The sequence below is a fragment of the Micromonospora trifolii genome, assembly GCF_050516465.1.
GTDB classification, from domain to species: domain Bacteria; phylum Actinomycetota; class Actinomycetes; order Mycobacteriales; family Micromonosporaceae; genus Micromonospora; species Micromonospora trifolii.
This window is the reverse complement of the sequence record NZ_CP191526.1, coordinates 685,908-798,040: the sequence shown is the minus strand read 5'-3', so window position 1 is coordinate 798,040 and position 112,133 is coordinate 685,908. Positions and strand designations below refer to the sequence as shown.

General features: G+C 71.1%; 109 protein-coding genes, 6 tRNA genes and 2 pseudogenes (1 of these 117 only partly in view). 63 read left to right on the top strand and 54 right to left on the bottom strand.

Going from position 1 to position 112,133, the window contains the following annotated elements:
- The 3 genes from ACQRWP_RS03715 to ACQRWP_RS03705 all read left to right on the top strand — a co-directional run.
- Window positions 1-1,032: the 3' portion of a cellulose binding domain-containing protein gene (locus tag ACQRWP_RS03715; RefSeq protein ID WP_430500795.1), read on the top strand. 174 nt of this gene lie to the left of the window's left edge; only the last 1,032 of its 1,206 coding nucleotides appear in the window; its start codon lies beyond the left edge, outside the window; the stop codon is at window positions 1,030-1,032.
- A gap of 96 nt (window positions 1,033-1,128) precedes the next feature.
- Window positions 1,129-1,719 (top strand): DinB family protein, encoded by a 591-nt coding sequence (locus ACQRWP_RS03710; protein ID WP_430500794.1) that lies wholly within the window; start codon window positions 1,129-1,131, stop codon window positions 1,717-1,719.
- A gap of 17 nt (window positions 1,720-1,736) precedes the next feature.
- Window positions 1,737-2,591: a DUF4253 domain-containing protein gene (locus tag ACQRWP_RS03705; protein WP_430500793.1), complete on the top strand. Its 855-nt coding sequence runs from the start codon at window positions 1,737-1,739 to the stop codon at window positions 2,589-2,591.
- Here ACQRWP_RS03705 and ACQRWP_RS03700 read toward each other — a convergent pair.
- The gene (locus ACQRWP_RS03700; RefSeq protein WP_430500792.1) at window positions 2,550-3,875 is read right to left on the bottom strand and encodes a serine hydrolase domain-containing protein; all 1,326 of its coding nucleotides are present in this window, start codon (window positions 3,873-3,875) and stop codon (window positions 2,550-2,552) included. The two genes, ACQRWP_RS03705 and ACQRWP_RS03700, sit on opposite strands and share 42 nt — an antisense overlap.
- A gap of 138 nt (window positions 3,876-4,013) precedes the next feature.
- Window positions 4,014-5,051, bottom strand: coding sequence for a serine hydrolase domain-containing protein (locus ACQRWP_RS03695; protein ID WP_430500791.1), 1,038 nt, complete (start codon window positions 5,049-5,051; stop codon window positions 4,014-4,016).
- A gap of 99 nt (window positions 5,052-5,150) precedes the next feature.
- Between ACQRWP_RS03695 and ACQRWP_RS03690 the strand changes: the two genes are divergently transcribed.
- Entirely contained in the window at window positions 5,151-6,020 is an 870-nt protein-coding gene (locus tag ACQRWP_RS03690; protein ID WP_430500790.1) for a fructosamine kinase family protein, read from the top strand.
- Between the two features lie 128 nt (window positions 6,021-6,148).
- Window positions 6,149-7,411: an MFS transporter gene (locus ACQRWP_RS03685; RefSeq protein ID WP_430500789.1), complete on the top strand. Its 1,263-nt coding sequence runs from the start codon at window positions 6,149-6,151 to the stop codon at window positions 7,409-7,411.
- On the opposite strand, the gene ACQRWP_RS03680 is transcribed toward ACQRWP_RS03685, so the two are convergent.
- Entirely contained in the window at window positions 7,353-8,312 is a 960-nt protein-coding gene (locus tag ACQRWP_RS03680) for a GlxA family transcriptional regulator (protein WP_430500788.1), read from the bottom strand. The genes ACQRWP_RS03685 and ACQRWP_RS03680 overlap by 59 nt on opposite strands.
- Before the next feature lie 122 nt (window positions 8,313-8,434).
- Between ACQRWP_RS03680 and ACQRWP_RS03675 the strand changes: the two genes are divergently transcribed.
- Window positions 8,435-9,112, top strand: a complete 678-nt coding sequence (locus tag ACQRWP_RS03675; RefSeq protein WP_430500787.1) for a DJ-1/PfpI family protein — start codon at window positions 8,435-8,437, stop codon at window positions 9,110-9,112.
- Window positions 9,113-9,317: 205 nt separating this feature from the next.
- Here the strand turns inward: ACQRWP_RS03675 and ACQRWP_RS03670 are convergent, their stop codons facing one another.
- Together ACQRWP_RS03670 and ACQRWP_RS03665 are read right to left on the bottom strand one after the other, a co-directional pair.
- Entirely contained in the window at window positions 9,318-9,773 is a 456-nt protein-coding gene (locus ACQRWP_RS03670; RefSeq protein WP_430500786.1) for a hypothetical protein, read from the bottom strand.
- Window positions 9,770-10,171, bottom strand: a complete 402-nt coding sequence (locus ACQRWP_RS03665; RefSeq protein ID WP_430500785.1) for a DUF6069 family protein — start codon at window positions 10,169-10,171, stop codon at window positions 9,770-9,772. Before ACQRWP_RS03665 ends, ACQRWP_RS03670 begins: the two co-directional genes overlap by 4 nt.
- Before the next feature lie 131 nt (window positions 10,172-10,302).
- Here ACQRWP_RS03665 and ACQRWP_RS03660 point away from each other — a divergent pair, with 131 nt between their 5' ends.
- Both ACQRWP_RS03660 and ACQRWP_RS03655 read left to right on the top strand, forming a co-directional pair.
- Window positions 10,303-11,463, top strand: coding sequence for a sensor histidine kinase (locus tag ACQRWP_RS03660; protein WP_430500784.1), 1,161 nt, complete (start codon window positions 10,303-10,305; stop codon window positions 11,461-11,463).
- Entirely contained in the window at window positions 11,451-12,113 is a 663-nt protein-coding gene (locus tag ACQRWP_RS03655) for a response regulator (RefSeq protein WP_430500783.1), read from the top strand. Before ACQRWP_RS03660 ends, ACQRWP_RS03655 begins: the two co-directional genes overlap by 13 nt.
- 13 nt (window positions 12,114-12,126) lie before the next feature.
- Here ACQRWP_RS03655 and ACQRWP_RS03650 read toward each other — a convergent pair whose 3' ends face one another.
- Both ACQRWP_RS03650 and ACQRWP_RS03645 read right to left on the bottom strand, forming a co-directional pair.
- The gene (locus ACQRWP_RS03650; RefSeq protein WP_430500782.1) at window positions 12,127-12,600 is read right to left on the bottom strand and encodes a hypothetical protein; all 474 of its coding nucleotides are present in this window, start codon (window positions 12,598-12,600) and stop codon (window positions 12,127-12,129) included.
- Window positions 12,597-13,190 carry a CDP-alcohol phosphatidyltransferase family protein gene (locus tag ACQRWP_RS03645; RefSeq protein ID WP_430500781.1) on the bottom strand — a complete coding sequence of 198 codons (594 nt, stop codon included), beginning with the start codon at window positions 13,188-13,190 and terminating at the stop codon, window positions 12,597-12,599. The genes ACQRWP_RS03650 and ACQRWP_RS03645 overlap by 4 nt, the downstream gene beginning before the upstream one ends.
- A 141-nt stretch (window positions 13,191-13,331) precedes the next feature.
- On the opposite strand from ACQRWP_RS03645, the gene ACQRWP_RS03640 reads away from it, so the two are divergent.
- From ACQRWP_RS03640 to ACQRWP_RS03610, 7 genes are all read left to right on the top strand, one after another.
- On the top strand, window positions 13,332-14,435 hold the full coding sequence (locus ACQRWP_RS03640) for a sensor histidine kinase (RefSeq protein ID WP_430503401.1): 1,104 nt from the start codon (window positions 13,332-13,334) through the stop codon (window positions 14,433-14,435).
- Entirely contained in the window at window positions 14,432-15,079 is a 648-nt protein-coding gene (locus ACQRWP_RS03635) for a response regulator (protein ID WP_430500780.1), read from the top strand. Before ACQRWP_RS03640 ends, ACQRWP_RS03635 begins: the two co-directional genes overlap by 4 nt.
- A gap of 159 nt (window positions 15,080-15,238) precedes the next feature.
- Entirely contained in the window at window positions 15,239-15,637 is a 399-nt protein-coding gene (locus ACQRWP_RS03630) for a DUF2568 domain-containing protein (RefSeq protein WP_430500779.1), read from the top strand.
- 24 nt (window positions 15,638-15,661) lie between these two features.
- On the top strand, window positions 15,662-16,525 hold the full coding sequence (locus tag ACQRWP_RS03625; RefSeq protein WP_430500778.1) for an LLM class F420-dependent oxidoreductase: 864 nt from the start codon (window positions 15,662-15,664) through the stop codon (window positions 16,523-16,525).
- A gap of 87 nt (window positions 16,526-16,612) precedes the next feature.
- On the top strand, window positions 16,613-17,116 hold the full coding sequence (locus ACQRWP_RS03620; protein WP_430500777.1) for an O-acetyl-ADP-ribose deacetylase: 504 nt from the start codon (window positions 16,613-16,615) through the stop codon (window positions 17,114-17,116).
- A 144-nt stretch (window positions 17,117-17,260) separates the two neighbouring features.
- Window positions 17,261-17,614 carry a hypothetical protein gene (locus ACQRWP_RS03615; RefSeq protein WP_430500776.1) on the top strand — a complete coding sequence of 118 codons (354 nt, stop codon included), beginning with the start codon at window positions 17,261-17,263 and terminating at the stop codon, window positions 17,612-17,614.
- Window positions 17,615-17,816: 202 nt separating this feature from the next.
- Window positions 17,817-19,112: a GAF domain-containing protein gene (locus ACQRWP_RS03610; protein WP_430500775.1), complete on the top strand. Its 1,296-nt coding sequence runs from the start codon at window positions 17,817-17,819 to the stop codon at window positions 19,110-19,112.
- A 25-nt stretch (window positions 19,113-19,137) separates the two neighbouring features.
- Here ACQRWP_RS03610 and ACQRWP_RS03605 read toward each other — a convergent pair whose 3' ends face one another.
- Window positions 19,138-19,395 (bottom strand): DUF6221 family protein, encoded by a 258-nt coding sequence (locus ACQRWP_RS03605; protein WP_430500774.1) that lies wholly within the window; start codon window positions 19,393-19,395, stop codon window positions 19,138-19,140.
- A 200-nt stretch (window positions 19,396-19,595) separates the two neighbouring features.
- Between ACQRWP_RS03605 and ACQRWP_RS03600 the strand changes: the two genes are divergently transcribed.
- The 3 genes from ACQRWP_RS03600 (at window position 19,596) to ACQRWP_RS03590 (ending at window position 26,466) form a co-directional block, all read left to right on the top strand.
- Entirely contained in the window at window positions 19,596-24,533 is a 4,938-nt protein-coding gene (locus ACQRWP_RS03600; RefSeq protein WP_430500773.1) for a tetratricopeptide repeat protein, read from the top strand.
- Window positions 24,533-25,918: an esterase/lipase family protein gene (locus ACQRWP_RS03595; RefSeq protein ID WP_430500772.1), complete on the top strand. Its 1,386-nt coding sequence runs from the start codon at window positions 24,533-24,535 to the stop codon at window positions 25,916-25,918. The genes ACQRWP_RS03600 and ACQRWP_RS03595 overlap by 1 nt, the downstream gene beginning before the upstream one ends.
- Window positions 25,919-26,268: 350 nt before the next feature.
- A complete protein-coding gene (locus ACQRWP_RS03590) occupies window positions 26,269-26,466 on the top strand; it encodes a hypothetical protein (protein WP_430500771.1) in 198 nt (65 codons plus the stop codon).
- A 102-nt stretch (window positions 26,467-26,568) separates the two neighbouring features.
- Here ACQRWP_RS03590 and ACQRWP_RS03585 read toward each other — a convergent pair whose 3' ends face one another.
- Together ACQRWP_RS03585 and ACQRWP_RS03580 are read right to left on the bottom strand one after the other, a co-directional pair.
- The gene (locus tag ACQRWP_RS03585) at window positions 26,569-27,696 is read right to left on the bottom strand and encodes a glycoside hydrolase family 53 protein (RefSeq protein ID WP_430500770.1); all 1,128 of its coding nucleotides are present in this window, start codon (window positions 27,694-27,696) and stop codon (window positions 26,569-26,571) included.
- A gap of 9 nt (window positions 27,697-27,705) precedes the next feature.
- On the bottom strand, window positions 27,706-28,881 hold the full coding sequence (locus tag ACQRWP_RS03580) for a cellulose binding domain-containing protein (RefSeq protein ID WP_430500769.1): 1,176 nt from the start codon (window positions 28,879-28,881) through the stop codon (window positions 27,706-27,708).
- Window positions 28,882-29,087: 206 nt separating this feature from the next.
- Here ACQRWP_RS03580 and ACQRWP_RS03575 point away from each other — a divergent pair, with 206 nt between their 5' ends.
- On the top strand, window positions 29,088-29,915 hold the full coding sequence (locus ACQRWP_RS03575; RefSeq protein ID WP_430500768.1) for an SAM-dependent methyltransferase: 828 nt from the start codon (window positions 29,088-29,090) through the stop codon (window positions 29,913-29,915).
- A 90-nt stretch (window positions 29,916-30,005) separates the two neighbouring features.
- Here the strand turns inward: ACQRWP_RS03575 and ACQRWP_RS03570 are convergent, their stop codons facing one another.
- From ACQRWP_RS03570 to ACQRWP_RS03550, 5 genes are all read right to left on the bottom strand, one after another.
- Window positions 30,006-30,413 carry a nitroreductase family deazaflavin-dependent oxidoreductase gene (locus ACQRWP_RS03570; protein ID WP_430500767.1) on the bottom strand — a complete coding sequence of 136 codons (408 nt, stop codon included), beginning with the start codon at window positions 30,411-30,413 and terminating at the stop codon, window positions 30,006-30,008.
- A gap of 858 nt (window positions 30,414-31,271) precedes the next feature.
- Window positions 31,272-31,688, bottom strand: coding sequence for a nuclear transport factor 2 family protein (locus ACQRWP_RS03565; protein ID WP_430500766.1), 417 nt, complete (start codon window positions 31,686-31,688; stop codon window positions 31,272-31,274).
- 208 nt (window positions 31,689-31,896) lie between these two features.
- Window positions 31,897-32,316 carry a nuclear transport factor 2 family protein gene (locus ACQRWP_RS03560; RefSeq protein WP_430500765.1) on the bottom strand — a complete coding sequence of 140 codons (420 nt, stop codon included), beginning with the start codon at window positions 32,314-32,316 and terminating at the stop codon, window positions 31,897-31,899.
- A 125-nt stretch (window positions 32,317-32,441) separates the two neighbouring features.
- The gene (locus ACQRWP_RS03555; protein WP_430500764.1) at window positions 32,442-32,885 is read right to left on the bottom strand and encodes a VOC family protein; all 444 of its coding nucleotides are present in this window, start codon (window positions 32,883-32,885) and stop codon (window positions 32,442-32,444) included.
- 166 nt (window positions 32,886-33,051) lie between these two features.
- Complete coding sequence (locus ACQRWP_RS03550) at window positions 33,052-33,801, bottom strand: SDR family oxidoreductase (RefSeq protein ID WP_430500763.1); 750 nt, start codon at window positions 33,799-33,801, stop codon at window positions 33,052-33,054.
- Between the two features lie 193 nt (window positions 33,802-33,994).
- On the opposite strand from ACQRWP_RS03550, the gene ACQRWP_RS03545 reads away from it, so the two are divergent.
- A complete protein-coding gene (locus ACQRWP_RS03545) occupies window positions 33,995-34,441 on the top strand; it encodes an Rrf2 family transcriptional regulator (protein WP_430500762.1) in 447 nt (148 codons plus the stop codon).
- A gap of 351 nt (window positions 34,442-34,792) precedes the next feature.
- On the opposite strand, the gene ACQRWP_RS03540 is transcribed toward ACQRWP_RS03545, so the two are convergent.
- Window positions 34,793-35,245, bottom strand: coding sequence for a GNAT family N-acetyltransferase (locus ACQRWP_RS03540; RefSeq protein ID WP_430500761.1), 453 nt, complete (start codon window positions 35,243-35,245; stop codon window positions 34,793-34,795).
- Between the two features lie 739 nt (window positions 35,246-35,984).
- On the opposite strand from ACQRWP_RS03540, the gene ACQRWP_RS03535 reads away from it, so the two are divergent.
- From ACQRWP_RS03535 to ACQRWP_RS03515, 5 genes are all read left to right on the top strand, one after another.
- Window positions 35,985-36,377, top strand: a complete 393-nt coding sequence (locus ACQRWP_RS03535; protein WP_430500760.1) for a YbaB/EbfC family nucleoid-associated protein — start codon at window positions 35,985-35,987, stop codon at window positions 36,375-36,377.
- A complete protein-coding gene (locus ACQRWP_RS03530; RefSeq protein WP_091400878.1) occupies window positions 36,377-36,691 on the top strand; it encodes a type VII secretion target in 315 nt (104 codons plus the stop codon). The genes ACQRWP_RS03535 and ACQRWP_RS03530 overlap by 1 nt, the downstream gene beginning before the upstream one ends.
- A gap of 19 nt (window positions 36,692-36,710) precedes the next feature.
- Window positions 36,711-37,436, top strand: a complete 726-nt coding sequence (locus ACQRWP_RS03525) for a WXG100 family type VII secretion target (protein WP_430500759.1) — start codon at window positions 36,711-36,713, stop codon at window positions 37,434-37,436.
- Between the two features lie 172 nt (window positions 37,437-37,608).
- Complete coding sequence (locus ACQRWP_RS03520) at window positions 37,609-38,073, top strand: EndoU domain-containing protein (protein WP_430500758.1); 465 nt, start codon at window positions 37,609-37,611, stop codon at window positions 38,071-38,073.
- A gap of 22 nt (window positions 38,074-38,095) precedes the next feature.
- Complete coding sequence (locus ACQRWP_RS03515) at window positions 38,096-38,353, top strand: hypothetical protein (RefSeq protein WP_430503408.1); 258 nt, start codon at window positions 38,096-38,098, stop codon at window positions 38,351-38,353.
- A gap of 48 nt (window positions 38,354-38,401) precedes the next feature.
- Here ACQRWP_RS03515 and ACQRWP_RS03510 read toward each other — a convergent pair.
- Window positions 38,402-38,515 (bottom strand): annotated as a pseudogene (locus ACQRWP_RS03510) (IS3-like element IS1141 family transposase); the annotation flags it as partial.
- 70 nt (window positions 38,516-38,585) lie between these two features.
- Here ACQRWP_RS03510 and ACQRWP_RS03505 point away from each other — a divergent pair.
- A pseudogene (locus tag ACQRWP_RS03505) lies at window positions 38,586-38,738 on the top strand (site-specific integrase); the annotation flags it as partial.
- An 87-nt stretch (window positions 38,739-38,825) separates the two neighbouring features.
- On the opposite strand, the gene ACQRWP_RS03500 reads toward ACQRWP_RS03505, so the two are convergent.
- Both ACQRWP_RS03500 and ACQRWP_RS03495 read right to left on the bottom strand, forming a co-directional pair.
- Window positions 38,826-38,897 (bottom strand) — tRNA-Val (locus ACQRWP_RS03500).
- A gap of 50 nt (window positions 38,898-38,947) precedes the next feature.
- A complete protein-coding gene (locus ACQRWP_RS03495; RefSeq protein ID WP_430500757.1) occupies window positions 38,948-39,595 on the bottom strand; it encodes a TIGR02611 family protein in 648 nt (215 codons plus the stop codon).
- 273 nt (window positions 39,596-39,868) lie between these two features.
- Between ACQRWP_RS03495 and ACQRWP_RS03490 the strand changes: the two genes are divergently transcribed.
- Complete coding sequence (locus ACQRWP_RS03490) at window positions 39,869-40,300, top strand: SsgA family sporulation/cell division regulator (protein ID WP_007457244.1); 432 nt, start codon at window positions 39,869-39,871, stop codon at window positions 40,298-40,300.
- Between the two features lie 113 nt (window positions 40,301-40,413).
- Here ACQRWP_RS03490 and ACQRWP_RS03485 read toward each other — a convergent pair whose 3' ends face one another.
- Entirely contained in the window at window positions 40,414-41,190 is a 777-nt protein-coding gene (locus ACQRWP_RS03485; protein ID WP_430500756.1) for a glucose 1-dehydrogenase, read from the bottom strand.
- Between the two features lie 202 nt (window positions 41,191-41,392).
- Between ACQRWP_RS03485 and ACQRWP_RS03480 the strand changes: the two genes are divergently transcribed.
- Window positions 41,393-42,385 carry a helix-turn-helix transcriptional regulator gene (locus ACQRWP_RS03480; protein WP_430500755.1) on the top strand — a complete coding sequence of 331 codons (993 nt, stop codon included), beginning with the start codon at window positions 41,393-41,395 and terminating at the stop codon, window positions 42,383-42,385.
- A gap of 7 nt (window positions 42,386-42,392) precedes the next feature.
- Complete coding sequence (locus ACQRWP_RS03475; RefSeq protein WP_430500754.1) at window positions 42,393-42,848, top strand: RrF2 family transcriptional regulator; 456 nt, start codon at window positions 42,393-42,395, stop codon at window positions 42,846-42,848.
- 12 nt (window positions 42,849-42,860) lie between these two features.
- Here the strand turns inward: ACQRWP_RS03475 and ACQRWP_RS03470 are convergent, their stop codons facing one another.
- The 7 genes from ACQRWP_RS03470 to ACQRWP_RS03440 form a co-directional block, all read right to left on the bottom strand.
- Window positions 42,861-43,475 (bottom strand): malonic semialdehyde reductase, encoded by a 615-nt coding sequence (locus ACQRWP_RS03470; RefSeq protein WP_430500753.1) that lies wholly within the window; start codon window positions 43,473-43,475, stop codon window positions 42,861-42,863.
- Between the two features lie 70 nt (window positions 43,476-43,545).
- Window positions 43,546-44,106 (bottom strand): flavin reductase family protein, encoded by a 561-nt coding sequence (locus ACQRWP_RS03465; RefSeq protein ID WP_430500752.1) that lies wholly within the window; start codon window positions 44,104-44,106, stop codon window positions 43,546-43,548.
- Window positions 44,103-45,437 carry an LLM class flavin-dependent oxidoreductase gene (locus ACQRWP_RS03460; protein WP_430500751.1) on the bottom strand — a complete coding sequence of 445 codons (1,335 nt, stop codon included), beginning with the start codon at window positions 45,435-45,437 and terminating at the stop codon, window positions 44,103-44,105. The genes ACQRWP_RS03465 and ACQRWP_RS03460 overlap by 4 nt, the downstream gene beginning before the upstream one ends.
- A gap of 11 nt (window positions 45,438-45,448) precedes the next feature.
- Entirely contained in the window at window positions 45,449-46,315 is an 867-nt protein-coding gene (locus tag ACQRWP_RS03455; protein ID WP_430500750.1) for an ABC transporter permease, read from the bottom strand.
- Complete coding sequence (locus ACQRWP_RS03450) at window positions 46,308-47,153, bottom strand: ABC transporter ATP-binding protein (protein ID WP_430500749.1); 846 nt, start codon at window positions 47,151-47,153, stop codon at window positions 46,308-46,310. The genes ACQRWP_RS03455 and ACQRWP_RS03450 overlap by 8 nt, the downstream gene beginning before the upstream one ends.
- Entirely contained in the window at window positions 47,150-48,181 is a 1,032-nt protein-coding gene (locus ACQRWP_RS03445) for an ABC transporter substrate-binding protein (protein WP_430500748.1), read from the bottom strand. Before ACQRWP_RS03445 ends, ACQRWP_RS03450 begins: the two co-directional genes overlap by 4 nt.
- Before the next feature lie 131 nt (window positions 48,182-48,312).
- Window positions 48,313-48,390 (bottom strand): putative leader peptide, encoded by a 78-nt coding sequence (locus ACQRWP_RS03440; RefSeq protein WP_349881247.1) that lies wholly within the window; start codon window positions 48,388-48,390, stop codon window positions 48,313-48,315.
- A 248-nt stretch (window positions 48,391-48,638) separates the two neighbouring features.
- Here ACQRWP_RS03440 and ACQRWP_RS03435 point away from each other — a divergent pair, with 248 nt between their 5' ends.
- Window positions 48,639-48,818, top strand: coding sequence for a DUF4236 domain-containing protein (locus ACQRWP_RS03435; RefSeq protein ID WP_030333600.1), 180 nt, complete (start codon window positions 48,639-48,641; stop codon window positions 48,816-48,818).
- 70 nt (window positions 48,819-48,888) lie between these two features.
- On the opposite strand, the gene ACQRWP_RS03430 is transcribed toward ACQRWP_RS03435, so the two are convergent.
- Together ACQRWP_RS03430 and ACQRWP_RS03425 are read right to left on the bottom strand one after the other, a co-directional pair.
- Window positions 48,889-49,773, bottom strand: a complete 885-nt coding sequence (locus tag ACQRWP_RS03430; protein ID WP_430500747.1) for a hypothetical protein — start codon at window positions 49,771-49,773, stop codon at window positions 48,889-48,891.
- Between the two features lie 24 nt (window positions 49,774-49,797).
- The gene (locus tag ACQRWP_RS03425; protein WP_196921829.1) at window positions 49,798-50,319 is read right to left on the bottom strand and encodes a VOC family protein; all 522 of its coding nucleotides are present in this window, start codon (window positions 50,317-50,319) and stop codon (window positions 49,798-49,800) included.
- Window positions 50,320-50,368: 49 nt separating this feature from the next.
- Between ACQRWP_RS03425 and ACQRWP_RS03420 the strand changes: the two genes are divergently transcribed.
- Complete coding sequence (locus ACQRWP_RS03420; protein ID WP_430503400.1) at window positions 50,369-50,830, top strand: MarR family winged helix-turn-helix transcriptional regulator; 462 nt, start codon at window positions 50,369-50,371, stop codon at window positions 50,828-50,830.
- Window positions 50,831-50,887: 57 nt separating this feature from the next.
- Complete coding sequence (locus ACQRWP_RS03415; protein ID WP_430500746.1) at window positions 50,888-52,552, top strand: tetratricopeptide repeat protein; 1,665 nt, start codon at window positions 50,888-50,890, stop codon at window positions 52,550-52,552.
- A gap of 42 nt (window positions 52,553-52,594) precedes the next feature.
- Here ACQRWP_RS03415 and ACQRWP_RS03410 read toward each other — a convergent pair whose 3' ends face one another.
- A complete protein-coding gene (locus ACQRWP_RS03410; protein ID WP_430503399.1) occupies window positions 52,595-53,965 on the bottom strand; it encodes an ATP-binding protein in 1,371 nt (456 codons plus the stop codon).
- A 74-nt stretch (window positions 53,966-54,039) separates the two neighbouring features.
- Window positions 54,040-54,696, bottom strand: coding sequence for a response regulator transcription factor (locus ACQRWP_RS03405; RefSeq protein WP_124816037.1), 657 nt, complete (start codon window positions 54,694-54,696; stop codon window positions 54,040-54,042).
- Between the two features lie 95 nt (window positions 54,697-54,791).
- On the opposite strand from ACQRWP_RS03405, the gene ACQRWP_RS03400 reads away from it, so the two are divergent.
- Entirely contained in the window at window positions 54,792-55,919 is a 1,128-nt protein-coding gene (locus tag ACQRWP_RS03400) for a LolA family protein (RefSeq protein ID WP_430500745.1), read from the top strand.
- A gap of 68 nt (window positions 55,920-55,987) precedes the next feature.
- On the opposite strand, the gene ACQRWP_RS03395 is transcribed toward ACQRWP_RS03400, so the two are convergent.
- Entirely contained in the window at window positions 55,988-56,614 is a 627-nt protein-coding gene (locus ACQRWP_RS03395) for an SGNH/GDSL hydrolase family protein (RefSeq protein WP_430500744.1), read from the bottom strand.
- Window positions 56,615-56,760: 146 nt separating this feature from the next.
- Between ACQRWP_RS03395 and ACQRWP_RS03390 the strand changes: the two genes are divergently transcribed.
- On the top strand, window positions 56,761-59,079 hold the full coding sequence (locus ACQRWP_RS03390; protein WP_430500743.1) for a HelD family protein: 2,319 nt from the start codon (window positions 56,761-56,763) through the stop codon (window positions 59,077-59,079).
- Window positions 59,080-59,176: 97 nt separating this feature from the next.
- Here the strand turns inward: ACQRWP_RS03390 and ACQRWP_RS03385 are convergent, their stop codons facing one another.
- The gene (locus ACQRWP_RS03385) at window positions 59,177-59,596 is read right to left on the bottom strand and encodes a hypothetical protein (RefSeq protein WP_091402116.1); all 420 of its coding nucleotides are present in this window, start codon (window positions 59,594-59,596) and stop codon (window positions 59,177-59,179) included.
- Window positions 59,597-59,787: 191 nt separating this feature from the next.
- Between ACQRWP_RS03385 and ACQRWP_RS03380 the strand changes: the two genes are divergently transcribed.
- Window positions 59,788-61,830 (top strand): glycerophosphodiester phosphodiesterase family protein, encoded by a 2,043-nt coding sequence (locus tag ACQRWP_RS03380; RefSeq protein WP_430500742.1) that lies wholly within the window; start codon window positions 59,788-59,790, stop codon window positions 61,828-61,830.
- Between the two features lie 178 nt (window positions 61,831-62,008).
- Entirely contained in the window at window positions 62,009-62,386 is a 378-nt protein-coding gene (locus ACQRWP_RS03375) for a hypothetical protein (RefSeq protein WP_354944799.1), read from the top strand.
- 64 nt (window positions 62,387-62,450) lie between these two features.
- Here the strand turns inward: ACQRWP_RS03375 and ACQRWP_RS03370 are convergent, their stop codons facing one another.
- Both ACQRWP_RS03370 and ACQRWP_RS03365 read right to left on the bottom strand, forming a co-directional pair.
- Entirely contained in the window at window positions 62,451-63,398 is a 948-nt protein-coding gene (locus ACQRWP_RS03370) for a sporulation protein (RefSeq protein WP_430500741.1), read from the bottom strand.
- Between the two features lie 199 nt (window positions 63,399-63,597).
- Entirely contained in the window at window positions 63,598-63,816 is a 219-nt protein-coding gene (locus ACQRWP_RS03365) for a hypothetical protein (RefSeq protein ID WP_430500740.1), read from the bottom strand.
- 14 nt (window positions 63,817-63,830) lie between these two features.
- Between ACQRWP_RS03365 and ACQRWP_RS03360 the strand changes: the two genes are divergently transcribed.
- Window positions 63,831-64,049 (top strand): hypothetical protein, encoded by a 219-nt coding sequence (locus ACQRWP_RS03360; RefSeq protein WP_430500739.1) that lies wholly within the window; start codon window positions 63,831-63,833, stop codon window positions 64,047-64,049.
- Window positions 64,050-64,062: 13 nt separating this feature from the next.
- Here the strand turns inward: ACQRWP_RS03360 and ACQRWP_RS03355 are convergent, their stop codons facing one another.
- Both ACQRWP_RS03355 and ACQRWP_RS03350 read right to left on the bottom strand, forming a co-directional pair.
- Entirely contained in the window at window positions 64,063-64,839 is a 777-nt protein-coding gene (locus ACQRWP_RS03355) for a DeoR/GlpR family DNA-binding transcription regulator (protein ID WP_430500738.1), read from the bottom strand.
- Window positions 64,840-64,876: 37 nt separating this feature from the next.
- Window positions 64,877-66,868 (bottom strand): beta-galactosidase, encoded by a 1,992-nt coding sequence (locus ACQRWP_RS03350; RefSeq protein ID WP_430500737.1) that lies wholly within the window; start codon window positions 66,866-66,868, stop codon window positions 64,877-64,879.
- Between the two features lie 283 nt (window positions 66,869-67,151).
- Between ACQRWP_RS03350 and ACQRWP_RS03345 the strand changes: the two genes are divergently transcribed.
- From ACQRWP_RS03345 to ACQRWP_RS03315, 7 genes are all read left to right on the top strand, one after another.
- Complete coding sequence (locus ACQRWP_RS03345; RefSeq protein ID WP_430500736.1) at window positions 67,152-68,480, top strand: ABC transporter substrate-binding protein; 1,329 nt, start codon at window positions 67,152-67,154, stop codon at window positions 68,478-68,480.
- 21 nt (window positions 68,481-68,501) lie between these two features.
- Window positions 68,502-69,458 (top strand): carbohydrate ABC transporter permease, encoded by a 957-nt coding sequence (locus tag ACQRWP_RS03340; RefSeq protein ID WP_238678805.1) that lies wholly within the window; start codon window positions 68,502-68,504, stop codon window positions 69,456-69,458.
- A complete protein-coding gene (locus ACQRWP_RS03335) occupies window positions 69,455-70,369 on the top strand; it encodes a carbohydrate ABC transporter permease (protein WP_430500735.1) in 915 nt (304 codons plus the stop codon). The genes ACQRWP_RS03340 and ACQRWP_RS03335 overlap by 4 nt, the downstream gene beginning before the upstream one ends.
- Entirely contained in the window at window positions 70,366-72,567 is a 2,202-nt protein-coding gene (locus ACQRWP_RS03330) for an alpha-galactosidase (RefSeq protein ID WP_430500734.1), read from the top strand. The genes ACQRWP_RS03335 and ACQRWP_RS03330 overlap by 4 nt, the downstream gene beginning before the upstream one ends.
- Before the next feature lie 38 nt (window positions 72,568-72,605).
- Complete coding sequence (locus tag ACQRWP_RS03325) at window positions 72,606-73,007, top strand: YciI family protein (RefSeq protein ID WP_430500733.1); 402 nt, start codon at window positions 72,606-72,608, stop codon at window positions 73,005-73,007.
- Between the two features lie 43 nt (window positions 73,008-73,050).
- Window positions 73,051-74,271 (top strand): RNA polymerase sigma factor, encoded by a 1,221-nt coding sequence (locus ACQRWP_RS03320; protein WP_430500732.1) that lies wholly within the window; start codon window positions 73,051-73,053, stop codon window positions 74,269-74,271.
- A gap of 108 nt (window positions 74,272-74,379) precedes the next feature.
- Window positions 74,380-74,700 (top strand): DMT family transporter, encoded by a 321-nt coding sequence (locus tag ACQRWP_RS03315; protein ID WP_112603856.1) that lies wholly within the window; start codon window positions 74,380-74,382, stop codon window positions 74,698-74,700.
- 55 nt (window positions 74,701-74,755) lie between these two features.
- On the opposite strand, the gene ACQRWP_RS03310 is transcribed toward ACQRWP_RS03315, so the two are convergent.
- Window positions 74,756-76,147, bottom strand: a complete 1,392-nt coding sequence (locus ACQRWP_RS03310; protein ID WP_430500731.1) for a cellulase family glycosylhydrolase — start codon at window positions 76,145-76,147, stop codon at window positions 74,756-74,758.
- Window positions 76,148-76,522: 375 nt separating this feature from the next.
- On the opposite strand from ACQRWP_RS03310, the gene ACQRWP_RS03305 reads away from it, so the two are divergent.
- Complete coding sequence (locus tag ACQRWP_RS03305) at window positions 76,523-77,485, top strand: TIGR03557 family F420-dependent LLM class oxidoreductase (protein ID WP_430500730.1); 963 nt, start codon at window positions 76,523-76,525, stop codon at window positions 77,483-77,485.
- A 62-nt stretch (window positions 77,486-77,547) separates the two neighbouring features.
- Window positions 77,548-78,357: an alpha/beta fold hydrolase gene (locus ACQRWP_RS03300; protein WP_430500729.1), complete on the top strand. Its 810-nt coding sequence runs from the start codon at window positions 77,548-77,550 to the stop codon at window positions 78,355-78,357.
- Between the two features lie 137 nt (window positions 78,358-78,494).
- Here the strand turns inward: ACQRWP_RS03300 and ACQRWP_RS03295 are convergent, their stop codons facing one another.
- The 8 genes from ACQRWP_RS03295 to soxR all read right to left on the bottom strand — a co-directional run bounded on the left by ACQRWP_RS03295 (window position 78,495) and on the right by soxR (window position 85,188).
- Window positions 78,495-79,322 carry a hypothetical protein gene (locus ACQRWP_RS03295; protein WP_430500728.1) on the bottom strand — a complete coding sequence of 276 codons (828 nt, stop codon included), beginning with the start codon at window positions 79,320-79,322 and terminating at the stop codon, window positions 78,495-78,497.
- A gap of 66 nt (window positions 79,323-79,388) precedes the next feature.
- The gene (locus ACQRWP_RS03290) at window positions 79,389-80,198 is read right to left on the bottom strand and encodes an endonuclease/exonuclease/phosphatase family protein (RefSeq protein ID WP_430500727.1); all 810 of its coding nucleotides are present in this window, start codon (window positions 80,196-80,198) and stop codon (window positions 79,389-79,391) included.
- Window positions 80,199-80,209: 11 nt separating this feature from the next.
- A complete protein-coding gene (locus ACQRWP_RS03285) occupies window positions 80,210-81,700 on the bottom strand; it encodes a phosphatase PAP2 family protein (protein WP_430500726.1) in 1,491 nt (496 codons plus the stop codon).
- 69 nt (window positions 81,701-81,769) lie between these two features.
- Complete coding sequence (locus ACQRWP_RS03280; protein WP_430500725.1) at window positions 81,770-82,771, bottom strand: YihY/virulence factor BrkB family protein; 1,002 nt, start codon at window positions 82,769-82,771, stop codon at window positions 81,770-81,772.
- Window positions 82,764-83,768 carry a diacylglycerol/lipid kinase family protein gene (locus ACQRWP_RS03275; protein ID WP_430500724.1) on the bottom strand — a complete coding sequence of 335 codons (1,005 nt, stop codon included), beginning with the start codon at window positions 83,766-83,768 and terminating at the stop codon, window positions 82,764-82,766. Before ACQRWP_RS03275 ends, ACQRWP_RS03280 begins: the two co-directional genes overlap by 8 nt.
- Window positions 83,769-83,861: 93 nt before the next feature.
- The gene (locus ACQRWP_RS03270) at window positions 83,862-84,440 is read right to left on the bottom strand and encodes a Clp protease N-terminal domain-containing protein (protein WP_430503398.1); all 579 of its coding nucleotides are present in this window, start codon (window positions 84,438-84,440) and stop codon (window positions 83,862-83,864) included.
- Window positions 84,440-84,676 carry an HTH domain-containing protein gene (locus ACQRWP_RS03265; protein ID WP_030336062.1) on the bottom strand — a complete coding sequence of 79 codons (237 nt, stop codon included), beginning with the start codon at window positions 84,674-84,676 and terminating at the stop codon, window positions 84,440-84,442. Before ACQRWP_RS03265 ends, ACQRWP_RS03270 begins: the two co-directional genes overlap by 1 nt.
- Before the next feature lie 32 nt (window positions 84,677-84,708).
- On the bottom strand, window positions 84,709-85,188 hold the full coding sequence (gene soxR / locus ACQRWP_RS03260) for a redox-sensitive transcriptional activator SoxR (RefSeq protein WP_430500723.1): 480 nt from the start codon (window positions 85,186-85,188) through the stop codon (window positions 84,709-84,711).
- An 84-nt stretch (window positions 85,189-85,272) separates the two neighbouring features.
- Here soxR and ACQRWP_RS03255 point away from each other — a divergent pair, with 84 nt between their 5' ends.
- From ACQRWP_RS03255 to ACQRWP_RS03230, 6 genes are all read left to right on the top strand, one after another.
- The gene (locus ACQRWP_RS03255; RefSeq protein WP_430500722.1) at window positions 85,273-86,154 is read left to right on the top strand and encodes an NmrA/HSCARG family protein; all 882 of its coding nucleotides are present in this window, start codon (window positions 85,273-85,275) and stop codon (window positions 86,152-86,154) included.
- Window positions 86,155-86,246: 92 nt separating this feature from the next.
- Complete coding sequence (locus ACQRWP_RS03250; RefSeq protein ID WP_430500721.1) at window positions 86,247-87,107, top strand: universal stress protein; 861 nt, start codon at window positions 86,247-86,249, stop codon at window positions 87,105-87,107.
- A 68-nt stretch (window positions 87,108-87,175) separates the two neighbouring features.
- Window positions 87,176-89,569: a phosphoketolase family protein gene (locus ACQRWP_RS03245; RefSeq protein WP_430503397.1), complete on the top strand. Its 2,394-nt coding sequence runs from the start codon at window positions 87,176-87,178 to the stop codon at window positions 89,567-89,569.
- 11 nt (window positions 89,570-89,580) lie between these two features.
- Window positions 89,581-90,438 (top strand): universal stress protein, encoded by an 858-nt coding sequence (locus tag ACQRWP_RS03240; protein ID WP_430500720.1) that lies wholly within the window; start codon window positions 89,581-89,583, stop codon window positions 90,436-90,438.
- A gap of 141 nt (window positions 90,439-90,579) precedes the next feature.
- Window positions 90,580-91,563, top strand: coding sequence for an Acg family FMN-binding oxidoreductase (locus tag ACQRWP_RS03235; protein WP_430503396.1), 984 nt, complete (start codon window positions 90,580-90,582; stop codon window positions 91,561-91,563).
- A 97-nt stretch (window positions 91,564-91,660) separates the two neighbouring features.
- Window positions 91,661-93,334: a GAF domain-containing protein gene (locus tag ACQRWP_RS03230; RefSeq protein WP_430503395.1), complete on the top strand. Its 1,674-nt coding sequence runs from the start codon at window positions 91,661-91,663 to the stop codon at window positions 93,332-93,334.
- Window positions 93,335-93,349: 15 nt separating this feature from the next.
- Here ACQRWP_RS03230 and ACQRWP_RS03225 read toward each other — a convergent pair whose 3' ends face one another.
- A complete protein-coding gene (locus ACQRWP_RS03225) occupies window positions 93,350-93,988 on the bottom strand; it encodes a response regulator (RefSeq protein WP_410820973.1) in 639 nt (212 codons plus the stop codon).
- Between the two features lie 194 nt (window positions 93,989-94,182).
- On the opposite strand from ACQRWP_RS03225, the gene ACQRWP_RS03220 reads away from it, so the two are divergent.
- Window positions 94,183-95,157, top strand: a complete 975-nt coding sequence (locus ACQRWP_RS03220; RefSeq protein WP_430500719.1) for an Acg family FMN-binding oxidoreductase — start codon at window positions 94,183-94,185, stop codon at window positions 95,155-95,157.
- 14 nt (window positions 95,158-95,171) lie between these two features.
- On the opposite strand, the gene ACQRWP_RS03215 is transcribed toward ACQRWP_RS03220, so the two are convergent.
- Complete coding sequence (locus ACQRWP_RS03215) at window positions 95,172-96,164, bottom strand: NAD-dependent epimerase/dehydratase family protein (protein WP_430500718.1); 993 nt, start codon at window positions 96,162-96,164, stop codon at window positions 95,172-95,174.
- A 238-nt stretch (window positions 96,165-96,402) separates the two neighbouring features.
- Between ACQRWP_RS03215 and ACQRWP_RS03210 the strand changes: the two genes are divergently transcribed.
- The 4 genes from ACQRWP_RS03210 to ACQRWP_RS03195 are packed head-to-tail and all read left to right on the top strand — an operon-like array spanning window position 96,403 to window position 103,982.
- Window positions 96,403-97,335: an ABC transporter ATP-binding protein gene (locus tag ACQRWP_RS03210; RefSeq protein WP_430500717.1), complete on the top strand. Its 933-nt coding sequence runs from the start codon at window positions 96,403-96,405 to the stop codon at window positions 97,333-97,335.
- Window positions 97,332-98,054: an ABC transporter ATP-binding protein gene (locus ACQRWP_RS03205; protein ID WP_430500716.1), complete on the top strand. Its 723-nt coding sequence runs from the start codon at window positions 97,332-97,334 to the stop codon at window positions 98,052-98,054. The genes ACQRWP_RS03210 and ACQRWP_RS03205 overlap by 4 nt, the downstream gene beginning before the upstream one ends.
- A 7-nt stretch (window positions 98,055-98,061) precedes the next feature.
- Complete coding sequence (locus tag ACQRWP_RS03200) at window positions 98,062-101,226, top strand: permease (RefSeq protein WP_430500715.1); 3,165 nt, start codon at window positions 98,062-98,064, stop codon at window positions 101,224-101,226.
- Window positions 101,223-103,982 (top strand): FtsX-like permease family protein, encoded by a 2,760-nt coding sequence (locus ACQRWP_RS03195; RefSeq protein ID WP_430500714.1) that lies wholly within the window; start codon window positions 101,223-101,225, stop codon window positions 103,980-103,982. Before ACQRWP_RS03200 ends, ACQRWP_RS03195 begins: the two co-directional genes overlap by 4 nt.
- Before the next feature lie 141 nt (window positions 103,983-104,123).
- Here ACQRWP_RS03195 and ACQRWP_RS03190 read toward each other — a convergent pair.
- Both ACQRWP_RS03190 and ACQRWP_RS03185 read right to left on the bottom strand, forming a co-directional pair.
- Window positions 104,124-104,198: transfer RNA gene (locus ACQRWP_RS03190), tRNA-Val, on the bottom strand.
- A gap of 26 nt (window positions 104,199-104,224) precedes the next feature.
- Window positions 104,225-104,297, bottom strand: a tRNA-Gly gene (locus ACQRWP_RS03185).
- Window positions 104,298-104,444: 147 nt separating this feature from the next.
- On the opposite strand from ACQRWP_RS03185, the gene ACQRWP_RS03180 reads away from it, so the two are divergent.
- Window positions 104,445-104,687, top strand: coding sequence for a DUF6458 family protein (locus ACQRWP_RS03180; protein WP_091400768.1), 243 nt, complete (start codon window positions 104,445-104,447; stop codon window positions 104,685-104,687).
- Between the two features lie 174 nt (window positions 104,688-104,861).
- On the opposite strand, the gene ACQRWP_RS03175 is transcribed toward ACQRWP_RS03180, so the two are convergent.
- Entirely contained in the window at window positions 104,862-105,443 is a 582-nt protein-coding gene (locus ACQRWP_RS03175; protein WP_430500713.1) for a TetR/AcrR family transcriptional regulator, read from the bottom strand.
- 117 nt (window positions 105,444-105,560) lie between these two features.
- Here ACQRWP_RS03175 and ACQRWP_RS03170 point away from each other — a divergent pair, with 117 nt between their 5' ends.
- Together ACQRWP_RS03170 and ACQRWP_RS03165 are read left to right on the top strand one after the other, a co-directional pair.
- Window positions 105,561-106,295 carry a GNAT family N-acetyltransferase gene (locus ACQRWP_RS03170; RefSeq protein WP_430500712.1) on the top strand — a complete coding sequence of 245 codons (735 nt, stop codon included), beginning with the start codon at window positions 105,561-105,563 and terminating at the stop codon, window positions 106,293-106,295.
- A gap of 176 nt (window positions 106,296-106,471) precedes the next feature.
- Complete coding sequence (locus tag ACQRWP_RS03165) at window positions 106,472-106,945, top strand: winged helix-turn-helix domain-containing protein (RefSeq protein WP_430503394.1); 474 nt, start codon at window positions 106,472-106,474, stop codon at window positions 106,943-106,945.
- 62 nt (window positions 106,946-107,007) lie between these two features.
- Here ACQRWP_RS03165 and ACQRWP_RS03160 read toward each other — a convergent pair.
- The 3 genes from ACQRWP_RS03160 to ACQRWP_RS03150 form a co-directional block, all read right to left on the bottom strand.
- Window positions 107,008-107,082 (bottom strand) — tRNA-Val (locus tag ACQRWP_RS03160).
- A gap of 13 nt (window positions 107,083-107,095) precedes the next feature.
- Window positions 107,096-107,166 (bottom strand) — tRNA-Cys (locus ACQRWP_RS03155).
- 34 nt (window positions 107,167-107,200) lie between these two features.
- Window positions 107,201-107,273: transfer RNA gene (locus ACQRWP_RS03150), tRNA-Gly, on the bottom strand.
- A gap of 387 nt (window positions 107,274-107,660) precedes the next feature.
- Between ACQRWP_RS03150 and ACQRWP_RS03145 the strand changes: the two genes are divergently transcribed.
- The 3 genes from ACQRWP_RS03145 to ACQRWP_RS03135 all read left to right on the top strand — a co-directional run bounded on the left by ACQRWP_RS03145 (window position 107,661) and on the right by ACQRWP_RS03135 (window position 111,998).
- On the top strand, window positions 107,661-108,263 hold the full coding sequence (locus tag ACQRWP_RS03145) for a TetR/AcrR family transcriptional regulator (RefSeq protein ID WP_430500711.1): 603 nt from the start codon (window positions 107,661-107,663) through the stop codon (window positions 108,261-108,263).
- Between the two features lie 82 nt (window positions 108,264-108,345).
- Complete coding sequence (locus ACQRWP_RS03140; RefSeq protein ID WP_430500710.1) at window positions 108,346-108,927, top strand: TIGR03086 family metal-binding protein; 582 nt, start codon at window positions 108,346-108,348, stop codon at window positions 108,925-108,927.
- A gap of 140 nt (window positions 108,928-109,067) precedes the next feature.
- Window positions 109,068-111,998 (top strand): M36 family metallopeptidase, encoded by a 2,931-nt coding sequence (locus ACQRWP_RS03135; RefSeq protein ID WP_430500709.1) that lies wholly within the window; start codon window positions 109,068-109,070, stop codon window positions 111,996-111,998.
- The last annotated feature ends 135 nt before the right edge of the window (window positions 111,999-112,133 follow it).

Sequence of the window (112,133 nt, the reverse complement as noted above, 5' to 3'; positions counted from 1 at the left end):
CAGACCCTCCCGTCCGAACGCCTGCCCATCGTCGTGTGGGGCAACGGCGGCTGCTCGGCCAACGGCCTCTCCCAGGGCAACTTCCTCCGCGAGATCGCCTCCCACGGCTTCCTCGCCATCGCCAACGGCGCCCCGAACGGATCCGGCTCCACCACCTCCCAGATGCTCACCCAGTCCATCGACTGGGCGGTCGCGGAGAACTCCCGGCAGGGCAGCAAGTACTACAACAAGATCGACACGAGCCAGGTCGCCGTCGCGGGCTTCTCCTGCGGTGGTCTGGAGGCGTACGCCGTCTCGAACGACCCGCGCGTCACCACGACCGGCATCTTCAGCAGCGGTCTGCTCAACGACGCCGACGACTACCAGCTCAGGAGACTGACCAAGCCGATCGCCTACTTCGTCGGCGGGCCCAGCGACATCGCCTACCCGAACGCCATGGACGACTGGGGCAAGCTGCCCGCGGGCCTGCCCGCCTTCATGGGCAACCTGAACGTCGGGCATGGCGGCACCTACGACCAGGCCAACGGCGGCGAGTTCGGCCGGGTGGCGACTCTCTACTTCAAGTGGCGCCTGAAGGGCGACGCCACCGCCGGCCGTAATTTCGTCGGCTCCGACTGCGGTCTGTGCCGCAGCCAGTGGAGCGTCCAGCAGAAGAACCTGACGCTCGACGACGGCACGCCACCCACCACGCCACCTCCCACCACGCCACCGCCCACCACGCCACCGCCGACCGGCGCGCCAAGCTGCACCGCGGTCTACTCCGTCCAGGACCAGTGGAACGGAGGATTCGTCGCCAACGTGAGCGTCACCGCGGGAACCACAGCGCTGACCGGCTGGAGGGTCACCCTCACCCTGCCGAGCGGCGTGGCGGTCAGCTCGCTCTGGAACGGGGTCAGCAGCGGCACCAGCGGGACCATCACGGTCGCGAACCAGAGCTACAACGGGCGACTGGCCGCAGGTCAGGCCACCAGTTTCGGCTTCCAGGGCACCGGGAGCGGCAGCGGCAGCACCGCGAGTTGCACCGGAAGCTGACGCCCCGGGCGGATCGAGTCGTTCGGCGGGCCGGTGCCCCGGCGCCGGCCCGCCGAGGGTGCGCGTGGGCCGGGCGGGTAGGGGAGACTGGCGGGCATGGCTGATCTGAGCGATGCGAAGGCCGCGCTGCACGACTACCTCCGGGAGAACCGCGAAGACCTCATCTGGAAGCTCGACGGGCTCAGCGAACGTGAGGTCAGGCTGCCCCGCACGGCGACCGGCAACAACCTGCTGGGTGTGCTCAAGCATTGCCTCAATGTCGAAGCCGGCTACTTCGGGCCCACCTTCGGCCGCGAATTCCCGACGCCTGACGAGCTGGTCCCCATGGCGGCGTTCGACGAGGACCCGCAGGCAGACTGGTACGCCCGTGAGGACGAGACGAAGGACGGGCTGATCGACCTGTATCGCCGGGTCGGCGAGTTCGCCGACCAGACGATCGACCAGCTACCGCTCGACGCGCCAGGACAGGTGCCGTGGTGGCGGCCAGGTCGGCAGGACGTGACGCTACAGCGGATCATCATCCACGTGACCTGTGATCTCGCCCGGCACGCGGGGCACGCCGACATCATGCGCGAACAGCACGACACGGCGATCGGCCTCCGGCGGAACAACAGCAACGTCCCCGACGACTACGACTGGCCGGCGTATGTCAGCAAGCTGACGAAGCTGGCCGACCACTTCGAGTGATCGGCAAAGCTGTCGGCGTGCGAGACGACCTCAACCAGATCGAAGCGGCTTTCCTGGGCACGCCGCTGGCCGGCCTGCCGATCGGGCACGGCCCGTCGGGCACCATCCTCGTCGCCGACGTCGACCCCGACCGCCTGCACGAGGTCTGGCAGACCGCCGAGGCGCTGGTGCCGGTCATCGGACGCCGGGCCGTCATGGTCACCGATGACTTCGACGACGCGCTGACGTTCCGGCCCGAGCCCGAGCAGGGTCCGTCGGAGTCGGAGCTGCGCGCGTTCGCCGAGGCCGCAGCATCTTCCGAACCCTGGCTGACCTACCGCCACTACAGCGAGGACCACCAGGTCGACGAGGTCGAGATCGAGTTCTACGCGCGTGGCACGACCGGCGTCGACCTGACCGCCCTGCTGCCGGACGTGGCGCTGCCGACGCCGCTCCCGGCGCTGGAGCGGGCGCTCTACGACCGGGTGCTCGCCGACGCCGACCTGCACGCCCAGGTGCTCGGCAACGTGCGGCTCGTGACGCAGACCGACTACTGGTTTACGCCGGACAGCGTCCTGCTCATGTTGCTGCCCACCAGCGACGTCCGCAGCTCGGCGTACTGGGTGGACTTCTACGGTGCGCTCACCGAGGAGGATCGGCAGCGGCTCGCCGAGGTGCTGGCGCAGTGGCGGCACCAATGGGACGCCCGCCTGGTCGCGTCGTGGGGCACCATGCTCCAGTTTCAGGTGGGTCGTCGCCCGACGCCGGGGGACGAGGCCTGGGCTGCCGCCGGTCAGCTCAAGGCGCTCGCTCCGAACCTCGAACTGAGCCAATGGGAGGTCGCCGTCGCCCTACCGGCCGGTGACGCGTGGTTCGTCCACAACCGACCCTGACAGACCTTGCTCTACCGGTTGCTCGGTTGCTGGCCTCGCGGTCTGCGTGACCCCTTCCTGGCGCAGTTCGAGGACGTAGGGTTGGTCGTCGGTCCGGACGAACCGGACCTCCAGATCGAGGTCCAGGTGTCGGTAGCGACCGTCCGGGTCCGCCAGGAGGGCAACCGGTTGCTGTGTCGCGGCGGCGAAGGTCAGCTGGCCGTCGGTGACCGCGATGTCGATCGGGTAGTCGTCGCGCAGGACGTAGCGACCCGTGACGTCGGCAAGCGGCGCGGCGGTGATTCGGGTGGTGGCGTAGCGACGGTCCGCGGCGGCGCGAATGCTGACCAGCAGCTCCCAGCCATCCTCGGAATTGGTCATCGCCGCGAGCGCGGTGCCGCTGTCGGGCCACACGTAGGAGAAGCAGGTATAGCCGACGTTCAGCCCGGTGTGTCCGAAACGCCGGCACTCGGCGCGGTGGTCGAGTTCGGTGCCGAGCCCGTAGCTGCCGCCAGGAATCTGCGGTGTGCACATCTGGGTGGCCAGGTCGCGGTCGAGCAGCTTCGAGCTTCCCGAGACGGCTCGGGCGATTTCGAGGTCGAGCCGGAGCAGGTCGGCCGGCGTGCTCCACAGTCCGGCTGCGGCCAGCTCCGGTTGCGTCCGCCAGCCGCCTGCAACCCTGGTGCCGCCGCCGTGGTGGCCATGCGCCACCCGCTCCGGTCGCTGCCGCGGAAACTGCTGGTCGAAGCTGCTGTCGGCCATGGCCAGCGGTTCCAGCACCAGAGTTCGCAGGAGGTCCTCGAACGGGGTTCCGGTCGCGTCCACCATCAGCTGTTGGAGCACCGAGTAGTGGCTGCCCGAATACCGGAAGCGGCTACCCGCCAACAGGGTCGGCCGGACCGGTGCGGTAGTCGTCGCGCCGCTGCCTTCCAGAACCTGCGACAGCGACGGGGCGCGATCTGCGGCATAGCCGCGATACCAGGTGTCGGACAGCCCGGCAGTGTGCGCCAGCAGCTGTCGTACCGTGATTCCCTGCCGGTCTTCACGTCCGGGTAGGTGCCATGTGGTGAGGTACTCGCCGGTGTCGGCGTCGAGATCCAGGACACCGGCCTGGACCAGCAGCAGCGCTCCGAACGCCGCGACATGCTTACTGATCGAACAGGCCGCGAAGGCGGTGCTCGCGGTCACCGGACTCGACGTCCCGCTGGCCAGGACGCCAAACCCCGTCGCCGACACCTGCCCGCTCACGTGGCCGACGGCGATGCTGACCCCCGGCACGTCGTAGCTGCTCATCAGCTCGGGCAACGCCGCGGTGTCCGGTGAGAGCCGCCCGGACGACACCTGCCGGTCAAGCTGGCCCAGCAACGAGACCCAGTCCTGAGGTAGACCCACGTCCTCCACGACGTCGATTCTCGACCGCGCCTACCGGTGGATCAACTCCCGTCAACCGGTGGGGCTCGTGACGGTACGAGAAACCGCCCGGATCAGATCGAGCGGTTCTTCGGTCCAGTGGGAGGCGAGGACGAGCTCTCGGGCCGGGTCGACCCACAGCAGGTGTCGGCCGCCGTTGCCCCGGGCGCTGCGGCCGGTCGCCGGGGCGCCGGGCCACGGCACCTGCTCATCGTTGAGCCACCACAGATAGCCGTACTCCCGTTTGACCGGGCTCGGGGCCCAGGACTGGTCAACCCACTCGGCACTGAGCAGCCGGGTCCCGGCATGGGTCCCCCGGTCCAGGAAGAGCTGCCCGATCAGGGCCAGGTCCCGGGCCGGGACGATCAGTCCCCCGCCCCAGTGCGCGCCGCCGGAGACCACCTCGACCCGGCGGCAGTCGAGGTCGACGACGCTCGTCCGGTACCCGTGCCACGACCACCGGTCGGAGGCGCCCAGCGGGTCCATGACCCGCTCCCCCAGCACCTCCGGCAGCGACCTGCGAAACAGCAGCGTCAGCGCGTACGAGAGCAGGTTCATCCGCACGTCGTTGTACGCCCACCCCTGGCCCGGGGGCGTGCCGTGCACCTCGGTCCCCTCTCGGAAGCTCTGCGCGTCGACACTCGTCGGCTTGCCCCACAGCTCGCCCTCCCACTGGCTCGACTGCTGCAACAGATGACGCCAGGTGATCTGCTCGTTGTGCGGCCCCTGGAACTCGGGGACGTCGACGACCTGGTGCACCGGTTGGTCCGGCACCAACAGCCCGTCGTCGAAGGCCAGGCCGGCCACCACCGACACGACCGACTTGGTGACGCTGAACGCCATCTCCGGGACGTCCGGGTCGCCCCAGGCCGCGACCTCCCGACCGCCGACCCGGACAACACCACTGGCCCCGCTGGCGGCAAGCAGCGGGCCGACCACCTCACGGTGACTGGCGTCGGAGACCTGCGCGGCCAGGTAGGCCCCGATGTCGGCGGCGTCTCTGGTCCACCGAGCGCCGAACTCCTGGACGGTCCGCTCCAGCCGCTGCTGATCCACCGACACGTGACCCATGCCGAGCAGTGTCTGACACCCCCGCCACCGGCAGGGCAAGCCGTGACCAGCCACATAGGATCGGGCGACCTCGTACGCCGGACCTGAGGAGCGTCCCGGATGACCCTGCTGGAGCGTCTGCACCTGGCCGGCATGCGTGAGGTCGTCGCGGTGCAGCCGGTGACCGGCGGGCTCGCGGCGCTCGCGGGCATCGCCACCCGCCGGGATGCCCCACCGCTGTTCGTCAAGGGCTTCGCCGACCCGCCGGCCGACGACGTCTTCGTCGCCGAGGCCGAAGGGCTGGCCGCCCTGCGCGAGCTCGGCGGTGTGGCGACACCCGAGGTGATCATGGCGGATCGGGACCTCCTGGTGCTGTCGGTGTTGCGGGAGAGGCCGCGTAGCGAGGCCTTCTGGGAGCAGTTCGCACACCTGCTCGCCCGCCTGCACCTGAGCACGACGCATCCCCGCTTCGGCTGGCACCACGACAACTGGCTGGGCCGCCGCCGCCAGTTCAACACGTGGAACGACGACGGCTTCGCCTTCTTCGCAGAGCACCGGCTGCTGCGTTGGCTGGACGAGCCCCGCGTCGAGGCGGCGCTCGACGCGGAAGACCGGTCGGCGTTGGAACGGCTCTGCGACCGGCTGCCCGACCTGCTGCCGGAGCGTCCGGCGTGTCTGACGCACGGCGACCTGTGGGCACAGAACATCCTGGCCACCGCTGACGGAGCGCCGGCGCTGATCGACCCGGCCGTGTCGTACCTGTGGGCCGAGGTCGACCTCGCGCACGTGTGGTCCACCGCGCCCCCGCTGGAGGCGCGACGGATGTTCGAGGTCTATGCGGAGCTGACCTCGCTCGACGCCGACTGGGAGGCCCGGATGCCGGTCATCCAGCTGCGACAACACCTCGCCGTGCTGGCCCAGTTCGACGACGACTGGGGCGCAGCCGATCAGATCCGCGCCGTCCTGGCCCCGTTCCGGACGCGATCCTGACCGGTGGGCCGGCTGCCGACCGCGGCGACCGGCCCGGCCGGCCGACCAGGTCCACGGCAGCCGAGACCCGCGCGCGGCGCGAGGGTCGGCCCCTCGATTACGGTGACCCCCTGGAATGGGGGTGGGCCATGGCACCGGAGGTGTCGCCGCGAAGGGCCAGGGCCGTGCTCGTCACGCTCTCTCTCGCCGCGTTCGCGTTCATCACGACCGAGCTGCTGCCCGTCGGTCTGCTGACCCGCATCGCACCCGATCTGGACCGGTCCCGCTCACAGGTGGGCCTGCTGGTCAGTGGGTACGCCGTGGTGGTGGTGCTGGCGTCCGTGCCGCTGACCCGACTGACCCAGCGGATCCCCCGGCGGCACCTGCTCGGCGTCACGATGCTCCTGTTCGCCGCCGCGAACGCCGCCGCCGCGCTCGCGCAGACGTACGCCGTGCTGGCCGGCTCCCGCCTGGTGACCGCCCTCGCCCAGGCGCTGTTCTGGTCCGTCGCCACGGCGACCGTGATCGGGCCGTTCCCCATCGCGGTGCGCGGCCGGGCGGTGGCGCTGTTCGCGACCGGGGCGACGCTCGCCCCGGTGCTCGGCGTACCCCTCGGCACCTGGCTCGGGCAGCAAGCCGGCTGGCGCGCGGCGTTCGCGGTACTGGCCGGAATCGGTGTGGCGATTGCCGCCGCGGTGCTGCTCCTTCTGCCCTCCTATCCCCCGGCCGCGGGCGGCGCCGCCCGGGGCACCGCACCGGACGGGCGGCGCTTCGCCGTCCTGCTGATCGCCACCGCCCTCGGCATCGGCGGCTTCATGACCCTTCAGACCTACGTGACACCGTTCCTGCTCGACGTCAGCGGCTTCGCCGACGCGGTGCTGGCGCCGCTGCTGTTCGTCTCCGGCGCGGCCGGCGTCGTCGGGACCCTGGTCGCGGCCCGGACTCTGGACACCCGACCGATCGCTTCGCTGCTGACGCCGCTGAGCATCGGCACGGCCTCGCTGCTCGGGTTGTACGCGCTCGGCGCGCTCAAGCCGGGTGTGGTCGCGCTTCTCGCCGGGATCGGCCTCGCGTACGCGGCGTTCGGCTCCGCGGTGCAGAACCGGATGCTGCACTTGGCCCCCGGCAGCACCGACATCGCGTCGGCCGGGGTCAGCACCGCCTTCAACGCCGGCATCGCCGGCGGATCACTGCTCGGCGGAGCCCTCCTGCCCACCTCGGGGGCACGCCCGCTGGCGCTCGCGGGCGGGCTGCTGATGCTGGCCGCGCTCACGCTGCTCGCCGTGGACGCGCGTCGCGACCGCGTCGTCGCGCCGGAGCCGACCGTCGCCCCTCCCTCCACCAGTCCCCCGGCTACGCGCCGGTCTGACTCGCCTGCGGTCGGAAGACCTTCCGGTACGCGCCGGGCGTGACGCCGAGGAGTTGTGTGAACTGAGATCGGAAGTTGCTCGTCGTGGGGAACCCGGTCTGGGCAGCGATCCGGTCGACGGTGTGGTCGGTCGTCTCGAGCAGGTCCTGCGCGTGACGGATGCGTACCCCCGACACCCACTGCATGGGGCTCTGCCCTGTCTCGTCGTTGAACCGACGCGTCAGCCTACGGACGCTCATGTCGGCTGCGGCGGCGATGTCCGCGAGGGTGAGGTCACGGTACGCGTTCGCCTCGATCCACGTGAGCGCCCGTTCCAGAGTCGACGTCCGGTAGGTCGCACGGTTTCGAACGATGTACTGCGCCTGCCCGCCCGGGCGGTGCAGCGGCGCGACGGCGAGGCGGGCGGCGTCCGCCGCGACGGCCATTCCGTAGTCGCGCTGGACGATGTGCAGGCACAGGTCGAGACCGGAGGCCGCTCCGGCGGACGTCAGGATGCTCCCGTTGTCGGTGTAGAGCACGTCGGGGTTCATTCGGATGGCGGGATGCCGTCGGGCGAGCTCGTCCGCGGCGAGCCAGTGTGTGGTCGCGTCCCGCCCGTCGAGCAGGCCCGCCTCGGCCACTGTGAACGCGCCGACGCAGATGGAGGCGATCCGCGTTCCGCGTTCCGCTGCGTCCCGCAGTGCAGCGAGAACGGCGGGCGGCGAGGGCTGCAACGGGTCGTTCCTGCCCGGCACCACGACGAGGTCGGCCCGCTCGATCGCGTCCAGGTCCTCGTCGATGGCCAGGCGCAGCGGACCGGCCTGGACGGACGGCTCGTGGCCGGCGACGACGAGCCGGTATCCCGGGCGGCCGTCAGGTAGGCGAACGCGCCCGAAGGTTTCAATGGCGGTGGCCATATCGAAGGCAATCGCATCCGGGAGCGCGAGCACCACTACCGTGTACATCCCAGCAGAATAAGGCAATGAGCGCCTGGCCAGATACAGGCGAAGGATGTCTTGATTGCCATCGCGATTTCATCTGGTGTGGCGCGAACATGGGAGGACACCTCCACCGGAAGAGATCACTCATGCCTCGACTCCACGCCCAGTTCGTACTCTTCGACGGGTTCGATCCCCTCGACGTCATCGCCCCGTTCGAGGTGCTGACCGCCGGAAGCCAGCTCCTCGGCGGCACGCTCGCGGTGGAACTCGTCTGCGCGAGCGGTCCCCGCGTCGTGCGATCCGGCAATCCTCAGATCGCCCTCACCGCAACCGGCACGCTCGACCCGGACGCACCCGGTTACGTGGTTGTCCCGGGCGCGGTAGGCCCCGTCGACGGAGACCCGGACGCCGGCGACGACACCATCCCCGTACTCCTGGGCCGTTTCGCGTCGAGCGACGCGATGCCCCTCATCCGTCGCGCGCTCGACAACCCGGACATCACCGTCGCGGCGTTCTGCGGCGGATCACTCGCCCTCGCGATGGCCGGTCTCCTGGAGGGCCGCACCGCGACCACGCACGGGCTCGGCATCGACCTGCTCAGGGCGACCGGGGTGAACGCCGTCCGCGCCCGCGTGGTGGACGACGGCGACCTCATCAGTGGCGGCGGTGTCACGTCGGGTCTCGACGTAGCCCTCTACCTGCTCGAACGCGACTTCGACTCGCAGACGGCGCACGCCGTGGAGGAACTGTTCGAGTACGAGCGACGCGGGACCACCTGGCGGCCGGCGCGGACGCGGGTGACCGGCGAACGGACCAGCGCGTGAGTGCCTTCCTGCTGTCGATCCACGTGCTCGCGGCCATTCTCACCATCGGTCCGGTCGCCATCGCCGCGAGCATGTTCCCGCGCTTCGCGCGTCTCGCCCTGGCCACGCCCGACGAGCCGGGAGGGTTGTCGCAGCGCGCGTCCTGCACCGCATCACCCGCGTCTACGCGGCCGGTGAGCACGCGCCCTCACCGTCGGGCCGGCGGTCACCCACTCGCCGCGCTGACGACCGCCATCACGATCAGGGTGCGTCGCCGCCGCTGACTCATCAGCGCGAAACAGGCGGTGAGCACCACCAACTCCAGCTCGGCCCACTCGCCGGTGACGTCGACACGGATCGGCCCGCCGCGCCGGCCGGCGAGGCGCACCGCGAGGCGGTGCCCGTCGCGTACCAGCTCACCGCCGCAGCGACCGGGCGCCCAGCGGGCCACCCCGCCGGGCCCCGGCACGTGCGACCGGCCCGGGTCGAGCCGCACCGGCACGCCGTGCTCGGTCCGGGCGGTGAACCCGATGCGTCGGCGGTCGGTCGGTGCGACCGTCCAGCGGCCGGTGCCGGTGCGGATCTCGCCGCACCGCCAGGTCCAGCCGGTACGCAGCGAGGCGCGCGCCCCGAAGTCGAGGACGAATGCCCCGTCCTGCTTGCGGACGGTCAGCGTGGTCATCGGCTCGCCCGCTCCGGGCGCGACCGGGGCAGGCCGAGGATGAGGATGACGCCGACGCTCAGGTGCAGCAGCGCGAGGGTCGCCTTCGCTCCCCCGCCGACGCCACTCGGCGGCCCGACCACGAGCGACAGCAGCAGGACGGCGACCGCGATCGAGGTCCACCAGACGCGGGAGCGGTTGGTGCGGCGTTCGAGCACCGCGAGCAGCGCCCAGCCGGCCAGTGCCGCGACCGCGGTGGCCACGACGACCGCCGCCACCGTGACCTGCCGGGTCGAGTTCGCGGACCTGACCGCCAGGTCGACGCCGGCCGCCGAGTGCAGGAGCGCGAACTCGGCCACCGCCACCACGATCGCGCCGGCCGTCACCGCGGCCCGTCCCAGGAGAAGGTTGTTCGTCATGGTCTGAGTCTGTGGACCGGGCCGGGCCGGACGCGTCGGCCCAGACGCCGCGGCGGGTACGCCCGCCGGCGGCTCGGCGTACTACCAAAGGAGGTGGTCCGGCCCGCCGCGAGCCCAGTAGCCTGCGCGGTGTGGATGCGGCGACGTGCGAGGTCAAGCCGCTGCGGACGTGGCGTTCCGTCCCGGTGGTCGTGACGACCGTGGCGATCGGCGTCCTCGTCGCGACCATGCTGTGGTCCGCCACCCGGTCCAGCTCCGCCGGCCTGGTCGGCGTCGACGTCGCGCTGGCGGTGGCGGCCCTGGCCCTCGTTCCAGTGGTCGTCCGCCGCCCGCAGATCGGTGGCGTGCTGGCGGGCGTACTCGTCGCGCTGTCTCCGGTGGCCACACCGGTGGCCAGCTTCGCGGTGCTGTTCATCGCCCGCAACCGGCCGTTTCGGCAAGCGGCGGCGGTGGCGGTGGTCGGCGTGGCGGGCGAGGCGGTGCAGGCGTTCTGGCGGCCGGTGCCCAGCCTGCCGTACGGGTGGCGGCTGGTGCTGATGACGATCGCCTACGCGGCCCTGCTCGGCTGGGGCACCTGGGCGCAGGCCCGAAGCGCCCTGCTGGTGGCGCTACGGGACCGGGCCTGGCGGGCCGAGCAGGAGCAGGAACGACGGGTCGACGAGGCGCGGGCGGCGGAGCGCAGCCGGATCGCGCGGGAGATGCACGACGTGCTGGCCCACCGGCTGTCTCTGCTGGCGGCGGCCGCCGGCGCGATGGAGTACCGGCCGGACGCGCCACCCGAGCGGCTCAGCGCCGCCGCCGGGGTCATCCGGGCCAGCGCGCACCACGCCCTCGACGAACTGCGCGAGGTCATCACCCTGCTGCGCAGCGACGACGCCGAGTCGCCGAGCGACGCACCACCCGGGCAGACCCTCGCCGACCTGCCGCGCCTGGTCGACGAGGCGCGGGCCGCCGGGCAACAGATCGAGGTCGACGACCCGCTCGGCCCGCCGGTCGAGATTCCCCCGACGGTTGGCCGCACCGCGTACCGGATCGCGCAGGAGGCACTGACCAACGCCCGCAAACACGCCACCGGCCAGCCGGTCCGGCTGGTGCTCGGCGGCGCGCCCGGCTCCGGCCTGAGCATCGCGGTGAGCAACCCGACCACGCCCGACAGTGGTGCCACCGGTAACGCCGGCACCGGCCTGATCGGCCTCGCCGAACGGGCTGCGCTCACCGGCGGTCGGGTCGCCCACCACGTCGACGCCGCGGGTCGGTTCCACCTCACCGCGTGGCTGCCGTGGCCGACGTGACGGGTCCGATCCGGGTCGTCATCGTGGACGACGATCCCCTCGTACGGGGAATGCTCACGCTGATGCTCGACGGCGCCGACGGGATCGTCGTGGTGGGCGAGGCCGCCGACGGCGCCACCGCGATCACGGCGGTGGACCGGCACCTGCCCGACGTGGTGCTGATGGACATCAGGATGCCCGGCGTCAACGGCATCACCGCCACCGAGCGCCTGCGCCGCCGCCACCGGCCACCCGAGATCATCGTGCTCACCACGTTCGACACCGACGAGCACGTGGTGCGAGCGCTCCGAGCCGGCGCGAACGGCTTCCTGCTCAAGGACACCCCGCCCGAGCAGATCAGCCAGGCGGTCCGCGCGGTCGCGGCCGGCAACCCGATGCTGTCTCCGGGCGTGACGCGCCGCCTCATGCAGCGGGTCGCGTCGGGGGCCGAGTCCTACGAGCAGGCGCACGAGCGGCTGGCCCTGCTCACACCCCGGGAACGCGACGTCGTGCTGGCCATCGCGCAGGGGCGCTCCAACGCCGAGATCGCCAGCGAGTTGCTGATGAGCGTGACGACGGTGAAGGCCCACGTCTCACACATCCTGACCAAGCTGGATCTCGACAACCGTACCCAGATCGCCCTGCTCGCCCACGACGGCCGGCTCCTCTGACCGGGAGCCGTGGTCAGGCCAGCACCGCCGGCAGGACGAGGAGGGCGAAACGGATCACCCGCCCGGACAGGCAGGCGACGGCGAACTCCCAGCGTCGAAGGCCTGCGGTGCCGGCGGCGAGACTGACGACAGCCAACGGTGGAACCCCGACCGCGGCGGAGGCCAGCACTGTCGGTAGGGCGGTGCGGCGGCGGGAGAGCCAGCGTCGGATCGGCTCGGTCCACCGTGCGGCCCGAGCCGCCGCGCGACCTGACTTTCCCCGTTTCGCGACCTTCCGGGCCAGTCGCCCCGATCCGCGACGCGCCGACTCGAACAGCAGCAGCTTGCCGGCGGTCTGCCCGAGTGCCAGGGCGACCACGACGGCGACGAGAGCGTGGCCGCCGCGATGCCCGGCGACCACGGCGTAGGCCTCGGCGTTGACGATCGGGACGAGCGCCGAGGCGACACCGTAGCCGAGCGCCACCACAGCCTCGGCGAGGCTGCTCATGCCCGACCGTCCCGTTCGAGCAGCCGGACCACAGCGGCGACCGACCACAGCTTGACCGCGACGACGGCGAAGGCGACGGCCAGCGCGAGCAGGTACTGCCCGAACGCGATCGCACCGATGACACCGGCGGTGTTGGCGATCTTGGCCAGGGGCGACCAGTTCAACGCCCACACCCGCCGGTCGACCAGGTGGAAGTAGTTGGGGCTCAGCACCGGCCAGCACAGGAACGCCAGCGACAGCATGGTGTCCAGCACCAGGAACGAGAGCAGGAAGACCACTGCCACGACCGCGACGTCCGGCACGAGGGAGACCAGGCCCACGCAGAGTACGGCGGTGCACGCGCGGTCGCTCACGATGTCGAAGACGGCCCCGGCCCGGGTTTCCTGTCCGAGCCGGCGGGCGGCCCAGCCGTCGAGTACGTCACCGAGCCAGTAGATACCGTACGATACCGCCATCAATGCCACCGACCCGGAGACGAGGGCGACGATACCGACCGTGACAGCGGCGACCGTGCGAGCGGCGGTGATGTAGTTGGGAACCGTACGAAGCGGGCCGATGGTGGTGGCGGCGCGGGAGTCAACGAGAGTCACCCCCGCAGAGTCGTCCGGTGAGCGTTTTCGCGGAACGTGCCGCGGTGCCGATCTGGTTCCGAGGGCGGTACCGGGGTGCCGGCCGATCCGGTACCTGGGTACTGGCCGGTCTTCCGGCTGGTCACGGAGACTGTGCAGGTGATGACTGGAATCCGCGAACGGTTGCGCGACCCCGAACGAGTGCGCCGGCTCGCGTACGGTGCGGTTGGTTTGATCATCGCCGCCGTGGTCACCACCGTCGAGGACGGCGTGTCCGTGCCGGCGGGCTGGGCGTGGCTGGTGCTGCCGGTCGGCCTCGGGGCCACGGCGCTGCGCCCCCGCTACCGAACCCTGGTCTTCGCGGTCTGCGCGGGATTCGTGGCGATCGTGAGCACCGGGGAGTCGGTGCAGTTGGGCCTCGCGGCCGCCGGTCTGGTGTTCGTCTCGGTCTGCGAAGACCCGGCCCGACACCCGTGGCTGGGATGGGTGGGTGGCTTGATCGGCGCGGCCGGCGCCCTCACCACCGCGCTGGTCAACGAGCGAGGGGTGTACGAACAGCCGTTCTTCTTCGTGACGGCCGGCTACCTCCTCGCGATCCTGTTGCGATCGTGGTCACGCGGCAACGCCCTGACCCGGGAGACGGACGACCTGCGCGGCCAGGCCGCCTGGCTCGAACAGCGCACCAACCTGGCCCGCGAGCTGCATGACGTGGTCGGCCACCACGTCACCGCGATGGTGGTGCAGGCCGAGGCGGGCCAGCTCAGTGACGACCCGGGCGCGGCGCTGCGGGCGATCGCGGGCAGTGGCCGCACCGCGCTGAGCGAGCTGGACACGCTCGTCGTGCACCTGCGCGATCCGGACGCGTCGATCGCGGTGAGCGCGCCGCCGCGCCTGTCCGACATCGACGAGCTGCTCGCCCAGCCGCTGCGCCAGCAGGGCGTGACGGTGCGGGTCCAAGTGGACCCCGAGCCGGGCCTGGACGAGGTCGGCGTGTTGACCGCCTACCGCATCGCCCAGGAGGCCCTCACCAACATCGCCCGCCACGCCAAAGCCACGGCGGCCTGGGTCGAGTTGGTCCGCGTCGGCGACCACGCCCGCCTGCGGATCAGCGACGACGGCGTCGGCCCGCCCCGCGCACCCACGAGCGGCTCGGGCCTGCTCGGCATCGGGGAACGCGTTTCCGCGCGCGGCGGGAGCTGGGAGCTGAGCCAGCGCCCGGGCGGCGGCACCGTGGTGCAGGCCGACCTGCCGGTGGCGAACAAATGATCCGCGTCGCGATCGCCGACGACCAGGAACTGGTCCGGGACGGCTTCAGCCTGATACTGCGATCTCAACCCGACATCCAGGTCGCGGCCGAGGCAGCCGACGGCCGGCAGTTCCTCGACGCCGTGCGTCGCGACTCCCGCATCGACGTCGCCCTCGTCGACATCCGCATGCCGGTGCTCGACGGCCTGCACGCCACCCGAGAGCTGGCCACGATCCCGCACGCCCCGGCCGTCATCGTCGTCACCACCTTCGACGACGACGCCTACGTCCTGGACGCCATCGCCGCCGGTGCACGAGGGTTCCTGCTCAAGCGGTCCAGCGCCCGTGACCTGATCGCCGCGGTGCGCACCGTCGCGGCCGGCGAGGCGGTCCTCTCCGCCGAGGTCACCGGCGCCGTCCTCGACCGGGTCCGCGCGACGGGGCCGGCCTCCCGCGTGGAGTTGGCGGCCTACCAGCTGACCGCTCGGGAGACCGACGTGCTCGCTCTGATCGGCGCCGGACTCAACAACAACGAGATCGCCGAACGCCTCTACCTGTCCATGAGCACCGTCAAGACCCACGTCACCAACGTGCTGGCCAAGACCGGCAGCCGCGATCGCGTACGAGCCGCCATCCTGGCGATCCAGGCCGGCCTCGCACCGTGACGGTCTTCGCCGACCAGCCCGTCAGGCGTGTTCCGCCATGCGGTCCAGCATCGCGTCGGCGGCGTCGAGTCGGCGTCGGCGTCGGCGTCGGACACCATCACCGCGTGGATCTCCCCGTTCAGTTTGACGACGCTAGCTAAGTAGCTTAGCTTTAAGGCTATGAAGGCTAGCCAGGTCGAGCGCCATGGTGGACAGATCACCGACGAGGTCCAAGCTGGGGCGGCGACCATGATCCGCGGGGTTGGGCTTCTGCTGATCTTCCTTCTTGAGCTCGCCGTGCTCGCAGTCGGCGCACGCTGGGGCTGGGCCCTGGACGCGCCCATCGTCGTCCGAGTGGTCGCTGCCATCGTCGTGCCGCTGCTGCTTGCCGGGCTCTGGGGTGCGCTCGGTTCGCCACGGGCCCGGGTGCCGCTACGCCCACCGGCCAAGCGCACATTCCAGGCCGGCTGGTTCGTGCTCGGCGGCGCCCTGCTCGCCCTGCTCGGGCAGCCGTGGCTCGGCCTCGCCCTGGTCGTCGTCTGGGTGGCCGTCACCATCCTGCTTCGCCGCAACGCCTGACCCCACGGGTCGTAGGGTTGCGGTATGGCACAACGACTCGTCAGCGTGTGGCAACCGTTCTTCCTTGCTAGCGAGAGTCAGGGCGCGGCCATCGACGCCGCGACCGAGTTGGAGGATCTCGGCTACTCACGAATCTGGTTCTCCGGTGGTTTCGGCGAGAACGTCGCCCCCCGCTTCCGGGAGATCCTGGACGGGACCACGCGCATCGGGGTCGCGACCGGGATCGTGAGCATCTGGCACTCGTCGCCACCCGAGGCGGCGGCGTTCGCCAAGGACGCGGAGCAGGCGCATCCCGGCCGGTTCCTACTCGGTCTCGGCGCCAGCCACGCGGTGGTGGTGGAAAGTGGCGGCACCGACTATCGCAAGCCGTACTCAAGGATGGTGCAGTACCTCGACGGCCTCGACGCGGCCGGGCTTTCGCCCGAGCGGCGCATCCTGGCCGCACTGGGCCCGCGGATGCTCGAACTCTCCCGCGACCGCTCGACCGGGGCGCACCCGTACTTCGTCCCCGCCGAGCACACCGCCGAAGCCCGGGCGGCAATCGGACCCGACCGGCTGCTCGCCCCCGAGGTCGCGGTGGTCCTCGACCCGGACGCCACCACCGCGCGCGCCACCGCCCGCCAGTACACGAGCGGGTACCTCGCACTGCCGAACTACACCAACAACCTGCGGCGGTTCGGGTGGACCGACGAGGACTTCGCCGACGGCGGCAGTGACCGTCTCGTCGACGCCCTGATCCCCTGGGGCACCGTCGAGACGGTGGTGGCGGGGCTGGAGAAGCACTACCAGGCCGGCGCGGACGAGGTGGCGATCCAGGTGCTCAACGGCGGCGACGACACGGCGTTCCCCGCCGACGCGTTCCGCGCCCTCGCCGCAGCCCTGATCTGACTTCCGAGAACCGCACAGCACGGTCGGCTCCGTCGCGCTGTGCCGGGACGACGGGTGGGGCTGACCGGTTGGTGGCATCATCGAGCCATGCCCGTGGTCGAAGTTGTTCGTGGCGACATCACCAGTGAGGACGTCGACGCCGTCGTGACCGCGGCGAACGAGTCGCTGTTAGGTGGCGGCGGTGTCGACGGGGCGATTCACAGTGCGGCGGGGCCGCGTCTGGCCCAGGCGGGGGCAGCGCTGGCTCCGTGTGATCCCGGCGATGCGGTTGCCACGCCAGCTTTTGACCTGGACCCACCAATACGTCATGTCATTCACACAGTCGGCCCGGTCTGGGAAGGTGGCAGCTACGGCGAGGCTGACGTCCTGGCGTCGTGCTATCGGCGCAGCCTTGCGGTTGCCGACGAGATTGGCGCTCGCAGCGTCGCCTTCCCCGCCATCGCCACCGGCGTATACGGATTCCCCGCCGACCAGGCAGCGAAGATCGCAATCTCGACCATCAGAGCAACGCCGACAAAGGTTGAGCGTGTTCGCCTGGTCGCCTTCGACGACGCAACGTGCGCACTGCTGACTTCGGCGCTTCAGGGTTGAGGAGACGGCCGATCTCATCCGTCGCCAGGCCTCGGACCATCGTCGTCCCCTCTGGCATACTTCCCGACATGACCGCACAGCGAAGGGGCCGTGCCGCGTAGGCGACCTGGGGCGCTACGCGCCGCCAAAGCCAGTCGTCGACAGGTGCACGAATCCCGTGCACACTTTCACGGCATTTCCGGCAAGGCCGTCGCCGACTTCGTTCGGCTGGAGCGCCACAACCGCTTGTATCCCGGTGAGATCGGCCGCGCACTTCGGGCTTGGACCGACAAGGCGCGAGGCCCTGCCCGTGACCTGCTGGACGATTTTGGCGGGTGCCCCTGCAGTTGCACCTCGGACTATCGCAAGGTGCTGGACATCGCCCTGCGATCGCTGACTGGAAAAACGGCGCGGGAGCTGCGGCGGGCCGTCGGTGCGGCCGATGAGCTGTTCCTCAGTCGAACCCTGGCCAATCCCTGGGCCGATCCCAGCGACCCTTGGTGGGAGCAGCGGATCTGAACCCCAGGATTTACCTGGCGACGTGCTGGTCGGGCGACGGGTTGCGGTGCGTGGTTGGTGGGTACGACCTGAATGTCGGGCACATGGGTACGCTGCACCGGCGGCGGCCTCAGCCAACTCCCGCCGCACCGGGGTCACCCGCACCGACGGGTGGCACCGTCGGTCGTTGCCCGTATCCGCAGACGAGAGGCGAACCCACACCATGACCGCAGTACCAGGCCAACGGTCTACTGCTGCTGCGGGTCCGGCGGCTGCCGAGCAAGCAGCGGAGGAGGACCTGCGGGCGTTGTTCGGGCAGTCCATCGCCGTCTTCGCGTCTCTGGCGGGGCCGTCGCACCTGGTGGAGACGGCGAACCCGGCGTTCCTCGCCACCATCGGCGAAGAGCGGGCCCGTGTCGGGGTGGCGATCGCCGAGCTGATGCCCGAACTGGCCGGTCAGGGATTCATCGCTCTCCTGGACCAGGTCTTCCGCACGGGTGAGCCGTACACCGGCCGTGACGTCCGGGTCGTGCTGGGCGGCGGCCCGCAGGCGCGGGAGGCGTTCTTCGACTTCACCTACGAGCCGCGTCGAGACGCCGACGGCAACGTGACCGGGATCCGTGTGCTCGGCGTGGAGACCACGCAGGTCAAGCATGCCCAACGGCTGATGGCCGAACACCGTGCCCTGCTGGAGCAGATCGCCCGCCAGGCACCCCTGACCGAGGTGCTCGACGGGATGGCCCGCTGTATCGAGAACCTCGCACCGCAGGAGGTGCTCGTCTCCGTCCTGCTCGCCGACCCCGACGCCCGGCACCTGCGCCACGGCGCCGCGCCGAGCCTGCCCGACTTCTACAACCAGGCCATCGACGGCATCGCGACCGGCGAAGGTGTCGGCTCGTGCGGCACCGCCGCCCACCGGCGGGAACCAGTCATCGTCACCGACATCGCCACCGATCCGTTCTGGGACGACTTCCGGGATCTGGCCGACCAGGCCGGCCTGGCGGCCTGCTGGTCCACGCCGATCCTGGCCCGCGACGGCGGCCTGTTGGGCACCTTCGCGATGTATCACCGCACCCCGCGCGTCCCGCAGGACACCGACCTCGCCCTCACCCGACTCTTCGCCGGCACGGCAGCCCTGGCCATCGAACGCCACCACATCGAGCAGGCGAAACTCGCCGCCGAGGCACGCGCCAAGTCGGCCAATGACGAGCTGGCCAAGGTGCTGCGCGTGGAGCGCGAACTGCGCGCCGAGGCTGAGCAGCGCGCCGCCGTCGCCGCCGAACTCGCCACCCAGATGCGTGCCGCCGCAGCCGCGCAGGCCGCCACGCCGCACCCCGAGCACTGCCAGCTCGGCGGCGCCGCCGGGTGCACCGCGCGAGCCGAGATCAAGATCGCCGATTCGTGGGGTGACGCAGCGTGGGGCTGCCCGGCCCACGTCGAGGAGGCCATCCTCAACGTACGGTCGGTGTTCATCGCCAGCGAGGAACTCGGCGGCCTGACCGCCTACCTCAACCGCTGACCGCTCGCGGGCGCCTGCTGGGCAGCTAGGGACGCCACTCCTTGCGATAGTCGGGGTGCTCGTTGTACGACTGCACGAGCACTCGGAGCGCGTACGTGAGACCAGCGAAGCGCTCGTCATCGGGGTCCATTGCCTCGTACTCCCGCGCCAGCATGTCGACCAGGTCGAGCACCGGTAGTTGGCTGTCGAGGAGCGCGTCGCCCCCGAAGCGGTGAAACACGTCGACGTACGAGTGGCAGTCCGCCTCATACCGGTCATGAAGGAATCTCAGGAGATCTTCCATCTGTCGATTCTCGCGCACCGATATCTGGGCTCGAAGACGGTTCACTCGCCGCCGCAACGTCTACCGCGAGGCCTTGAGGCACAGCCCGCGCGACCTCGCGTCCCGGCTTACCGCTGTCGGGTACCTGTCACGTGATCTGGCCGGCTGTGTGTACGGTCAGGCGCGCTCATCACGCGTTGTCGGAGAGGAGCGTCGATCGGATGGGACGATTCATTGGCATCGCTGTAAGTAAATATGAACAGGATCGACACGAGCCCCTGCGCCATGCGGTGCCGGACGCTACGGCCTTCGCAGAGTTGCTGGGAGCGGACTTCGTCAGTGCATTATTGGCCGACCCGGGCGAGAACACCGCGCGAGACCGGCTTCGTGGGCTCGCGGGCGAACATTCAGACGGGCCGCTGGTGCTGCTCTGGGCCGGGCACGGGATCGGTTCCCCCACTGGGCTGAGGTTGCTGGCCAGTGACAGTGGGAGTGGACCGGCGGCGGGGATCGGTGCCATGGACGTGGCCGCGTACTGCGCATCGTCCGGTTCGAGTCAGCTGCTGCTGATCCTGGACGCCTGCTTTTCCGGTGAAGGGTTACCGGCAGTTGCGGTGGCGGCCGAGGTGATGCAGCAACTTCCAGTCGACGGCGAGCATTTGTGGGTAGGAGTGCTGACATCCTGCATGGCTGTCGAAACCGCGCAGGACGGTCTGCTGGGTGAGCTCCTGCGTTCGTTGCTGGCACACGGACCGGAGTCGGCGATGCTGCGGCTGCGCTGGTCGGTGCACAACCAGTCGATCCGTGGCGACGACCTCTGCGATGCGGTGATCAAAGAGTGGCCTGGCCCACGGCAGACGCCGCAGTTTCAAGGCCGCGGCAGCGCTTGGTGGATGTTCCCTAACCCGCTGTTCGACCCGGGCGCACCGGAGCAGGTGGTGGAGCACCTGTTGCGGGCAGCCCGTGGCGGCGCGCGAGAGGATGAGCGGTCCTGGTTCACTGGCCGCACGACCGAGGTGAACCAGGTCGTCACGTGGGTTCGGGCCGGCAAGCCGGGCGTTTACGTGGTGACGGGCTCAGCGGGGACCGGTAAATCCGCCATCACGGGCCGGGTCGTCAGCCTGTCGAATCCACACGAGCGCGCCCGCCTGCTGACCGAGGGCCGGCCGTGGGAGCACGACGATCCTGGCGAACGGTCGATACACGCGCACGTTCACGCTCGTGGTCTCAGTGTGGACCAGGCAGCGGAGCTGATCGCCGGGCAGTTGGTCAGGTCTGGCGTGCTCCCGCCGCAAGCAACCCGGCGCAACGCCCCAGAGCTGGTCGGCCAGGTGCAGCGGGCAGTAGAGGCAGGCACCGCACCACCCGTGCTGGTGGTGGACGGCGTGGACGAGTCACGTGGCGAATCGTTCACACTGGCGGAGGAGTTGGTGTTGCGCCTGTCCCGACTCGCGGTGGTGGTGGTGTCCACCCGCGATCTTCCCCGGCCGGGCGGTGGGGCGAGCGTGGTGTCCACGCTGAATCCAGACGGACCAGGGCTTGATCTGGACACCGGGCAGGCGCAGGAGCGTACTCGTCACGATGTTGTCGACTACGTCGCGGCCCGGCTGGCGGGGGTGGATCCCGCCATGAATCCGGCGTTGGTCGCCGAGCATGTTGGAGCGGGCGTCGCAGCGGCGGATTGGCAGGCCGGTCGGCCATTCCTACTCGCGCGATTGGTGGCCGACCAGCTGAATGCTGCGCCGGTCGACACCAGTTCCGAGGATTGGCAGGGCCGAGTGGCTGTCTCGGTCGAGCAGGCGTTCGACAGTGACCTGGCCACGATCAGCGCACCGCCGGGGCCACAGAGGGCGGGAGTGAGTGACCATGTAGCGGTGGCCCGGCATCTGCTTGCGGCGCTGAGTCGGGGCTATGGTGCCGGTCTGCCAGAGGACGAATGGCTAACCATTGCCAACGCCGGCAGAGAGCCGGTGGGGCCGTTCGGGCGAGACGATCTCAGTTGGCTGCTGGACCAGCTCGGCCGGTACATCGTGCAGGACGGTGAGGGCGGCGCCGCAGTTTATCGAGTGGCGCATCAAAGCTTGGCCGACCATCTCCGTTCGCCCTTCCGCGCCACTCACCAGCAGGTATTCGATCCGGACGCGTACTTGATCGCCGATGCTCTGGCTTCCCTGTACCGGGCGAGACTCGACGCCGGGGTCAACGCGGACCGACCGATATACCTGTGGCGATATTTCTGGCGTCACGCCGCCGACGCTGGCCCGGACGGCTTGCATCTGATTCGTCTGCTCACCGAGGCTGATCCGGCGCTCAAGCCCGACGTGGCAGTGGCAGGGCTGCTCGTAGCTGAACGCTTTCGTCGGTGGGGCTACCGACAGGAAGCCCTGAAACCTACCGAAGAGGCCGTCACCGTCTACCGAGAACTGGTCGCCACCAACTCCGCCTTCATACCCGACCTGGCCGACGCACTGAACAACCTTGGCATCCGCTACGGCGAGGTCGGTCGACGAACCGACGCAGTCGCTCCCACCGAGGAAGCCGTCACCGCCTACCGAGAACTCGCCGCCACCAACCCCGCCTTCCTCCCCGAGCTCGCCGCCGCGCTCAACAACCTCGGCATCCGCTACAGCGAGATCGGTCGACGACCCGACGCAGTCGCTCCCAGCGAGGAAGCCGGCATCACCTACCGAAAACTCGCCGCCACCAATCCCGCCTTCCTCCCCGCGCTGGCCGCCACGCTGAACAACCTCGGCAACCACTACAGCGAAGTCGGCCGACGACCCGCCGCAGTCGCTCCCACCGAGGAAGCCGTCACCGCCTACCGAGAACTCGCCGCCACCAACCCCGCCTTCCTCCCCGACCTGGCCACCGCGCTCAACAACCTCGGCAACCGCTACAGCGAAGTCGGCCGACGACCCGCCGCAGTCGCTCCCACCGAGGAAGCCGTCACCGTTTACCGAAAACTGGTCGCCACCAATCCTGCTTTCCTCCCCGACCTCGCCGGCGCCCTGAACAACCTCGGCATCTCCTATGGCGAGGTCGGTCGACGAACCGACGCAGTCGCTCCCACCGAGGAAGCCGTCACCGCCTACCGAGAACTCGCCGCCACCAACCCCGCCTTCCTCCCCGACCTCGCCGCCGCGCTCAACAACCTCGGCATCCGCTACAACGGGGTCGGTCGACGATCCGACGCGGTCGCTCCCACCGAGGAAGCCGTCACCCTGCGCCGGGAACTCGCCGCCACCAACCCCGCCTTCCTCCCCGCGCTCGCCGGCGCGCTCAACAACCTCGGCATCCGCTACAACGGGGTCGGTCGACGAACCGACGCAGTCGCTCCCACCGAGGAAGCCGTCACCGCCTACCGAGAACTCGCCGCCACCAACCCCGCCTTCCTCCCCGACCTCGCCGCCGCGCTCAACAACCTCGGCATCCGCTACAGCGGGGTCGGTCGACGATCCGACGCGGTCGCTCCCACCGAGGAAGCCGTCACCCTGCGCCGGGAACTCGCCGCCACCAACCCCGCCTTCCTCCCCGACCTCGCCGCCGCGCTCAACAACCTCGGCAACCGCTACAACGAGGTCGGCCGACGACCCGACGCGGTCGCTCCCACCGAGGAAGCCGTCACCACCTACCGAGAACTCGCCGCCACCAACCCCGCCTTCCTCCCCGACCTCGCCGCCGCGCTCAACAACCTCGGCAACCGCTACAGCGGGGTCGGTCGACGACCCGACGCGGTCGCTCCCACCGAGGAAGCCGTCACCACCTACGGAGAACTCGCCGCCACCAACCCCGCCTTCCTCCCCGCGCTCGCCGGCGCGCTCAACAACCTCGGAAACCGCTACAACGAGGTCGGCCGACGACCCGACGCGGTCGCTCCCACCGAGGAAGCCGTCACCGCCTACCGAGAACTCGCCGCCACCAACCCCGCCTTCCTCCCCGACCTCGCCGGCGCGCTCAACAACCTCGGCATCCGCTACAGCGAGATCGGCCGACGACCCGACGCGGTCGCTCCCACCGAGGAAGCCGTCACCACCTACCGAGAACTCGCCGCCACCAACCCCGCCTTCCTCCCCGACCTGGCCAGCGCGCTCAACAACCTCGGCAACCGCTACAGCGAGGCAGGGCGGCCGACAGAGCAGGAGGCAATATGGCGGGCTGTCTTGGCCGACGCGCCTCCGCCGGATATTGCATATCTTCTATTTATCCGGATTGCTGCGGCTGAGGCGGGGGATTCCGGGGCCCTCGACTGGTTTGCGATGGCGCTGCGCCAGACGCCAGCCGATCGGGCACTGCTCGGTGCTCTGCATGATCAGGCAAGGCGACACCGTCGCCCCGACCCTGATCGCTTCGATCGTGCGTGGATCGCCTCCGTCGGAGACCTCCCGGAGTGGCTGACGCTCGACCCGGATCTCCTCGTCACCGCTCAGCAATGGATCAGTACAGCGGACTACCAGTATGAACGCGATTTTCTCGCGGCTCATCCCGAACTGCTCGCTCCCGCCGCCGACAGTGCCGTCACCGATGCTCTCCTTACAGTCAACGACCAGGCAGCACAGCGGTACCTCACGCTACGCAACATCGCCCGTACCAACGGCGTAGCCACGGCCTACGCCCCCCTACTGCTGACCATTCTCGCCGCCGAGTTCGCCGCGGCCGATCCACTCACGCAAACCACCATGCTCACGGAACACAACGAGGAACTGCTCACCGACAGCGCCCGCGAGGCCCTCGCAGCGCTCGCGCAGCGGGACACCAGCGGTACCGCAGATCGCGCCGACGCGGTCCTCGCTCTCGCCCAGGTCGGCGCCGCCGAACCGGCCCTCAATGCGCTGATCCACCCGGAGAAGTTCACCGATCTCATGGCCGCGATCGCGGAAAGCCCGGACCCGACCGCCCTCGATGCCACCGCATTTCTGGCCCGGACCTCGGCGCAAACAGACGTGGCGGCAGCCACCGCCGACTTCTACACTGCCGTCGCCTCTGCTCTCGCTGACGACGTGGACGAGGCGACGGACGTCCTGACTACAGCACGCCGGCTCGCGCCGGAGCAGACTGCCGCCTGGATCAACCGACTGGCGACCATCGGCCGCCGCCATCCTGCCGCGCTGAACCTCATCAGCGTCCTCACCATCCCGGACGAGCAACCAGGAGCTCCGTGATGACCAACCCCACGGACTTCGTCGTCGTGCTACCAGGCATCCTCGGCAGCACCCTGCGACATCGCGGCAAGCTTGTCTGGGCGCCCTCGGCCGGCTCCGCGCTCCACGCGATCCGAACCTTCGGTCGCAGTATCCGCGACCTGCAGCTGCCCGACGGCCTGGGTGACGAGCACCCCGGCGACGGCGTTGAACCGGTTGGCCTGATGCCCGACCTGCACGTGCTCCCCGGCATCTGGACCCCGATCAAGGGATACGACCGGCTCCTGACCCGGCTACGCGCCCTCGGCTACCGCGAATCCGTGGACCATCCCGACGCCCCGCCCGGCAACCTACTACCCATCGCGTACGACTGGCGGCTGTCCAATCGGTACAACGGCCGACGCCTCTCGTATCTGATCGAACCCGCACTCCAACGCTGGCGCGGTCAAGGTGGCGCCTACGCCGACGCCATGGTGACTTTCGTCTGCCACTCAATGGGCGGTCTCATCGCCCGCTGGTACATCGAGTACTGCCGCGGCGCAGAAACAACTCACAAGCTCATCACCATCGGCACGCCGTACCGGGGATCTGCCAAAGCCCTCGGCCAACTCGTCAACGGCAGCCACAAGGGCATCGGACGATTCGGCGTCAGCCTTACCGACCTCATCCGCAGCATGCCGTCTATGTATCAACTGCTGCCCGAATACGCCTGCCTCGAACACCCCAACGGCCTCACCAAGACCACCGAGACTGCCCTACCAGAACTGGCCACAGCCAAAATCAACGACGGGATGCGCTTCCACACCCAACTCGCCGAAGCCGAGATCGGCCGCCCGGCCAGCCTCACCACCACCCACGCCATCCTCGGCATCCACCAACCAACCGCCACCACCGCATGCCTGAGCGGCTCGCGCATCGAGCTCATGGACACCTACCGCACCGACGAACTCCTTGGCGACGCCACCGTCCCGATCGTCGCCGCCAGCAGACCCGACGTGCCAATGAACAGCCCGCTGCTACGACGCGTCCCCGACCACCACGGCAATCTGCATCGCAACACCGCCGTCCTCGACGAAATCCACGGCATCCTCACTGCGAGCCCCATCGCCATCCGCGCACCGCGCACCACCGCGCTCCACGTCGGCACTCCCGACCTCCTCCTCGCCGGCGAACCCCTTCCCATCCACGTCGCCACCACCGATGGCGACGCCCACGCCATCCGGATCACCGTGACCGACGAGAACCACAAAGTGGTCGATGCGCGAATCACCAGACCCCGCGAAGGCACAACGACGACCACCCTCATCGAAAATTTGCCATCCGGTGCCTACACCATCGACGTCACCGGGCTCACCCCCAGCTCACCAATCGCGCCGGTCAGCAGCGACACTCTCATCTGGAGCTAATAGGTCCTCCATGGAATGCGGGCCGTCGCTGCCGGCACCCCCGCGTTCGCGACTGGCGCCGCACCTCGTTGGACGGGACCGCCCCAAGTGCTTGACCCTTCAAATTTCCACCGGTAGCCTTTTGGCATTCATCCACGGCTATCTATTTAAGTAGGTGAACCGTGTTGTTGAAATCCATCGTCCTCGCCGCGTCCGTCGCCAGCGTGCTGGCCACCGCCCCCGCCGCTTCGGCGGCAAGCTCCCCAGCATCAAACGAAGCCTGGCTACCCGGGAACTGTCCGCAGGGCACGTTCTGCATCTGGCCCAACTGGGATCACCCCGCAGAGGGCCCTACCGCGACTCCGTCTCTGGTGACCACCAGCGAGTGGCCCGGCAATGTCCCGGCCTTCAACTTCTACAACCGCACCTCCCGCAACGCCGAGATCACCTGGTCCTACAACTACCTCGGGACGCAGCTTTCCGGCGCGATCTGCGCTCGCCCCGGTGGCGGGGACCTGTATGTGCCCATGTTCGTGACGAAGGTGAGTTGGCAGCCGCGTACCTGCTGATCCCTCGCCCGCCGCCCGACAGTGGTTCGGCGACGGATCGTGGCCGCTGCCCGAGCGGCCTTGGCAGAGACCAGAAAACGTCGCCGCGCGTCCGGCCCATGGTCAGGGCGTCCACCGTACGCCCGGGTTCACCCGCCCGGACCAGTCGAAGACGGCCATGTTGTCCCACTGGTTTCCGGTGCCGTTGATGTTGGCCGGGTCCCAACCGTTGCCGCGGACGGCGTACCAGGTCGGTTCCCAGTAGAAGACGCCGATGGCCCCCGCGTTGCGGGCGGTGTTCTGCACCCAGTCGAACTCCTGGGCCTGCCCGGACCAGGTCGCGCTGATGCCGTCACAGGTCGCGTCGCCGATGGCGTTCGGCTCGCCGTCCGCGTTGTTGCGGGTGAAGGGGTACGCGGTCTCCACGATCACCACCGGCTTGCCGTAGCGCCCGCGCAGGTCGACGATGTTGTTGTAGAGGTTCGCCAGGGTGCCGTGCCACATGCAGTAGTACGACTGGGCGGTGATGTCCCACTGCACACCCTGGGCGCGGATGCCATCGTAGAACCATCGGGCGTTGGCGTTGCTGTCGGCGTTGGCGGTATGGATCATCACCGGTATGCCGCTGCCGCACGCCTTTGTCGCGTTGTAACCCTGCTTCAGCAGGCCAGCCAGCGGGGCGAAGTCGTTGTTGACGACCCTGCCCTCGTTCCACAGCATCCCGACGTTGATCTCGTTGCCGATCTGCACGCTGTCCGGTGGGGTGCCCTCCCCCCTGAGGCTGGAGCAGACGTCGTAGGTGAAGGTGTAGACGTCGGTACGCAGTTGGCTCAGGCTGTGCCCGGCCCAGGCGGCCGGCTTGTACTGCTTGCCCGGGTCGGCCCAGGTGTCGGAGTAGTGGAAGTCGATGAGCACCTTGAGGCCCTTCGCCCTGGCCGCCCTCGCCTGGGCCAACACCGCGCTCTTGTTGTTGTAGCCGCTGATCGGGTTGTTCCAGACGCGCAGTCGGACGTAGTTGACGCCGACGGACTTCAAGATGTCCAGTGGGTCGCGGGCGACGCCGCCGGCGTCGTAGTACTTGGCACCCAGATCCAGGCTGCGCTGCAACGAGGAGACGTCGGCGCCCCGCATGGTGAGCGTGTTCGCGGCGGAGACGGGCGCCGGCGCGGCGCCGAGTGTGGCGGCGACGACGAGGATGCCGGCCGTGACAGCCCCGATCAGGACCCTGGGGCGGCGCTGGGGTGTGCTCACGAGGCTCCTTCAGCCCACGGTGCAGGAAGCGCCGTTCAGCGAGAAGCCGGTCGGCGGCGCGTCGCTGACGCCCCACCGCCCCTGGACGCCGAAGGTCGCAGAGCTGTTTGGCGCGAGGACGCGGTTCCAGTCGACGTTACGAGCGGTCACTGTGGTCCCGGTCTGGCCGATCGTGGCGTTCCACCCCGACGTGACCTGCTGGTCTCCCGGGAAACTGAAGGTGACGGCCCAGCCGTCGATCGGTGCCGCCGAAACGTTGTGGACCGTCGCCGTGGCCACGAAACCGCCCTGCCACTCGGACTGGTTCCGGTAGGTCACCCGGCAGGTCGAGGGCGGCGGGGGCGTCGGAGTGGTCGTCGTCGTCGGCAGAGTGACAGTATTGGACGCGATCGACACGTTGCCCACCGCGTCCCGAGCACGCACGTAGTACAGGTTCCGCAGCGGCGTCGAAGCGGGTAGCGGCGTCGTGTACGTCGTACCCGGCACGGTGGCGACCAGCTGCGAGGTGAACCAGCCGTCGAACCGGTAGACGTTGTACCCGAGCACGCCGACGTCGTCCGTCGCCGGCGACCAGGACAACGTGCCGGTCGAGGCGGTCACCTCGCCGACTGTCAGGTTCTGCGGCGCGCTCGGCGGGGTGGTGTCCAGGCCGGTGTCCGTCACCGGGGTGACCACTGTCAGCGCGTCCGACCAGTTCGAGCGTTGCCCGAGACTGTCCCGGGCGATCAATCGGAACGTGTACTGCTGGCCCGACCCAAGGGAGTTGGTGATGGTGGTGCTGGTGACGGCCCCGACGCTGGCACTGAAGACGATGTCGCCGAACTCCTGGTAATACGTGATGTCGTACCCCGCGATGGCGCAGCAGCCGGACGTGGCGGCCGTCCAGGTGAGGGTGACCGACGCGGTCCGGACCTCGCTGGCGGTCAGGTTCGTGGGCGCACTCGGCGGCGTACTGGACGGCGCAGTCGGCGTTGGCGGGGCGCTCCCGGCCGGCGCTGCGACGGACACCGCGGCCCCACCGGGCGCTGGGACGACCCTCGGGTACGCGGCGGGCGTCACGGTGCCGGCGTCGGCCGCCGGTGCGACGCTCAGAGCGGTGCCGAGCACCGCCGCCGACAGCACGACGGCGGTCAGCAGACCCTGCCGCAGACGGCGGAACAGCGAGGACGAGCGAACGCCTGTCATACGTCGACGATGCCGCAAGAGATTGATGATCGCCAACGTGTCTCACGCCTCGGCCGATGACAGGAACTGCTCCTGACGCCTGGGCCGCGTCGCTGGGAGCGATACCAGTGGGGCAAAATTCAACGCTTCCGGTCGCTACACTCGCCGGAACGCCGGCACCGCCGCAGACCTCGACCTGCGCCAATCCCCATCGATAGGAGACGCCTGTGACCCGCGACAAGGCGGCACCACCCGGCATCGACCCCAGTGTTCCCAGCGTTGCCCGGGTCTATGACTTCTTCCTGGGCGGCAAGGACAACTTCGAGGTCGACCGGAAGGTCGCCGAGCACGCCCTGCGGATCACACCGGACGGGCCAGCAGCCGGCCAGGCCAACCGGGCCTTTCTGCGTCGAGTGATTCGCTTCCTCGTCACCGAGGCGGGCATCGACCAGTTCCTCGACATCGGATCAGGGCTGCCCACCCAGGGCAACGTGCACGAGGTCGCCACCGACCAGAACCCAAAGGCTCAGGTGGTCTATGTGGACAATGACCCCATAGTCCTGACGCACGGGCGGGCCCTGCTCGCCGCCGAGGGCACCGCGACGGTGATCCAGGCCGACATCCGTGAGCCGCAGGTGATCCTCAACCACCCGGACGTACGCCGGTTCCTCGACTTCGACCGGCCCATCGGGTTGCTACTTTTCGCGATCCTGCATCACCTCGGCGACGACGAGGACCCGAAGGCGGTGGCGGCCGCGTTGATCGACGCGCTGCCCTCCGGCAGTTACGTGGCGATCTCGCACTTCCGCGACCCGGGCGAGCGGGACCCGGAGGGCTCCCGCAAGGCCCGCGAGGTCGAGCGGGTCTTCAACGAGTCGCTGGGCACCGGCCGCTGGCGTACGGACGAGGAGATCCTCTCGTTCGCCGATGGGCTGACAGTGCTGGAGCCGGGGCTGGTGCCGCTGGCCGAGTGGCGTCCAGAGCCGGACGCACCGGCCACGGTGCAGACCGACACCTATCACACCTTCGTCGGGCTCCTCGCCCGCAAACCGTAGGCGCCTTCTGCCGTTGAGGTCCGTCGGCGGGAGCGCGCCCTGCCGACGGATCCACGCGTCAGATCTGAACTGGGGTTGTACCGTCTCCGCCTACGGCGCAGGTTCCAGTACGAGGACTGGGATCTGGCGGGTGGTCTTCCGCTCGTAGTCGGCGAAGCCTGGATACGCGGCCTTCAGCGGGCTCCAGATCCGTTCGCGCTCATCCCCGACGGCAACTCTGGCGACCAACTCGATCTTGTCCGTACCGATCTCCGCATGGACCTTCGGGTGAGCGAGCAGGTTGTAGTACCAGTCCGGATTGGTGGGCGCGCCGCCCTTGGACGCGAACACGGCATAACCGCCGTCCACCTTCTGGTACATCATCGGGTTCACGCGAGGCTGGCCGCTCTTGGCACCGACCGTGTGCAACAGCAGCAGCGGAGCGCCGGCGAACTGACCGCCAACCTGCCCACCGTTGGCGCGAAACTCCGCGATGATCTTGTCGTTGAAGTCGCTCATGCCCACTCCTCGCCTCCGCGCACCGGCTCCATCAACAAGATTCTGACAGCCCCAGGCGCCCACTTGTTCAACCCGCTCGGCGTGACCGGTCCTGGATCAACCGCAAGAAGATGCGCATCGCGAGCACCACGATCACGACCACGGCTGGAATGGCCATAAGAGTCCAAGGTCTATCGAGCAGGTTGGCAGTCCCGAGTAGGGCGACCGCGAGACCCTCCCATAGCAACTCGCGCCCACTGAGAAGTTCTCTGCGAGGCGGCTGCTGGCCCTGCCGTCTTTCTGTCCGCAAGCGCCGAACTGCATGCAGCACGAACACCACGCCAAATCCGAGGCAGACCGGGCCCGCCAGAAAGTCCAGCGCGTTCGGCACGATTCCTCCAAGAGGCTTGCTCGGCTGCCAGGGGAAGCACCGAGCGACGAACCGATCTTGCCATCACCTTCGACTCCCCGCTGGTCCCATCTCCGCTGCGGCTTGCCAGCTCACGGCGGGTTGACGCGCCGGTAGCCGGCAACGCCGCACCGACTCTGAACTGCGGCAACGTGGAGCCGCAAGCAGGGGTGGGTGCAGTTGAACGCCGTTCGATGCCGTTGGGCGCAGTTCAAGGCTGTTCAGGGCACCCCGTTGCTCCCAACCTGCTCCCCCAAACCGGGCTCGCAGTAGCCCGGATCCGATGGGCGCCCCGACGTCTTGAGCGCCGTCAGTGCCGGCATCGACGGTCGGGTTGGTGTCGCGCTCGATCGGTGGACGGATCTATGCCGGCTCGCGCACGCCGCGGCAGCCGCCGTTCGTCAACCGCAGCGTCCCGCCGGAAATGTCGGCAGGCGTGCCCCGCCATGATGGCGGGTTACTCGATCCCGTTATTCGGCGTAGGCGTTGGCGACCTGAAAAGAGTCCTCGTAGAGGCGAAACTTGATGATCTTGTCGCCGCTGACCTGGAAATGCATGGCCACGGCCATCTCATACCGTCGGCCGGTGTTGCGAGCGACGCGCCCGAAGCGTCCCAGCATCACCGCGTTGTCCCCGTCGTACAGGATCGCCTCGATCTCGTCGACGTTCTCCTCCGGCACGATGTTGGCGCCGAGTGTCCGCAGGTAGTCAGCGACGTCGGCGCGCTTGGAACGCCTACCCGTCCACGGTATCGACGGCGATCCGGGCACGTCCCAGTCAAGGTCGTCGCTGAAGAGCATGGCGATGTCATCCGGGTTGGCGCCGCCGCCGACCATGCCGAAGAATTGCTCGACAACATCACGAGTTGTCATGGTGTCTACCTCCATTGGTTACTGCCGGAAGACGGGCGCCCAACCCCGCTGTTCGCCCTCTCCTTCGCGTGCGATGTCCGCAGGGCTGTAGGCGGCGTGGCGTTGCGGTCGCTCAAGCCGCCTGCGGCGTTCATTGAGCCGACGCGGGGGAATGCCCGTGGGAGGCTCCCCACCTGCTGGCCGGTGACCATGTGCCTGCGCCGTCGTTGGCGGTCGGACCTGTCTACTGGTCGGCCGGGATGTCGTCCACCCCGTTGGGCAGCATGGCGCGGGCGGCCCGGACGAGGTCGAGTGACTCGCGGAGAAGCGTGATCTTGCCGCTGTCGGCGACGAGGCGTCCGGCGTACATCTGGCTGAAGACACGGCCGGTGACGGTCCGACGCTCGACCGAGTACTCGCCGAAGGCTTGATCTGGGGTGTCGATGAGGACCTCGACGCTGTCGAAGCCAAAGTCGGGCACCACCTTCAGCAGGCCGACGATGAACGTGCGGATCTCGTCCGGGCCGACGATGCGGGGCGGTAGCCCGATCGAGGTCAGGTACGGCAGTTCGATGACGCCGTCGTCGGTGAACAGTGCCGCCGTGGCATCTGGGTCAGCGATGGTGGCGGTGTAGGCCAGCATCAGTTCGCCTGCGCTTCTCATCTGGTGTCCCTTTCCGGGAAGCGTGCTCTGGTGGTGGGCGTCGCGCCCTCGCGGGGGACGGGCCAGGGGCTGGCTCCGACGCCACGACTTCGGACACGGCCCGGCCACCCCGGCGCAGAGTCGGCTCAGCCGACCGGACTGGCGCCGGCTTGGAAGACGTTGATGAAGTTGCCGTCGGTGTCCCGGATGGCGGTGGAGACACTTCCCTCACCAAGGTCCAACTGGTCCCAGACGATGGTGACGCCGAGGTCGCGGAACCGGTTAGTGGCCTGCGCGAGGTCGTCGACCCGCAGGACGAGGGCTTTGTTGCCGATAGGCCGGATGTGCTCCGGCGGGTTGAGGAACATGTCGGGTACGCGGTATCCGTCGGCGGGCTGGAGCAGTTCGAGCCGGAAGCCGTGGCCTTCGATGTAGGCGACGTCCGCATTGATGGCGTCGAACCGGGACCGTGCGGTCTCGTTGAGCCCGAAGACGTCGTGCCACCACCGCACGGCAGCGTCGATGTCGCTGACCGTGATGGTGATGTTGTGCAGGGACAGGGTGAATCCGACGTCGGTGTCGCTGGGCATGATGTCCTCTGTTGGAAAGTAGTGGTGGTGGGCGCCCGTCCGCCGGCCATTGCCGGTCGCGGACCCGACCAGCCGGTGTGTTCCCGAGGTCTCGGGTCAGTATCTCAACGGCGTGGCGTCCGCCGGGGCGGATCGGTGGTCTCCCACGGCGACAGGCGGGAGGCGCTTAGACCTGGTTGACGCCGCCGTCAACGAACAGCTCGATGCCGGTGATGAAGCTGCTCTGGTCACCGGCCAGGAACAGGGCGGCCGAGGCGATCTCGTCGGGCGTACCCATTCGACCCAGCGGAACCTTCCTGGCCAGGAAGCCCTTGAGCTGTGCGGCCTTCTCCTCGTCGGAAGCGAGACCGGTGATGCCGGGGGTGTCGGTGGGGCCCGGGGTGAGTGTGTTCACGCGGACCTGACGGCCCTTGAGTTCGTTGGCCCAGGTCCGGGCGAAGGATCGCACGGCGGCCTTGGAGGCGCCGTAGACGCCGAAGGCCTCATTGCCGACGCTCGCGGACGTGGATCCGGTCAGGATCACCGAGGCACCGTCGTTCAGCAGGGGCAGCGCCTTCTGCACGGTGAACAGCAGGCCCTTGACGTTGGTGTCGAAAATCTGGTCGAAGTGGTCCTCGGAGACCTCTTCGAGGCGGCGGAAGGACCCCCCGCCCGCGTTGGCGAACAGCACATCGACGCGCCGGCCCTGCTCTTCGACGGCTGCGTAGAGCCTGTCCAGGTCGCCGAGATCCGCAGCGTCGCCCCGGACGCCGGTGACGCCGTTACCGATCTCGGCGACGGCCGCGGCGAGAGCGTCCTCACGGCGGCCGGTGATGAACACCTGCGCGCCCTCCGCAGCGAACCGGCGGGCGGCCGCCAGGCCGATCCCGCTCGTGCCGCCGGTGACCACTGCCGTCTTGCCCTGAAGCTGACCCATGAGCTGCCTTCCAATCGTGTCGCAGTCGCTAGCGAGGTGGAGATGCGCCGCCGCTGATCGCCGTGTATGGCGGTGCCCTCGGCGCAAGCTTTGATGTAACAATAACGGTTACATCTGGCCGCGACAAATGGGTCATGCCGGACGGAGTGGATGTAGCATCTGTGGTTACAGTGAGCGGGCGGAGATGGGTGCGATGAGCGGAAACAGCAGGTTGTGCGTCGCCGTACACGTGTTGACGTGGATGGCCCTGGATCAGCGCGACCCAGCGGCAGTGGCCACCTCCCAGCGCATCGCCGTCAGCGTCAACACCAACCCGGTGGTCATCCGCCGCTGCCTCGGCCAGCTCCGCGAGGCCGGCCTCGTGCGGTCCCAACGGGGCGCGGGCGCCGGCTGGCACCTGACCCGCGAACCGGAGTCGATCACGCTGCTCGACACGTACCTCGCGGTTGGCGATGACGAGCCGCTCTTCGCGCTGCACAATTCACCACCGAGCGACTCCTGCCCGGTCGGGTTCGGCATCCAGCCGGCCCTGCGTCAGGTCTTCGGCCGCCTCGACGTGGCCGTACGACGTGAGCTGGCGGCCACCACCGTCGCGGACATGCTCCGCGACGTGCTGGCGCAGCAGCCCGCGACAGCCTGACGGCGCGCGCCGCGATCGCTGCGGTGCTGGCGACGGGACCGGGTGTCCCGACGGCGGACGCTGCTGCACTGCTGGCGTCAGGCGAGGCGCTGCATTCGGACCGACGCCGCTCTCAGCGGACAACCCTGGCCCACTCCCCCGCCGCAGGGGTAGGCGTTCAACACTTTGCGCTGTATTGATTTCGCTGGCGGGCGTAGCCTACGGCCTGATCTTGGCCATGTCGGGCCGCTCGGTGTCGAAGCTTGGACCCCCCGGAAACCGGTTTCGCCATCTTCAGCGTCGGCGGCCAAGGCTCGACCTCTTGAGACTGGGCTACCGGTTGGCCGCACTCGGCGGCCAACCGGTACGCCGTCAGAGGGCCATGTAGTAGCGAACCAAGGGCATGGCTGTCATGCCGAGACTGCCGTAGAACGCCCTGGCCGAGTCGTGGAACCGGTCGCCTCCCGTGCCGATCGATACGACCTCGGCCCCAGCCTGCCTCATCGCTTCGAAGGCGTGGGTGCATAGCGCTGTGCCGACGTGGTGCCGGCGCTGGTTCGCTGCCACACCAATGATGTCGATCTCACCGCTGCGCTTTTCCGGGTTCATCTGCCATGCGGCAAATCCGAGGAGCGCATCGGCATCCTCGGCGACGACAACATGCTTGTTGTTCTGCGGGTCATGCAGCCCGACCCACATCTCGCGGTAGTCCTCACGCCAGGTGCCATGCTGGTTGTCCATGATGGTGTCGCCCACGATCGACCGGAACGAGTCCTCGTAGAACGGGCCGAAGGTGGCGATGGTCAATTCGAGCACCGGCTCCATGTCGGATGACCGAAACGGACGTAGATTCATGATGTTCAGTGCCTTTCGTCTGAGGACGTGTCGAACAGCCCGACCTGACCGACAGGTCGGGCAACTCGCGGCTCAGATCGAGCCGCCCCTCAGAAGCGGGTGCGCCCAGCGGCGAAGCACTGCATGATCCGGACAGTACCCAACGCCGCGCCACCCAGCCATCCTCACTGTCTGCCGCGGCCTGCTCGGCTTGCCCGGGTCGGTGGCAGGCGGCATGGCTGGCCGCAACCACCCACGGACCGTGACTCGCCAGCGGAGCCCCGGCCATCCTGGAGCCGGAGCGCCCCACCGGAGGCGTGGTAACCGCAACTCCGCGGCCGCCGCCAGCTCGCCGACGCGGCCGGCGTGCGCCCAGGCGGCGGCGCGTGCGGCCCGTTGCGGGCCGCCTCGATAGACGTACAGAAAGTCCTCCCATACGCCAGCGGGCGGCCGTCCTGCCCTGCCGGATGCCTCGCAGGTCAGTGAGTAGAAAACCGGTGGTTCGGCAACGAACGACCACGCTACGGTTCGCGGATGCGCATCCTGCCCGGCGCGACGAAGAGGTCGTTCGCCGGGTCGCGATCTTCGACATCGCACACTCGAGCTGAGCGGCCCAGCACGGCTTCACTGCCGTCCACGATGGCCGCATCGCTCGGCGATCCTGGTGTAGCGGGCCGCGGCTACACTGGCGCCTCTGAATCCCTTGCTCGGCAACCGAAACGGAGGCGCGATGGGTAATCCGCTGTTGGACGCCGAGGATGCGCGGGAACGCCTGGAGGCATGGCAGGCCAATGCCTCGCGCCGGGCCGCCGACACGCAGGCCGCCAGTGCCGGCTTGCGCGCGCTGCGGGTCACGGCCAGCGACGCCCACGGGATCGTCGAGGTCACCGTCGACTCCACGGGGACGATGGCCGACGTCCGGCTCTCCGCGCGTGTGCAGCGCGTGAGTCTGGAGCAGACGCAGCAGGCGATCATGGGCGCCTATCGCAACGCGCGGGTGAAGCTCGCCGAGGCCGCTGCCGAGGTCGTGCGGGAGACGGTCGGCGCCGACTCGGCGACCGGCCGGGCCCTGCTGGCCGGATTCCGGACCGGCGACACCGAGGACGAAGAGGGGCGTTACTGATGCACGGGGGATTCGAGGTCGACGTCGAGGCCCTGCGCGCGCACGCCACGGCCATGTTGGCCATTCACGACCGCTTCGCCGCCGTCAAGGCCGCGAGCGGCACCATCTTCCAGGCCGACGAGGCGTACGGGCAGCTCTGCCAGTTCCTACCGCCCATCCTGGAGGGACGCCACCGGGACCAGGACAAGGGCGTGGGGATGCTCGCCGAGAACATCGCGCTGCTCGCCGCGGGAATCAAGAAAACCGCCGACGCCTACGAGCGGACCGAGGAGTCGACCACCGACGGCTTCAACTCCTTCCACTCCGCGACCTGAGCCGGCCCGGCGTCCTCTCATGAGCAACCCACTGGTCGCCACGACCTCCGACATCCCTTCGACCAGCGCCGCGCACCGCGACGGCTGGACCGGCCTGCCGCTCGCCGACGACTACATGGGCATCAAGGACGCCATCGACTCCGGCAGCTGGATCGACGGCTCAGTCGCGGGCTTGGGCGCCGCTCTCGACGGGGCGTCCATCGTCATCGACCCGTTCAGCACGCTCCTGTCGATGGGCATCGAGTGGGCCATCGAGCAGGTCGAGCCACTGAAGCAGGCACTCGACTGGCTGGCCGGCGACCCCGAGACCATCGAGACGCACGCCTTGACCTGGGACAACATGGCCAGTGAGTTGTTCTCCATCGCCGAGGACCTCAAGGCGCGGCTGGTCGGCGACCTCGACGGATGGCAGGGCGCGGCCGCCGACGCCTACCGCGACATCCTGACCATCAACATCGACGTCGCCGGGATCTTCGCGGGCACGGCCGCCGGCATGGGTGCCGCGACCCGTGGCGCGGGAATCCTGGTGCAGACGGTGCGGGAGGTCGTGCGCGCCTTCATCGCCGACTGCATCGCCAAGGTCGTGGTGTGGCTGGCCGAGGTGGTCTTCTCTCTCGGCTTCGCCACACCGCTTGTCGCCTCCCAGCTCGCGGTCGCCGTCGTCCGCTGGACCGGCCGCATCTTCGGCTGGCTGATGGGCCTGATCGCCAGCCTCTCCGCCCTCCGCGCACTTCTCGACGTCTAGGCGGCCCTCGATGCGACAACTCATGGCGGCTCTGCGGACGACCGTCGTCCTGGTGGTCCTGTTCGCTGTGGCGGGTCTCCACAAGCGGCCCCCAGGCCCCACCCCACCGCACGGCGGTGACGGCGATGGCCCCAAGCGTCCCAAGTTCAACCCCGCAATGATGCCCAAGCGCGTGGGACCAGCCCAGCAGCACGGCATCAAGCGCGCCGAGGAGGGCCGCCCGAAGGACGCCGACACATCCGAGCCCGAGGCGCCCAAGAGGACCAACCCCTGGGACGACCCCGAGTTCGCCGACGCCAGGTACGACATGGACCGCTTCGGTCAGATGGGCGACGGGGCGATGGACAAGATCTGGGACGGCGACGGCAAGGGCAATGGCGACCACAAGCCCTCGTCCACCGAGCCCGGCAAGACGGTCTTCCCGCCCGGCACCACCAGGGAGCAGGTCGAGGGCTGGTTCAAGAGCATCGCCGCCAACCCCGACAGCCGCCCTCAGGCGCGTCCCGGCGGCGACGGCTGGGTCGTCATCGGCACTCGGGACGGCATCACCTGCAAGGTTACCCTGGACAAGGACGGCAGCATCTCCGGCGGCCACCCCGTCAGCGGCGAGGGCGTCCGCACCAACCCGCTGCCCTAACCACCGCACCCACGGGAGACCCATGGAAGTCAACGATTACATCCGGCGCACCCTCCGGATCATCGACCAGCTCGCACCCACGATCAGCCCGAAGTACCTGCCGATCGTCCGGGACGCCGCCGGCGCCGGGGCCTGGGACCTGGCGATCACGACGCTCGTCGGCGCCGTGTGGGAGGAGGGCGTTGTGATCACCACGGCGGAGAAGGACGCGCTGCGGGAGCTCATGGAGTACCTCCAGGAGCCTCTGACGCGCGTGGAGCAGATCCGGACCTCGGACTGACGGCCGAAGCGTGGATCGGGCCCCTCGAACCCTGCACCGTGTCGACCAGCAGAAGGTTCGGGCCTGTTCGATGTTGTCGAAGCGGTCGGGGAAGCCGGGCCGGTACTTCAGTGTCTTGAAGTGCGCTTCGCTGTGCGGGTTGTCGTTGCTGGTGTGCGGCCGCGGGCAGCGGCGCCACGACGGCCGACCACCGTCAAGGCAGCCTTGACTGCCAACCGATCGCCTACGCCGGACTGCGCCCGCTGACCTCGACGTCCACCCCAGAGTCGCCATGCAGGTGCTGAGGCACGCCCACTTCGCCGTGACGATGGAGATCTATACCCAGGTATCCAACAAGGCGACCAGAGACGCCCTCCAACGCCTTGGCGATTCACTGGGCCAATGACGCCGTTGCTGTACTTAGCTGCTGCACGACAGCAGAAAGGCCACCTCCCGAAATCGGGAAGCGGCCTCTGACCTGCGGAACTGAGAGTGGGCGATGCTGGTATCGAACCAGCGACCTCTTCGGTGTGAACGAAGCGCTCTCCCACTGAGCTAATCGCCCTCAGCGCCACTGACTCTACCCGATCGTGGAACCGGACCGGAAATCCGGGGTCAGTGGGTCGCGAGGTAGTGCATTGCCTCGGCCACCACGTCGATGCCGAGGCTGTACTTGAGGGACAGCCAGACCACCGTGGCCACGAAGACCAGACCGACGGACCCGAGCACGATTCGCACCAGAAGCGACTGTCTGGTTACCCAGCGTGTCCATCCGTGGACGTGGCGGCGGGTGAAGCCGAGCAGCCGTCGCGCCCAGTGGTATTCGACGGCCCAGATACCCAGACCGGCGATGACCAGCAGCCAGCCCGGCCCGGGGAGCGGGATGAGGGCGATGCCGATGGTCACCACCAGCGCCCCGGCGATCGCGACGAAGATCTTGAGTGCGATCCGGCCGGTGGGGTTGGCGCGGATGAGCTCGAGGGTCAGCGAGATCCGCTCGCGCCAGCGGGGCCGACGCGGCGGGTCCTGCACGGCAACTCCGCCGCCACCACCAACACCGGTGTCGCCATCGCCACCAGCACCGGTGCCGCCACCACTACCGGCGCCATCGCCGCCGGGACGACCGGCGTCGGACGCCGGCCGACCGGCCCGTTCGGGCTGCTCCATCGGCACTCCGTACCCTCGCTTTTCGGCTGCTCGGACCGCGACTTTCGGCGGGCCGGGCGCCGCCGCCGGATCCACTGAGGATTGCTTCGTCACCATTTCACCCCCCAGTGTCGCTCGGGCCCGTCACTGCAACGGCCGACTGGACGTTACCGGAGTAAGTCGACGACTGAGCCACCCGATACCGGGCGGGATCACGCACTGGGCAGAACCGGAAATTCTACATGAATGATCACATTCACGCGGCCTTTCCGTCCCCCTTCCCACCACTGGGTGAAGTCAGCGTATGGCGGAGCGTAGCCAGGAGTAGCACCTGAGTATGGGAAAAGCGGGACACGCGCGTTCCGCAGCGGTGCCGGGGGGAGAACGTCCATGAGTGTCATCCGACCGACGACCGTAGAGGTCGAGACGTCGCTAAGGCTCGTCGCACCTGACGCCACCGCCTTGCCGGTGCGTGCCAGTCTGCGTTACGACCCTGCTGACCCGTATGCGGTCCATGTCCTGTTCCATGCCGAATCGGCAGGGGGCGAGGCGGTGAGTTGGTCGTTCGCTCGCGAACTTCTGGTCACCGGCCTGGATGAGCCGGCCGGCATCGGGGATGTGCGGGTCTGGCCCTGGGCCACACCGCGCGGCGACTTCGTCGCGCTGGCCCTCTCGTCACCGGACGGCAACGCCCTCTTCGAGGTGCCGCGCAGCGTCCTGGTGCGTTTCCTTCGACGGACCTACGTCGTCGTCCCGCGCGGCCGTGAGGCCGAGCACCTGGACGTCGACACGGCGGTGAACCGGCTGCTCGCCGGTCGCTGACCGCCCGAACCTGCAACACCGGCCATACCGGGGCCGCGCGGATCTGCCGAGTCCGCGTGGCCCCGGCACACACCCAGGGGTACGCGGACAGCCCGCCCCGGGTCGGCCGGTGCTCAGCCGTGCGTGGTGATGCCGCCGTCGACGGGAATGACAGCCCCGGTGAGGTATGCGCCGGCCCGCGACGAGAGGTAGATGGCAGTGCCGGCCATGTCGTCGGGGCGCCCGATGCGGCCCAGCGGCACCTGCTGCTCGATGGCGGCCCTGCTCGCCGGGTCGTCGAGCGCGAACGCCATCATCTTGCTCTCGAACGGGCCGGGCGCGATCGCGTTGACGGTGATCTGCTCACCGGCGAGTTGGTGGGCGAGGCTGCGGGTGAGCATGTGCACGGCCGCCTTGGTCGCCGAGTACGCGTACACCTCCATCATCGGCACCCGGATGCCGTCGATCGACCCGATGTTGATCACGCGGGCCGGGTCGTCGGCGCTGGCGGCGGCGCGCAGCGCCGGCAGCAGCGCGGTGGTGAGCCGGAAGACGGCCTTGACGTTGACCGCCCAGAGCTTGTCGAACGCGGCCTCGGGGTAGTCCTCCAGCGGTGCGCCCCAGGTCGCGCCGGCGTTGTTGACCAGCACGTCGAGGCGGTCGAAGCGCTCGCGCACGGCGGCGGCCAGCGTCTCGGCGCCGGCGTCGTCGCTGAGGTCGGCGGGGATGGCCTCGCAGCGGCCCTCGGCGGAGAGGGTGGTGGCGACCGCCTCGCACACGTCCGCCTTGCGCGACGAGATGATCACGTGTGCGCCGGCCCGGACGAAGCCCTGGGCGATCATCAGCCCGATCCCCCGCGAGCCGCCGGTGACCAGGACCGTCTTACCTTCGACCGAAAACAGCTGCGTCATGCCCATCCCATCGCGAGTCGGCGGGGGCCGCCGGCCGGTCGGGTGGCCGGCGGATGCCGGGTGGACCGTGGACCGACGGCGCTACCGCCGGGTAACGTAGCCCGGCCGCCGGGACCGGGACAAGCCCGTGGCGCGCCGCGGATTCCGCTACGAACGTCGATCGGGATGCGGTGACCTGCGGTTCGGGCTACCGTCGCAGGCGATGGTCTCCACCGATCCCTCCCCCGCGCCATCGATCGGAACGGCGTCTCCCGTCACCGACGAGATAGCCACGTTCGCGCTGGCTGATCTTGCTGGTGACCCGGGCTGGCGTCGTCCGGTGATCGTCGAGCGGGAGCTGTTGATTCTCACCACGCGTGGGCACGGCGACGCGGAACTCGACTTTCATCTGCTGCCGTGCCGGCCCGGCACGCTGCTGCGGGTCCGCCCCGGTCAGGTGCTGCGCTGCGCCGGGCCCCAGTTCGACGCCACGGTTGTCGCCTGGGATCCCGAGGCGCTGCGCGGCTTCGACGTCGACCTGACCACGACCGCGACCTGGCGGCAGCTAGCCGGTGAGGACGAGGACGCGGTGATCAGCGAGGTGAGCCAGTTGGCGGTGGACTGTCGGCGGCACCCGGACGGCCCCACCGCCCGCGCGCTGCTCCGGCACCAACTGGCCGTGCTGCTGCTGCGACTGGCCGTGGCCCACGCCGACCGGTCGCCGTCCCGGCCCGAGGACGAGACGTTCCACAGGTTCCGCCACGAGGTGGAGCACGGCTACCCGCACACCCGGCGGGTGGAGGACTACGCGGTCGAGCTCGGCTGCTCGGTGCGCACCCTGACCCGGGCCTGCCTGGCCGTCACCGGTCGCAGCGCCAAACAGGTCATCGACGAACGGGTCGCCTTGCAGGCCGGCCGGCTACTGGCCGCGACGGATCAGCCGATCGCCCAGATCGGCCGGCGCCTCGGCTTCTCCGAACCCACGAACTTCGGCCGCTTCTTCACCCGCGAGGTCGGGGTCAGCCCCGGCGCGTTCCGGGCCGCCCGAGACCTTCCGGCGGCCGGCCGGGTGGTCCGACCTCGACCGCCGGCCGAGTCGACGGGCGCCAACAGCGGCCGGTTCCGCCCCAGCACCCCCGGCGAACCCACCAACGGCGGGCACGCCGCGAGACCCGGGCCGCCCGCCGGAGGGCCGGGCGCCACCGGGCGGGCATGATGGCACTGTGCAGATCTCCGCGCGCGGCGACTACGCGGTACGGGCGGCGTTGAGCCTCGCCACCGCGTACCCCTCGCTGCTGTCCACCCAGGCCATCGCCGCGGAGCAGGACATGCCCCGCAAGTTCCTGGAGGCGGTCCTGGCGGATCTGCGCCGGGGCGGCATCGTCCGCGCTCAACGCGGCGCCGAGGGCGGCTACACGCTGGCCCGCCCACCACGTGAGGTGACCGTCGGCGCGGTGCTGCGCGCCGTCGAGGGCCCGCTGGCCGGGGTACGCGGGCTGCGCCCCGAGGAGACCCGGTACGAGGGCTCGGCGGAGAACCTGCCCGGCCTGTGGGTGGCGGTCCGCGCCGCCGTGCGGCGGGTCGTCGACGAGGTGAGCCTCGCCGAGATCGTCAGCGGTCGACTGCCCGCGCACGTCCGCAAGCTCACCGCGCTGCCCGACGCGTGGGAGCCCCGCTGACACTGGGCCTGCTCACAGCGTCCACACCACCTCCTCGGTGCCGAGTCGGGGCAGCCGCTGCTCCGCCCAGGCGTCCGGGCCGGGGTGCCCCAGGTTGAGCAGCAGCAGCGCCTCGTGCCGCCCCCCGGGGAAGAACTCGCGGGTCACCCCGGCCGCGTTGAACCCGGCCATCGGGCCGGCGGCCAGCCCGGCAGCGCGTACGCCCACCAGCAGGTAACCGATCTGGAGGGTCGCGCTGAAGCGGGCCTGCTCGGCGCGGGCTGGACGTTCGCTCAGCCAGTCGCGGGCCTGCGGCCGGTGCGGGTACAGCTCCGGCAGCCGCTCGTGGAAGTCCACGTCGGCGGCGAGCACCGCCACCAGTGGCGCGCTGACCGTCTTCGCCCGGTTGCTCGACGAGACGTACGGCAGGAGCCGCGCCCGCGCCGCCGCCGAGCGGAGCAGCAGCACCCGCAGCGGCTGACCGTTGTACGCGGTCGGCCCGTACCGGATCAGGTCGTGGATCGCCGCGACCTGGGCGTCGGTGACCGTCTCGTCGGTGAACGTGTTGGCCGTGCGGGCCGCCCGGAACAGCAGGTCCTGGGCGGCTCGGTCCAACGCGAGCAGGTCGGCAGTGGTCGGTGCTGTCACGTCGGCACTCCGCTTCGCTGCGTGCCGCCGCGACGTGCCACGTGCCCGATGGTTCGTTCGCTGCGCTCGCTCACGGCGAAACGGCGGTCGTGTAGCCGCCCCGGTGGTGCACCAGCGGTGCGCCGTCGCCGCCGTCGCCGAGCGCCAGCGGCTCGGCGATCACCAGCGTGTGGTCGCCGGCGGGGACCCGGTGCACCACCTGGCAGAGCAGCCGGGCCAGCACCCCGTCGAGCAGCGGCACCCCGAACGGTCCGGACGTCCAGTCCGGGTACGCGGCGAACCGGTCGATGCCGCTGGTCGCGAAGACCGTGGCGGCCTCCCGCTGCCCGGCGTTCAGCAGGTGCACGGCGACGTGCTCGGCGCGGGCGAGCACCGGCCAGCTCGACGACGCCACCCCGAGGCAGAACGAGACCAGCGGTGGGTCCAGCGACACCGACGTGAACGAGGTAGCGGTGAAGCCCGCCCGGATGGGCGCACCGATCCCACCCAGGCAGGCGGGGTCGGTGGCGCGGGCGACAGCGGTGACCACTGTGACGCTGCTGGCCTGCCGCCGCAGCAGTGCGCGGAACAGGTCCGCGTTCACCGGTCGCAGCTCGGCGATGTCCGCCGAGGGGCGCTCCACGGTGGTCACGCCGGCACCAGGGCCGACGCCGCGTACGCGCTGGCCGGTCGGGGCAGGCCGTAGTGCTCGCGCAGCGTCCGACCGGTGTACTCGGTGCGGAACAGCCCACGGGAGCGCAGCACCGGCACCACGTGGTCGACGAAGTCGGCGAGCCCGCCGGGCAGGTGCGGCGGCATGATGTTGAACCCGTCGGCGGCGCCCTGGGTGAACCACAGCTCGATCTGGTCGGCGACCTGCTCCGGCGTACCGGCGACGACCCGGTGACCCCGGCCGCCGCCGAGCCGGCCGATCAGTTGGCGGATGGTGAGCTGTTCCCGGCGGGCCAGCTCGGTGACGAGCTGGTAGCGGCTCTGATGGGCCTGCACGGTGCCGGCGGCCGGCAGCTCCGGCAGCGGCCCGTCCAGCGGCAGGCCGGTCAGGTCGATGCCGAGCATCCCGGAGAGCTGGGCCAGGGCGTAGTCGGGGACGATCAGCTCCTCCAGCTCGGCGGCGAGCGCCTGCGCCTCGGCCTCGGTGCCGCCGAGCACCGGCGCGATGCCGGGCAGGACCTTCACCAGGTCCGGGTCCCGGCCGGCGGCGGTGACCTGCCGGCGCAGCTCGGCGTAGAAGCTCTGCCCGTCGGCGAGGGTCTGCTGCGCGGTGAAGACCGCCTCGGCGTAGCGGGCGGCGAAGGCGATCCCGTCCGGCGACGAGCCGGCCTGCACCAGCAGCGGTCGGCCCTGCGGCCCCCGGGGGATGTTCAGCGGGCCACGGACCTGGAACTCCGGCCCGCGGTGCGCCACCTCGTGCACCCGGTCGGTGTCGGCGAACACCCCGGCCGTGGTGTCGAAGACCAGCGCGTCGTCCTCCCAGCTGTCCCAGAGCTTGATCGCCACGTCGACGAACTCGGCGGCCCGCCGGTACCGGTCGGCGTGTTCGGGGTGGCTGTCCCGGTTGAAGTTGACCGCCTCCCGCTCCTGGGCGGAGGTGACGATGTTCCAGCCGGCCCGGCCGCCGCTGAGGTGGTCCAGCGAGGCGAACTTGCGGGCGACGTGGAACGGCTCGTTGTAGGTGGTGGAGACCGTCGCGATGAGACCGATGTGTTCGGTCACCGCGGCGAGCGACGCCAGCAGGGTCAGCGGCTCGAAGACGGCCTGGATGTTGTGTCGGGGGTTCGGCCCGACCGAGAGACCGTCGGCGAGGAAGAGCGAGTCGAGGGTGCCGCGTTCGGCGATCCGGGCCAACTCCTGGAAGTGCCGTACGTCGGTGACCCGACGCGGGTCGGTGCGGGGGTGCCGCCAGGCGGCCTCGTGGTGGCCGACGCCCATCAGGAACGCGTTGAGGTGCAGGGTGCGGGTCATTGGTGTCCGTCCTATCCGGCAGAGACGTCGACGCGCCAGGTGGAGAAGCGACGTTCGAGGGCGACGAGAAGCTGGTTGACGACCAGGCCGATGGCGGAGATCGTGATGATCCCGGAGTACATGTCGGCGATCGCGAAGTTGTACTGCGCGTAGTTGATGAGGTAACCCAGCCCAGCCTTCGCGCCGACCATCTCGGCCGCGACCAGCACCAGGATCGAGTACGCCCCGGCCAGCCGGACGCCGGTGAAGATGGTCGGCACCGCCGCCGGCAGGATCACCTTCTGGAACAGCCGCAGGTGGTTGAGCCCCATCGAGCGGGCCGACCGGATCAGCAGCGGGTCGACGCCCTTCACCCCGGCGATGGTGTTCAGCAGGATCGGCCAGGAGCACGCGTACAGCACCAGGGCGATCTTGGAGGTCTCCCCCAGGCCGAGGATGAGCACGAACACCGGCAGCAGGGCCAGCGCGGCGGTGTTGCGGAACACCTCCAGCAGTGGGCTGAGCAGCTCGGCGAGCGGCCGGTACCAGCCGATCAGCAACCCGAGCGGGATGGCGGTGAGCACCGCCAGGCCGAGCCCGGCCAACGACCGGGTGAGGCTCGCGCCCACGTGCTCGGCGAGCTGCCCGCTGCGCAGCAACTCCCACCAGGCCACCAGCACCTCCGACAGCGGCGGCAGGAAGACCCGGTCCACCAGCCCGAGCCGGGGTGCGCCCTCCCAGATCGCGGCCAGCGCGGCGATGGCGACGGTGCGGTGCAGCACCTTCGCGCCGATGCCGAGCAGCCGACCGGCGCGACTGGGAACGGCACTGTCGGCAGACAGGGCGGGCGCTGTGGGTGGGCCGGAGAGTCGGGTGGGACGTTCGGCGATGTCAACCAACGCGGGCCTCCTCGGTGTGGCGGACGCCGGCGCCCTCGGCCGCCTGGGCGGCCCGCACCTCGTCGCGCAGCAGGGTCCAGATCTCGTGGCGGTGGTGGCGGAACGCGTCGGTGGAGCGGACGTCCTCGACCGCGTCCCGGTCGCCGAGGTCGATGTCGATGACCTGCTTGAGCCGCCCGGGCCGGGACGTCAGCACCGCCACCCGCTGACCCAGGTAGACGGCCTCGTCGATGCCGTGGGTGATGACAACGATGGTCTTGCCGGTACGGGCCCAGATCCGCACCAGCTCGTCCTGCAACGAGTCGCGGGTCTGCGCGTCCAGGGCGGCGAACGGCTCGTCCATCAGCAGCACGTCCGGGTCGTACGCGAGGCTGCGGGCGATGGCCACCCGCTGCTTCATCCCGCCGGACAGCTCGTGCGGGTAGCGGTCGGCGAACCCGCGCAGGCCCACCAGGTCGAGGTGGTGCTCGATCAGGGCGGCGCGCTCGGCGCGGGGCACCCCCTTCGCCTCCAGACCGAACGCGACGTTGCCGGCCGCGGTGCGCCAGGGCAGCAGCGCGTACTGCTGGAAGACGATGCCCCGGTCCAGGCCGGGACCGGTGACGGGCCGACCGTCGACGAGCACCCGCCCCGCGGTCGGCTCAGTGAGCCCGCCGAGCAGGTCGAGCAGCGTGGACTTGCCGCAACCGCTGGGGCCGACGACGACCAGGAACTCGCCGGGGCGTACCCCGAGGGTGACCTCGTCCAGCGCGGTCACCGCGCCGGCGCCGCCACGCCGGCTGGCGCGGACCGGGAAGGTCTTGCTCACCCGATCAAAGAGGATCTTGTCGGTGCTCACGCGTTCCCCCCGTCCACGAAGGGGTTGAACCGGTTGGTGTAGACGTCGCCGGGCTTCGGACGGTCGCCCTTGAGCTCACCCTCGCCGGCGAGCCAGTCGATCCAGGTGCCGAACTCCTGCTCGTCGATCACCCCGCCGCGGCCGGCGACGCCACTGCTCTTCCAGTACGCGACAAGCGACGGGTCCTCGTTGCGACCGCGCTTGCCGATGATGTCCCGCATCCGGGCGACCACTGTCTCCCGGGGTTGGGTGCGGGCCCACTCGATGACCTTGCCGACGCCGGTGACGAACGCCTTGACGGTCTCCGGGTTGCGCTTGATGAAGTCGTCGCGGAAGACGTAGGTGCCGCCGCTGAAGGCCCCGAGCAGCTCGTAGTCGGTGAAGATGGTGCGGATGCCGCCGCTGGCGACCGCCTTGTCGCGGATCACCCCGCCGAGCACCGCGACGTCGATCTGCCGCTGCCGCAGCGACTGCTCGGTGTTGACCGGCGGCAGGGCTACCAACTCGACCTGCTTGATCTCGGCGGGGGTGAGACCGCCGCGGGCGAGCCAGGTCTTGAGTACGGCCTCGGCGTGCGCGCCGAGGGTGTTCATGCCGACCTTCTTACCGATCAGGTCGCGAGGACTGCGGATCGAGCTGTCGTCGAGCACGTAGTAGCCCTGGAACGTCTGCGCGTCCGAGCCGTAGTAGCTGACCACTGCGGTGATCGGGGCGTTGGCGGCGGCGAGCTTGACGATGGCGCCGTTGAACGCGCCGCCGAAGTCGCTCTGCCCGGTGGCGGTGGCCTGGATGTCCTGCGGACCGCCTGTGACGTTGCCGATCCACTTGAGCTTGACGTCGCCGAGGTAGCCGAGGTCGGCGGCGAGTTCGGGGAGGGTGACCTGGCCGACCGAGCCCTGGTAGCGCAACTCGCTGGCCTGGGCGCCGCCGGCTGCCGCGTCACCGCCGCAGCCGGCGGTGGCGGTGAGCACGACCAGCGCGGCAACGGCGGCGAGCGTACGCAGAATGGCACGACGGGGTGGGGACATGAGGAGTCTCCTGATCTGTCCACGATGGGAGTGGGGACGCCCGGATGAGGGCGTGCGGGCACGCTGCTCCGCGTTGAGCGGGCGGGCGGTGAGAGTGCGGCGCTGGAGCCGAGCCGGATGGACCGGTCAGCTCAACAGAGCGCGCTCGCGTGCCGGACCAGGTCGACGTGCACACGAGCGGTGAGGAGAAGCTCATCCCGCTGCGACATGACCCCATGCTGCCCGGGATCGGAACGAGCGGTCAACGGCCTTCCAGAAGATGAGACTTCTATCGCTGCCGATGTTACGAAGCGCCCCGACCGGCGTTTACCGTGCCGCAACACCTATCTGTTGAATAGAGATTGTGATGCCCGGTGGGCGACCGTCCAGGGCGGACAGCGAGAGGGTTTCAAAAGTTGTCGGTTCGGGCATGTTCGATCTCGACACGGCAGGGAACGGTGACGAGGGGAGACCTCCGATGGGCCTCATGTTTCGCAAGCGCAAGAAGTACGGACCGATCATCCTGAACTTCACCGAGAACGGCTTCTCCTCGTGGAGCATCAAGATCGGTCGCTGGTCCTGGAACTCCAAGGCCCGTGCGCACCGGGTCGACCTGCCGGGTCCGCTCTCCTGGAAGCAGGACAAGTCCCGGTCGTAAGCATCCCGGGAGTCGAGCGGGGTGCCGGTGATTCACCGGCACCCCGCTCGGCGTCTGCGGGGTGGGGCGCTCAGCGGGCCAGGGTGATGATCTCGTCGCCGGCCAGCCGCCCGGAATCGCGATCGCGTCGCACGGTGCCGGCCTCGATAAGGTCGACGAGCGCCTGGTTGGCGTCGGCGGCCCGATAGACGGTCGCGGTGAGGGTGTGCCGACGCAGCTCGGTCACCGGCCGTGGCCCACCCGCTCGCAACTCGGCCAGCAACTCGTGGGCCAGCGGTTCGAGGTCGGGATCGCCGACCACGTCGACCGTCGTGCCGGTCGGGTCGAGCGGGTCGCGGTAGCGCACGTCGAGGTCCGCGCCGACCGCCCAGAGCGCGTCACGGACCGCCTCCAGGCTCCGGTCGGAGCGGCTGCCGAACGCGACCACCCCGGCGTCCTCACCGCCGGAGAGCACCGGTGCCACCTCGGCGACCAGGGGGAAGCCGGCGGAGACGAGCACGTCTCGGGCACTGTCGCCGGTGTGCAGCAGCAGCTCTCCGGTCCGGCCGTTGGTCGCGGCGCTGAGCAGCTTCGGCGTCACCGCGCCGGGCAGGTCCACGAAGGAGAACAGCGGCGCGCCGGCCGCCCCGGCGGCCTTCACCGCGACCGGCAGCCGGTACGGCTCGCCGGGCAGCAGGTGCACCGTGACCTCGGCGGGCAGCTCCGCCTCGATCGGGCCGAGTCGGGCCGGCAGGTCGGCGGCGGCGTCGGCCAGCACCAGCACCGTCACCTGCCGGCCGCGGACCTGGTCGCCGTGCGTGGCGACCAGGCGCAGCGCGGCCTCCGCGCTGCCCGCGTCGGCGCCAGCGAGGGCTATGGTGGCCCGCCGAGAGCGGTGCAGGGCCGCGGGCAGCCAGGTCGTCAACTGGCGGACCAGCAGCTCGCGGAGGAAATCAGTGGTCCGGTCGGTCGGCATCGGTCCGTTCTACCGTACGGGCGGTCAGGCCGGGACGGAGATCCCCACCCCGCCCCGGGTCTGCCCGCCGTAACGCTGCCGCTCGGCGTCCAGGTCGAGCCGACCGATCTGCTTGCGGGCGGCCAGCGCGGTGTCGTCGAGCAGGTCGGCCGGGATGAGCCAGACCACCTCGAACTCCAGGCCGTCCGGGTCCTTGCCGTAGAGGCTCTTGGTCGTGCCGTGGTCGGAGGTGCCGACCAGCGCGCCCGCCGCGACGAGCCGCTCGGCGGTGGCGGCCAACTCGTCGAGCGTGTCCACCTCCCAGGCGAGGTGGTAGAGGCCGACGGTGGACCGACCTGCTGTCGACCGACCGGCGCCCGCGCCGACCTCGAAGAGGCCGAGGTCGTGGTCGTTGGTGGAGTCGGGGGCCTGGAGGAAGGTGGCGCCCCGGAAGCCGTCCGGGGTCATCGCCACCGGGCGGAAGCCCAGCACGTCGCTGTAGAACGCGACGCTGCGGGCGAGGTCACTGACGTAGAGGACCGCGTGGTTGAGCCGGTGGATACCCATGACCCGAGGCTAACGCGGTTTAGTTGAACATTCAACCATCGGGAGTATGATGGCGGTCATGACCCGCTGGTTGGACCCCGACGAGCAGCGCACGTGGCGCGCGTACCTCACCGCCTCCCGGGTGCTGATGGACACTCTCGACCGCGAGCTGCAACGCGAAGCGGGCATGCCGCACGCGTACTACGAAATCCTGGTCCAGCTCTCCGAGGCCCCCGGTCGTCAACTGCGGATGAGCCAGTTGGCCCAGGCCGCGGGGTCGTCGCGCAGCCGGCTCTCGCACGCCGTGGCCCGGCTGGAGGCCGCCGGCTGGGTGCGCCGCGAGGACTGCCCCACCGACCGGCGCGGGCAGATCGCGCTGCTCACCGACGAGGGTTTCGCCACCCTCGCGGCCGCCGCACCCGGCCACGTCGAGGGGGTACGCCGACACCTGTTCGACGCGTTGAGCCCCGCCCAGGTCGACCAGCTACGCCGGATCAGTGAGACCCTGGCCGAGCACCTGACCGGATCCTGACCAATCGACACCGGCGCGGGTCTTGTACTTACCGTCGTCGGATGAGCACGATGGGGCGTGTCTTCCGGCTTCGGTGAACTGACTGATCAGGCGCACCACCTCGTGTCCTCCGGCGATCTGGCCGGCGCACAGCAACTGCTGTCCGACGCGCTCACCGACGCCGACCCCCACCCGGCCAACGCCACCCCCGAGCTGGCCGAGGCGGCCAGCCTCCAGGCGCGGGTCCTGATCGCCCTCGGTGAGCCGCACTCGGCCCGAGGGTGGGCCGCCTTCGCGTACGCGGCCACCACCCGCCTGCACGGCCGCGCCGACCCGCGCACGGTGGCTGCGGCGGCGACCCTGGCCGCGGTGCTGCACCGGGTCGGCAGCCACTCTCGGGCGGCGCGGCTCTACCAGGAAGTCATCATCGAGCTGACCGCGCAGGACGGCCCGGAGTCGCTGCGGGTGCTCGCCGCGCACGCCGACCTTGCCACCGTCGAGTACGCGCGCGGCCAGTGCACGGTGGCCCGCGACCGCCTCCAGGACGCCTGGGAGCTGCACCGCGAGGTGTACGGCGACGGGCACCCCAGCGGCATCAAGATGCTGGCGCGGCTCGGGGCGATGCAGCGCGACTGCGGGCAGTTCGCCGAGGCACACGACAACCTGGCGCTCGCCCGTGAGCTGTGCCGGCAGCACCTGCCCGCCGACGACCCGCTGACCACCCAGGTGGCGGCCCTGGCCCGGGCGGCGGCCAATCCCGACCACGCCTGCGCGGACAACCCACCCACGGCTCGCGATACGCCCGTCGTGCCGGCCGCCCGCGTCCCACCGCACGGCGACGGGCCGGCCGAATCCGGCTACCACCCGCCGGCAGCCGCTACCCCCCACGCCGGGGCGGTGCCGAACCCCCGGCTGCCCTCCGACGAAGCGGTCGGATCGACGGGCAGCAGATGGTCGACCGAAGCGGTCGACGAGCCCTCACCCCACCCCACCGACCCTCCGGTGCCCCCGTCGGTGGTCGGGCTGGCCGGTGGCACGGAGGAGCAGCCCGGGGTGTACCGGCTGCACCGACCCGCCGACCCGTACGCGTCGCCCGACCCGCGCCAACCGTCCGACCCGTACGCCCGGCCGGATGCGCACACTTCGTCCGACCCGTACGCGCGGCCGGACCCGTACGCCCGCCCGGACCCGTACGCGCAGGTCGAGCCGTACACGCCGTCGCGGCTGCTGCCGGTGCCCGTGCACCGCGCGCCGCCGGAGCAGCGCAACCGGCTGGTGCCGGTGCTGGTGGCCGGCGTGGTCGTGGTGCTCCTCGGCGCGGCAGCGGTGATCGCCGGGGTGGCCCGGGTCGACGGCGACGACGAGCCGACCCCGCCACCGGCCAGCGCCTCCCCCACCGCCGGCGCGCCGGCCAGCACCGCGCCCGCCCCGGGCGGCACGGCACCCACGTCGGCTGCCGCCGCGGCGCCGCCCGGGACCCCACCCAGCGCGGTGACCCTGCGCGACACCCGGGACAGCATCGCGCTGAACTGGACCTACCCGGCTGGCGGCGAGGGCCCGGTGGTCATCGCGGGCGGCCGCACCGGCCAGGCCCACAACATCTTCGCGACGCTGCCCGCCGGCACCACCAGCTTCGTCATCTACGCGCTCAACCGCACCAACGACTTCTGCTTCACCGTCGCCGTCGCCTGGTCCACCGACACCGTGGCCCGTTCCAAGCAGGTCTGCACCCGCCGCCGCTGACCGGCCAGCCACTACCCGACAGCCACGCCCCGTCAGCGACCGCTACCTCTGGCCGTCCTCGGCCGGCAACGCTGGCAGCAACAGGCACACCCGCAGTCCTCGCTGCGCCGGCGCGTCGGTCAAGGTGATGCTGCCGCCCGCGCGTCGGACCAACTCCCGGACGATGGCCAGCCCCAGGCCGGCGCCCCCGTCGTCGCGGGCCCGTCCGTCATCCAGCCGGGTGAACCGGTCGAAGACCCGCTCCCGATCCGCCATCGCGATCCCCGGGCCGTCGTCGGTCACCGTCACCAGGTGGTACGCCCCGACGCCGGGCCCGACCGTCGAGCCCGCCGTCGACGTCGCCTCCGCCGAGAGCACGACACTGCCGTGCGCGTGCCGTACCGCGTTGTCGACCAGGTTGGCCAGCACGCGACGCAACTCCTCGACGGTGCCGATCGTCCAGAGCGGGCCCGTCGGCGGCGTCACCCGCACCGGCGGCGACGGGTAGCGGGCGGCGACCTCGGTCAGCAACGCGCTGAGCTCAACCGGGCCGGTCCCCCGGGCCGCCGGGGTCTCGTCCAGGCGGGCCAACAGCAGGAGATCGTCGACCAGGCGGCTCAATCGGTCGGTGTCGGCGAGGAGGTTGGCGGTCACCGCCGTCCAGTCCGTGCGGTCGGCGAGGCGCTGGGCCACCTCCAGCTCCGTCCGGATGTTGGTCAACGGGCTGCGCAGCTCGTGCGCGGCGTCGGAGACGAAGGCCCGCTGCCGGACGCGGGCGGACTCCAGCCGGCCCAGCATGCCGTTGAGGGTGACCGCCAGGCGGTGGATCTCGTCGGCCGACGCCGGCACCGGCAGCCGGCCGGCGCCGGCCCTGCCAGTGATCTCCTCGGCGCCTCGACGTAGCGCCTCGACCGGCCGCAGGGTCGCGCCCACCACCCGCCACGCCACCCCGGCCAGCACGGCCACCAGCAGCGGGAACGCCACCAGCAGGATGGTCCGGACCACATGGGTGCTGTGCCGCACGTCGGCCATCGAGCGGGCGACCAGCACGGTGAGGGGGTCGGCCGCAGTGCCGGCGGGTACGGCGACCACCCGGACCGGGCCGACGAGCCCGACCCGCTCGGCCGGCACCTCAAGCCGCTGCCGACCGTCGCGGCTCAGTCGCTCCGGGCGGACCATCGGCACCAGGCGGTCGGCGTCGATCGAAGCCGCCCGGATCCGTCCCTGCCCGTCGACGACCTGCACGCGGACCTGCCCGCCGGCCACCGGCAGCGGGTCGGGCAGCGCGTCCTCGGCGGCGAGCAGGGCGACCGCGTCAGCGGTGCGGAACGCCTCGGTGTCGACAGTGCGCTGGAGCACGAAGCCGAGCGCGCCGAGCAGCACCACCCCGCCCAGGGCCAGCCCGATGGTGAGACCGACCACACCGATCGCCATGAGCCGCCCGCGCAGCCCCAGGACCGGCATTCGCCCGGGCCTGGCCCGACGGGTGGGTGCCGGGCCGTCGGCGGTCACGTCGCCAGCCGGTAGCCGGCGCCCCGGACCGTCTCCAGCCGATCCCGGCCGAGCTTGCGGCGCAGGTAGCCGACGTACACCTCGACGGCGTTCGGCGCGGTCTCCAGGCTCGCGTCCCAGACGTGGTCCAACAACTCGATCTTGGAGATGACCTGGCCCGGCCGGCGCATCAGGTAGTCCAGCAGCGCGAACTCCCGCGCGGTCAGCGCCACCTCGGCGTCCGCCCGGGTCACCCGCCGGCGGGCCGGGTCCAGCCGCAGGTCACCGACCGCCAGCACGGTCGGGCGCTCCGGCGCGCCCCGACGCAGCAGCGCCCGCAGCCGGGCCAGCAGCACCACGTACGAGAAGGGTTTGGTCAGGTAGTCGTCGGCGCCGCAGTCGAGGCCGTCGGCCTGGTCGTACTCGCCGTCCTTGGCGGAGAGCATCAGCACCGGCAACCAGTGCTGCTCCGCGCGCAGCCGCCGGACCAGCTCGTACCCGGAGAGGCCGGGCAGCATCACGTCGAGGATCATCGCGTCGTACCCGCCGTGCCGGGCCGCGTCCAGGCCCGCCGGGCCGGTTGCCGCCACGTCCACCGCGAACCCCTCCGCCTGGAGACCGCGTTGCAGGGCAGCCGCCAACCGGGCCTCGTCCTCCACCACCAGCACCCGCACAGCTCAAGGGTGCCACCCGGGTCAATCGGCGCGGTTCGGTGTCCTCAGCACGTTCACAGCACGGACGAGGCAAGATGGCCGCAGGAGGTGCCACCATGTCCGTTCTGAGAAGCCGTCCCGTCCTACGTTGGCTGGTCCCGGCCACCGCGGCCGTCGCCGTCATCGGCGGCGGCGCGGCGATCGGCACGTTCGCCGCCGAGGCAGAGCCGAGCCTGCCGCCCCGAACCGCCGCTCAGCTCCTGGTCGACCTGCAGACATCCCGGCTGGAGGGGTTGTCCGGGACCCTGGTGCAACGCGCCGACCTCGGCCTGCCGCCCCTCGTCGGGCTGGTTCCCGGCAACGAGCTGACCACCCTGCTGACCGGCACCCACACCCTGCGGGTCTGGTATTCCGGGCCGGACCAGCAGCGGGTCGCGCTGGTGGACACCCTGGGCGAGCAGGACATCATCCGCAACGGCCGGGACCTGTGGACGTGGCAGAGCCGCAGCAACACCGCCACCCACCGCACGCTGGGCGGCGACGCCGGGGCCTGGAAGCCCGCCCCCGATTCGGCAGCGAGCCTGCCGGCCACCCCGCAGCAGGCCGCCGACCTGGCGTTGGGCGCGATCGACCCGAGCACTGAGGTCAGCGTCGGCCGGTCGGCCACCGTCGCCGGCCGGGACGCGTACGAGTTGGTGCTCCAGCCGCGCGACCAGGACTCCCTGGTGCACCAACTGCGGATCGCCATCGACGCCAAGCAGCACGTGCCGCTGCGCTTCGAGGTGCTCGCGAAGGGCAGCGACCGGCCTGCGTTCGAGGTGGCCTTCACCCAGGTCGACTACCGCCGCCCGGACGCCGACCAGTTCCGCTTCAACCCGCCGCCCGGCGTGACGGTCAACGAGGAGAAGGCCGAGCGCCCGACGGGCAAGCCCGGTCACGTCGAGCCGGCGGGTGACCCGCAGGTCCGCGCGGTGGGCGACGGCTGGACGACAGTGCTGGTCGGCCGCCTCGACGGGGCCGATGCCGGCCGGAAGCCCGCCACGAAGCCGGCAGCTCCCCCGGCCGGCGCCGGACCGGACATGGACATGTCGAAGCTGCTCGGCGGGCTGCCGGCGGTCAGTGGTGACTGGGGCAGCGGTCGGCTCCTCACCAGCAAACTGTTCAGCGTGCTACTCACCGACGACGGCCGGGTGCTCGCCGGAGCGGTGACGCCGGAGCGGCTCTACCAGGCCGCGCGCGGCTGATCTCCACGGTGTTCGCGCCGGGTCGACCTGACGGTCGGCCCGGCGCTTCGCTGTGGGTCAGGCCGAGGTCAGGAGACGCCGAGAGCGCTGAGGTACGCGTCGGCGAGGACCGCGTGGCCGGGCAGGTACGGGTGGACCCGGTCATCGGCCCAACGCGTCGCCGGACTCACCGCCAACACCCGGTCGAAGGCCGCCTGGTTGGGCACGTGCACCGCGTCGAACTCAGTGGCCAGCCCTGCCATGACCGCCGCGTACCGGTCGGTGTCGGCGCGTTGCGGGACGCTCCGGTCAGCCTCGATGAAGAACGGGTCACCGAGGATCAGTCGGCAGCCGGTGGCGGCGACCGCCCGACGGAGCAGGTCACGCAGGGTGCGCTCGTACTCCTCGATGCCGACGGCCTCATCCGGCCGGTCACCGTAGTGCCGCCAGATGTCGTTGATGCCGATCAGCACCGCGAGCCAGTCGGGGCGCTCGGCGATGGCGTCGTCGTCCCAGCGGGCGGCCAGGTCCCGCACCGTGTCGCCGCCCACACCCCGGTTGACCCACTCCAGCTCCAACTCGGGGTGCCGCGCGCCGACCAGGGCGCGCACGAGGCTCACATATCCGCTGCCGTAGGGCGCGGCGACGTCGCGTCGACCACAATCGGTGATGCTGTCCCCGATGAAGACCACCCGTTGCCCGGTCCGCAGGATCATCCGCCGCCACCTCGCGATCACCGGCGCGCCGGACCGCCTGGCTTGGTGAGAACCGGCGGAACGCGCTATCTTCAACAGTTCGAAGGCACAAAAAAGAACGGCTAAAAGCCGTTCCTGCAAAGGATTCTAATCTTTAGGGAGACGGCTTGTCAAGGCACTCCGGCGGTTCCGGCGAATTGCCGCTCGACGACGAGATCGGTCGCGAGCAGGAGTACGTCTCGATGCTCTACAACCGGCTGGACCAGCTGCGTGAGCAGGCCACCCACCGGCTCACCGCCGAGCTGCACAACACCGGCGGCACCCTCCAGGACCGCTCGCAGCGCGACAGCTCGGTAGCGATGTACGCCGATCAGGTCGAACAGTTCTCCGCCGTGGAGAACGGGCTCTGCTTCGGCCGGCTCGACGGCCACGACGACTCCCGCCGCTACATCGGCCGGATCGGCATCTTCGACACCAGTGGCGACTACGACCCGCTGCTGATGGACTGGCGGGCACCCGCCGCCCGCCCGTTCTACCTCGCCACCGCCGCCAACCCGCAGGGCGTACGCCGTCGCCGGCACCTGCGTACCCGGCAGCGCAAGGTGACCGGGCTCAACGACGAGGTGCTCGACATCGACACCGCCTCCCCCGGCGCCCACGAGGAGCTGACCGGTGAGGCGTCGCTGCTCGCCGCGCTCAACGCGGGCCGTACCGGCCGGATGCGCGACATCGTCGAGACCATCCAGGCCGAACAGGACGAGATCATCCGCGCGGAGCTTCCGGGCGTGATGGTGGTCCAGGGCGGCCCCGGCACCGGCAAGACCGCTGTCGCGCTGCACCGGGCGGCGTACCTGCTCTACACGCACCGCCGGGAACTCTCCAGCCGTGGCGTGCTGCTGGTCGGCCCGAACGCGACCTTCCTGCGCTACATCTCCCAGGTGCTGCCGACGCTGGCTGAGACCGGCGTGCTGCTGCGTACCCAGGGTGATCTCTTTCCCGGGGTGAGCGCCCAACGGACCGAGCCGGCCGAGACCGCGGCGTTGAAGGGCCGAGCGGTGCTGGCCGAGGTGTTGGCGCTGGCCGTACGGGACCGGCAGTGGGTGCCGGACGAGCCGCTGGAGATCGAGGTCGAGCGGGAGACGCTGACCCTCGACCCGGAGATCGTGCGGGCTGCCCGGGACCGGGTCCGCCGCGTCGACCGACCGCACAACCTGGCCCGCGCGTTGTTCGACGTGGAGATCGTGCACGCGCTCGCCGACCAGGTGGCCGAACGCATCGGCGCCGACCCGCTCGGCGGGGACAACCTCCTCGACGAGGCGGACCGGGCCGAGATCCGCCGCGAGCTGCGCGAGGAGACGGAGATCCAGGCCGCCCTCGACCGGCTGTGGCCGGTGCTCACCCCGCAGCGGCTGCTCGCCGACCTGTACGCCGACCCGGACCGGATCATCGCCGCCGCGCCGATGCTCAGCGAGGACGAGCGGGCGCTGCTGCGCCGCGAGCCCGGTGGCTGGACGCCGGCCGACGTCCCGCTGCTGGACGAGGCCGCCGAACTGCTCGGCGAGGACGAACGCGCCGCCGCCGCCCGGCGGGACCGCATCCGCATGATGGAACGGGAGTACGCCGAGGGCGTGCTGGAGATCGCCCGCGGTTCCCGCTCGATCGACGTCGAGGACGAGGCCGAGGGCGGTGAAATCCTCGGCGTGACCGACCTGATCGACGCGGATCGGCTGCTGGAGCGGCAGGAGGAGGCCGACCGGCTGACCACCGCGCAGCGGGCCGCCGCCGACCGCACCTGGGCGTTCGGCCACGTCATCGTGGACGAGGCGCAGGAGCTTTCGCCAATGGCCTGGCGACTGCTGATGCGCCGCTGCCCGAGCCGGTCGATGACGATCGTCGGGGATGTGGCGCAGACCGGCGCGCTCAGCGGCACGCCCTCCTGGGCCGACGCCCTCGCCCCGTACGTCGAGCAGCGGTGGCGGCTCACCGAGCTGACGGTCAGCTACCGCACCCCCGCCGAGATCATGGCGGTCGCCGCCGACGTACTGGCCGAGATCGACCCGGCGCTGCAGCCGCCGCGCTCGGTGCGAGAGAGCGGCGTACCCCCGTGGGACCGGACGGTGCCCGACGGGCGGTTGGCGGCGGAGTTGGTCGCCGAGGCCACCCGGGAGGCGGCCGGGCTGACCGAGGGCCGGCTCGGGGTGCTCGTGCCGGCCGGCCGGGTGGGCGAGTTGGGCGCGGCGGTGACCGCCGCCCTGCCCGAGGCCGCCGTCGGCGAGCATCCGGAGCTGGAGAGCCGGGTGGTGGTGTTGACCGTCGCGCAGGCCAAGGGGTTGGAGTTCGACTCGGTGCTGGTGGTCGACCCGGACCGGATGGTGGCCGAGTCCCCCCGCGGACGCAGCGACCTCTACGTAGCCCTGACCCGCGCCACCCAACGCCTAGGCGTCCTCCGCCCCACCTCCACCCCCACCCTTACCCCCACCCGATGAGTCGATCATGAGGTTGACGTGGCCTGTGATCTCTGACAGCCACGTCAACCTCATGATCACGCCGCCAGGGGGCGGGTGGGTGGGTGGGTGGGTGGGGTTAGTCGTTGGATTTGTCCCTGATGGACTTCGCCGGGCCCGTTGCGGAGGTGGACTGGTCGCTGGTGCCACCGCCCATCGGGGTGCTCAGGCCGCCGGTGGTGGCATCGCCGGTGGTGGTCGGCGCGACCTTGCCCGGGTGTCGCTCCGGCTGTCGGGCCACCCGGCGTACGCTCGCCGGCCCGGCGGTGCCACCGGTGGTGGTCACCGCACCCTGCCCGCCGACGGGGCCACCGTCGCGCAGCACCTGAGGGTCGATCCGTTCCTTCGCCGGATCGAACGGGTCATCCCGCTGGATCTGACTCTCCACATCGGTGCGGGGCACAGTCACCTCGTCGAGGGCGCCCTTGCCGTACACGCCGCCGGCGATCCGATCCTCGGCCTCGCGGGCGGCATCCTGCCGCATGTCGTCCTCACGCACGTCCATCACCTCGCAGAAGCTGTGGAACTGACTGCGTGCCCGGCCACCGGCCGACCAAACCCGGCGTGACCGGGAGGTCGTCCACGGCGGTTCACCGTCACGCCGCCCGCTGGCCGCCTGCCCGCAGCCCGAGATGTCCATGCTGTCCCGCGACCGGTGGGAGATGCCCGCCGGCAGGAGGGGATGACAGCGTGCGCACAGTACGCCGTACCGCCGTCGCGGCCCTGGTGGCCGCGACGGTGACGACCGGGCTCGCGGTGCCCGCCCAGGCGAAGCCACGACCGGACCGGACATTCGACGTGCAGGCCCACCGGGGTGGCCTCGGCCTGCGGGTGGAGAACACCCTCGCCTCCTTCGGCAACGCCCTCCAGCTCGGGGTGAGCACCCTCGAACTGGACGTGCAGATCACCGAGGACGGCCAGGCCGTCGTCACCCACGACCGCAAGGTGACCGGCACCAAGTGCGTCGACACCACCCCGGTGACGCCCGGCGACCCGGAGTTCCCGTACGTCGGGAAGTACATCAACACGCTCAGCCTGGCCCAGGTGCGCTCGCTGGACTGCGGCTCCAAGACGCTGTCGGACAAGCCCGGCCAGCTCGCCGTCCCCGGTGCCCGGATGCCGCTGCTGCGTGAGGTCTTCGCGCTGGTCAACCGCTACCGGGCGAAGGACGTGAAGCTCAACGTCGAGACCAAGGTCGAGGCCGGCGCGCCGACCGAGACCGCCCCTCGTGAGCAGTTCGTCCGGGTCACCGCGGGCGAGATCCGCGCCGCCGGGCTGCTCAAGCAGGTCACCATCCAGAGCTTCGACTGGGGCGCGCTGATGCGCATGCGTCAGGTCGAGCCGAAGCTGCCGCTGGTCGCCCTGACCAACTACGACTTCCTCCAGACCGGTCAGCCGGGTGCCTCACCGTGGCTGGGCGGGCTGGACATCGATGACTTCGGCGGCGACCCGATCAAGGCGATCCGCAGCTTCGGCGCCAGCGCCTTCTCGCCGGTGCACGGGTCCCCGCAGAACGGCACGGTCACCGACCCGGGCTACAAGCCGTACGTCACGAAGGAGATGGTCGCCCAGGCGCACCGCTACGGGATCAAGGTGATCCCGTGGACGGTCGACGACGTGCCGACCATGACCAAGCTCATCGACGACGGGGTGGACGGCCTCATCACCGACTACCCGGACCGGTTGCGGGGCCTGCTGGCGCAGCGCGGTTACCAACTGCCGAAGGCGTACACCGCGCCGTTCGACATCCAGGCACACCGGGGCGGTCGGGCCACCCGGCCGGAGAACACCCTGCCGGCGTTCGCGAACGCGCTGTCCAACCGGGCCATCTCCACCCTGGAACTGGACACCAACGTGACCGCCGACGGCAAGCTCGTGGTGCTGCACGATCGCACCGTCAACGGGTCCCACTGCGTCGACACCGCCCCGGTGCGCCCGGGCGACCGGAAGTTCCCGTACGTGGGGAAGCCGGTGCACGAGTTGACCCTGGCGCAGCTCAAGACCGTGGACTGCGGCACGAAGACGCTGCCCGAGCTGCCCGCCCAGGTGCCCGCGCCCGGTGCCCGGATCCCGACCCTGGACGAGGTATTCGCCCTGGTGAAGGCGAGTGGCCGCACCGACATCGGAATGAACATCGAGACGAAGATCAGCCCGGTGGTGAACGACACCGAGCCGTACCGCAGCTTCACCCGCAAGCTCGTCGACGCGATCCAGCGAGCCGGCTTCACCAGCCGGGCCACCATCCAGTCCTTCGACTGGCGCACCATCACGTACGCCCGGCAGCTCGACCGGCGGATCGGCACTGTCGGCCTGGTCTGGCAGTACGGTCCGGCCGAGTGCGCGACCCTCGCCGACGAGTGCTCGCTGGAGGCGGTCTACGGCAACCCGTCGGTGAAGAGCCCGTGGACCGGCGGACTGGACTGGTGGAAGTACCAGGACCTCGGCAAGCTGACCCGGGCCGCGGGCGCTGGCACGGTCTCGGCCAACTGGCAGGTGCACGACCCGAAGCAGGGCACTGTCGCCTCGACCGACTGGTACCTGCGGGAGAACCCGGCATACTTCCACGGACCGGACGTTCAGACCCTGCAAACGCGCTACGACCTGAAGGTGATCCCGTACACCGTCGATGACGCAACGGTGATGCAGCGGGTCATCGACCTCGGCGTCGACGGCATCATCACCGACGACCCGGGCCTTCTGGTGAGCGTGGCGATCCGCAACGGCCTGCGCTGACCCGTCGACCACCCGATCGCCGGCCGGATTTTTCCGGCCGGCGATCGGTGTTACCTGCTCCGGGGCCTCGGGTAGTCGGGGGTTGTCCCCGCCACGAAAGCGAACCGTGCCGTGGCCGAAACGCGGTAGCGGGGCGAGGGAATGCAGGTACGACTCATCGCATCCTGAGGAGGACCAGATGAGCACGCAGGCTGCTTCCACCCGGCCGATGAACCGGCCCATGAACGACCCGCAGAATCCCGCTCAGATGCGGGACATGCAAACCCAGCAGATGCCGGTCATGCACGATGGGCGTCGCAACGACATGCAGGCACCCGGTACGGAGACCAAGCAGGCGTTCAAGACCACCGAGTTCTGGATCTACCTGATCGCGGTGGCCGCCGTACTGGGCGCGTCGCAGGTCGTCGGTAAGAACTCCGCAGGGGTGGACATCTTCCGGGCCGACAACGCCTGGTTCCTGATCACCCTGCTGACGCTGGGCTACCTCGGTAGCCGTGGCCTCTCGAAGGCCGGCAGCAACTGGCGCAGCAGCGAGGAGCGCAAGGCCCGGCACTGACCGGTTCACAGTGCACGGTGGCCTCCGGGAGAACCTCCCGGAGGCCACCGTCGTCTGTGCAGGACTACTCGTCGCCGCCGAAGTCTCCGCCGAAGTCACCCTCGAACGCATCCTCGATCATCTCGCCGGCGACCATGCCGCCGGCGACGCCGAGCGCCGCCCCGGCCACCATGCCGCCCATGCCGCCGTGCCCACGGCCGCGACCGTGGCTCGCGCCGTACTGGGAGCGCAGGCTGCCGTAGCGGGACGTGGTCTCGCGCAGCCAACCGTCGACGACCTGCGCCCAGTCCACCCGGTCGACGTCGGCGTGCGACACCTGGAAGCGACCGAACGCGTCGTGCCCGGCACTGAGGAACCCGCCGCGCTTGTCGCACTCCAGGATGACCTCCACACCGCGCTGGCTGGTCACGAGTGTCAGCTCGACCTCCCGGATGGTGCTCGCGTACTGCGGGGAGGCGAAGAACTCGATCTCCTGGTAGAACGGCAGCGTCTGCTGCACGCCCCGGATGTGACCACGCTCCAGGTCGGCGTGCTTGAACCGGAAGCCGAGCCGCTGGAACGCCTCCAGGATCCGCTCGTGCACCGGCAGCGGGTGCACCGCCACCTGGTCCAGGTCGCTCTTGTCGACCGCCCGGGCGATCGCCAGCTCGGTGCGCAGACCCATCGTCATGCCGTGCAGGCGCTGGCCGTACACGTCGGTGATCGGGGTCTCCCACGGCACCGGCAGCTGGAACGGGATCGAGAGCTGCTGCTTCGGGGCGAGCTTGAGCGGACCGCTGACCGCCATGCGGTGGAACTCCATCGTGCCCGCGTACTCGGTATCGTGTCCCTCGACCTCGACCCGGGTGACCAGGCCGATCACCACCTGCTCGATGGCTGCCTCAGCGTCGCCGCCGACGAGGTTGACCTGCCCGTCGAGGGTCAGGCCGGGCCGGGTGTTGGGGTTGGTCAGCACGGTGTCCACGCTGGGACCGCCCACACCGAACGCGCTCAACATCTTCTTGAAGACCATCGGAACTCCTGTGCGACGCCGACCGCTCCAGGCTGGAGTCGGACGTTGACTCGAACGGCACCCTATCCAGCACCCCTGTGAGGTGGCTGTGAAGCGCCACGATGGCGCGCCGCGCGCTTGATCAACTCGGGTTCCTGGAAAGCGGGGCATCACCACGACCAGGACACCCCGACTTCCGTGAACCCGAGTCGATCACGCATCAGGGGGCGAAATCGCCGTCCTTCACCCCGTTGACGAAGGCCATCCAGCCGCCTGCCGGGTAGACGAGGGTCGCCGCCGCTCGGACCTTAATCCGGCAGCACGACAAGAGCGGCGGATCGGTCAGGAATCGAGAAGCCCTGGTCATCGAGCCGCAGCTAGCGTGACCGCCGTCGACATCCCGACCGGCAGATCGCCGGGAACGAAAGATGCTCGTCATCCCAGGAGGTTGCCTTGAGTGCGAACGCATGGGTTCGGCAGATCCACCGGTGGCTGGCCATCGCCTTCACGGTGACCGTCATCGTCACCTTCGTCGCGTTGGCACAGGAGGACCCCGTCGTCTGGGTGTCCTACGTGCCCCTGCTTCCCCTTGCCCTGCTCCTGTTCACCGGGTTGTACCTGTTCGCCCTGCCGTACGTCGCCAAGAGGCGGCGAGCCGGGAGGCCGAGCTGAGGGCGTCAGGCCGTCAGTCGGGCTCCACGATCACCAGTTCGCCGACCTGTTCGCCAATCAAGGTGCGCGCCTCGGTCGGCAGCCCACGGTCGGTGATCAGCACGTCGGCGGCCTCCAGTGGGGCGATGGTGGCGATGCCGATCGTCTCCCACTTGGTGTGGTCGGCGAGCACCACCAACCGGCGGGCCGCGCCGATGAGGCAGCGGTTGACGCCGGCCTCCAGCAGGTTGGGCGTGGTGAACCCGGTCCGTGGGCTGAGGCCGTGCACGCCGAGGAAGAGCAGGTCGACGTTGAGCGCGCTGATCGCCGCCTCGGCCACCGGCCCGGTCAACGCGTCCGACGGGGTGCGGATGCCACCGGTCAACACGACGGTCTGGTCGGCGCGCGGGTTCTGGTAGAGCGCGTCGGCCACCGGGATCGAGTTGGTCACCACGGTCAGCCCGCGTACGTCGGAGAGGAGCGTGGCCAGCGCGGCGGTGGTGGTGCCGGCGGAGAGCGCGATGGCCATTCCCGGCTCCACCATCGTCGCGGCCCGCTCGGCGATGGCCCGCTTCTCCGCCTGCTGGCGGATCGACTTCGCGGCGAAGCCGGGTTCCTCGGCCGAGCCCGGCCCGGCGAGGGTCGCGCCGCCGTGCACCTTGTCCACCAGGCCGCGCTCGGCCAACACCTCCAGGTCACGCCGGATCGTCATGTCGGACACGCCGAACCGACTGACCAGGTGACTCACCCGTACCCCGCCGCGTTGGCGGATCAGATCGAGGATGGCGGTCTGCCGCTGCTGGGCGAGCATGGGGGGAACCTCCTTCGCGCTGTGACTGTCGTCGGAATCAGGTCCGATCCTCACGGACGACCGCCACCTCACCGGCCGGCAGTGCCAGCTCACCGACGCAGTGTCCTCCGGTCAACAGCTCGACGCCGTGCGCCGGCAGGCGTACCTCGGTGTCGGTGTGGTTGATCGCGAACAGCCAGGTCCGGTCGCCGTCGCGGCGGCGGACCACCTCCACCCCGGACGGCGCCGACACCGCCGGGCGGACGCCGGCCTCGGCGAGCAGCCGGGCCACCAGTCGATCGGTTGCCGGCTCGTCCAGCCGGGTGCCGACATACCAGGCGGCGCCGTCGCCCACCCGGTGTCGGGTCAGCGCCGGCACGCCGGGCAAGGGCCCATCGGTGTACGACGCGAGCACCTCGGCGCCGTCGGGGTGCACCCACTCGGTCCACACGTCGGCGGTGCCGCCGTCGTCGAGGTGGACCTGCTCGCCCTCGCGCAGCGGGAAGAACTCCTCGGTCCGCACGCCGAGCAACTCCCGGAACGCGCCCGGGTAGCCGCCCAGCCGGATGTGGTCGTCGGCGTCGACGATGCCGCTGAAGTAGGTGACCGCCGCCGTGCCACCGGCCGCGACGTACCGGTGCAGCGCGTCGACGTCGGCGTCCCGGACCAGGTAGAGGGTCGGCACCAGGACCAGCCGGTAGCCGCTGAGGTCGGTCGACGGGTGGACGATGTCGGCGGTCACGCCGGCCCGCCACAGCGAGCCGTACAGGGCGTTCAGCCGGTCGGCGTAGGTGACGTCGACGCTGGGGCGCGAATCCAACTCGACACCCCACCATGCCTCCCAGTCGAACAGGATCGCCACGTCGGCGTCCACCCGGCTGCCGCGTATCTCGGCCAGCGCCTTGAGGTCCGCGCCGAGCTGGCAGACCTCGCGGAACACCTTGGTGTCCGGCCCGGCGTGCGGCACCAGCGCGGAGTGGAACTTCTCCGCGCCGGCCCGGGAGGCACGCCACTGGAAGAAGAGCACCCCGTCGGCACCGCGGGCGACGTGCGCGAGGCTGTTGCGGCGCATCTGCCCGGGCAGCTTGGCCACGTTGCGTGGCTGCCAGTTGACCGCGCTGGTGGAGTGCTCCATCAGCAACCACGGGTCGCCACCGGCGACGCCCCGGGTGTGGTCGGCGGCGAGTGCCAGCCCGAGGTGCGCCTGCGGGTCGGCGGCGGTCAGGTAGTGGTCGTTGGAGACGAGGTCCACGTCGGACGCCCAGGAGTGGTAGTCCATGTGCTTGATCCCGAAGCCGATCATGAAGTTGGTGGTGATCGGCTGCCGGACCAACGTCTGCAACACCTCGCGCTCGGCGCGCAGTTGGGCGCGTTGCTCGTCGGAGGAGAACCGCAGGAAGTCCAGCTGCTGCGTCGGGTTGGCGAAGGTCAGCGCGGCGCGCGGCGGGTTGATCTCGGCCCAGTCGCCGTAGCGCTGGCTCCAGAACGCGGTGCCCCAGGCGTCGTTGAGCCGGTCCAGGTCGCCGTAGCGCTCGCGCAGCCAACCGCGGAACGCCTCGGCGCTGACGTCGCAGTAGCAGTGCACGTTGTGGCAGCCCAGTTCGTTGGAGATGTGCCACATGACCACGGCGGGGTGCTCGGCGTACCGGCCGGCGACCGCGCGTACCAACTCCAGCGACCGCTCGCGGAACACCGGTGAGCTGGGGCAGTACGCCTGCCGTCCCCCCGGCCAGAGGATCGCGCCGTCGGCCCGGCGGGGCAGCGTCTCCGGGTGAGCGCGGGCCAACCACGGCGGTGGGCTGGCCGTGGCGGTGGCCAGGTCGACCTGGATGCCGCCGTCGTGCAGCAGATCCAGCACCCGATCCAGCCAGCCGAACTCGAACCGACCCTGGGTGGGCTCCAGCAACGCCCAGGAGAAGATGCCGACGGAGACCAGGTTGACCCCGGCCTGGCGCATCAGCTCGACGTCCTCGGACCAGGTTTCCTCGGGCCACTGCTCGGGGTTGTAGTCGCCGCCGAAATAGATGCTGTCACCCTGCCATCGCCGCATGACAGCTGAGGGTGCACCCGCTGGTCCACGAAAGTCAACAGGTTCCAACATTGAGCTTCTTTCCAACGTTTACCAGATAACGGCCGTGTCACGACTGGGTTATCAGAGGCGAACTGCCCTCTTGACAGCGCCCGACCGCAGAGTAGCTTGAGGCCCCAATGGCCGTTCGTGTTCGCCAATGTGGATTCTCGGTGGATCTCAATGTGTGATCACGGCGCTGGACCTGCCTTCACCACCCCTGAGGCCCTTGGGCGTAGCTCCTTCTCATCCGCAGGAGGCACAGATGTCCCGTCCCCAATCCCAAGCCGAGTACCTGGCTCGGCTCGTACCGCCCTCAGTCGCCGGCATCAACCGACGGTCGTTGCTGGCCGGCGCGGCCGGCACGGGCGCGCTACTCGGCACCGGCCTGCTCGCCGGCTGCGGCGACGACTCCGGCTCCGGCGGGTCCAGCAAGGACGTGTCGCTCGGCTCGAACCAGTCCGACCCGAAGCCGAAGGACGTCCTGGTCAAGGTCACCGACGGCTTCAAGACCTCGTCCGGGGTGCAGGTCGCGGTCAATACGGTCGACCACAACACGTTCCAGGAGAACATCAACAATTACCTACAGGGCAAGCCCGACGACGTGTTCACCTGGTTCGCCGGTTACCGGATGCGCTTCTTCGCGCAGAAGGGCCTGGCCAGCGACATCAGCGACGTGTGGGGCAAGCTCTCCGGCTACTCCGACGCCTTCAGGAAGGCATCCACCGGCGACGACGGCAAACAGTACTTCGTGCCGGCGTCCTACTACCCGTGGGCGGTCTTCTACCGCAAGTCGGTGTGGCAGCAGCACGGCTACCAGGTGCCCACCACCCTGGACCAGCTCACCGCGCTCGGCGCACAGATGAAGAGGGACGGCCTCACCCCCATCGCCTTCGCCGACAAGGACGGCTGGCCGGCGATGGGCACCTTCGACATCCTCAACCTGCGCATCAACGGCTACCAGTTCCACATCGACCTGATGGCCGGCAAGGAGGCCTGGACCTCCGACAAGGTCAAGAAGGTCTTCGACACCTGGGCCGGCCTGCTCCCCCTGCACCAGCCGGACAGCCTCGGCCGCACCTGGCAGGAGGCCGCGCAGTCGTTGCAGCAGAAGAAGAGCGGCATGTACCTGCTCGGCCTCTTCGTCGGTCAGCAGTTCAGCAACGAGGAGCAGAGCGACCTCGACTTCTTCACCTTCCCCGAGATCGACCCGGCCATCGGCGCCAAGGCGCTGGACGCCCCGATCGACGGCTACATGATGGCCCGCAAGCCCAAGAGCGAGGACAACGCGCGCAAGCTGCTGGAGTACTTCGGTGGCAAGGACGCTGCGAACATCACGATCAAGAACGACCCGGCCACCCTGGTCGCCAACACCAGCGCGGACGTCAGCGGCTACACCGCGCTTCAGAAGAAGGCGGCCGAGCTGGTCGGGTCGGCCACCGAGATCGCCCAGTTCCTCGACCGGGACACCCGGCCGGACTTCGCCTCGACGGTGATCATCCCGGCGCTCCAGCAGTTCATCAAGGACCCCAAGGACATCGGCGGGCTCACCTCGTCCATCGAGAACCAGAAAAAGTCGATCTTCACTGACTGACGGCGGAAGGGGGAGGACATCGTGTCCGACCTGCCCCTGATCCAAGCGGATCGCGCCGTGCCGCCGCCGGCCGCGACCACCTCCACTGGTGGTCGTCGCCGGCGGCTACGGCTCCTGTCCCGCACCGACCGCGTGGTCATCACGCTGATGGTGCTCGTCCCACTGCTGCTCGTCACCGGGTTCGTCTGGTTGCCGGCGGCGGCCACCGTGCTGCTCTCCGGCACCAACTGGGACGGCATCGGCCCTCTCAACGAGATCGAGTTCGTCGGCGCGCGCAACTACAGCGACGTGGTGAACATCTACCCGCCGTTCGTGCCGGCGGTCCAGCACAACCTGCTCTGGCTCGCGGCGCTCTTCGTGGTGGCCACCCCGTTCGGCATGTTCCTGGCCGTGCTGTTGGACAAGGAACTGCGCGGCAGCCGCTTCTACCAGACCGCGCTCTACCTGCCGGTGGTGCTCTCGCTGGCGCTCATCGGCTTCGTCTGGCAGCTGCTCTACTCCCGGGACCAGGGCCTGATCAACGCCGTCTTCGGCAGCAGCATCGACTGGTACGGCGACTCCAGCGTCAACATCTGGGCGGTCATGGTCGCCTCCGGGTGGCGGCACGTCGGGTACATCATGCTGCTCTACCTGGCCGGTCTGAAGGGCGTCGACCCATCGCTGCGCGAGGCGGCGGCGGTCGACGGCGCCTCGGAGAGCCGCGCGTTCTTCCGGGTCGTGTTCCCGGTCATGCGGCCCATCAACATCATCGTGCTGGTGGTGACCGTGATCGAGTCGCTGCGCGCGTTCGACCTGGTCTGGGTGGTCAACAAGGGCCGCAACGGGCTGGAGCTGATCTCCGCGCTGGTCACCCAGAACGTGGTGGGTGAGGCGAGCCGGATCGGCTTCGGCTCGGCGCTCGCGACGATCATGCTGGTCGTCTCGCTGGTCTTCATCACCATCTACCTGGCGACCGTGATGAGGGAGAACCGGGAATGAGCAGCACGACCATCACCCGGCGTACCGAGGACGGGCCCGACGCGCCACCCCGCCGCCGCAAGCTGACCCCGTTACGGATCCTGCTGCACGGCTTCCTCATCGTCGTCTCGCTGGCCTGGCTCTTCCCGATCGCCTGGGCGGTGCTGACCTCGCTGCGCTCGTACGACTACACCGCCGCGAACGGCTACGTCTCCTTCGGCGGCTGGACCTTCGACAACTACGTCACCGCCTGGCGGACGGCGGAGTTCGGGCAGCACTTCCTCAACTCGGTGTACATCACCGTGCCGGCGGTGCTGCTGACGCTCTTCCTCGCCTCCTGCGTGGCGTTCGTCATCGCCCGGTTCAGTTGGAAGCTCAACCTCGTCCTGCTCGGGATCTTCACCGCGGCCAACCTGCTGCCCCAGCAGGCGCTGCTCATCCCGCTGTTCCGGCTCTTCACCGCGGTGCCGCTGCCGGAGTTCATGAGCGACTCGGAGCTGCTCTACGACAGCTACTGGGGGCTGATCCTGATCAACGTGGCCTTCCAGTGCGGTTTCTGTGTCTTCGTGCTCAGCAACTACATGAAGGCGCTGCCCCGTGACCTGTACGAGGCGGCGATGGTCGACGGGGCGAGCATCTGGCGACAGTACTGGCAGGTCACCATGCCGCTGTGCCGGCCGGCCCTGGCCGCGCTGGCGACGCTGGAGGTGACCTGGATCTACAACGAGTTCTTCTGGGCCACCGTCCTCATGCGTACCGGCGACAAGTTCCCGGTGACCAGCTCGCTCAACAACCTGCGCGGTGAGTTCTTCACCGACAACAACCTGGTCTCGGCGGGCAGCGTGCTCGTCGCGATCCCCACCCTGGTGATCTTCTTTATGCTCCAGCGGCACTTCGTTCGGGGCCTGACCTTGGGAGCCTCCAAAGGATGACGATCCTGCACCTGCGCCGCGCGCGGACCAGCCTGGTGCTCGACGCGCGCGGCCCGGGGCTGCCCCGGGTCGTGCACTGGGGCGGCGACGTCGGCGACCTCGACGACGACGGCCTGCGCCAGCTCACCGACGCGACCGTACCGCCGGTGGTGCCGAGCAGCTTCGACGAGCCGACCGTGCTGTCAGTGCTGCCGGAGGCGAGCGCCGGCTGGAGTGGACGGCCCGGTCTGGCCGGCCACCGCGACGGGGCCGACTGGTCCACCGCGTTCCGGCTGGACGGTCTCGACGTCGACCAGCCCGCCGACGGACCGGCGCGGGTGACCGTCCGGGCGTCGGACCCGGCCACCGGGCTGGCCCTGACCATCGAGATCATGCTCGACCCGTACGGCCTGCTGGCCGTACGGCACCGGCTGCGCAACGACGGCGACAGCGCGTACGAGCTGCGGGAGCTGACGCCGGTGCTGCCGGTGCCGGCGGTCGCCACCGAACTGCTCGACCTGACCGGCCGGTGGTGTCGGGAACGGTCCCCGCAGCGGCACCCGTGGCAGCACGGCACCTGGGTCCGCGAGGGCCGACACGGCCGTACCGGGCACGACGCCACGCTGCTGCTGGTGGCCGGCACCACCGGGTTCGGCTTCGGCCACGGCGAGGTCTGGGCGGTGCACACTGCCTGGAGCGGCGACCACGTCACGTTCGCCGAGCGTCGGCCCACCGGCGAGTCCACCCTCGGTGGCGGCGAGCTGCTGGCCCCCGGGGAGATCCGGCTCGGCCCCGGCGAGGCGTACGAGACTCCCCTGCTCTACGCGGTCTGGTCCGACGTCGGGCTGGACGGGCTCAGCGACGTGCTGCACACCCACCTCCGGGCTCGCCCCGAGCACCCGCGCTCCCCCCGCCCGGTCACCCTCAACGTCTGGGAGGCGGTCTACTTCGACCACGACCTGGACCGGCTGCGGGCGCTCGCCGACCGGGCCGCGCAGATCGGCGTGGAGCGGTTCGTGCTCGACGACGGCTGGTTCCGCGGCCGGCGCGACGACACCGCCGGGCTCGGCGACTGGTACGTCGACGAGGGCGTCTGGCCGGACGGCCTGCAACCGCTGATCGAGCACGTCACCGGCCAGGGCCTCCAGTTCGGCCTCTGGGTCGAGCCGGAGATGGTCAACCCCGACTCGGACCTGTTCCGCGCGCACCCCGACTGGTTGCTCGCCGTGCCGGGGCGGCTGCCGCCGGCCTGGCGTCACCAGCAGGTGCTCGACCTGGGCCGCCCCGAGGCGTACGACTATGTGCTGGAACGCCTCGACACACTGCTCACCGACCACCCCGGCATCCGGTACCTCAAGTGGGACCAGAACCGGGACCTCACCGAGGCCGGGCACCATGGCCGCCCCGGGGTGCACGGGCAGACCCTGGCGGTCTACCGGCTCTTCGACGAGTTGCGCGATCGACACCCGGGTTTGGAGATCGAGAGCTGCTCGTCCGGCGGGGCCCGGGTGGACCTGGCCATCCTGGCGCGCACCGACCGGGTCTGGGCCAGCGACTGCAACGACGCCCTGGAGCGGCTCAGCATCCAACGCTGGACGGGGCTGCTGCTGCCACCGGAGCTGATCGGCACCCACGTCGGTCCGGAACGCTCGCACACCACCAACCGCGTACACGACCTGGGTTTCCGGGCGGCGACCGCGCTCTTCGGCCACCACGGCATCGAGTGGGACATCGCGTCGATCAGCGCCGCCGAACAGACCGAACTGGCCGCCTGGGTGGCACTGCACAAGCGGCTGCGCCCGCTGCTGCACGCCGGTCGGGTGGTCCGGGTCGACCACCCGGACCCGGCCGTCTGGGCGCACGGCGTGGTCGATCACGACAACACCCGAGCGGTGTACGCGGTGGCCCGGCTGACCACCTCGGTGGCGCAGGTGCCCGGCGCGGTGCGGCTGCCCGGCCTCGACCCGGGCCGGCGGTATCGGGTACGGCAGGTGTCTGGCGTACCGGCCCCGGCGAGCATCGACCTGTCCCCGCCCACCTGGCTGGCGAGTGGTCTCACCCTCAGCGGGGCGGCGCTGGCCCGGGTGGGTGTGCAGCTGCCGGCCCTGCACCCGGAGCAGAGCCTGGTGCTGGAGGTCGACGCCGTCGACCGAAAAGATTCTGGAGAATCTTCGGCCGGGGTGTCGAGAACGGCGGGGCCTGCTTCTACCTCAGTGTGAGAGCACCGACGACGGTGCACGGGCGTGAGGAGCCAACCATGAAGTACATGCTGCTGATGCAGTTCAGCGCCGCCGCGACCGACTTTCCGAGCGTCGACACCTGGACCCAGGACGAGGTCCGGGCGCACATCGCATTCATGGGCGAGGTCAACGCCAAGCTCACCGCCGCCGGCGAGTGGGTCGACGGGCAGGGCCTCGGTGGCCCGCAGCAGGCCCGGATCGTCCGCGCCGGTGAGGGTGGGGCGCCGGTGGTCACCGAGGGGCCGTTCGCCGAGACGAAGGAGTTCCTGGCCGGCTTCTGGATCGTCGACTGCGAAAGCCCGCAGCGGGCCGTGGAGCTGGCCGCGCACATCTCCACGGCGCCCGGCCCCGGCGGCCGGCCGCTGAACATGCCGATCGAGGTGCACCCGGTGATGTCCGCCCCGGCACAGGAGCTGTGAGGGACTGAACACCGACCCCCGCATCGAGGACCTGCTGCGCGAGTTGGCGCCGCAGGTCCTCGGCGTGCTCAGCCGCCGCTTCGGTGACTTCGCCACGGCGGAGGACGCGGTGCAGGAGGCGCTGCTGGCCGCCGCCACCCAATGGCCGACCGAGGGGCTACCGGCGAACCCCCGGGGCTGGCTGATCCAGGTCGGTTACCGGCGGATGATCGAGCTGGTCCGCGGTGAGCAGGCCAGACGCCGCCGGGAGGACCTGGTCGCCCGCCGGGATCCGGACGACCAGCGGTACGCGCAGGCCCCGGACGAGGAGTTGACCGCCGAGCGGGACGACACTCTGGTGCTGCTGTTCCTCTGCTGCCACCCGGCGCTCGCGCCGACGTCGGCGGTGGCGCTGACCCTGCGCGCCGTCGGTGGGTTGAGCACCGCCGAGATCGCCCGCGCGTTCCTGGTGCCCGAGGCGACGATGGCGCAGCGGATCAGCCGGGCCAAGCAGCGCATCCGGGCATCCGGGCTGCCGTTCCGGATGCCCGAGCCGGCGGAGCGGGCGGACCGGTTGATCGCCGTACGGCAGGTGCTGTACCTGGTCTTCACCGAGGGGCACACCAGCACCACCGGCCCGGGCCTGCGCCGCGTCGACCTCGCGGCGGAGGCGATCCGGCTGACCCGCGCGCTGCACATGCTGCTGCCGAACGACAGCGAATCGGCCGGACTGCTGGCGCTGATGCTGCTCACCGAGGCACGCGGCCCGGCACGGACCGGGCCTTCCGGCGAGCTGATCTCACTGGCCGATCAGGACCGCAGCCGCTGGGACGCGACGGCGATCGCCGAGGGCGTCGCATTGGTCACCCGGGCACTGCCACGCGGGCCGGTCGGTCCGTACCAGGTGCAGGCCGCCATCGCCGCCCTGCACGACGAGGCGTCGAGCACCGAGCAGACCGACTGGCCGCAGATCCTGGCGCTGTACGAGGTGCTGGAACGCCTGGCCGGCAGCCCGGTGGTGGCCCTCAACCGGGCGGTGGCGACGGCCATGGTGCACGGACCGGCCGCCGGCCTGGCCGCCCTCGACGCGTTGGCCCACGACCCGCAGTTGGCCGGACATCACCGGCTGGCCGCCGCTCGCGCCCACCTGCACGAGATGGCCGGTGACCAGGCCCAGGCGATCGCCGACTACCGGATCGCCGCCGCCCGCACGAGCAGCCGCCCCGAACAGCTCTACCTGACCATGCGAGCTGCCCGCCTGGCCCAGTCCGTCGATCTGCCGTAACGACAGGGATCAACCCGTCACCCCGACCGGGTCGGCCGGGCGGGGGCATCGCCGGCACTAGCCTGGGTGGCGACGGGCTTCATCGACCACCAAGGAGCAAGGGGACGCATGGCGTACGTGCTGCTGGGGATCGCCATCCTCGCCGAGGTGGTGGCAACCAGCCTGATCAAGAGCACCGCCGGGTTCAGTCGGCTCTGGCCGACGGTGGCGTGCCTCGGCGGCTACGCCCTGGCGTTCCTCCTGCTGGCCCAGGCCGTCAAGGAGATCCCCGTAGGGGTGGCGTACGCCCTCTGGTCGGGTCTGGGTACCGCGGCCATCGTGGCGATCGGGGCGGTGTTCCTGGGCGAGTCGGTGGGGTTCGCCAAGCTCACCGGCATCGCACTGATCATCGCCGGGGTGGTCATCGTGAACCTGGCCGGGGAGCACTGACCGGGACGGTTTCCGGTGGCCGGGTCCGACGGGGACCCGGCCACCGGTCCGACGGTCAGCTCGCCGTGCAGCTCACCACCGGCAGGCTGTTGGTGCCGGTCCAACTGCCGAGGAAGCCGAAGCTGGCACTGGCCCCGGCGGCCAGCCGTCCGTTGTAGTCCGTGTTGCGGGCGGTCACCGTGGTTCCGCTGCTGGTGAGGGCCACATTCCAGGACTGGGTGACACGCTGGCCGTTGGCGAAGGTCCAGCCGGCGGTCCAACTGGTGATCGCCCTCGCGCCAGCGGTCACCCGTACCTCACCCTGGAAGCCGCCCTGCCACTGGTTGGTCACCGTGTACGTCGCCGTGCAGCCACCGTTCGGCGGGGGCGTCGTCGGCGGCGGTGTGGTCGGCGGGGGCGTCGTCGGGGGCGGGGTGGTCGGCGGTGGCGTCGTCGGGGGTGGGGTGGTCGGCGGTGGGGTGCCGCCGAAGACGCTGGCCTCGCGGGCGGTCTGCCGGATGCCGTTGACACCGTTGAAGAGGCGCTGACCCCAGTCGGTCAGGCTCGCCGGGTTGAAGCTGGTGGCCAGGTCGAGATACTCGACACCGCCGCCGTTGCCGCTCCACGACCATCCCAGCCAACCGATCCCGTTGGCCTGGCTGTACGCGAGGATGGCGTCCTCGTCCGGGTTGCCGTCGGAGTGGTTGAAGCCGAACTCACCGACCACGATGGGCAGCCCGGCAGTGCGGAACCGGCCCAGGTAGTCGCTGATCTCCGCGGCGGTGTCGAACACCCCGTACATGTGGATGGAGAACACTGTGTTGCGGGCCGGGTCGGCGGCGAAGACCGACGCGGCGTTGTCGCGCATGGTGAACGACCAGTCCTGCCCCCAGTTCGGCGCGTCCACCATGATCGTGTGGGTCAACCCGCCGGCCCGCAGGCGCTTGATCGCATTGGCGCTGTCGGTGGCCCACGAGGCGTAGTTCTGGTTGCCGTACGGCTCGTTGCCGATGTTGACGATGACGTACCTCTCCTGGCCGGCGAGGACGTCGGCGAGGCTGAGCCAGTAGTCGACGGCACGGTCGAGGGTGATCGCACCGCTCTGCTCGCCGTACCCGGTGGTGTCGTGCACCTCCAGCACGCAGATCAGCCTGTTGGCCTTGCAGAGCGAGATGACGTTGGCGACGTCGGCGTTGGTGTTGCGGGTCCACCGGTCGCCGCTGGAGAGCACCACCCGCACGGTGTTCGCGCCGAGCGCCTTCACGTCGGTGAACGAGCTGGTCTGCTGCGGGTACCAGGTGTGCGCGTGGTTGACGCCGCGCATGATGAATTCGGCGCCGTTGGCGTCGTACAACTTGCCGCCTGCGACGGAGAAACCAGCCGCGGCGTGTGCCGGCTGGCCGAACGCCAGCACGGTGACGAGCAACGCGAGCAGTGTCGCGCCGGCGGCGGAGAGTCGAGTCTTCATGGCCTTCCTCAGGGAGGACCCCCGGTGCCCGACAGGGGTGGGGATGTGACAGGGGAAGGCGGCTGCAGCCCGGCAGCCGCGCCCGGCTCTCGGCGCAGGCATCAGCGTAGGACGATGGATTGGTCTTCGCAACCGGTTCAGTTGACGGGCCCACAGCCCAGACAGCCGCAACGGCCCACGCGGACGCGGGCCGTCGCGGGGCGGTCATCCCCACCACAGGATGTGCGCCACACCCGGCTCTTAACCGGTTAAGAGCGACGGTAGGCAGGCGGCCGGGATCCGTCAAGCACCGCGGCAGCCGAACCGGACGGGAGGGTTGACCGCCGTGCACCGGGGTATCCCGGGAACGATCCGTCAGCGAGAGGGGATACCAGGATGGTCAGCGTCGGCTACACCCTGATGAGCGAGCAGGCCGGGCCCAAGCAGCTGGTGGACCATGCGGTACGCGCCGAGGCGGCTGGTTTCGACCAGCTGGTGATGTCCGACCACTACTACCCCTGGCTGGACTCGCAGGGCCACTCCCCGTACGCCTGGTCGGTGCTCGGCGCGGTCGCCCACGCCACCTCCCGCGCGCAGCTGATGTCCTTCGTGACCTGCCCGATCCGCCGCTACCACCCGGCCGTGGTCGCGCAGAAGGCCAGCACCATCGGGGCGCTCTCGGACGGCCGGTTCACCCTGGGCCTGGGCGCCGGGGAGAACCTGAACGAGCACGTGGTTGGCGGCTGGCCGCACGTCCAGCAGCGGCACGAGATGTTCGAGGAGGCGTTGCAGATCATCCGGCCGTTGCTCAACGGGGAGACGCTGACCTTCTCCGGCAACCACTTCGACGTGCCCGACGCCTACATCTGGGACCGCCCGGAACGGCCGGTGCCGATGGCCATCGCCGCGTCCGGTCGACAGTCCGCGACGCTGGCCGCCGAGTACGGCAACGGCCTGATCTCCACCGAACCCGACCGGCACATCATCGAGATGTACGACGACGCCGGGGGCGCCGGCCAGCCCCGCTACGGCCAGGTGGCCATCTGCTACGGCCCCGACGAGGCGGAGTGCCGCAAGATCGTGCACGACCAGTTCCGCTGGTTCGGAATGGGTTGGAAGGTCAACGCCGACCTGCCCGGCCCGGAGTCCTTCGCCGCCGCCACCCAGTTCGTCCGCGAGGAGGATGTCGCCGAGGGCATCTCCTGCGGTCCGGACACGGAAGCGCACGTCGAGGCGTTCCGCAAGTTCGTCGAGGCCGGCTTCACCCACGTGGCGATCATCCAGGTCGGTGGGGAGACCCAGCCGATGTTCCTGGACTGGGCGCAGGAGCAACTGCTGCCCCGACTGCGTCAACTGTGAACCGAACCGCTACCCGTGCGCCGCACCGGCCGACCCGACCGGCTCGCGCCGGCCGATTCGGGTTGGCCGAACTGCAGCTCGGCATGGCCGCGCCCCGGCCGGCCGCCGGACTGACCAGCGAGTGGCGGCTCGTCGACGGGCTGCGCACCCACACCCGGCACGCTGCGGGCCCGACCACCGAAGCGCCGCCCGTGGTGCTCGTGCACGGGCTGGCGGTCTCGCACCGGTATCTCACCCCGCTGGCCGTCGCGCTCGCCACCACCCATCAGGTGTACGTGCCGGACCTGCCCGGCTTCGGGCTGACCCAACGCCCCCGGGGCGCGTACGACGTGCGCCAGCATGCCGAGCACCTGGCCGCCTGGCTGGCCGCGTACCGACTGCCACCGGTCTGCCTGCTGGGGCACTCGTTCGGCGCCGAGGTGGCCGCCACGCTCGCCGCGAACCACCCGGGCTCGGTACGCGCGCTGGTGTTGGCCGGGCCGACCAGCGACCCGGCGGCCCGGTCCCGACGGGCCCAGTTCGGTCGTTGGCTGGTGGACAGCCTGCGCGAAGCGCCGCTACAGGCCCCGATCCTGGCGCGGGATGTGTGGAACGCCCGGCCCTGGCGGGTCCTCGCGACGCTGTCGCACTCGGTGCGCAACGCCATCGAGGCGGACCTGGTCCGGATCACCGCGCCGACCCTGGTCCTGACCGGCGAGCGGGACCCGATCGCGCCGCCGCGATGGCGGGACCAGGTGACCAGGTTGGTGCCGGACGCCAACCTGGTGGTCGTTCCCGGCGCCCCGCACAACGCGGCGACGACCAACCCGACGGCGGTCGCGGACGCGATCCGCCGCCTGCTCGCCCCTCATTCCGCACTCACGGACAGGTGAACATCATGCGCTTCGGCAACACGGAGATCCGCCTGCTCGGCGGGGGCCTCGGCTGCCTCCTGATGATCCTCTTCTCGATCGTGGCCTCGGTGGTGCTGACCGTCCTGCTGAATCTGGTGCTCTGAGCCGCGCACGTGTCAGCGGCGCAGGCCCAGGGCGCTGAGCACCTCCCGAACGGCCAGCCGGGCCGGATCGAGCACCGAACGGTGGGCCCAGCGGGCCACGGGCGCGACGGTGGCCCGCCAGACCGCCCTGAGGCTCCGCGCCACCGGCACGACCGTCACCGACCAGACCCACCGGACTCCCCGCAGCAGCGGGCGTACGGCGTGCCGCCACAGCCAGCGCAACCCTCGCCCGAGTGGGCGCAGCAGCAGTCGGTGGAGCAGTCGCAGCACCCGGCCGGCCGTCCGCCACGCACCGACCATCGCGGCGACGACCAGCCGACCGGCGGGCGTGAGCACCGTGCCCAACCATCGCAGCGGCCACAGGAGCAGATGCTCGGCGAGCCAGACCAGCACGCGCCCCAGGACCACCAGGGCCGGGCGCAGCCCATGACGGGTCAGCCAGACCAGCGCGGGCCAGATCACCGTGCGCACGACCCACACCAGCGGGAGCCACAGCAGGTGCCGGGCGCACCAGACCAGCGGAAGCCAGGCCAGCCGGTGCAGAAGCCAGGCCAGCGGGGCCAGCAGCCAGCGGCGAAGGAACCGGCCCGCCGGGCGGAGCAGGTACCGGTGCAGCAGCCGGCCGGCAGCCGCGATCAGCTCCCAGAGCAGGCGTACCGGCAGCACCACGACCAGCGCCACACCGCGCGCGACGGCCGCGACGAGCGGAGGCGCGACGGCGGCCGGCTGCGCCGTGCCCGAGGCCAGCGGGTCGGCGGCCGGACGTGCCCTCGTCGGCGCGGACCGGTGATCATTCGCCGGACCGGGCAGCGGCGAGCGGAGGGCGCGGCGGTCGGTCACGGTGGCACGGTAACCGGCCCGCGCCACGCCCCAGGGGGTGCTCGCAGCGCGGACCGACGGGTGGCGTCAGGCGGGAGACAACTCCAGCGTGGCGAGCAGCGGATAGTGATCGGAGGCGGTGGCCGCCCCGCCGTCGCGGATCACCCGACAGTCGCCCACCCGCTGCGCCAGGGCGGTGCTGCCGAGCAGGTAGTCCAGCCGCATCCCGGCGAACTCGGCCCCGCCGAGTCGGGTGGGCACGGTGTGGCCGGCGGTCTCCGGCGCGTCGACGTTGCCCGACGGCCAGAGGTCGACCAGGCCGGCGGCGAGCAACCGGGCGATCGCGCGGGTGTCCACGGCGTCACCGGAGCGACGCAGGTGCCGTCGCCGGTAGAGGGTGGGCATGCCGGCCAGACGGGCCGTGTGGTCGACGGTCGGGTCGAGCGAGTTGAGGTCACCGGCGACCAGCGTCAGCGGACCCTGGTTACGACGCATCGCGGCGACCAACCAGTCGACCTCCATCCGCCGCCGGCCCCCGGAGTACGGGTAGAGGTGGGTGCCGAGCACGGTGAACGGGCCGGCGGACGTGGCCACCACGACGCGCGCGGCGGCGTGGTGGAACGGACGGCGCACCGAACCCGCGTCGACCACCCGGTACGGCGGCCGGACCAGCACCGCCACCGGCTGCCCGAAGCAGGACCGGGCCAGATGGGGAATCATCCCCACCCGGCCCGCCACGATGGCCATCAGCCCGTCCCGGTCGAAGCCGCGCAACTCCTGAAGGGCCAGCACGTCCGGTGCGTGCTCGTCGACGACCTGGACCACCTGATCCAGCCGGTCGGGGCCGCCGCGATCCCGGCCGCCGGTGCGGATGTTCCAGGTCATCACCCGCAGCACGACGGCGGCGCCTAGTCGGCTCGGCCGGCCCGCGCCAGCTCGTCGTCGAGGGTGTCCACGTCCTCCGACTCGATGGCCGGTCGGTTGCCTTCCTTCAGGTCCTCGTTCGGGCGGATCACCAGGTAGAGCAACCCGATCCAGAGCGCGGAGAGCAGGATCGCGCCCATGAAGTCGGTCGGGTGGTGCATCCCCCGGTACATCCGGGAAGTGGCCACCCCGACCGGCATGAGCACGGCCAGCACCACGAAGATCCAACGCCACCACCGGTCGGTACGCGGGAAGACGATGAGGGTGATCGCCAGCCAGACGCAGATCGTGGCCGCGATGTGCCCGGACGGGAACGACGAGGTGGGCATCTGCCCGTCCAGGTTCTCCACCGGCGGACGCGGCCGGTCGACCGCGCGGGCCGACGCGAGGAAGAGGGTCAACTCCCCCACCATCGCCAGCGCCACGAAGAGCACCGGGCGCCAGCGCCGCCAGACCGCCAGCACCAGCGGGCAGAACACCAGGGAGATCAGCAGGATGGCATGGGTGTCACCGAACTTGCTCCACCACCAGCTGACATCGGTCAGCACCTCGGTGTGCCGCTCGGCGAACCACCGCGGCACCTCCGTGTCGAGGGTGTCGAAGAAGGTGCCCTTGGCGTGGTAGCTGACGTACGTGCCGAAGCCGTACAGCGCCCCGAACACGATCACCCAGCCGACCAGCAGCTCGGCCACCGCCGAGCGGGGGTGGGCCAACACGTGTTCCTCGGCCGGGGCGGGGGCGATGTCGTGCCCCGCCTCCGGCTCCAGACCCTCGGTCAGCGGCGGCACCGGCCGCCCCCGCTCCCGCCGCCACAGTCGGAAGGCGTACGCGGTGACGCCCAGCCAGGCGGCCCCGAGCAGCCAGGCGGCCAGCACGTCGGAGACGAAGTGCACGCCCAGCGCGATCCGGGTCAGCCCGACCAGTGCCACCAGCACACCGACGCCGACGATGGCCGGCTTGCGCCAGCGGGGCGCCATCGCCGGCAGGAACACCAGCAGCAGCGCGCCGTACGCGACGAACGAGCCGAGCGCGTGGCCGCTCGGGAAGCTGTTGCCGGGCGCGCTGGCGATCGGCACGTCCACGACCGGGCGGAGCCGGCCGACAAGCGTCTTCAGTGACGGGTCGAGGATCAGGCCGCCGACCCCCGTGATGATCAGGTAGACGGCGAGCCGGGGCTGCCGCCGGATCAGCAACCCGACCACGGCGATGGTGACCAGCCAGATGAGGATCGGTCGGCCGCCCAGGTCCGTCACCGCCTGGAGCACGGTGACCAGCGCGTGGTGCGGGGCGACGAGGCCGTTGAACCACTCGGCGAGCCCGTGGTCGGCATCCTGGAGCGGGCTCCACTGCACCCGGACAAGCAACAACAGCAGCCCGAAGGCCACCCCGGCACCGGTGACGGCCACCAGACCGGCAATGCTCCGTTCGGCGAAATGACCGATCGGACGGCGCGCCACCTCTTTGACCGCGGTCACCCCGCACCTCCCTTGTCTGTCTGGCGAGGCGCATTACCCGATCCGCGTCCGTCGTACACGCCGGTGCCGCTAGAGCGCCGACATGTCCCCGGTGTCGTACAGCTCGGCGCGGTCCGGGTCGGGCTCCCACAGGTCCGGTTGGGCGGGCTCCCGCGCACCGATGCGCAGCGCCTCCAGTTGGGCGGCGAAGGCCAGCCCACCGAAGAGCGCCATCCCGGTCAGGTTGGCCCAGAGCAGCAGCGCCATCATGCCGGTGAGGGCGCCGTAGGTCTGCCCGAAACCGTCACTGAACCGCACGTACGCGGCGAGCAGCAGGCTGGCCAGCCACCACAGCGCCGTGGCGATGCCGGCGCCGAACAACAGCCAGGACAGGCCGGGTTGGTTGCGGCGCGGCGCGTGTCGGAACAGCACGGCGACGGCGACAACGGTCAGCCCGAGACTCAGCGGGAAGCGGATCACGTCCCAGATGCCGTTGGCTAGCGCACCCCACTCGTAGTGTTCGCGGACCGAGTCGCCCATCGCGCCGCCGCCGACCAGGATCAGGAAGCCGGCGAGCGCGGGCAGACCGGCGGTGACGGCCAGCACGGCGGCCCGCAGGTATTTGCGCAGCGCCGGACGGTCCCGCTCGACGCCGTAGATGCGGTTGGCGCCCCGCTCGATCTGGGCCATCGTGGTGGTGAGCGCGAACAGGCCGGTGAGCAGACCGAGGGTGAGCGCCAGCTCCCCCGCGTCCTCGACGCGTTCGCCCTCGCCGAGCAGCCCGGCGACCATCTCCGCGCTCTGGCCGGGGGTGAGCGCCAGGACGGTGTCGGCGACCACCTGGCCGCCCTCCTCGACGCCCAGCTCGCTGATCAGGCCGGTGAGGGCGATCAGGAACGGCACCACGGCGAGGCAGAGTTGCAGCGCGAAGGCCCGGGAGTGGCTGAACCCGTCGCCGTAGCGGAACCGGATGAACGCGTCCCGCAGCAGGTGCCAGCCGCCCTGCCCGCGCAGTGTGTGCCAGGCGTCGTCGGCGGACAGCTCCTCGTCGGTCATCAGCCGGGTCTCCGGCACGATGCGGGTGCTACTCACGGCGGGCTTCCTCGATCAGCTGCTCGCCCCGCTCCCCGGCACCTTGCGCGTCGACGGCCAGGTCGGGGGCGTCCTCGGGCTGGGGGACGCAGAGCCAGAGCGCCTGCGGTCGAACCTCCGCCCGCAACTGCCGGCCCGGGGAGATCAGGTCGCCGTCCAACTCCCGAGGCTGCGCCCGGTTGCTGGTGACCACCACGCGCCGGCCCCGGAACACCTCCAGCTGCGGCACTCGGCCGCTACGGCGGACCACCGCCCAGCCGAGCGCGAGCCAGTGCCGCAGGTTGCGCGGGGTGAGCACGGCGACGTCGAGCCAGCCGTCGTCCGGCTCGGCCTCGGTCAGCAGGGTCAGGCCGCCCTGCAGCCGACCGACGTTGGCGATCAGGACCGAACGGGCCCGGCGGCGCACCGGCGGCCGGTCGTCGATGCGGATCTTCACCCGCATCGGCCGGTCCCGTAGGTGACGGGCGGCGCCCACCACGTACGCCGGCCAGCCGATGCGGGCCTTGGTGGTCTCGTTGGTGGCCTCGAGCATCTGGGCGTCGAAGCCCATGCCGGCCATCACTGTGAAGTACTTGTCCTCGACAGCGCCGACGTCGAGCAGCCGTCGGCCGCGTTCGACGGCGACCTGCAACCCGGCTGCCAGGTCGGTGGAGAGCCCCAGGTTGGCGGCGAGCAGGTTGCCGGTGCCCTGCGGCAGCACGGCGAGGGCCACGTCGGTGCCGACCAACCCGCTGACGCAGGACATCACGGTGCCGTCACCCCCGCAGGCGAAGACCAGGTCGACGCCGTCCTTGACGGCCTGCTCGGTCTGGCCGCGACCCGGGTCGTCGACTGTCGTCTCGAACCACTGCGGCGCGGGCCAACCGGCCGCGGTCAGGGCGTCGTCGACGGTACGGCGCAACTCGTCGAGATCGTCGACCTTGACCGGGTTGACCACCACAGCGGAGCGCAACCCGCCGTCGCCGCCCGAGGGCCGCCTGTCCTGTCCAGCATCCACGGCGCCAGTGTGCAGCACCCGGACGGCTTCAGCGACCCGGCGACCGGCGCGCGTCGGAAGTGCCACAGACAGGTTTCAACCCGGCCCCACCCGTCAGGCCGCCGCCCGCAGGGCGAGCTCCACCCGCCGGCGTAGATCGTCGAGGTCGACCCCGGACTCGGTGAGCACCAACGCCCCCAGCCCGTTGCCCTCCCGGAGCACCCCGAGCAGGATGTGCTCGGTGCCGATGTGGCGGTGGCGCAGCCGGATGGCCTCCCGCAGGGACAACTCCAGCGCCTTCTTCGAGCGGGGCGAGAACGGGCCGCCGAGGTACCGCTTACGCCCCCAGCGGCGGCGCGGTGCCGGGACCGCCTCCCGTAGCGCGTGAGGACCGAAGGACTGCTCGATGCGGGCCACGATCGCGGCCAGGTCGATGCCGATCTCCCGCAGCGCCGCCGCGTCCGCGTCGCCGAGGCCGGCGCCGCCGGTGACGGTGTGCCGCCGGACGCGTTCGCGAAGGTCGTCGGCGCGCACCCCGGCGTCGGCGAGCACCCGGCTGGCCAGCCCGGCGTCGTCGGCGAGCAGGGCGAGCAGCAGATGCTCGGTGCCGACGGGCCGCTGGCCCTCGACCCGCGCCTCTTCCAGCGCCCGTCGCACCACGCCGCGCGCCCGGTCGGTGAATCGTTCGAACATCACGCCTCCCAGGATGAGTTGACCGCCGGTCGCCCGGCGTGCTTCTTGTGCACCGCCTGCCGGCTGACCTCGAGCGTGTCGGCGATCTCCTGCCAGGACCAGCCCTGTCGTCGGGCGTTGTCGACCTGGACCACCTCAAGCCGCTCGAGCAGCCGGCGTAGCGCGCGGACGGCGCGCAGCCCGACCCGGGGGTCGGTGCTGCCGGCTGCCGCCGCGAGTTCTGTCGCCTGACTCATGCCGTCAACATACGTTGACAACTCCTACCGTGTCAACCCTGGTTGACATGATCGGTTCGTGGCGACAGCAACCGGCGCGCTCCGGAGCCCTCACGACCGAGCACGTCGCGGGGGTTGGTCAGATGACAGGCCCGCAGCGACAAGCAGCCACAGCCGATGCAGTCACTGAGATCGTCGCGCAGCGCCTGCAACTGCGCGATGCGCGCGTCGAGCTCGGTCCGCCAGGCCGCCGACAGCCGGGCCCAGTCGTCGGGGGTCGGGGTGCGTTCGCTGGGCAGCTGGTCCAGGGCTTCGCGGATCGCCGTCAGCGAGATGCCGACGTGCTGGGAGGCCCGGATGAACGCGACCCGCCGCAGGGTGTCGCGGCTGTACCGGCGCTGGTTGCTCGCCGTCCGCGTGCTGCGGATGAGGCCCTTGCGCTCGTAGAAGTGCAACGCCGAGATGGCGACACCGCTGCGGTCGGCGACCTGCCCGACGGTGAGTTCGTGAAACGTGGTGCGGGGCCTCGGCATGGATCGACCGTACCGCTTGACCTCAACCATGGTTGAGGCCAGAGGATCAGCGGCGTCCCCGAACCGCGAGCAAGGAGCCTTCCTGTGACCACAGTTCTCGTCATCGGCGCCACCGGGCAGCAGGGCGGCGCCGTCGCCGATCTGCTGCTCCAACACGGCCACGAGGTCACCGCCTACGTGCGCTCACCCGAGTCCCCGCCCTCCCAGGCGCTGTCCGCCGCCGGGGCACGGCTCGTCGTCGGTGACCTGGGCGACCCGGTGGCGCTCGCCGACGCCGCCCACGGCGCCGACGCGGTCTTCGGGCTGTCCGTGCCGTTCGGATCCGGCGGGAAGGACGAGGAGGTCACCCAGGGTCGCCTGCTGGTCGACGCGGCGGCCGAGGCGCACCTCGTCTACTCCTCGGTACGCGGCGCCGAACGGATGGTCGAGACGGACATCGACCACGCCGACAGCAAACAGCACATCGAGGCGTACCTGCGCAAGCAGCAGGTACGCGCGACCATCCTCGCGCCGGTCTACTTCATGGAGAACGTCCTGAACACCGGGTTCAGCCGCCTCACCGACGGCGTCCTGGCCAACCCGCTCTCCGGGGGCAAGCCGCTGGACCAGGTCACCGTCCGGGACATCGCCGGCCTCGCCGTGCACGCCATCGAGCACCCCGAGCGGTTCGTCGGCGAGCGGATCGACGTCGTCTCCGACCGGGTGACCGGCGAGGAGGCGGCCGGCATCCTCAGCGACGTGCTCGGCCGCGAGATTCCGTACCAGCAGCTGCCGTTGGACCAGGTCCGGCAGTGGGCCGGCGACGAGATCGCCGACATGTTCCAGCGCTTCGAGGACACCACCGACTTCGTCGACGTCGACGCGCTGCACGCAGCGCACCCCGACGTCGCCTGGTACCGCTACGCCGACTGGGCCCGCACGGTCGACTGGGACCGAGTCCTCTCCAGCCGGACGAGCGGGCGATAACGCAACGACGCAACGCCACCGTGCTCATCCGACTACCCTCGGTCAGGGACAGCTTGGTCGTGCCGGGCGCGACGCCCGGGAGGTGATATCGGATGGCCGCACCCGCCGACGCAGCGGTGCTGGTCGGCCTCGGGTCGGAACTCGACCTCCCGGTCGTCGAACAGGCCGCGCAGGAGGCCGCCGGACACGGCCGGCCACTGCACCTGCTGCACACCTTCGACTGGCGCGCGGCCTTCGCCGCGGACACCGTCGCCGTACCCCGCGACCAGGCCGAAAAACTGATCACCCGCGCCGCCCAACTCGCCCACCAGACCGAGCCGGGGCTGACCGTACGCGGGGAGATCGTCGAGAGCGCCATGCTGCCCACCCTCATCCGCCGCTCGGAGGGCACCTTCCTGCTGGCCGTCGGCGACAGCGGCATGGCGGGCAGCGGCCAGTGCGTTCCGGCCGAGACGACCGCCGTGCAGTTGGCCGCGCGCGCCGGCTGCCCCCTGTTGGTGGTTCGGCGTGAGCCGCCGCCGCAGGGTCCGGTGCTGGTGGGCGTGGACGGCTCCCCCAGCTCACACCTCGCCCTCCAGTGGGCCGTGCAGTGCGCGGCCCGCCGGGGCGCGCGACTGCTGGCGCTGCGGGTGGTCGAGTACGACGAGGACACCGACGCGGTCGCCGAGCAGCTCACCGAGGCACTGGCCCGGCACACCGGCCGCGACAACACCGTGCCGACCGAGTGTCGCGCGGTACGCGGCGACCCCGCCGACGTGCTGATCGACACCTCCCGCAACGCGCAGGTGGCGCTGGTCGCCGCGCGCGGCGACGAACCGGGCCGGGCCATGCTGGGCGCGGTCGCCCAGTCCCTGCTCTACCACTCCCCGGCTCCGGTGGTCGTCGTCCGCGGCCTGGCCGAGGCGCCGCTGACCGGGCCTGGCGCCCGCCCGGTGCGGGACCAACGGCCCTGACCTCGGGGCGTCCGCAGTGGCCAGGCTGGACGCCGGACGCCCCACTCCTACCCGCGAGAGGCAGCATGATGGAGACCGCTCTCGACGTGCACCGCGCCCTCACCGACGACGAGCTGCGTCGGCTGGACGCCTACTGGCGCGCCGCGAACTACCTCACCGTCGGGCAGATCTACCTGCTGGACAATCCGCTGCTGCGCGAGCCGCTGACCCCCGACGACATCAAACCCCGGCTGCTCGGGCACTGGGGCACCAGCCCCGGCCTCAACCTGATCTACGCCCACCTCAACCGGGTGATCGTGGCGCGCGACCTCAACGCCATGCTGGTCACCGGCCCCGGCCACGGCGGTCCGGCCATCGTGGCCAACACCTGGTTGGAGGGCACCTGGTCGGAGCGCTACCACGACGTGGCCCGCGACGAGGCCGGGATGTCCCGGCTCTTCCGCCAGTTCTCCTTTCCGGGGGGCATCCCCAGCCATGTCGCTGCGGACGTGCCGGGTTCGATCCACGAGGGCGGCGAGCTCGGGTACGCGTTGAGCCACGCCTACGGCGCCGCGTTCGACAACCCGGACCTGCTGGTGGCCTGCGTGATCGGCGACGGGGAGGCGGAGACCGGGCCGCTGGCCGGCAGCTGGCTCTCCGACGTGTTCCTGAACCCGGCGCGCGACGGCGCGGTGCTGCCCATCCTGCATCTCAACGGCTACAAGATCGCCAACCCGACCGTGCTGGCCCGGATCCCCGAGACCGACCTGCTCGACCTCATGCGTGGATCGGGCTACCAGCCGTACGTGGTGGCCGGTGACGAGCCCGCCCGGGTGCACCGGACCCTCGCCGCGACGCTGGACCGTGTGCTGAACGAGATCGCCGAGATCCAGCGGCGGGCCCGCTCCGGAGGCGTCGTCGAACGTCCCCGCTGGCCGATGATCATTCTGCGGACGCCGAAGGGCTGGACCGGCCCGCGTGAGGTCGACGGCACCCAGGTGGAGGGCACCTACCGCGCCCATCAGGTGCCGCTGTCGGGCGTACGCGACAACCCGGCGCACCGGGCCGAGCTGGAGCACTGGCTGCGCAGCTATCGGCCAGAGGAGCTGTTCGACGCGACCGGCGCGCCAGTGGAGGAGTTGCTGACGCTGCCGCCGCGCGGTGACCGGCGGATGAGCGCCAACCCGGTCACCAACGGCGGCGTGGTGCTGCGCGACCTGAACCTGCCGGACTTCCGCGACTACGGCGTGGAGGTAGCCGAACCGGGTACGCCGATCGCCGGCGCGACCGGGGTGCTCGGCCCGTGGATCCGCGACGTGATCAGCGCCAACCCGGAGACGTTTCGGCTGTTCGGCCCGGACGAGGTCGCGTCGAACCGGCTGGGTGCGGCGTTCGAGGTGACCGACCGGGCCTGGGTGGCCGCAACCGTGCCCGGCGACGACCACCTCTCCCCCGACGGGCGGGTGATGGAGGTGCTCTCCGAGCACCTGTGCCAGGGCTGGCTGGAGGGCTACCTGCTGACCGGCCGGCACGGCGTGTTCACCAGCTACGAGGCGTTCATCCACATCGTCGACTCGATGCTCAACCAGCACGCCAAGTGGCTGAAGGTGACCCGGGCCATCCCCTGGCGGCAGCCGATCGCCTCGCTGAACTACCTGCTGTCCAGCCACGTCTGGCGGCAGGACCACAACGGCTTCTCCCACCAGGACCCGGGCTTCATCGACCACGTCGTCAACAAGAAGGCCGAGGTGGTGCGGGTCTATCTGCCGCCGGACGCCAACACTCTGCTCGCCACGATGGACCACTGCCTGCGCAGCCGGCACTACATCAACGTGGTGGTGGCCGGTAAGCAGGCCGCCCCGAACTGGCTGACGATGACCGAGGCGATCCAGCACACCCGGCGTGGCCTGGGCATCTGGGAGTGGGCCAGCAACGACGGCGGCACCGAACCGGACGTGGTGCTCGCCTGCTGCGGAGACGTGCCCACCCTGGAGACGTTGGCCGCCGTCGAGCTGCTGCGGCAGAACCTGCCGACGTTGAAGGTGCGCCTGGTGAACGTGGTCGACCTGATGCGACTCCAGCCGGACACCGAGCATCCACACGGCCTGACCGACAACGAGTTCGACACCATCTTCACCGAGGACCGGCCGATCATCTTCGCGTACCACGGTTATCCGTGGCTGATCCATCGACTCACCTACCGCCGCAGCAACCACGAGAACCTGCACGTGCGCGGTTACAAGGAGGAGGGCACCACCACCACCCCGTTCGACATGGTGATGCTCAACGACCTGGACCGCTTCCACCTGGTCATCGACGTCATCGACCGGGTGCCCGGGCTGGCCGCCAGCGCCGCGCACCTGCGCCAACGGATGGTCGACGCCCGACAGACGGCCCGCGACTACACCCGCCAGTACGGCGAGGACGACCCCCAGGTCGCCGAGTGGCGCTGGATCCGCGAAACCGACCCGACCACCCCCTGAAGGAGAACGACGTGCGCGACGCGGAAATCCTGGTCGGCTACGACGGCTCCACCGACGCCTCGGTGGCCCTGAACTGGGCCGTGGAGGAGGCGCGGAACAGCGGCCAGCCGGTGCGGCTGGCGTACGTCTTCGAATGGCTGACCGTGGCCAGCTGGGTCGGCCCGGGCGTGGCCCCCGGCGTGTGGCCGGACGACACCGCCCGCCGGCAGGTCGAGGACCTGGTCCGCAGGGCCGCGGCGGACGCCACCGCGGCGAACCCCGGGCTGCGGATCACCGGCGAGGTGTACGACGGGCCGCCCGCGCTGGTGTTGCAGGAACGCTCGGCCGAGGCCGGGATGCTGGTGCTCGGCAGCCGGGGTCACGGCGGCTTCGGCGGCCTGCTGGCCGGGTCGACGGCGGTCTCGGTCGCCGCGCACGCCCACTGCCCGGTCGTGGTGGTCCGGAACGGGGCCGGCAGCGCCGCGACCGACACGTCGAACCGCTCGGTGGCGGTCGGGGTGGACGGCTCGGAACCGTCGCTGGTGGCGCTCGGCTTCGCGGCCGAACGGGCGGCGCAGCGGCAGCTGCCGCTGCGCGTCCTGCACGCCTGGACACCGGGCCCCGGCGGGGCGGCCGGGGTGCCCGACGAGCGGGCCGCCGTGGAGCAGGCGCTGGAGCCGTGGCGGCGAACGTTCCCCGAACTGGCGATGACCGTCGACCTGGAGTCGACCAGCCCGTCGGCGATGCTGATCGAGGCGAGTCGGGACGCGCGGCTGGTCGTGGTCGGCAGCCGGGGCCGGGGCGGGCTCGCCGGCATGCTGCTCGGCTCGGTCAGCCAACAGCTCATCCAACACGCCGCCTGCCCGGTCGCCGTGGTCCGCGAACGCTGACCACCGCGGGCACAACGACCCGGCGTGGTCGGGACCTGTGGCCCCTGCGGGCGCCGCACCGGAGGCCACAGGATGAGGTGGCAACCCGGGCACGGCGACGCGCCGTGCGACCCGACGAGCAGAGGCGCAAAGACCGTGACCGTGAGTCAGGAAGGCCAGCTGACGACCGCGCTGGCGGAGGCCGCCGCCACCGCCGGCCATGCTCCCTCGGTGCACAACACGCAGCCGTGGCGCTGGCGGGTGCTGCCCGACGCGTTGGAGCTGCGCTCCGTCGCCGACCGGCAGCTCGCCGCCAGCGACCCCGAGGGGCGACTGCTCGCGATCAGCTGCGGCACCGCACTGCACCACGCCCGACTGGCGCTGGCCGCCGAGGGGTGGCGCCCCGTGGTGCAACGGCTGCCCGACCCGGACGACAACGAGCTGCTGGCTCGGCTGACCGACCTCAGGCACACCGGGGCCGACCCGGACGCCATGCGCATGGTGCAGTGCATGCACGTGCGGCACACCGACCGGCGGCCGGTCAGCGACGAGCCGGTTCCGCCCACGGCGATCGAGGAGATCACCCGGACGGTCAGCGCGGAAGGCTGCCGGTTGCAGATCCTCGACCGTGACCGGGTGCTGGAGCTGGCCGCCACCGCCGCGCACGCCGACACGGTCGAGGCCGAGGACCCGGAGCTGCGTACCGAGCTGGCGTACTGGACCAGCCGGGCTGGCTCGGGCACCGGCCTGCCGGCGGAGGTGCTGCCCGAGCAGCCCGCGCAGACCACGGTGCCGGGCCGGGACTTCGGTCGTCCCGGCAGCCTGCCGGTGGGTCCGGGCCACGACCGGATGGCGGTGTACGCGATGCTGCACGGCGACGAGGACGAACGGGACAGCTGGTTGCGGGCCGGCGAGGCGCTCTCCGCCGGTTGGCTGACCGCCACCCGGCTCGGCGTGTCCGTGGTGCCGCTCAGCGCGGTGGTGGAGGTGCCGGGCACCCGGCAGACCCTGCGGCAACTGCTCTCCGGGATCGGCTTCCCGTACCTCGTGCTGCGGTTGGGCATCGCGGACCCGGCGCACTCCGGCCCGCCGCACACGCCGCGGCTGACCACCGCGCAGGTGGTCGACACCTCCGCCGTCCGTTGACGGGTCGGGCGACCAGCGGCACCGGCGCTACCATCCCCCGGTGACCAGCAGCGCGCCGTCGCCCCGCCAGGAACCCTCCCCGGCACCGTCGCTCGGGCTGACGCCGCTGTCCCGGGTCCGGCTCGACGAGCTGCTACAGGAGATGCTGGTCCGGGTCGGTGAGGTGATGACCAGCCGGGAGCGCCTGCGGGCCCTGCTCGACGCGGTCGTCGGCATCGGCACCAACCTGGACTTGCGCACCACCCTGCAACGCATCGTGCAGGCGGCCTGCGAGTTGGTCGGCGCCCGGTACGGCGCGCTCGGCGTGGTCGGCCCGGACCGGCTGCTGCACGACTTCATCGTCCACGGCATCACGCCCGAGCAGCATGAGCAGATCGGCGACCTGCCGCACGGGCGGGGCGTGCTCGGCCTGCTCATCGACGATCCCCAACCGCTGCGGATGCCCGACATCACCCAGCACCCCCGCTCCTACGGGTTCCCGGCCAACCACCCGCCCATGCACAGCTTCCTGGGCGTGCCGGTCCTCATCCGCGACCAGATCTTCGGCAACCTCTACCTGGCGGAGAAGCAGGGCGGCGCGGAGTTCACCGAGGACGACGAGGAAATCGTCGTCGCGCTCGCCGCCGCCGCCGGCGTGGCCATCGAGAACGCGCGCCTGTACGCCCTGGCGCACCGGCGCGAACGCTGGCTCGCCGCCACCGCCGAGATCACCACGGTGCTGCTCGGCGAGGTACGCCGCACCGACGCGTTGGCGTTGGTCGCCCGCCGAGCCCGCGAGGTCGCCGAGGCCGAGCTGACGTTGGTGCTGCTCTACGACAGCGACACCGACCAGTTCTCCGTGGAGGTGGTCGACGGCGCCGACGAGCAGGCCCACGCGCTCGTCGGCGCGGTCCTGCCCGCCGTCGACACCAGCTTCGGCGCGGCGGTCGCCGAGGGCAGGCACGACCAGGTGGACGACCTGGCGCACGCCGCACCGTGGCCGGCACTGCTGCACACCGGCCCGGCGATGATCTCACCACTCACCACCGCCGACACCCTGCACGGCGTGCTGATCGTGGCACACCGGCCCGAGCGCGGCGGGGGCGCCAGCGAGGAGGATCTGGCGCTGCTGGGCAGCTTCGCCGGGCAGGCCGCGCTGGCGATGGAACGGGCCCGAGGCCAGGAGGAACGGGAACTGCTGGTGGTTCTCGAGGACCGCGAGCGGATCGCCCGCGACCTGCACGACGTGGTGATCCAACGACTCTTCGCCACCGGCCTGCAACTCCAGAGCGCCGCACCGATGGCCCGCCCGGAAATGGCCAAGCGGATCAACGCGGCCGTCGACGACCTGGACGCCACCATCCGGGACATCCGCCGGACCATCTTCGAGCTGCGTACGCCGATGACCTCGGAGCTGCGCACCGAGATCCGTACGGCGATCGAGGCGGCCGCCGAACCGCTGGGCTTCAAGCCGCACCTGGAGCTGACCGGGCCGGTGGACAGCGCCGTGCCGGACGCCATCCGCCCGGACCTCACCGCCGTGCTGCGCGAGGCCCTGTCGAACGTGGTCCGCCACGCGCAGTGCACCCGCGTAGACGTCGTCGTACGCGTCGACGCCAGCCAGGTCACCATGACGGTCACCGACAACGGGGTGGGCTGCGACCCGGGTGCCGCCCGGGGTGGCCTGGTCAACCTGCGCGAACGCGCCAGCCGCCTCGACGGCACCTTCACGATCGCCCCGGCCGAGCCGCACGGCACCGAGGTGCGCTGGGCCGTGCCGCTGCGCGACTGACGCCCGCCACCCGGGTCAGGGCGCCTTGCCGAGCAGACGCGTGGCCAGAACGGCGGCCTGCGTGCGGCGCTCCAGGCCCAGCTTGGCCAGCACGCTGGAGACGTAGTTCTTCACCGTCTTCTCCGCCAGGAACATCCGCCCGGCGATCTCCCGGTTGGTCAGCCCCTCGGCCACGTACTCCAGGATCCGCCGCTCCTGCTCGGTCAGCGACCTCAGCTCGCGCGGCTGCTCGACGCCGTTGCGGATGCGCTCCAGCACCCGGGTGGTGACCGCCGGGTCGAGCAGCGACTGCCCGGCCGCGACGCGGCGCACCGCGTCGACCAGGTCGGTGCCACGGATCTGCTTGAGCACATACCCGGCGGCGCCCGCCATGATCGCCGCGAACAGCGCTTCGTCGTCCTCGTACGAGGTGAGGATCAGTCCCTTGATGGACGAGTCGACGGCGCGAACGTCACGGCACACGTCGATGCCGTTGCCGTCGGGCAGCCGTGCGTCGAGGATCGCCACGTCGGGCCGCAACGCCGGGATGCGGCGGGCCGCCTCCTGCGCCGAGCCGGACTCGCCGACCACCTCGATGTCGCCGCTGCTCTGCAACAGGTCGGTCAGGCCACGGCGGACGACCTCATGGTCGTCGAGGAGGAACACACGGATCATCCCTCGTTTCTACCCGTTGCCCGTGGCCCACCGCACGGGCCGAAGGTCCCGATCGGCACGCAGCGAGCGGGCGCTCGGACCCGACCGGTCGGGACGTCCGGCCCTGCACGGCGACCACCGAACGATGGACCGTGAAGGCACGCCGGCCACCGCGGCACCACTCGCCGCCGGCCCAGCCTAGGAGGAGCACCGACATGGACATCGGCTACACCGCAGCCCAGCTGCGGACCGCCGCCGTGGACGCGGTCCGGGCACCGTCGTTGCACAACACCCAGCCGTGGCGGCTGCGGCTGCGCGACGGCGGCATCGAGGTGCTGGCCGACCCGACCCGCCGCCTGCCGGCGACCGACCCGAGCGGGTGGGGTCTCCGGATCGCCTGCGGCGCGGCGTTGTTCAACCTGCGGATCGCCCTGGCCGTGGCCGGCATCCCGGCCCGGGTGCGGCTGCGCCCTGCCCCGGCCGAGCCGGACCTGCTGGCTCGGCTGGTACCGGACCTCCCGCGCCGACCCAACCCCGCCGAGCAGAGCCTGTACGCGGCCATCCCCCGCCGGTTCAGCAACCGCCTGCCGTTCTGGCCGGACCCGGTGCCGGCCGACGCCCGGTGGCGCCTCGGCGAGGCGGCCCATGCCGAGCAGTGCTGGTTGGAGCTGCTGATCGGGGTGAGCGCGGTCTCCGCGTTCGGGGAGATCGCGCGCAGCGCCCATCGGGTTCTGGAGCGCGACCCCGCGTACCGGGCCGAACGGGAACGGTGGCTGCGCCGGGAGTCCACCCCGGACGGCGTGCCCAGCTCGGCCGGAGGTCCGCGGGGCGAGCCGCAGGACGTCCTCCCGACACGCGGCTACGGAGGGCGCGACCGCGCCCCCGGGCGGGACTTCGAACCGGAACCCCTGGTGGGGGTGCTGGGCTCGGTGGGCAACACCGCCGTGGACCAGGTGATCGCCGGGCAGGCCCTGCAACGCCTGCTGCTCACCGCCACGGACGACGGACTCAGCGTGTCGATGCTCTCCCAACCGATCGAGGTGCCCACGGCACGGGAGCAACTGCGGCTGTCGCTGGGCCGGTTCGGCACACCGCAGATGGTGCTGCGGATCGGGTACGGCCAGCCCGGTCGACCGACCCCCCGACGTGGCGTCGACGAGGTGCTGGACCTGCCGGTGGTGACCGCCTGACCCGCCGGGCACGGTCAGGCGGCGAGCACGGCGGCCTCCAGGGTCGGGTCCAACCCGATCGAGCTGCGCTGCGGTCGTCCGGCGCGCGGCGGAACCGCACCGACCTCGCGGAGCCAGCGCCAGGTGTCGCCGACGGTCTCGGCCACCGGCCGGCAGGTCAACCCGGCGGCCAACGCCCGGGTCACGTCCTGCTCCAGCAACCCCCGGTACGGGTGGCCGCGCGGCAGCCAGATCGGCAGGTCGCTCCACGGCTGCACCCCGGCGGCGAGGATCGACGCCGGGTCGGTCCAGCGCAGCCGGGCGTCGGTGCCGGTGGCGGCCACGCACGCGTCGAGCAACTCGCCCATCGTGGTCTGCGCCGCAGGACCGACCGCGTTGAACGTGCCGCCCACCCGCCGGGCGCCCGCGTCCAGCATCCACCCCGCCAGGTCGCGGACGTCGACGTACTGCACCGGCAGGTCGGCCGGCCCGGGTGCGAGCACGTCCCCGCCCCGCTCGACGCGCCGTAGCCACCAGGGCAGCCGGCCGATGTCCTCACCCGGGCCCAGGATCAGGCCGGCCCGGGCGACCAGCAAGCGCTGACCGAACACCTCCCGCAGGGCGCGCTCGGCACCGGCCTTGAGCTGCGGGTAGTCGCCGTCGACGGAGCCCGGGTCGGCGTCCACCACCGGGGAGTCCTCATGCAACCCCGCCACGGAATGGTCGGTGTAGACCGAGCCGCTGGACACGTACACGTAGTGGCCGACCGCGTCGACCAGGGCGCGGGCCGCGTCGCCGGCGGCCCGTGGCGCACCGTCCCAGGTGTCCACCGCGACGTCCCACTCGCCGCCGGCCAGCGCGGCCAGGCCGTCCGGCGCGGTGCGGTCACCCCGCAACCGGTGTACGCCGGACGGCACCGCGCCGTGCAGCCCTCGGTTGAACACCGTCACCGACCAGCCGCGGCGCACCGCCTCGGTGACCGTGGCCCCGCCCACGAAGCCCGTACCGCCCAGCACCAGCAGTCTCATGCGCTCCACCCTGCTGGCACCGGCCGGCGAAGGGCACCCCTGTTCACCGGCAGCGGATCTGCTCGTGGCAGAACCGGAGGGTGTGGGCTTTCACGTTCACCAGTGGACCCTCGCCCAGAATGCAGGAAAGCCGCCCAGGGCATGGTCATCGGAGCCGCCGATTGCGAAACTGCTTCAATCTGCGTCAGCACCGGGCAATCGCTGGCTCGATGTCGGCACTACCCGGACGGAGAAGGGCATGTCCAGCACGCCGCTGTCCCTGCCGCAGCCATCCGCGCGGGCGCCCGAGTTTGGCCGGGACGCGCTCATCGTCTGCGAGAACCTGGTGCGGATCTACCAGACCGGTGCGATCGAGGTGCAGGCACTGCAAGGACTGGACCTGGCCGTGGCGAGCGGCGAGCTGGTAGCCGTCGTCGGTGCCTCCGGGTCGGGCAAGTCGACACTGCTCTCCATCCTGGCCGGCATCGACGCCCCCACCGCCGGGCGGGTCCGGGTCGACCGGTGGAATCTGCTGACGATGTCCCGCGCCGACCGGGTGGACTACCGGCGGCACACCGTCGGGTTCGTACGCCAGCAGACAGCGAGCAACCTGATCCCCTACCTGACCGCACGGGAGATGGTGGACCTGCCGATGACGGCGGCCCGTACCGCGAAGAAGGAGCGCCGGGAGCGCGCCGCCGAGCTGCTGGACAGCCTCGGTGTCGCCGACTGCGCCGATCGGCGCCCCGGGCAACTCTCCGGAGGGCAGCAGATGCGGGTCGCGATCGCGGTGGCGCTGGCCAACCAGCCACGGGTCCTGCTCGCCGACGAGCCGACCGGCGAGCTGGACGCCGCCACGTCCGCGGAGGTCTTCGGCGTGCTGCGGGACGTCAACCGGCGGTACGGCGTCACCGTTGTCGTGGTCACCCACGACCCGGAGGTCAGCGGCCAGGTCGAACGGACCGTCGCGATCCGGGATGGGCGCACCAGCAGCGAGGTGCTGCGCCGCACCACCACCGACGCGGAGGGCGACACGCACATGATCGCCGAGGAGTACGCCGTGATGGACCGGGCCGGGCGGGTCCAGGTGCCCCGCGAGTTCCGCCAGGCGCTGGCGCTGACCCGACGGGTCCGGCTGGCCCTGGAACCCGACCACATCACGATCCGCCCCGACTCGGGAAGCGGCGAATGAGCAGCGAGCCGCTGCTCAGCGTGCGCGGCGTACACCGGCGCTTCCGCACCGGGCCGAGCGTCGTACACGCCCTGCGCGGTGTGTCGTTCGACGTGGCCGCCGGTTCGATGGTGGCGCTCGTCGGCCGGTCCGGCTCGGGCAAGACCACCCTGCTCAACGTCATCGGCGGCCTGGACCGCCCGGACGCCGGCACCGTGCACGTCGACGGCACCGACGTCACCGCGCTCGACGAGGACGGCCTGTCCCGGCTGCGGCGCGAGAAGGTGTCGTACGTCTTCCAGAGCTTCGGGTTGATCCCGGTGCTGTCGGCGGCGGAAAACGTCGCGGCCCCGCTGCGGATGGCCCGCGTCGCCCCGACCGAGCGCGAGCGGCGGGTCGAGTTGCTGCTGGAGCTGATCGGTCTGGCCGACCACGCCCGGCAGCGGCCCGCCGAGCTGTCCGGCGGCCAGCAGCAGCGGGTGGCGATCGCCCGCGCGTTGGCCGCCTCGCCCCAGCTTCTGCTCGCCGATGAGCCCACCGGGCAACTGGACGCCGAGACAGGCCTGTCGGTGATGGCCCTGCTGCGCGGGATAGTCGAATCCGAGGGCGTCACCGTGCTGGTGTCGACGCACGACGCGGTGATGATGGCCTTGGCCGACCGGGTGATCCGCATCCACGACGGGCACCTCGACGAACAGGCGGCCGGGCAGCCGTACGCGCCCGTATCGGACGCCGGGTGACGCGACGATGAGGCTGGTCAGCCGGCGCGCCCGCGCGCAGTGGCCGTTGCTGGCAGCCCTCCTCGGGGTCGTCACGATCGGCGCGACCCTGCTGGGTACCTGCACCCTGCTGGTCACCCGCACCGCCGAGCGGGCGCTGGAGGTCGCCATGGCCCGCGCCGCCCCCGCCGCCGTCGACGTGACCGTCTACACCGGCACCGTCGAGGGCCCGGATACGCCGTCCGTCGCCGCCGACACCCGCGCCGCGGTGGCCTCCACGCTCGCACCGTTCCCGGTGACGACAACCGCGCGGGCGTCGACAGTGCTACGGGCGCTGCCGCCCACGCTCGCCACGGGCACCACCGTTCCGGCCCAGGCGTACCTGTCAGGGCTGGACGACCTGCCGGCCCGAGGCGAGCTGGTCAGCGGGCGCTGGCCACAGCACCCGGGCGACGCGGTGCTGCTGGAGTCCACCGCACAACTGCTCGGCCTCACCCCCGGTCGCCGGGTGCGCCTCGGCGCCGAGCTGGCCCACGCACCCGTCCCGGCCATCGACGTGATCATCGTCGGTGTGGTACGCCCGCTGCCGGGGCGCGGCTGGGACCGCGACCCGCTGGCCGCGGCCGGCTCCGCCACCGGCTACCGGGACGGCCGCTTCCAGCAGCCGGTCAACGCCTACGGCCCGTTCCTCGTCGACCTCGCCTACCTGGTCACCACCGGTGCCACCGTCGACCGGCTGGAGGTCACCGCCCATCCGGACCTGTCCAACCCCAACCGCCACGACCTGGAGACCGTGGCCGGGGCCGTCCGCGATGCCGACGGCCGGCTGGCGGGCACCCTCGGCGACCGCGTCCGGCTCGCACGTGTCTCCTCCGAACTGCCGCTGACCCTGCGGGCCGCCGACGACCAACGGCACGTCACCGCCGCCGTCGTGCTCGCCATCGCCGTCCTCGGCGGTGTCCTGGCCGCGACGGCACTCGTCCTCGCCGGCCGGCTGACCACTGGCATACGCGCCGACGAGACCGCCCTGCGGTCCGCCCTGGGCACCAGCCGTCGCCAACTCGCCGCCACCGCGACACTCGAGGCCGGGCTCGTCGCCACCGTCGCCATCGCGCTCGCGATACCGGCCTCGTCGGCCCTGCACGCCGGCTTGACCCACCTGCCGCCGCTGGACGGCGCCGGCCTGACCGTCCGGCCGGCCATCACCGGTGCCCAGGCCCTCGCGGTCGCCGGCGGCGCGCTGGTGCTCGCCGCTGTACTCACCGTCCTGGCGATACGGCCCGTCCCGGCGGCCGGCGACCAGCGCACCCGCCGTGAACTGCTGGCCCGATCCGGCGCCGACCTGATGCTCGCGCTGTTCGCCGCTGCCGGATGGTGGCAGCTGTACGCGCAGCCCACCACCGCCAGCCCACGCGCCGACGCGGTCCGGGTGCTCGCGCCGGCGCTGCTGCTCACCGCAGGCGCCGCCCTGGCTCTGCGGGTGGTAATGCCCGCCCTTCGCGGCGCCGACCGGCTGGCGTTCCGCGCCCGCGGGCTGGCGCTTCCACTGGCGGTCGCCGAGACCGCCCGCCGGCCACAAGCGGTCGCCGCCGGGCTGCTCGTCGGACTGGCCTGCGCGGCCGGAACCTTCGGCCTCGCCTTCGACAACACGTGGCACCAGTCGCAGCGCGACCAGGCCGCGGTCGCCGTCGGCACCGACCTGGCACTCACCCTCAGCACGGCGCCGGTGGCCGGAGACGGCGCGGTCGTCAGCGCGGCCACCGCGGGGGCCGTGAGCCCGGCCCTCGACCGTGGTACCGCCGTCGGTCAGTGGCTCGGCAACGCCGGCGATGCGCCGCGCCTGGTCGCCGTCGACACCACCCGCGCCGACGCGCTGCTGCGCGGGCGGCTGGACAGCGATCGCGGATGGGCGGACGTGGGCGCCGCGCTGGCGCCACGCACCCGCGTCACCGGCCTCGCCGTTGCGGCTGGCGTCCCGCTCGTCCTGAGCGGCACCGCCGCCGGCGACAGCCCGCTCGCCGTGACGCCCCGGCTGCTGCTTCAGGACGCCACCGGCCTACGCACGTCCTGCACCGGTCCCGCCGTACCGCTCGACGGCCAGGAGTTTCGGCTGCCCGCCTGCGCGACGGCTGACGGGCTGCGCCTCGTCGCGGTCGCCCTGCCGGTCACCACCGACGCGGTCGGTGGACCCGTCGCCGTAGCCGTCACACTCACCGTGCCGCCCGCCGGGTCGGCGCAGAGGTCCACTGACGGATCCGACTGGACCGCCACGTCCGCGCCGCCGGTCCCGAGCAGGTTGCGCGACCCGACCGTCATGGTGTCCGCCACGCCGACGGGAACCACGCTGCGGATGGCCGCGACCGTCGACCTCGGCGGCGCCGAGGACGCCGCCCGGACCCTCGTCGCCAGCGCCTTCCCGGACCCCGGCCCGGTGCCCGTCGCCGTCTCCGCCCGCTTCGCCAGCGAGGTCGGTGTCGAGAGCGGCAGCCAGCTCAGCGTCACGGTCGGCATCACGCCCGTCCCGATCGTCGTCACCGAGGTCGTGCCGACCGTGCCGTCCGCCCCCGGCGCCGTCGCCGTCCTGGCCGACCTGGACACGCTGTCCCGCGCACGCGCGGTCACCGGCGACCTGACGTTCCCGGTCGACGCCTGGTGGGTCGGCCACCCAGCCGGCCCCGGTGCCGCCGAGCGGGCCGCCGCCCTGCACCTGGGCGCCGTCGCGACCCGCGAGGCGGAGACCGCCCGCCTCATCGGCGGCCCGCTGCACGCCGGGGTGCCGGCCGCGGTCCGGCTCATCGTCCCGGCCGCAGCCCTGCTGCTGCTCGCCGGCGTCGTCCTGCACGTCACCTGTGATCTCCAGGTCCGCGCCGTCGAGGTGACGCGGCTGCGCGGCCTGGGGATGTCCCGGCGCGGCATCCGGGCCGTGCTGCTCGGCCAGCACGCCGGCGTTCTGCTGCCCCTGCTCGCGGCGGGCGCGGCCGTCGGCGCGCTCGCCACCCGCGTCGTCGCCCCCCTGCTCGTGCGCTCCGACACCGGCGCCGCGCCCGTCCCTGCCGCCCAGCCACACTGGCCGTGGCCAGCCGAGGCCGCACTGCTCGCCGTACTGCTGGCCGGATGCATGCTGGCAGTCGCCGTCGTGGTCACCGTCCAGGTCCGCCGGGCCGACGCCGCTCACCTGCGGGTGGCGCCGTGAACCGGTGGCTGACCCGCTGGCGGCCGGCGCTGCACTGGCCCAGCATTCGCGGCCGTGGCCGTACCGACGCCGGACCGCTGCTGCTCACCGCCGCCGTCATCGCGGCCGTCGCGCTGCTCGCCGGGGCCGCGCCGACGCTGCTCCGCGCCGCCGCCGACAACGCCGTCCAGGACACGGTGCGCCGCGCCGGCAACGACTCGAACGTCCTCGTACACGCCAACTGGGAACGCGACGACGGGCCGAACGGCGGGCGGGTCCGGATGCCCAGCCTCGCCGAGGACCTCGACAACTTCCGCGCCCGGGCGACATCCGCGCTCGGGCCCGATCTGGACGCCGCGCTTCTCCCGCCCCTCGCCGCTGTCAACGGCCCGATCCTCAACATCACCGACGGCAACGCGCCGCGTACCTTCCAGTTCACCTACCTGGCCGGTGACGCCGGCGGCCCGGACGTGACCTGGATCGCCGGCAGCCCACCCGGCCCCGCCGTCTCCGACCAGTACGTCGAGGTCCCCTACGACGGACCGCCCTGGCCGGTGCAGGTCGGCCTCTCCGAGGCGGACGCCGCCGCACTCGACCTCGGCCCCGGCGATCGAATCCCGGCCAAGGACGGCCAGGGTCGCGACAAAGACGTCCGGATCAGCGGGATCTACCGACCCGCGGACAGCGCCGACCCAGCCTGGCGACTCGCCCCGGCGCTACTGCGCCCCGTGCCCGGCGCCGACGGCATGGGGACCACCCGGTTCGCCGGCCTGCTGTCACGCGAGTCGTTACCGGACGCCCGGCTCGCCATCGACGAGGACCAACTGCGGCGCACCATCTACTTCGCACCCGTTCCCGACGCGCTCACCTGGGACGCCACCGCGGCGCTCGCCAGCCAGGTGGTCAAGCTCAAGGCAGCCTCCGGCTCGTCAAGCGACCGCGACCAGTCCCTGAAGTGGGAATCGCAGCTCGACACAGCCCTGCGCGACGCCCGTGCACGCAACAGCGCCGCTTCCGCACAGGCCGCCGTCCTGCTCACCGGGGTCCTGACCGCCACGGTTCTGGTCCTGCTGCTCGCCGCCGACCTGCTGGTCCGCCGCCGCACCCCGGTGCTGAGCGCCGCCCGGCAGCGTGGGGCTGCGCTACCCGACCTCGGTGCGGAACTGATCATCGAGTCCACCGTGGTGTCCCTGTCGGCCGCCGCCGTCGGGCTCGCGCTCGCCCGCGCGGCCGCTCCGGGCGTCTCCTGGACCTGGACCGTTCCCGTGGTCCTGGCCGGTGCCGCCGCCGGGCCGGCGTTCGGCACCCTCGCCGCCGCCCGCGCCAGCCGCGACCGGCGCCAACCCGCCAACCCGGCCGCTCGGCGCTGGATCCGGGCCACCGGCCAGTTACGCCGCGCCGCCGTGGAGGCCGCTGTCCTGATCGCCGCGGTCGCCGCCTTCGTCACGCTGCACCAGCGCGGGCTCCTGCCCCTGGCCTCCGACGGCGACACCGGTGAGCTGACCGGCGACCTGATCCTGCCGATCAGCGCCCTCGCTCTGGGCGCGCTCGTCGGCGCGCTCGTCCTGCTCCGGCTACTGCCCCTCGGGGCGCGGTTCGCGCTCCGACAGGCCCTGCGCTCGCGCCGCCCGCTGGCCGTGTTCGGTGCCGCCCAGGCGGCCACAACGGCCGGGCGCGCGCTGCCACTGCTGGTTCTGGTCAGCACCACGGCGCTCGCGTCGTTCGCGCTCATCCTCGGCGCCACCGTCACCCGGGGCCTGGCCGACGGCGCGTGGAGCACCGTCGGCGCCGACGCCCGCCTCGACATCGGCACCGACGCCGAGGCCGCCACGCCCGCACTCGCCGAGCGCATCGCCGCCGCACCCGGGGTGGGGCAGGTTGTCGTCGCGCAGGTGACCGACTCGGCACGCGTCTTCACCGAGTCGACACTGCTCACCCCACGTTTGGTCATCGTGGACACCGCCGCCTTCCAGCGCCTGCTGGCCACCACGCCGCTGCCCGACGCGCCGGCGCTTGCCCGGCTCGCGGCACCCCGGCCTGGCCCCGGGGACGTGCCAGCGCTGGTGCGATCGAGCGACGGCAATCTGCGGACGGGCACGCGGTTGCAGCTACCCCGGGACGGCGCCCCGGCGATCCGTCTCGCCGCGGTCGGAACCGCTCCCTCCGTCGGCGGCGCCGACGACGTCGTCATCGTGGACGCCACCGCCCTCGCCGACGCCGGGCTGCCCGCCGCTCCGAACACCGTCTGGGTGACCGGCCCCGGCGCGGCGCGGGCCGTGTCGAACACCGGCGTCGCCGCCGACGTCGTGCTGCGGACTGACGTGCTGCGGGCGCAGCGGGTGGCTCCGCTGACCGCAGGGCTGGTACGGCTGGCGTGGACTGCCGCCGCGGTGCTGCTGGCGCTGGGGTTGCTCGGCCTCGCGCTCGCCGCCGCCGCCGGCGCGTCGCAGCGGTGGCAGACCCTGACCCGGCTGCGGACCCTCGGCCTGCGGCCACGCGACGCCCGCTGGGTCGCCGCCGGAGAGTTGCTGCCGCCGGTCGTGGTCACCGCGGTGTGTGGCCCGCTGCTCGGGGCTCTGCTCGCACGCCTGACGCTCGGCCCGCTCGACCTGCGGCTGCTCACCGGCCAAGCCGCCGACCCGGCGGCGCTCCTGCCGTGGTGGCTGCTGGGCCTGGTGAGCGTGGCGCTGCTGGCGACGGCCGCCACTGTCGTACCTGTCGAGTCGGCGCTGCGGCGGCGCGACCGGCTGAGCGAGGTACTGCGCGCCGGCGATTGATCGGCTAATGGAAGGGCCGGGCGGTGCCCACCGGAATGTCCACGGAGGAGCCAACCGGGCGATCTCCCAAGGCAGGAAGCAGAAACGCAGATGACCCGCTACCGGTCATCCGGTAACGGGTCATCTGATCTGCTGCATAGATGGTGGGCGATACTGGGTTTGAACCAGTGACCTCTTCCGTGTCAAGGAAGCGCGCTCCCACTGCGCCAATCGCCCGTGGCGGCCCCGTGGGGCGCATCGCGAGCGGACGACGGGATTCGAACCCGCGACCCTCACCTTGGCAAGGTGATGCGCTACCAGCTGCGCTACGTCCGCACGTCCCCGACAAGCGCCGGTGACAGGTGAACTCTACCCGATGCCAAGATCGCTTGGCGCGGCACCCTGGCCGGTCGCGGTTGCGCTGGTCCCTGCCGGGGTAGTTAAGGGCTCGACAGCGCACCACACCCCCTTAAGGAGGCTGTCGTGGGTATCGGCACCAGCATCTTCCTGATCGCGCTCGGCGCGATCCTCACCTTCGCACTGGACGCGAGCGTCGGCGGCATCAACCTCGACGTGGTCGGCTGGATCCTGATGGGCGCCGGCGTGCTCGGCCTGATCATGACCACGCTGATCTGGGGTCGCCGCCGCCAGGTCGTCACCACCACCGAGCAGCCGGTGGAGTACCGCCAGGTCGAGGAGCGGCGGGACATCGCTCCGCCGCTGTGACACGACCACTTCCATCGCTGGCGGAGCCGCCAGATCAACGTGATTCCGGGCCGGCCGCCTCGCCGAAGGCGGCCGGCCCGCCAGCAACGCGATCGGTGGCAGCGCAGGAGGGATGCGTTCGGCGTGTCGAGTCGCTGAACTGCCAGCGATCGCCGCGAGAACGCGCGGTACACGCTAGTCCAGGCAGGTGAGCGCGACCTCGGCGTACCTCGTCAGCGCCGCCCGGTCCGGGTTGATGGCGCCCATCACCCGCAGGCCCTGGAGGCTGGTCACCAGGAAGCCGGCCAGGTCGGTGGCGCTGCGGTCGGTGGCGATCTGACCCCGCAACTGTGCCTCGGCGAGCAGGTCGTAGAGCGCCAACTCCAGGGACTGGGTGGTCGAGCGAAGCCGCTCGGCGACCCGCACGTCCTGGTGCGCCCGTTCCATCGACGCCCCGACGATGAGGCAGGAAAGGTGCCGGCCGTCGCCGGTGATGTCGTCCACGGTGCCGATGAACACCTCACGGATGACCGCTCGCGCGTCGTTGCCCGAGCGCAGCAGATCGACCATCGGTGTGGCGTAGCGCTGCCGGTACAGGTCGAGCACCGCCAGGTAGAGGCCGTCCTTGCTGCCGAACGCGGCGTAGATCGAGCCGCTGCCCAGGCCGGTCGCCTCGGAGAGGTCCCGCATGGAGGTGCCCTCGTAGCCCTTGCTCCGGAACACGTCCATGGCAGCGTCGACCGCGGCGTCGAGGTCGAACTCACGGGTACGGGCCATGGCTGAACGCTACCCGCTATCTGGAACGATCGACAAAGTACCGCCGGTCACAGCCGCCGAAACGAGCCGTTTCCGCTGGCCGAGAGGGGTACCGACCCCCGCGTTACGATCCAGATCATGGAGTCTCTCGACGCGGTGCTGGCCGCGCACCGGGCGTACCTGCTCGGTTGGAACATCGGCGTCGCCGGGGGCCCGGACCTCCCGACCTACCGCAGTGACGTGCCGCACGCACCCCTCAACGGCGTGCTGCGGGTGGCCGGGCGCACACCGCAGGACGCGCTCACCGAGGCCCGCAAGCGCCTGCACGGCGTACCCCGGATCTGGTGGGTTGGCCCGGACAGCGACGCCGGCACCGCGGACGGCCTGGTCTCCCTCGGCGCGGTACAGGTCGCCCGCATGCCGATCATGACAGTGGGGATCGGGGCGGTGGCCGACGTGCCGACTCCGGCCGGCTTGCGGATCGCCGAGACCACCGACCTCGCCACGTTCGTCCCGGCCTATGCCAGGGTGTCCGGAATCCCGGCGGATGGCGTGGCGGCGACGATCGAACGAGAGAAGGCGTTCACCGGCGACGGCACCGTGCTCCGGCTGGCCGGTCGCCTCGAGGACGGCCGGGTGGTCGCGACGGCCGTCGCCTGGATCAGCCACGGTCTGGTCACCCTCTACTTCGTCGGCACCCAGCCGGAGCAGCGCCGCAGGGGCATCGGCGCGGCCATGACCAGGGCCGCCCTCGAGCTGGCCGTTGAGCGCGGTGCCCGGACCGCCGCCCTCACCTCGTCGGCCGTCGGCGAGTCGGTCTACAGCGGCCTCGGCTTCCGGCCGGTGGGCGAGTTCCGCCTGTTGACCTTCTGAAAGCGAGCGCACGGCCCGGCGAGCTCGAGTGGATCACGGGCGGCCGCCCGCCGGAAACCATTGACTACGGGGTTCAGACAGCGTTGTCTTTTACTGGCGCCTGGGGAGGTACGACAGTGATCGACGATGTGTCCCTCGTGTTCTGCGTGACCGCCGACGTGTCGGTGCGCGAGCGGATGGTGCGGCGCCTGGACGGTCTCGGCACCCTGGTGATCTGCACCGACCTCGCGGAGTTGCAGGCGATGATCGGCGGGCCGGTCATCAGCGGGCCGGCGCGACTCCCCATCCCCACCACGGCGTCCGCCCCCGCTCCGGCCGCTGCCGCAGCCGCTCCAGCCGTGGCCGTGGCCGGCCAGATCAACCTCGGTGACCTCACCATCGACCCGCTCGACCATCGGGTGACGTGGCGCGGAGAACCGCTGGCCCTGACCCGACTCGAGCGCAACCTGCTCACCCAGCTCGCCACCGCACCGGTCGGAGTCTGGACGTACCAGCGACTCTTCGAATCGGTCTGGGGCTGCGCGTTCCTCGGCGACACGTCGACCCTGCACTCGGCCGTGAAGCGGTTACGTCGCAAGCTGCACGCCGTCGACGACGCCCTGCGCGTGCACACCGTGCGGGGCATCGGCTACCGGCTCAGCGTCGACTGATGACCGTGGCGCCACAGGCGAAACGGCTCGTCACCGGGCTTCCCGGTAACGAGCCGTTCTCTTGGTGGGCGATACTGGGTTTGAACCAGTGACCTCTTCCGTGTCAAGGAAGCGCGCTCCCACTGCGCCAATCGCCCGTGCTTGTTGCCGAGGTGGGGACGGGATTTGAACCCGCGTACACGGCTTTGCAGGCCGTTGCCTCGCCTCTCGGCCACCCCACCGAGGTTGCCCCCGTCATGCGTGGCGGCAGCTCCGAGCGGACGACGGGATTCGAACCCGCGACCCTCACCTTGGCAAGGTGATGCGCTACCAGCTGCGCTACGTCCGCACGCCCCCGGACGTTCCCGGGTGACGGATGAGAACTTTAGCCGAGCGGGTGTTGGACTGCCAACTCGGGGTCGCCTCGGCGCGTCAAGGGTGGCTGGGGCTGGACCGGAGCCACCCTTGGCGGGCTTCCTAGGGGGCTGACCTGGTACCTGGCTCCAGCACGGACCGTCACACTCCGACATTCCTCGGCAATGATCGTCATCATCGCGTCGCATGCCCGACCATCGACGTCTCCGCGACCCGACACTGGGCAGCGGACCTCGACGAACACTCTCCGTGGAACGACCGACGACACCCGAAAGAAGTGTCCGGCTTCCGACTGACACCGCGTGGATCAGCACGTGGTGGTAACTGTTCGTGTTCACTCGGATGGGCTACGGTAACGGTCGTGACGAGACGTGCGGCCGAGATCCGCCTGGATGCCCTGCTGCGCACCGCCTGCGACGTGATCGTGGAGCGCGGTCTGGCCAACACCCGGACGGCGGACGTGGCGAATGCCGCGGGCGTGAGTCAGGCGTTGGTTTTCTACCACTTCGCCACCAAGGAGCGGCTGCTCGCGCAGGCCTTCGCCTACGCGGTCGAGCAGGACCTGGCCCGGCTGGACACGGTCACCCGCTCCTCGGCCGCACCGCTGACCAAGCTCCGCCGGATCCTCAAGCTCTACACGCCCGCCGGGCGGGCGACCTCCTGGTCGATGTGGATCGACGGCTGGTCCGAGTCGCTGCGTACCCCCGAGTTGGAGAAGGTCTCCCGCCGGCTCGACCTGCGCTGGCGGCAGGACCTGGCGGCGGTGATCACCGCCGGGGTGGCCGACGGCACCTTCCAGTGCGCCGACGCCGACGGAGCCGCCTGGCGGATCAGCGCGGTGATGGACGGCCTCGCCGTCCAACTCGCCGTGCACGACCGGGTGATCTCCCGCCGGCAGTTCGGCGAGTGGGTCCGGCTGGTCACCGCCCGGGAGCTCGGCCTGGACCCGGCCGACCTGGACTGAGCTGGGCAAGCAGCACCAATCCCCCACACCAGGCCGGGCAAAACGGACTCGGCCCGCCCCGCCGACCGGAACAATCGGCAGCATGGATCTACTGGAGGCGTACCGCCGGAGCCTGGCCGAATTCATCGACCGGGTCGACCAGATCGAGCCCGGCCAGTGGTCCGACCCGACACCCTGCTCGGACTGGGACGTCCGCACGCTGGTCAACCACGTGGTGACCGAGGACCGGTGGAGCGTTCCGCTGCTCGCCGGCCGGACCATCGACGAGGTCGGCAACCGGCTCGACGGTGACCAGCTCGGCGCCGACCCGATCGCGACGGCCCGGGAGGCCGCCGCGCAGGCCGAGATCGCCGCCACCCACCCCGGCACCATCGACCGCACCGTGCACCTCTCCGGCGGCGACACCCCGGCCCCCGAGTACCTCCAGCAACTCCTCGCCGAGCACCTCGTGCACGGCTGGGACGTGGCGGTGGCGATCGGCGCGCAGCCACGGCTCGACCCGGACGCGGTGCACGCCGCCGCCCAGTGGTTCGCCGGCCAGCTCGACGCCTACCGGCGCAACAACCTGGTCCACACCGGGGTGCAGGTGCCCGACGACGCCGACGAGCAGGACCACCTACTGGCCGCGTTCGGCCGCGACCCCGACTGGGCGCCGAGCGACTGAGCAAATCTCGATCTGTTGGCGTGAGAGCGGCTCGGGACCTTGCCGTGACCTCGGGAGGCTGATATCCACAGATGCGCATGCGTCACCGCGCATCTGTGGTCGGCGACTCGCCGGCCATCCCGCTCCCACGAGGAGGTCCCGTGCCACAACCGGAGTGGTCACCCCCGATGAGCCGGCGTCGACGCCGGCTCATCGCCATCCTGGCGACGACGGCGACGGTCGCCGCGCTGCTCCCCACCGGTGTGAGCACCGCGGCCCCCACCGGCGGCGCGGCGTCCGCCGAGCGCCGGTCCGGGCCGTTCGCCGAGGGACACGCGCCCGCCGACGCCGACAATCGCACCGGTACGGCGGCACCCGACGCCCGCCAACGCGGCCTGGCCCGCGCCGTCGACCCCGACGTCCGGTGGAACCGGCTCGGCACCCCGCAGGCGCTCGGCCCCGGCCGCACTCCGCTGGCCAGCGGGCTGCCCGCCGACCCGGAGGCCGCCGCCCGCGCCTACCTGGCCGCCAACCACTACCTGTTCGGCATGGACGCCGCCACGGTGGCCAGCATGGAACGGGTGCTGGTCCGGCCCATCGGCAGCGGCACCGTGGTCACTCTCCGGCAACGCTTCGGCGACCTGCCCGCCGGGCCGGACGGCCTCGTCACCCTCGCGGTCGCCGACGGCGCGGTGCTCTCGGTCAGCTCCTCGCTGGCCCGCAACACCGGCACGCCGGCGCCGGCCACCCGCACCGCAGAGCAGGCGTACGCTGCCGCGCTCGCCGACGCCAAGCTGACCGCCGACGCGGTGGCCAGCCACACCATCCGGTCGGTGGCCGTGCCCACCCCGCTGGACGGGCCACGGGCCGCCTACGAGGTGACCATGATCGGCGCGGACACCGAGCACCCGGCCGCGTTCACCAGCTACGTGGACGGCAGCACCGGGCAGGTGCTGGTCCGCGAGGACCTCGTCGACTTCGACTCCGACAACCCGAGCTGGGCGGTCTTCCCGGCCACCCCGCCCCGCGACCTCGGCCCCGGGCAGGACCCCCGGGTGCGCTGGTGCGGCGACCCGACCCCCGGCTGCCAGGCCGCCTTCCGTGACCCGGCCACCGGCCAACCGTGGGACGTCGACGCGGCCACCGGCACGCCGACCTTCACCTCGCGCGGCAACTCGGCCAACACGGTGCTGTCCTGGGGTGCGAACACCCCGGTCGTGCCGGCCCCCACCAGCCCGGAACGTCGCTACGAGTACCCCTTCACCGACCAGTGGCACCAGGCCCGGTGCAACCCGGGGGTGTTCACCTCCGCCCAGCGCAACGACGCGGACGCGTCGATCGCCAACCTCTTCGCCATGCACAACCGGATGCACGACTGGTCGTACCAGCTGGGCTTCACCGAGTCGGCGTGGAACCTCCAGGCGGTCAACCTCACCCCGTCGGGCCTGGGCGGTGACGCCGAGCAGGGCCGCGCCCAGCAGGGCGCGCTGACCGGCAACCGGAACAACGCCAACCAGGGCACCCCGCGCGACGGGTTGCCGCCGACCACCAACATGTACCTCTGGCAGCCGCAGGCCGGCGGGCCGTACCCGCCGTGCGTGGACGGCGACTACGACATGACGGTGATCGGTCACGAGTACACCCACGCGATCACCAACCGAATGATCGCCGGCCCGGACAGCGGGATCAGCGGCCACCAGGGCGGGGCGATGGGTGAGTCCTGGGGCGACCTGCTCGCCGCCGAGTACCTCTTCCAGCACGGGCTGCGCGCGCCCGGCGAGACGCCCTTCATCACCGGCGGCTACGTCACCGGCAACCTGGTCAGCGGCATCCGCAACTACGACCTGAGCCGCAGCCCGCTCAACTACTCCGACATCGGCTACAACACCGCCGGCCCGGCCGTACACGCCGACGGGGAGATCTGGGGCGCCACCAACTTTCGGGTCCGCTCCGCCCTGGTGAAGCGGTACGGCCTCGGCACCCCGCAACGGCAGCTCGACTGCGCGCTGGGCAAGGTCGCGGCAGACCAGTGCCCGGGCAACCGGCGTTGGTCACAGCTGGTCTTCGACTCGTTCCTGCTCCAGGCCGCCAGCCAGGTCAGCATGCTCGACATGCGCGACAACATGCTCACCGCCGACCTGCTCCGCTTCGGCGGCGCGAACCAGGACCTGATCTGGGCCGAGTTCGCCCGCTCCGGGATGGGCCGGGACGCCGCCACCAACGGTGCCGGCGACACCGACCCGACGCCGAGTTTCGCCTCTCCCCGCGGTGGCAACGCGACGCTCACCCTGCGCCCGCGCGGGGACAGCGCCGACGCGCCGATCCGGGTGTACGTGGGGACGTACGAGGCACGGGCCGTGCCGGTGGCCGACACCGATCCGGCGACGCCGATCCCGGACACCGTGGAGATGGTGGCCGGCACGTACGACCTGCTCGCCGTGGCCCCCGGCTTCGGGCACCAGCGGCTCAGCACGGTCGCCAAGGCCGGTCAGGACGGGTACGTCGACCTGCGGTTGAGCCGCAACCTCGCCTCCAGCGCGTCCGGCGCCACCGTCACCGGCGACGGGGTCAACCTGGACCGGGTCGTCGACGACACCGAGGCGACGAACTGGGCGTCCCTGGACGGGGTCGCCGGCCGGCAGCTCACCGTGGCGCTGCCGGGTGACGCCCCGCAGACGGTCAAGCGGGTGAACGTCAGCGCGATGCTGCGCCCGGCGATCACCGGCGACGCCGACACCGGCGCCCAGAACGCGCTCAGTGCTCTGCGCTCGTTCGCGGTGTCCGCCTGCAACGCGACGACCACCGACTGCGCGGATCCGACGCGTTGGCAGCGCATCTACACCAGCGCGGGGGACGCGTTCCCCGGCGGGGCGTACCGGGCGTACAGCCGCGACATCAACCTCCGGACGTTCGCGGTGCCCACCACCCTCGCCACCCACCTGCGCCTCGAGGTGCTGGCGAGCCAGTGCACCGGTGGCCCGAGCTACGCGGGCGAGCAGGACGACGACCCGGCCACGACGACGGACTGCGCGACCGCCAGCCCGTCCCGGAGCCAGGTCAGGATCGCCGAGTTCCAGGCGTTCTCGAAGTGACACCGTGGGGCCGGCGGATGTCCGCCGGCCCCACGGCCCTCGATCAGCGGTGCGCCCGACGCCAGGGGTCGGCTACCGCCGGACCGTTCCCAGCGCCGGCCCTCGATCAGCGGTGCGCCCGACGCCAGGGGTCGG

Coding starts and splice junctions, on each gene's coding strand:
- ACQRWP_RS03680 (WP_430500788.1), bottom strand. CDS start 8,312: ATGTACACGGTAGTGGTGCTCGCGCTCCCGGATGCGATTGCCTTCGAT.
- ACQRWP_RS03400 (WP_430500745.1), top strand. CDS start 54,792: ATGTCCGTTCTGAGAAGCCGTCCCGTCCTACGTTGGCTGGTCCCGGCC.
- ACQRWP_RS03685 (WP_430500789.1), top strand. CDS start 6,149: ATGGCACCGGAGGTGTCGCCGCGAAGGGCCAGGGCCGTGCTCGTCACG.
- ACQRWP_RS03595 (WP_430500772.1), top strand. CDS start 24,533: ATGACCAACCCCACGGACTTCGTCGTCGTGCTACCAGGCATCCTCGGC.
- ACQRWP_RS03165 (WP_430503394.1), top strand. CDS start 106,472: ATGGTGCGGCGCCTGGACGGTCTCGGCACCCTGGTGATCTGCACCGAC.
- ACQRWP_RS03570 (WP_430500767.1), bottom strand. CDS start 30,413: ATGAGCGACTTCAACGACAAGATCATCGCGGAGTTTCGCGCCAACGGT.
- ACQRWP_RS03550 (WP_430500763.1), bottom strand. CDS start 33,801: ATGGGTCAGCTTCAGGGCAAGACGGCAGTGGTCACCGGCGGCACGAGC.
- ACQRWP_RS03695 (WP_430500791.1), bottom strand. CDS start 5,051: ATGGGTCACGTGTCGGTGGATCAGCAGCGGCTGGAGCGGACCGTCCAG.
- ACQRWP_RS03460 (WP_430500751.1), bottom strand. CDS start 45,437: ATGACCCGCACCCTGCACCTCAACGCGTTCCTGATGGGCGTCGGCCAC.
- ACQRWP_RS03345 (WP_430500736.1), top strand. CDS start 67,152: ATGTCCCGTCCCCAATCCCAAGCCGAGTACCTGGCTCGGCTCGTACCG.
- ACQRWP_RS03420 (WP_430503400.1), top strand. CDS start 50,369: ATGGCGGTCATGACCCGCTGGTTGGACCCCGACGAGCAGCGCACGTGG.
- ACQRWP_RS03250 (WP_430500721.1), top strand. CDS start 86,247: ATGGCCGCACCCGCCGACGCAGCGGTGCTGGTCGGCCTCGGGTCGGAA.
- ACQRWP_RS03635 (WP_430500780.1), top strand. CDS start 14,432: ATGATCCGCGTCGCGATCGCCGACGACCAGGAACTGGTCCGGGACGGC.
- ACQRWP_RS03205 (WP_430500716.1), top strand. CDS start 97,332: ATGAGCAGCGAGCCGCTGCTCAGCGTGCGCGGCGTACACCGGCGCTTC.
- ACQRWP_RS03210 (WP_430500717.1), top strand. CDS start 96,403: ATGTCCAGCACGCCGCTGTCCCTGCCGCAGCCATCCGCGCGGGCGCCC.
- ACQRWP_RS03220 (WP_430500719.1), top strand. CDS start 94,183: ATGGACATCGGCTACACCGCAGCCCAGCTGCGGACCGCCGCCGTGGAC.
- ACQRWP_RS03200 (WP_430500715.1), top strand. CDS start 98,062: ATGAGGCTGGTCAGCCGGCGCGCCCGCGCGCAGTGGCCGTTGCTGGCA.
- ACQRWP_RS03610 (WP_430500775.1), top strand. CDS start 17,817: ATGACCGCAGTACCAGGCCAACGGTCTACTGCTGCTGCGGGTCCGGCG.
- ACQRWP_RS03140 (WP_430500710.1), top strand. CDS start 108,346: ATGGATCTACTGGAGGCGTACCGCCGGAGCCTGGCCGAATTCATCGAC.
- ACQRWP_RS03375 (WP_354944799.1), top strand. CDS start 62,009: ATGAGCACGCAGGCTGCTTCCACCCGGCCGATGAACCGGCCCATGAAC.
- ACQRWP_RS03395 (WP_430500744.1), bottom strand. CDS start 56,614: ATGATCCTGCGGACCGGGCAACGGGTGGTCTTCATCGGGGACAGCATC.
- ACQRWP_RS03325 (WP_430500733.1), top strand. CDS start 72,606: ATGAAGTACATGCTGCTGATGCAGTTCAGCGCCGCCGCGACCGACTTT.
- ACQRWP_RS03535 (WP_430500760.1), top strand. CDS start 35,985: ATGGGTAATCCGCTGTTGGACGCCGAGGATGCGCGGGAACGCCTGGAG.
- ACQRWP_RS03495 (WP_430500757.1), bottom strand. CDS start 39,595: ATGGTGACGAAGCAATCCTCAGTGGATCCGGCGGCGGCGCCCGGCCCG.
- ACQRWP_RS03305 (WP_430500730.1), top strand. CDS start 76,523: ATGGTCAGCGTCGGCTACACCCTGATGAGCGAGCAGGCCGGGCCCAAG.
- ACQRWP_RS03355 (WP_430500738.1), bottom strand. CDS start 64,839: ATGCTCGCCCAGCAGCGGCAGACCGCCATCCTCGATCTGATCCGCCAA.
- ACQRWP_RS03640 (WP_430503401.1), top strand. CDS start 13,332: ATGACTGGAATCCGCGAACGGTTGCGCGACCCCGAACGAGTGCGCCGG.
- ACQRWP_RS03175 (WP_430500713.1), bottom strand. CDS start 105,443: ATGGCCCGTACCCGTGAGTTCGACCTCGACGCCGCGGTCGACGCTGCC.
- ACQRWP_RS03330 (WP_430500734.1), top strand. CDS start 70,366: ATGACGATCCTGCACCTGCGCCGCGCGCGGACCAGCCTGGTGCTCGAC.
- ACQRWP_RS03270 (WP_430503398.1), bottom strand. CDS start 84,440: ATGTTCGAACGATTCACCGACCGGGCGCGCGGCGTGGTGCGACGGGCG.
- ACQRWP_RS03605 (WP_430500774.1), bottom strand. CDS start 19,395: ATGGAAGATCTCCTGAGATTCCTTCATGACCGGTATGAGGCGGACTGC.
- ACQRWP_RS03430 (WP_430500747.1), bottom strand. CDS start 49,773: ATGCCGACCGACCGGACCACTGATTTCCTCCGCGAGCTGCTGGTCCGC.
- ACQRWP_RS03170 (WP_430500712.1), top strand. CDS start 105,561: ATGGAGTCTCTCGACGCGGTGCTGGCCGCGCACCGGGCGTACCTGCTC.
- ACQRWP_RS03410 (WP_430503399.1), bottom strand. CDS start 53,965: ATGGCGATCGGTGTGGTCGGTCTCACCATCGGGCTGGCCCTGGGCGGG.
- ACQRWP_RS03665 (WP_430500785.1), bottom strand. CDS start 10,171: ATGACGAACAACCTTCTCCTGGGACGGGCCGCGGTGACGGCCGGCGCG.
- ACQRWP_RS03225 (WP_410820973.1), bottom strand. CDS start 93,988: ATGATCCGTGTGTTCCTCCTCGACGACCATGAGGTCGTCCGCCGTGGC.
- ACQRWP_RS03600 (WP_430500773.1), top strand. CDS start 19,596: ATGGGACGATTCATTGGCATCGCTGTAAGTAAATATGAACAGGATCGA.
- ACQRWP_RS03620 (WP_430500777.1), top strand. CDS start 16,613: ATGCCCGTGGTCGAAGTTGTTCGTGGCGACATCACCAGTGAGGACGTC.
- ACQRWP_RS03515 (WP_430503408.1), top strand. CDS start 38,096: ATGGAAGTCAACGATTACATCCGGCGCACCCTCCGGATCATCGACCAG.
- ACQRWP_RS03315 (WP_112603856.1), top strand. CDS start 74,380: ATGGCGTACGTGCTGCTGGGGATCGCCATCCTCGCCGAGGTGGTGGCA.
- ACQRWP_RS03630 (WP_430500779.1), top strand. CDS start 15,239: ATGAAGGCTAGCCAGGTCGAGCGCCATGGTGGACAGATCACCGACGAG.
- ACQRWP_RS03365 (WP_430500740.1), bottom strand. CDS start 63,816: ATGACGAGCATCTTTCGTTCCCGGCGATCTGCCGGTCGGGATGTCGAC.
- ACQRWP_RS03480 (WP_430500755.1), top strand. CDS start 41,393: ATGGTCTCCACCGATCCCTCCCCCGCGCCATCGATCGGAACGGCGTCT.
- ACQRWP_RS03370 (WP_430500741.1), bottom strand. CDS start 63,398: ATGGTCTTCAAGAAGATGTTGAGCGCGTTCGGTGTGGGCGGTCCCAGC.
- ACQRWP_RS03690 (WP_430500790.1), top strand. CDS start 5,151: ATGACCCTGCTGGAGCGTCTGCACCTGGCCGGCATGCGTGAGGTCGTC.
- ACQRWP_RS03650 (WP_430500782.1), bottom strand. CDS start 12,600: ATGAGCAGCCTCGCCGAGGCTGTGGTGGCGCTCGGCTACGGTGTCGCC.
- ACQRWP_RS03555 (WP_430500764.1), bottom strand. CDS start 32,885: ATGCCCAGCGACACCGACGTCGGATTCACCCTGTCCCTGCACAACATC.
- ACQRWP_RS03350 (WP_430500737.1), bottom strand. CDS start 66,868: ATGCGGCGATGGCAGGGTGACAGCATCTATTTCGGCGGCGACTACAAC.
- ACQRWP_RS03485 (WP_430500756.1), bottom strand. CDS start 41,190: ATGACGCAGCTGTTTTCGGTCGAAGGTAAGACGGTCCTGGTCACCGGC.
- ACQRWP_RS03710 (WP_430500794.1), top strand. CDS start 1,129: ATGGCTGATCTGAGCGATGCGAAGGCCGCGCTGCACGACTACCTCCGG.
- ACQRWP_RS03625 (WP_430500778.1), top strand. CDS start 15,662: ATGGCACAACGACTCGTCAGCGTGTGGCAACCGTTCTTCCTTGCTAGC.
- ACQRWP_RS03530 (WP_091400878.1), top strand. CDS start 36,377: ATGCACGGGGGATTCGAGGTCGACGTCGAGGCCCTGCGCGCGCACGCC.
- ACQRWP_RS03540 (WP_430500761.1), bottom strand. CDS start 35,245: ATGGAGCCGGTGCTCGAATTGACCATCGCCACCTTCGGCCCGTTCTAC.
- ACQRWP_RS03565 (WP_430500766.1), bottom strand. CDS start 31,688: ATGGAGGTAGACACCATGACAACTCGTGATGTTGTCGAGCAATTCTTC.
- ACQRWP_RS03440 (WP_349881247.1), bottom strand. CDS start 48,390: ATGTCGCAGCGGGATGAGCTTCTCCTCACCGCTCGTGTGCACGTCGAC.
- ACQRWP_RS03425 (WP_196921829.1), bottom strand. CDS start 50,319: ATGGGTATCCACCGGCTCAACCACGCGGTCCTCTACGTCAGTGACCTC.
- ACQRWP_RS03335 (WP_430500735.1), top strand. CDS start 69,455: ATGAGCAGCACGACCATCACCCGGCGTACCGAGGACGGGCCCGACGCG.
- ACQRWP_RS03675 (WP_430500787.1), top strand. CDS start 8,435: ATGCCTCGACTCCACGCCCAGTTCGTACTCTTCGACGGGTTCGATCCC.
- ACQRWP_RS03310 (WP_430500731.1), bottom strand. CDS start 76,147: ATGAAGACTCGACTCTCCGCCGCCGGCGCGACACTGCTCGCGTTGCTC.
- ACQRWP_RS03580 (WP_430500769.1), bottom strand. CDS start 28,881: ATGACAGGCGTTCGCTCGTCCTCGCTGTTCCGCCGTCTGCGGCAGGGT.
- ACQRWP_RS03215 (WP_430500718.1), bottom strand. CDS start 96,164: ATGAGACTGCTGGTGCTGGGCGGTACGGGCTTCGTGGGCGGGGCCACG.
- ACQRWP_RS03490 (WP_007457244.1), top strand. CDS start 39,869: ATGAGTGTCATCCGACCGACGACCGTAGAGGTCGAGACGTCGCTAAGG.
- ACQRWP_RS03670 (WP_430500786.1), bottom strand. CDS start 9,773: ATGACCACGCTGACCGTCCGCAAGCAGGACGGGGCATTCGTCCTCGAC.
- ACQRWP_RS03435 (WP_030333600.1), top strand. CDS start 48,639: ATGGGCCTCATGTTTCGCAAGCGCAAGAAGTACGGACCGATCATCCTG.
- ACQRWP_RS03545 (WP_430500762.1), top strand. CDS start 33,995: ATGAGCGGAAACAGCAGGTTGTGCGTCGCCGTACACGTGTTGACGTGG.
- ACQRWP_RS03525 (WP_430500759.1), top strand. CDS start 36,711: ATGAGCAACCCACTGGTCGCCACGACCTCCGACATCCCTTCGACCAGC.
- ACQRWP_RS03265 (WP_030336062.1), bottom strand. CDS start 84,676: ATGAGTCAGGCGACAGAACTCGCGGCGGCAGCCGGCAGCACCGACCCC.
- ACQRWP_RS03560 (WP_430500765.1), bottom strand. CDS start 32,316: ATGAGAAGCGCAGGCGAACTGATGCTGGCCTACACCGCCACCATCGCT.
- ACQRWP_RS03445 (WP_430500748.1), bottom strand. CDS start 48,181: ATGTCCCCACCCCGTCGTGCCATTCTGCGTACGCTCGCCGCCGTTGCC.
- ACQRWP_RS03245 (WP_430503397.1), top strand. CDS start 87,176: ATGGAGACCGCTCTCGACGTGCACCGCGCCCTCACCGACGACGAGCTG.
- soxR (WP_430500723.1), bottom strand. CDS start 85,188: ATGCCGAGGCCCCGCACCACGTTTCACGAACTCACCGTCGGGCAGGTC.